The 115,343-nt window shown below is 73.7% G+C and carries 101 protein-coding genes, 1 tRNA gene and 1 pseudogene (1 of these 103 cut by a window edge); 52 read left to right on the top strand and 51 right to left on the bottom strand.

Annotated elements, in window-relative coordinates; genetic code table 11:
- Nucleotides 1-342: 342 nt before the first annotated feature.
- On the bottom strand, nt 343-1,281 hold the full coding sequence (locus NP048_RS12515) for a phosphotransferase (RefSeq protein ID WP_227575918.1): 939 nt from the start codon (nt 1,279-1,281) through the stop codon (nt 343-345).
- 134 nt (nt 1,282-1,415) lie between these two features.
- Here NP048_RS12515 and nudC point away from each other — a divergent pair, with 134 nt between their 5' ends.
- Nucleotides 1,416-2,444, top strand: coding sequence for an NAD(+) diphosphatase (gene nudC, locus NP048_RS12510; RefSeq protein WP_372456782.1), 1,029 nt, complete (start codon nt 1,416-1,418; stop codon nt 2,442-2,444).
- 20 nt (nt 2,445-2,464) lie between these two features.
- Here the strand turns inward: nudC and NP048_RS12505 are convergent, their stop codons facing one another.
- A complete protein-coding gene (locus tag NP048_RS12505) occupies nt 2,465-2,725 on the bottom strand; it encodes a mycoredoxin (protein ID WP_227575916.1) in 261 nt (86 codons plus the stop codon).
- An 80-nt stretch (nt 2,726-2,805) separates the two neighbouring features.
- On the opposite strand from NP048_RS12505, the gene NP048_RS12500 reads away from it, so the two are divergent.
- From NP048_RS12500 to NP048_RS12490, 3 genes are all read left to right on the top strand, one after another.
- Nucleotides 2,806-4,818, top strand: coding sequence for an ATP-dependent helicase (locus NP048_RS12500; protein WP_227575915.1), 2,013 nt, complete (start codon nt 2,806-2,808; stop codon nt 4,816-4,818).
- Between the two features lie 103 nt (nt 4,819-4,921).
- Nucleotides 4,922-5,086 carry a hypothetical protein gene (locus NP048_RS12495; protein WP_227575914.1) on the top strand — a complete coding sequence of 55 codons (165 nt, stop codon included), beginning with the start codon at nt 4,922-4,924 and terminating at the stop codon, nt 5,084-5,086.
- Between the two features lie 138 nt (nt 5,087-5,224).
- A complete protein-coding gene (locus tag NP048_RS12490; RefSeq protein ID WP_284439704.1) occupies nt 5,225-5,566 on the top strand; it encodes a WhiB family transcriptional regulator in 342 nt (113 codons plus the stop codon).
- Nucleotides 5,567-5,590: 24 nt separating this feature from the next.
- On the opposite strand, the gene NP048_RS12485 is transcribed toward NP048_RS12490, so the two are convergent.
- Both NP048_RS12485 and NP048_RS12480 read right to left on the bottom strand, forming a co-directional pair.
- The gene (locus tag NP048_RS12485) at nt 5,591-6,658 is read right to left on the bottom strand and encodes a ThiF family adenylyltransferase (protein WP_256769274.1); all 1,068 of its coding nucleotides are present in this window, start codon (nt 6,656-6,658) and stop codon (nt 5,591-5,593) included.
- Nucleotides 6,659-6,824: 166 nt separating this feature from the next.
- Nucleotides 6,825-6,983 (bottom strand): DUF5679 domain-containing protein, encoded by a 159-nt coding sequence (locus NP048_RS12480; protein WP_013117687.1) that lies wholly within the window; start codon nt 6,981-6,983, stop codon nt 6,825-6,827.
- Between the two features lie 261 nt (nt 6,984-7,244).
- Here NP048_RS12480 and NP048_RS12475 point away from each other — a divergent pair, with 261 nt between their 5' ends.
- On the top strand, nt 7,245-7,832 hold the full coding sequence (locus tag NP048_RS12475; RefSeq protein ID WP_255619689.1) for a M48 metallopeptidase family protein: 588 nt from the start codon (nt 7,245-7,247) through the stop codon (nt 7,830-7,832).
- Between the two features lie 40 nt (nt 7,833-7,872).
- Here NP048_RS12475 and NP048_RS12470 read toward each other — a convergent pair whose 3' ends face one another.
- Nucleotides 7,873-9,342, bottom strand: coding sequence for a zinc-dependent metalloprotease (locus tag NP048_RS12470; protein WP_227575913.1), 1,470 nt, complete (start codon nt 9,340-9,342; stop codon nt 7,873-7,875).
- Nucleotides 9,343-9,478: 136 nt separating this feature from the next.
- Here NP048_RS12470 and NP048_RS12465 point away from each other — a divergent pair, with 136 nt between their 5' ends.
- A complete protein-coding gene (locus tag NP048_RS12465; protein WP_227575912.1) occupies nt 9,479-10,633 on the top strand; it encodes a YlbL family protein in 1,155 nt (384 codons plus the stop codon).
- A gap of 9 nt (nt 10,634-10,642) precedes the next feature.
- Here NP048_RS12465 and NP048_RS12460 read toward each other — a convergent pair whose 3' ends face one another.
- Nucleotides 10,643-11,230, bottom strand: a complete 588-nt coding sequence (locus tag NP048_RS12460; protein ID WP_372456781.1) for a PPA1309 family protein — start codon at nt 11,228-11,230, stop codon at nt 10,643-10,645.
- 101 nt (nt 11,231-11,331) lie between these two features.
- On the opposite strand from NP048_RS12460, the gene NP048_RS12455 reads away from it, so the two are divergent.
- The 3 genes from NP048_RS12455 to NP048_RS12445 all read left to right on the top strand — a co-directional run bounded on the left by NP048_RS12455 (nt 11,332) and on the right by NP048_RS12445 (nt 15,532).
- On the top strand, nt 11,332-14,331 hold the full coding sequence (locus tag NP048_RS12455) for a UPF0182 family membrane protein (RefSeq protein WP_256769273.1): 3,000 nt from the start codon (nt 11,332-11,334) through the stop codon (nt 14,329-14,331).
- A 115-nt stretch (nt 14,332-14,446) separates the two neighbouring features.
- Entirely contained in the window at nt 14,447-15,439 is a 993-nt protein-coding gene (locus tag NP048_RS12450; RefSeq protein WP_227575909.1) for a DMT family transporter, read from the top strand.
- Between the two features lie 19 nt (nt 15,440-15,458).
- Nucleotides 15,459-15,532, top strand: a tRNA-Met gene (locus tag NP048_RS12445).
- 55 nt (nt 15,533-15,587) lie between these two features.
- Here NP048_RS12445 and NP048_RS12440 read toward each other — a convergent pair.
- From NP048_RS12440 to NP048_RS12420, 5 genes are all read right to left on the bottom strand, one after another.
- Nucleotides 15,588-15,932 (bottom strand): hypothetical protein, encoded by a 345-nt coding sequence (locus NP048_RS12440; RefSeq protein ID WP_227575908.1) that lies wholly within the window; start codon nt 15,930-15,932, stop codon nt 15,588-15,590.
- Between the two features lie 143 nt (nt 15,933-16,075).
- A complete protein-coding gene (locus NP048_RS12435; protein WP_227575907.1) occupies nt 16,076-16,507 on the bottom strand; it encodes an SRPBCC family protein in 432 nt (143 codons plus the stop codon).
- Between the two features lie 31 nt (nt 16,508-16,538).
- The gene (locus NP048_RS12430) at nt 16,539-16,880 is read right to left on the bottom strand and encodes a DUF2200 domain-containing protein (protein WP_227575906.1); all 342 of its coding nucleotides are present in this window, start codon (nt 16,878-16,880) and stop codon (nt 16,539-16,541) included.
- On the bottom strand, nt 16,877-18,652 hold the full coding sequence (locus tag NP048_RS12425; protein ID WP_256769272.1) for an MFS transporter: 1,776 nt from the start codon (nt 18,650-18,652) through the stop codon (nt 16,877-16,879). The genes NP048_RS12430 and NP048_RS12425 overlap by 4 nt, the downstream gene beginning before the upstream one ends.
- Before the next feature lie 82 nt (nt 18,653-18,734).
- Complete coding sequence (locus NP048_RS12420; RefSeq protein ID WP_227575904.1) at nt 18,735-19,346, bottom strand: CueP family metal-binding protein; 612 nt, start codon at nt 19,344-19,346, stop codon at nt 18,735-18,737.
- Between the two features lie 115 nt (nt 19,347-19,461).
- On the opposite strand from NP048_RS12420, the gene NP048_RS12415 reads away from it, so the two are divergent.
- The gene (locus NP048_RS12415; RefSeq protein WP_227575903.1) at nt 19,462-20,136 is read left to right on the top strand and encodes a cation diffusion facilitator family transporter; all 675 of its coding nucleotides are present in this window, start codon (nt 19,462-19,464) and stop codon (nt 20,134-20,136) included.
- A gap of 54 nt (nt 20,137-20,190) precedes the next feature.
- Here NP048_RS12415 and NP048_RS12410 read toward each other — a convergent pair whose 3' ends face one another.
- The 3 genes from NP048_RS12410 to NP048_RS12400 all read right to left on the bottom strand — a co-directional run bounded on the left by NP048_RS12410 (nt 20,191) and on the right by NP048_RS12400 (nt 23,941).
- A complete protein-coding gene (locus NP048_RS12410; protein WP_227575902.1) occupies nt 20,191-21,870 on the bottom strand; it encodes a ribonuclease J in 1,680 nt (559 codons plus the stop codon).
- Between the two features lie 80 nt (nt 21,871-21,950).
- Complete coding sequence (locus NP048_RS12405; RefSeq protein WP_227575901.1) at nt 21,951-23,528, bottom strand: peptide chain release factor 3; 1,578 nt, start codon at nt 23,526-23,528, stop codon at nt 21,951-21,953.
- Nucleotides 23,525-23,941, bottom strand: a complete 417-nt coding sequence (locus NP048_RS12400; protein ID WP_227575900.1) for a MerR family transcriptional regulator — start codon at nt 23,939-23,941, stop codon at nt 23,525-23,527. The genes NP048_RS12405 and NP048_RS12400 overlap by 4 nt, the downstream gene beginning before the upstream one ends.
- Nucleotides 23,942-24,043: 102 nt before the next feature.
- Here NP048_RS12400 and NP048_RS12395 point away from each other — a divergent pair, with 102 nt between their 5' ends.
- From NP048_RS12395 to NP048_RS12375, 5 genes are all read left to right on the top strand, one after another.
- Nucleotides 24,044-24,730, top strand: a complete 687-nt coding sequence (locus NP048_RS12395) for a TetR/AcrR family transcriptional regulator (RefSeq protein ID WP_227575899.1) — start codon at nt 24,044-24,046, stop codon at nt 24,728-24,730.
- 40 nt (nt 24,731-24,770) lie between these two features.
- Nucleotides 24,771-25,715, top strand: a complete 945-nt coding sequence (locus NP048_RS12390) for an ABC transporter ATP-binding protein (protein WP_227575898.1) — start codon at nt 24,771-24,773, stop codon at nt 25,713-25,715.
- Nucleotides 25,712-27,376: an ABC transporter permease gene (locus tag NP048_RS12385; protein WP_227575897.1), complete on the top strand. Its 1,665-nt coding sequence runs from the start codon at nt 25,712-25,714 to the stop codon at nt 27,374-27,376. The genes NP048_RS12390 and NP048_RS12385 overlap by 4 nt, the downstream gene beginning before the upstream one ends.
- A gap of 87 nt (nt 27,377-27,463) precedes the next feature.
- A complete protein-coding gene (locus NP048_RS12380) occupies nt 27,464-28,435 on the top strand; it encodes a DUF808 domain-containing protein (protein ID WP_227575896.1) in 972 nt (323 codons plus the stop codon).
- 107 nt (nt 28,436-28,542) lie between these two features.
- A complete protein-coding gene (locus NP048_RS12375; RefSeq protein ID WP_227575895.1) occupies nt 28,543-28,749 on the top strand; it encodes a hypothetical protein in 207 nt (68 codons plus the stop codon).
- A gap of 44 nt (nt 28,750-28,793) precedes the next feature.
- Here the strand turns inward: NP048_RS12375 and NP048_RS12370 are convergent, their stop codons facing one another.
- From NP048_RS12370 to NP048_RS12360, 3 genes are all read right to left on the bottom strand, one after another.
- Complete coding sequence (locus NP048_RS12370; protein WP_227575894.1) at nt 28,794-32,237, bottom strand: bifunctional proline dehydrogenase/L-glutamate gamma-semialdehyde dehydrogenase; 3,444 nt, start codon at nt 32,235-32,237, stop codon at nt 28,794-28,796.
- A 9-nt stretch (nt 32,238-32,246) separates the two neighbouring features.
- Nucleotides 32,247-32,642 (bottom strand): Fur family transcriptional regulator, encoded by a 396-nt coding sequence (locus NP048_RS12365; RefSeq protein ID WP_227575893.1) that lies wholly within the window; start codon nt 32,640-32,642, stop codon nt 32,247-32,249.
- An 83-nt stretch (nt 32,643-32,725) separates the two neighbouring features.
- Nucleotides 32,726-33,409, bottom strand: a complete 684-nt coding sequence (locus NP048_RS12360; protein ID WP_227575892.1) for an NAD(P)-dependent oxidoreductase — start codon at nt 33,407-33,409, stop codon at nt 32,726-32,728.
- Nucleotides 33,410-33,536: 127 nt separating this feature from the next.
- Between NP048_RS12360 and NP048_RS19320 the strand changes: the two genes are divergently transcribed.
- Complete coding sequence (locus NP048_RS19320; protein WP_284439703.1) at nt 33,537-34,493, top strand: AraC family transcriptional regulator; 957 nt, start codon at nt 33,537-33,539, stop codon at nt 34,491-34,493.
- A gap of 7 nt (nt 34,494-34,500) precedes the next feature.
- Here NP048_RS19320 and NP048_RS12345 read toward each other — a convergent pair whose 3' ends face one another.
- On the bottom strand, nt 34,501-36,066 hold the full coding sequence (locus NP048_RS12345) for a UxaA family hydrolase (protein ID WP_227575891.1): 1,566 nt from the start codon (nt 36,064-36,066) through the stop codon (nt 34,501-34,503).
- A gap of 83 nt (nt 36,067-36,149) precedes the next feature.
- The gene (locus NP048_RS12340) at nt 36,150-36,272 is read right to left on the bottom strand and encodes a hypothetical protein (protein WP_255619479.1); all 123 of its coding nucleotides are present in this window, start codon (nt 36,270-36,272) and stop codon (nt 36,150-36,152) included.
- A 119-nt stretch (nt 36,273-36,391) separates the two neighbouring features.
- Between NP048_RS12340 and NP048_RS12335 the strand changes: the two are divergent.
- Together NP048_RS12335 and NP048_RS12330 are read left to right on the top strand one after the other, a co-directional pair.
- Nucleotides 36,392-37,195, top strand: a pseudogene (locus NP048_RS12335) (carbon starvation CstA family protein); the annotation flags it as partial.
- 41 nt (nt 37,196-37,236) lie between these two features.
- Complete coding sequence (locus NP048_RS12330; protein WP_372456779.1) at nt 37,237-37,581, top strand: LysR substrate-binding domain-containing protein; 345 nt, start codon at nt 37,237-37,239, stop codon at nt 37,579-37,581.
- 38 nt (nt 37,582-37,619) lie between these two features.
- Here NP048_RS12330 and NP048_RS12325 read toward each other — a convergent pair whose 3' ends face one another.
- Nucleotides 37,620-38,015, bottom strand: coding sequence for a Fur family transcriptional regulator (locus NP048_RS12325; protein ID WP_227575890.1), 396 nt, complete (start codon nt 38,013-38,015; stop codon nt 37,620-37,622).
- A gap of 1,091 nt (nt 38,016-39,106) precedes the next feature.
- Between NP048_RS12325 and NP048_RS12320 the strand changes: the two genes are divergently transcribed.
- The 3 genes from NP048_RS12320 to NP048_RS12310 all read left to right on the top strand — a co-directional run bounded on the left by NP048_RS12320 (nt 39,107) and on the right by NP048_RS12310 (nt 42,565).
- Complete coding sequence (locus tag NP048_RS12320; protein WP_227575889.1) at nt 39,107-39,283, top strand: hypothetical protein; 177 nt, start codon at nt 39,107-39,109, stop codon at nt 39,281-39,283.
- Between the two features lie 728 nt (nt 39,284-40,011).
- A complete protein-coding gene (locus tag NP048_RS12315) occupies nt 40,012-42,381 on the top strand; it encodes a carbon starvation CstA family protein (protein ID WP_227575888.1) in 2,370 nt (789 codons plus the stop codon).
- 1 nt (nt 42,382) lies between these two features.
- The gene (locus tag NP048_RS12310; protein WP_227575887.1) at nt 42,383-42,565 is read left to right on the top strand and encodes a CstA-like transporter-associated (seleno)protein; all 183 of its coding nucleotides are present in this window, start codon (nt 42,383-42,385) and stop codon (nt 42,563-42,565) included.
- Between the two features lie 69 nt (nt 42,566-42,634).
- Here the strand turns inward: NP048_RS12310 and recD are convergent, their stop codons facing one another.
- The 4 genes from recD to NP048_RS12290 form a co-directional block, all read right to left on the bottom strand.
- Entirely contained in the window at nt 42,635-44,557 is a 1,923-nt protein-coding gene (recD, locus tag NP048_RS12305; protein ID WP_227575886.1) for an exodeoxyribonuclease V subunit alpha, read from the bottom strand.
- Nucleotides 44,554-48,012 carry a UvrD-helicase domain-containing protein gene (locus NP048_RS12300; protein WP_227575885.1) on the bottom strand — a complete coding sequence of 1,153 codons (3,459 nt, stop codon included), beginning with the start codon at nt 48,010-48,012 and terminating at the stop codon, nt 44,554-44,556. The genes recD and NP048_RS12300 overlap by 4 nt, the downstream gene beginning before the upstream one ends.
- Nucleotides 48,009-51,467: an exodeoxyribonuclease V subunit gamma gene (gene recC / locus NP048_RS12295; RefSeq protein WP_227575884.1), complete on the bottom strand. Its 3,459-nt coding sequence runs from the start codon at nt 51,465-51,467 to the stop codon at nt 48,009-48,011. Before recC ends, NP048_RS12300 begins: the two co-directional genes overlap by 4 nt.
- Nucleotides 51,468-51,548: 81 nt before the next feature.
- Complete coding sequence (locus NP048_RS12290; protein WP_227575883.1) at nt 51,549-52,370, bottom strand: glycerophosphodiester phosphodiesterase family protein; 822 nt, start codon at nt 52,368-52,370, stop codon at nt 51,549-51,551.
- A gap of 148 nt (nt 52,371-52,518) precedes the next feature.
- On the opposite strand from NP048_RS12290, the gene NP048_RS12285 reads away from it, so the two are divergent.
- The 3 genes from NP048_RS12285 to NP048_RS12275 all read left to right on the top strand — a co-directional run bounded on the left by NP048_RS12285 (nt 52,519) and on the right by NP048_RS12275 (nt 53,811).
- Complete coding sequence (locus NP048_RS12285) at nt 52,519-53,001, top strand: helix-turn-helix transcriptional regulator (RefSeq protein ID WP_227575882.1); 483 nt, start codon at nt 52,519-52,521, stop codon at nt 52,999-53,001.
- Between the two features lie 10 nt (nt 53,002-53,011).
- Nucleotides 53,012-53,422: a VOC family protein gene (locus NP048_RS12280; protein ID WP_227575881.1), complete on the top strand. Its 411-nt coding sequence runs from the start codon at nt 53,012-53,014 to the stop codon at nt 53,420-53,422.
- An 89-nt stretch (nt 53,423-53,511) separates the two neighbouring features.
- A complete protein-coding gene (locus tag NP048_RS12275) occupies nt 53,512-53,811 on the top strand; it encodes a hypothetical protein (protein WP_227575880.1) in 300 nt (99 codons plus the stop codon).
- A gap of 12 nt (nt 53,812-53,823) precedes the next feature.
- On the opposite strand, the gene NP048_RS12270 is transcribed toward NP048_RS12275, so the two are convergent.
- The 4 genes from NP048_RS12270 to NP048_RS12255 form a co-directional block, all read right to left on the bottom strand.
- The gene (locus tag NP048_RS12270) at nt 53,824-56,565 is read right to left on the bottom strand and encodes a cation-translocating P-type ATPase (RefSeq protein ID WP_227575879.1); all 2,742 of its coding nucleotides are present in this window, start codon (nt 56,563-56,565) and stop codon (nt 53,824-53,826) included.
- Between the two features lie 117 nt (nt 56,566-56,682).
- Nucleotides 56,683-58,593, bottom strand: a complete 1,911-nt coding sequence (locus NP048_RS12265) for a DUF4914 family protein (RefSeq protein ID WP_227575878.1) — start codon at nt 58,591-58,593, stop codon at nt 56,683-56,685.
- Nucleotides 58,594-58,776: 183 nt separating this feature from the next.
- Nucleotides 58,777-59,772 carry a DUF4349 domain-containing protein gene (locus NP048_RS12260; protein WP_227575877.1) on the bottom strand — a complete coding sequence of 332 codons (996 nt, stop codon included), beginning with the start codon at nt 59,770-59,772 and terminating at the stop codon, nt 58,777-58,779.
- Nucleotides 59,773-60,153: 381 nt separating this feature from the next.
- Nucleotides 60,154-60,372 carry a hypothetical protein gene (locus tag NP048_RS12255; RefSeq protein WP_227575876.1) on the bottom strand — a complete coding sequence of 73 codons (219 nt, stop codon included), beginning with the start codon at nt 60,370-60,372 and terminating at the stop codon, nt 60,154-60,156.
- 436 nt (nt 60,373-60,808) lie between these two features.
- Here NP048_RS12255 and NP048_RS12250 point away from each other — a divergent pair, with 436 nt between their 5' ends.
- Complete coding sequence (locus tag NP048_RS12250; protein WP_372456778.1) at nt 60,809-61,333, top strand: methylated-DNA--[protein]-cysteine S-methyltransferase; 525 nt, start codon at nt 60,809-60,811, stop codon at nt 61,331-61,333.
- Nucleotides 61,334-61,385: 52 nt separating this feature from the next.
- Entirely contained in the window at nt 61,386-61,919 is a 534-nt protein-coding gene (locus NP048_RS12245) for a DUF1697 domain-containing protein (RefSeq protein WP_227575874.1), read from the top strand.
- A 6-nt stretch (nt 61,920-61,925) separates the two neighbouring features.
- On the opposite strand, the gene NP048_RS12240 is transcribed toward NP048_RS12245, so the two are convergent.
- Genes NP048_RS12240 through NP048_RS12225 form a run of 4 tightly spaced genes read right to left on the bottom strand, consistent with a single transcriptional unit; the run spans nt 61,926 to nt 64,942 of the window.
- Complete coding sequence (locus tag NP048_RS12240; protein WP_227575873.1) at nt 61,926-62,657, bottom strand: hypothetical protein; 732 nt, start codon at nt 62,655-62,657, stop codon at nt 61,926-61,928.
- A complete protein-coding gene (locus NP048_RS12235; protein ID WP_227575872.1) occupies nt 62,657-63,250 on the bottom strand; it encodes a SigE family RNA polymerase sigma factor in 594 nt (197 codons plus the stop codon). The genes NP048_RS12240 and NP048_RS12235 overlap by 1 nt, the downstream gene beginning before the upstream one ends.
- Nucleotides 63,247-64,380, bottom strand: a complete 1,134-nt coding sequence (locus NP048_RS12230) for an amidoligase family protein (RefSeq protein WP_227575871.1) — start codon at nt 64,378-64,380, stop codon at nt 63,247-63,249. The genes NP048_RS12235 and NP048_RS12230 overlap by 4 nt, the downstream gene beginning before the upstream one ends.
- Nucleotides 64,381-64,396: 16 nt before the next feature.
- On the bottom strand, nt 64,397-64,942 hold the full coding sequence (locus NP048_RS12225; RefSeq protein WP_227575870.1) for a hypothetical protein: 546 nt from the start codon (nt 64,940-64,942) through the stop codon (nt 64,397-64,399).
- A 193-nt stretch (nt 64,943-65,135) separates the two neighbouring features.
- On the opposite strand from NP048_RS12225, the gene NP048_RS12220 reads away from it, so the two are divergent.
- From NP048_RS12220 to NP048_RS12205, 4 genes are read left to right on the top strand one after another with little or no spacing between them, the layout of a single operon-like run.
- A complete protein-coding gene (locus NP048_RS12220) occupies nt 65,136-66,332 on the top strand; it encodes a zinc-dependent alcohol dehydrogenase (RefSeq protein ID WP_227575869.1) in 1,197 nt (398 codons plus the stop codon).
- A 28-nt stretch (nt 66,333-66,360) separates the two neighbouring features.
- A complete protein-coding gene (locus tag NP048_RS12215) occupies nt 66,361-67,395 on the top strand; it encodes an NAD-dependent epimerase/dehydratase family protein (protein ID WP_227575868.1) in 1,035 nt (344 codons plus the stop codon).
- A gap of 44 nt (nt 67,396-67,439) precedes the next feature.
- Nucleotides 67,440-67,964, top strand: a complete 525-nt coding sequence (locus NP048_RS12210; protein ID WP_227575867.1) for a DsbA family protein — start codon at nt 67,440-67,442, stop codon at nt 67,962-67,964.
- A 52-nt stretch (nt 67,965-68,016) separates the two neighbouring features.
- A complete protein-coding gene (locus NP048_RS12205) occupies nt 68,017-68,862 on the top strand; it encodes an SDR family NAD(P)-dependent oxidoreductase (protein ID WP_227575866.1) in 846 nt (281 codons plus the stop codon).
- Between the two features lie 80 nt (nt 68,863-68,942).
- Here the strand turns inward: NP048_RS12205 and NP048_RS12200 are convergent, their stop codons facing one another.
- Complete coding sequence (locus NP048_RS12200) at nt 68,943-69,389, bottom strand: HIT family protein (RefSeq protein WP_227575865.1); 447 nt, start codon at nt 69,387-69,389, stop codon at nt 68,943-68,945.
- Between the two features lie 147 nt (nt 69,390-69,536).
- Between NP048_RS12200 and NP048_RS12195 the strand changes: the two genes are divergently transcribed.
- Nucleotides 69,537-70,298: an alpha/beta hydrolase gene (locus NP048_RS12195; protein ID WP_227575864.1), complete on the top strand. Its 762-nt coding sequence runs from the start codon at nt 69,537-69,539 to the stop codon at nt 70,296-70,298.
- A gap of 69 nt (nt 70,299-70,367) precedes the next feature.
- Here NP048_RS12195 and NP048_RS12190 read toward each other — a convergent pair whose 3' ends face one another.
- Nucleotides 70,368-70,931, bottom strand: coding sequence for an NYN domain-containing protein (locus tag NP048_RS12190; RefSeq protein WP_227575863.1), 564 nt, complete (start codon nt 70,929-70,931; stop codon nt 70,368-70,370).
- Nucleotides 70,932-71,053: 122 nt separating this feature from the next.
- Between NP048_RS12190 and NP048_RS12185 the strand changes: the two genes are divergently transcribed.
- Nucleotides 71,054-71,578, top strand: coding sequence for a MarR family winged helix-turn-helix transcriptional regulator (locus NP048_RS12185; RefSeq protein WP_227575862.1), 525 nt, complete (start codon nt 71,054-71,056; stop codon nt 71,576-71,578).
- Nucleotides 71,579-71,680: 102 nt separating this feature from the next.
- Nucleotides 71,681-72,226 (top strand): flavodoxin domain-containing protein, encoded by a 546-nt coding sequence (locus tag NP048_RS12180; protein WP_227575861.1) that lies wholly within the window; start codon nt 71,681-71,683, stop codon nt 72,224-72,226.
- A 4-nt stretch (nt 72,227-72,230) separates the two neighbouring features.
- Here NP048_RS12180 and NP048_RS12175 read toward each other — a convergent pair whose 3' ends face one another.
- Complete coding sequence (locus tag NP048_RS12175; protein WP_227575860.1) at nt 72,231-73,112, bottom strand: serine/threonine-protein kinase; 882 nt, start codon at nt 73,110-73,112, stop codon at nt 72,231-72,233.
- A gap of 208 nt (nt 73,113-73,320) precedes the next feature.
- On the opposite strand from NP048_RS12175, the gene NP048_RS12170 reads away from it, so the two are divergent.
- Genes NP048_RS12170 through NP048_RS12160 form a run of 3 tightly spaced genes read left to right on the top strand, consistent with a single transcriptional unit; the run spans nt 73,321 to nt 75,709 of the window.
- Complete coding sequence (locus NP048_RS12170) at nt 73,321-74,490, top strand: ferrochelatase (RefSeq protein ID WP_372456777.1); 1,170 nt, start codon at nt 73,321-73,323, stop codon at nt 74,488-74,490.
- Nucleotides 74,491-74,529: 39 nt separating this feature from the next.
- Entirely contained in the window at nt 74,530-75,240 is a 711-nt protein-coding gene (gene hemQ / locus NP048_RS12165; RefSeq protein WP_348519180.1) for a hydrogen peroxide-dependent heme synthase, read from the top strand.
- 22 nt (nt 75,241-75,262) lie between these two features.
- Nucleotides 75,263-75,709, top strand: coding sequence for an META domain-containing protein (locus NP048_RS12160; protein WP_227575858.1), 447 nt, complete (start codon nt 75,263-75,265; stop codon nt 75,707-75,709).
- A 13-nt stretch (nt 75,710-75,722) separates the two neighbouring features.
- Here NP048_RS12160 and NP048_RS12155 read toward each other — a convergent pair whose 3' ends face one another.
- The 7 genes from NP048_RS12155 to NP048_RS12125 form a co-directional block, all read right to left on the bottom strand.
- Nucleotides 75,723-77,021, bottom strand: a complete 1,299-nt coding sequence (locus NP048_RS12155) for a Glu/Leu/Phe/Val family dehydrogenase (protein WP_227575857.1) — start codon at nt 77,019-77,021, stop codon at nt 75,723-75,725.
- Between the two features lie 35 nt (nt 77,022-77,056).
- Nucleotides 77,057-77,422, bottom strand: a complete 366-nt coding sequence (locus tag NP048_RS12150; protein WP_256769270.1) for a hypothetical protein — start codon at nt 77,420-77,422, stop codon at nt 77,057-77,059.
- A 308-nt stretch (nt 77,423-77,730) separates the two neighbouring features.
- A complete protein-coding gene (locus tag NP048_RS12145) occupies nt 77,731-78,771 on the bottom strand; it encodes a LacI family DNA-binding transcriptional regulator (RefSeq protein ID WP_227575855.1) in 1,041 nt (346 codons plus the stop codon).
- A 158-nt stretch (nt 78,772-78,929) separates the two neighbouring features.
- Nucleotides 78,930-79,841 (bottom strand): carbohydrate ABC transporter permease, encoded by a 912-nt coding sequence (locus NP048_RS12140; RefSeq protein WP_227575854.1) that lies wholly within the window; start codon nt 79,839-79,841, stop codon nt 78,930-78,932.
- Complete coding sequence (locus NP048_RS12135; protein WP_227575853.1) at nt 79,838-80,869, bottom strand: carbohydrate ABC transporter permease; 1,032 nt, start codon at nt 80,867-80,869, stop codon at nt 79,838-79,840. The genes NP048_RS12140 and NP048_RS12135 overlap by 4 nt, the downstream gene beginning before the upstream one ends.
- A 172-nt stretch (nt 80,870-81,041) precedes the next feature.
- The gene (locus tag NP048_RS12130; RefSeq protein ID WP_227575852.1) at nt 81,042-82,352 is read right to left on the bottom strand and encodes an ABC transporter substrate-binding protein; all 1,311 of its coding nucleotides are present in this window, start codon (nt 82,350-82,352) and stop codon (nt 81,042-81,044) included.
- Nucleotides 82,353-82,778: 426 nt separating this feature from the next.
- On the bottom strand, nt 82,779-83,312 hold the full coding sequence (locus NP048_RS12125) for a DUF2505 domain-containing protein (protein ID WP_227575851.1): 534 nt from the start codon (nt 83,310-83,312) through the stop codon (nt 82,779-82,781).
- Nucleotides 83,313-83,429: 117 nt separating this feature from the next.
- Here NP048_RS12125 and NP048_RS12120 point away from each other — a divergent pair, with 117 nt between their 5' ends.
- Complete coding sequence (locus NP048_RS12120; RefSeq protein ID WP_227575850.1) at nt 83,430-84,911, top strand: sensor histidine kinase; 1,482 nt, start codon at nt 83,430-83,432, stop codon at nt 84,909-84,911.
- Nucleotides 84,912-85,079: 168 nt separating this feature from the next.
- On the opposite strand, the gene NP048_RS12115 is transcribed toward NP048_RS12120, so the two are convergent.
- From NP048_RS12115 to NP048_RS12090, 6 genes are all read right to left on the bottom strand, one after another.
- Complete coding sequence (locus NP048_RS12115; protein WP_013117620.1) at nt 85,080-85,328, bottom strand: WhiB family transcriptional regulator; 249 nt, start codon at nt 85,326-85,328, stop codon at nt 85,080-85,082.
- Between the two features lie 390 nt (nt 85,329-85,718).
- Complete coding sequence (locus NP048_RS12110) at nt 85,719-90,083, bottom strand: FtsK/SpoIIIE domain-containing protein (RefSeq protein WP_227575849.1); 4,365 nt, start codon at nt 90,081-90,083, stop codon at nt 85,719-85,721.
- A gap of 136 nt (nt 90,084-90,219) precedes the next feature.
- Nucleotides 90,220-92,769 (bottom strand): ABC transporter permease, encoded by a 2,550-nt coding sequence (locus NP048_RS12105; RefSeq protein WP_227575848.1) that lies wholly within the window; start codon nt 92,767-92,769, stop codon nt 90,220-90,222.
- A complete protein-coding gene (locus NP048_RS12100) occupies nt 92,769-93,611 on the bottom strand; it encodes an ABC transporter ATP-binding protein (protein ID WP_255619478.1) in 843 nt (280 codons plus the stop codon). The genes NP048_RS12105 and NP048_RS12100 overlap by 1 nt, the downstream gene beginning before the upstream one ends.
- A 143-nt stretch (nt 93,612-93,754) precedes the next feature.
- The gene (locus tag NP048_RS12095) at nt 93,755-94,486 is read right to left on the bottom strand and encodes a response regulator (RefSeq protein ID WP_227575847.1); all 732 of its coding nucleotides are present in this window, start codon (nt 94,484-94,486) and stop codon (nt 93,755-93,757) included.
- Nucleotides 94,483-95,820 carry a sensor histidine kinase gene (locus NP048_RS12090; protein WP_227575846.1) on the bottom strand — a complete coding sequence of 446 codons (1,338 nt, stop codon included), beginning with the start codon at nt 95,818-95,820 and terminating at the stop codon, nt 94,483-94,485. Before NP048_RS12090 ends, NP048_RS12095 begins: the two co-directional genes overlap by 4 nt.
- Before the next feature lie 186 nt (nt 95,821-96,006).
- Between NP048_RS12090 and NP048_RS12085 the strand changes: the two genes are divergently transcribed.
- The 5 genes from NP048_RS12085 to purE all read left to right on the top strand — a co-directional run bounded on the left by NP048_RS12085 (nt 96,007) and on the right by purE (nt 101,135).
- The gene (locus NP048_RS12085) at nt 96,007-96,741 is read left to right on the top strand and encodes a response regulator transcription factor (protein WP_227575845.1); all 735 of its coding nucleotides are present in this window, start codon (nt 96,007-96,009) and stop codon (nt 96,739-96,741) included.
- Nucleotides 96,742-96,744: 3 nt separating this feature from the next.
- On the top strand, nt 96,745-98,082 hold the full coding sequence (locus NP048_RS12080; RefSeq protein WP_227575844.1) for a sensor histidine kinase: 1,338 nt from the start codon (nt 96,745-96,747) through the stop codon (nt 98,080-98,082).
- Between the two features lie 65 nt (nt 98,083-98,147).
- On the top strand, nt 98,148-99,338 hold the full coding sequence (gene manA / locus NP048_RS12075; protein ID WP_227575843.1) for a mannose-6-phosphate isomerase, class I: 1,191 nt from the start codon (nt 98,148-98,150) through the stop codon (nt 99,336-99,338).
- A gap of 61 nt (nt 99,339-99,399) precedes the next feature.
- Nucleotides 99,400-100,578: a 5-(carboxyamino)imidazole ribonucleotide synthase gene (locus NP048_RS12070; RefSeq protein ID WP_227575842.1), complete on the top strand. Its 1,179-nt coding sequence runs from the start codon at nt 99,400-99,402 to the stop codon at nt 100,576-100,578.
- Nucleotides 100,579-100,586: 8 nt separating this feature from the next.
- Nucleotides 100,587-101,135, top strand: coding sequence for a 5-(carboxyamino)imidazole ribonucleotide mutase (gene purE / locus NP048_RS12065; protein ID WP_227575841.1), 549 nt, complete (start codon nt 100,587-100,589; stop codon nt 101,133-101,135).
- 28 nt (nt 101,136-101,163) lie between these two features.
- Here the strand turns inward: purE and NP048_RS12060 are convergent, their stop codons facing one another.
- The 3 genes from NP048_RS12060 to rfbB all read right to left on the bottom strand — a co-directional run bounded on the left by NP048_RS12060 (nt 101,164) and on the right by rfbB (nt 104,995).
- Nucleotides 101,164-102,066 carry an LCP family protein gene (locus NP048_RS12060; RefSeq protein ID WP_227575840.1) on the bottom strand — a complete coding sequence of 301 codons (903 nt, stop codon included), beginning with the start codon at nt 102,064-102,066 and terminating at the stop codon, nt 101,164-101,166.
- A 602-nt stretch (nt 102,067-102,668) separates the two neighbouring features.
- Nucleotides 102,669-103,838, bottom strand: a complete 1,170-nt coding sequence (locus NP048_RS12055; RefSeq protein WP_255619671.1) for an LCP family protein — start codon at nt 103,836-103,838, stop codon at nt 102,669-102,671.
- Nucleotides 103,839-103,999: 161 nt separating this feature from the next.
- Entirely contained in the window at nt 104,000-104,995 is a 996-nt protein-coding gene (gene rfbB / locus NP048_RS12050; RefSeq protein ID WP_227575838.1) for a dTDP-glucose 4,6-dehydratase, read from the bottom strand.
- 206 nt (nt 104,996-105,201) lie between these two features.
- Between rfbB and NP048_RS12045 the strand changes: the two genes are divergently transcribed.
- The 10 genes from NP048_RS12045 to NP048_RS12000 all read left to right on the top strand — a co-directional run.
- Complete coding sequence (locus tag NP048_RS12045) at nt 105,202-107,136, top strand: DUF4214 domain-containing protein (protein WP_227575837.1); 1,935 nt, start codon at nt 105,202-105,204, stop codon at nt 107,134-107,136.
- 148 nt (nt 107,137-107,284) lie between these two features.
- Complete coding sequence (gene rfbF / locus NP048_RS12040; protein WP_284439702.1) at nt 107,285-108,079, top strand: glucose-1-phosphate cytidylyltransferase; 795 nt, start codon at nt 107,285-107,287, stop codon at nt 108,077-108,079.
- Nucleotides 108,076-109,053 (top strand): glycosyltransferase family 2 protein, encoded by a 978-nt coding sequence (locus NP048_RS12035; protein ID WP_227575836.1) that lies wholly within the window; start codon nt 108,076-108,078, stop codon nt 109,051-109,053. Before rfbF ends, NP048_RS12035 begins: the two co-directional genes overlap by 4 nt.
- Complete coding sequence (locus NP048_RS12030) at nt 109,050-109,547, top strand: GtrA family protein (protein WP_227575835.1); 498 nt, start codon at nt 109,050-109,052, stop codon at nt 109,545-109,547. The genes NP048_RS12035 and NP048_RS12030 overlap by 4 nt, the downstream gene beginning before the upstream one ends.
- On the top strand, nt 109,544-110,227 hold the full coding sequence (locus NP048_RS12025) for an SDR family NAD(P)-dependent oxidoreductase (protein ID WP_227575834.1): 684 nt from the start codon (nt 109,544-109,546) through the stop codon (nt 110,225-110,227). The genes NP048_RS12030 and NP048_RS12025 overlap by 4 nt, the downstream gene beginning before the upstream one ends.
- A complete protein-coding gene (locus NP048_RS12020; RefSeq protein WP_227575833.1) occupies nt 110,211-111,272 on the top strand; it encodes a 3-dehydroquinate synthase in 1,062 nt (353 codons plus the stop codon). The genes NP048_RS12025 and NP048_RS12020 overlap by 17 nt, the downstream gene beginning before the upstream one ends.
- Complete coding sequence (locus NP048_RS12015; protein WP_227575832.1) at nt 111,269-113,068, top strand: thiamine pyrophosphate-binding protein; 1,800 nt, start codon at nt 111,269-111,271, stop codon at nt 113,066-113,068. The genes NP048_RS12020 and NP048_RS12015 overlap by 4 nt, the downstream gene beginning before the upstream one ends.
- Nucleotides 113,065-113,862, top strand: coding sequence for an aldolase/citrate lyase family protein (locus NP048_RS12010; protein ID WP_227575831.1), 798 nt, complete (start codon nt 113,065-113,067; stop codon nt 113,860-113,862). The genes NP048_RS12015 and NP048_RS12010 overlap by 4 nt, the downstream gene beginning before the upstream one ends.
- Complete coding sequence (locus tag NP048_RS12005; protein WP_227575830.1) at nt 113,859-114,821, top strand: NAD-dependent epimerase/dehydratase family protein; 963 nt, start codon at nt 113,859-113,861, stop codon at nt 114,819-114,821. Before NP048_RS12010 ends, NP048_RS12005 begins: the two co-directional genes overlap by 4 nt.
- A 38-nt stretch (nt 114,822-114,859) precedes the next feature.
- Nucleotides 114,860-115,343, top strand: partial view of an NUDIX domain-containing protein gene (locus NP048_RS12000; RefSeq protein WP_227575829.1) — the 5' portion only. 95 nt of this gene lie beyond the right edge of the window; only the first 484 of its 579 coding nucleotides appear in the window; it begins with the start codon at nt 114,860-114,862; its stop codon lies off the right edge, out of view.

Raw genomic sequence — 115,343 nt, 5'->3', positions numbered from 1 at the left:
CCCCTTCCCTGCCCGGGGCCGACGAGCACCACCAGCGGGCGACCTCTGCCGTCGACGGCGTGATGGATCTTGGTCGAGAGCCCTCCACGGGAACGGCCGATCGCATGGTCAGCCGGCTCGAGTCGCTGATTCATGTGATTCATCTGCGCCCCCCGTGGTGCGAGGCAGGGTCGCGGCGTGCTGATGAGTGCGGTTGGTCGTGGAGTCGATGCTCACCGCCCAGTCGATCTGCCCCGCGGCGTCGGCATGGGCAAGAAGCTGGGTGAGGACGTTGTCCCAAGTCCCGCGACGAGACACCACACCAGCACCACGCGCGCTACACGGAAGTGAAGGCGACACGCCCTAGCTGTACTGGCCCGCGGCCTCGTCCACCAGGGTGTGCTCCTCGAGGTCGCGGAGCATCTGGACCGCGTCGTCGACGACGTCCTGGCGTTGCGCGCGCACGCCGTGCAGCAGCCACCGCGCGAGCGCCAGCTCGCCGGCGAGCAGGGCGCGGTCCGCCAGGTGGGGGTCGGTCAGCTCGGTCCGGCGCAGGAGGTACGCCTCGAGGATGGCGTCGACCGCGTCCTGCGGCGCCGCGACGAGCAGCCACGACAGGTCGTCGGCGGGGTCCGCGACCATCGTCGAACCCCACTCGAGCACGCCGCCCACCGCGCCGTCGGCCACGAGCACGTGGTTGCTCGACAGGTCACCGTGGACCACCGTCGGGCGGAACCGCCACATCGCGACGTCCTCGAGGAGCTCTTCCCAGCGGCGCAGCAGCGACGGCGGGACCAGTCCGGTACGCGCCGCCTCGTCGACCTCCGCCTGGCGGCGCTCGCGATACCCCGCGGCGTCGTACGCGGGGAGACCCGCGTTCTCGACGACCGAGGTCGGCAGCTCGTGGATGGCGGCGACGGCACGACCCACGGCGGCTGCGAGCCCGGGGCCCGGGCGCAGCGTCTCGAGCTGCAGCGGGCGGCCGGGGACCTCGCGGTGGACGCTCGCGCGTCCCCCCTCCGGCAGGTGCGCGAACCCGGCGGGCCGGGGGATCGAGAACGGCAGCCTGCCGTCGTCGACGAACGGCCCGAGCGCCTCGAGCAGCGCGACCTCCGCCTCGAGCACCGCGCCCGCTGCCGGGTGCTGCGGTGCGCGGACGACCCAGCGCTGCCGCACCGAGTCGACGACCACGGCGACGTCGAAGTCCGATCCCGGGTGCACAGGGCGCCGCACGTCGTACGCGTCCAGACCGGGGACGGCGACGGTCGCGAGAGCGGCGAGCGCGAGCGGCGAACGGTTCACGACCGCAAGCGTAGGTGCAACGCACCGCGTCACCGACGCCTCGCGCGGCGTGTCGGCGTCCGGTTCGTCCTGCGTTGCCGCCCGCACGCCCTGCCGGTGATCGCTCGACGCGGTCGCCGCGTAGCGTGGCGCGCGTGACCCACCACGTCCTGTCCGGCCTGCCGCTCGCCCGATCGACCGTGCCCCGCGCGGCGGAGCTACGGGACGCGCCGCACGTGGTCGCCGACGCGTTGGCGGACCCGGCGACGCGCGTCCTCGCGGTGCGCGACGGTGGCCTGCTGCTCACGGTCGAGGGGGGCGTGCGCTGGCTCGACCCGCGGTCGGCGGTCGCGCTGCTCGAGGCGGGCGGCACCTCCGACGGTGCCGCGACGGTCGGTCCCGCCGCCGCCGGTGCCCCGGCGGTCGACCCGGCGTCCGACGTCTGGCTCCTGCTGGGTGCGCGTGACGACGGCACGCGGGTCCTGGCGGTGCGCCTGCCGGACGAGCACCCGCTGACGTCGGGCGGCGAGCCGGCGGACGTGCTGGTCCACCTGCCGGACGGTCCCGTCGAGCGCGGCGGGTGGGGGTCGCTGCGGGCCGTGGGTGCGGCGCTCGACGCGCACGACGCCGGCCTGGCGACCGCCGCGGTCGCGCTGGACGCGTGGCACGACCGCCACCCGCGCTGCCCGCGGTGCGGCGCGACGACGCGTGTCGCCCAGGCGGGGTGGTCGCGGGTGTGCGACGTCGACGGCTCCGAGCACTACCCGCGCACGGACCCCGCCGTGATCATGGCCGTCGTCGACGACGAGGACCGGCTGCTGCTCGGGCACGCGGCAGCCTGGTCGGCGGGGCGCTGGTCGACGCTCGCGGGCTTCGTCGAGGCGGGCGAGTCGGCGGAGCAGGCGGTGCGCCGCGAGGTCCTCGAGGAGACGGGCGTCGAGGTGGGCGACGTCGAGTACGTCGGAAGCCAGCCGTGGCCGTTCCCCGCGTCGCTCATGCTGGGGTTCCGGGCGCGCGCGACGAGCACCCGCATCCGGGTCGACGGCGTGGAGATGGCCGACGCCCGCTGGTTCACGCGGGACGGTCTCACCGCCGCGGTCGCATCGGGCGAGGTGCTGCTGCCGGGAGGGGCGTCGATCGCCCGCGCCCTCGTCGAGCAGTGGTGGCGGCGACCGCCGGCGTGACAGCCTCGGGCGCGGGGGCGTCAGACCCCGAGGCGTTCGCGCACCTGCGCGAGTGACGGGTTGGTGGCGGCGGACCCGTCGGGGAAGACGATCGTCGGGACGGTCTGGTTGCCGCCGTTGAGGGTCTCGACGAGCTGAGCAGCCTCGGGCTGCTGCTCGATGTCGACGACGTCGTAGGCGATGCCGGCCGAGTCGAGCTGCTTGCGCAGCCGGTGGCAGTACCCGCACCACGTCGTGGAGTACATCGTCACGGTGCCCGGTGCGGGTGTGGGGGTCGTCATGGTTCCTCGCAGGTGCTCGCCGTCGTTCCTTCCACAGATCCTCGCACGCGCTGTCGGTAGGGGCTGGGAGACTGTTCCCGATGTCCGCCGACTCCCTCCTCGACGCGCTCGATCCCGAGCAGCGCACTGTCGCGACCGCCCTCACGGGTCCCGTCTGCGTGCTCGCAGGCGCGGGCACGGGCAAGACCCGCGCGATCACGCACCGCATCGCCTACGGCGTGCGCACCGGCGTCTACCGTCCGGCGTCGGTGCTGGCGGTCACCTTCACCGCCCGCGCCGCGGGCGAGATGCGGGTGCGTCTGCGCGACCTCGGCGCCACCGGCGTGCAGGCCAGGACGTTCCACGCGGCGGCGCTGCGCCAGCTCGGGCACTTCTGGCCCAGGGTCGTCGGCGGCGCGCCCCCCCGACTGGTCGAGCAGAAGGCGACGCTCGTCGCCGAGGCGGGTCGTCGGGTCGGCGTGGGGGTCGACCGGGTCACGGTGCGGGACCTCGCCGCGGAGATCGAGTGGGCGAAGGTGTCGCTGGTCACGGCCGAGGACTACGAGCGGGCAGCCGAGGCGGTGCGTCGCCCGGCACCGGCGGGCCAGGACGCGCAGGCGGTCGCCCGGCTGCTGACGGCGTACGAGGACGTCAAGACGGAGCGCGGCGTCATCGACTTCGAGGACGTGCTGCTGCTGCTCGCGGCCATGCTCGCGCAGCGGGGCGAGGTCGCCGACGAGGTCCGGGCGCAGTACCGGCACTTCGTCGTGGACGAGTACCAGGACGTCAGCCCGCTGCAGCAGTACCTGCTCGACCAGTGGCTGGGCGGCCGGCACGACGTGTGCGTCGTGGGTGACCCGAGCCAGACGATCTACTCGTTCGCGGGCGCCTCACCCCATCACCTGCTGACGTTCGCTTCGAAGCACCCGGGCACGCGGGTCGTGCGTCTGGTGCGCGACTACCGCTCGACACCGCAGGTCGTCTCCCTGGCCAACCGCGTGCTCACGGCCACGCGCCGGCCCGGTGACCCCGTGCCGCTGCACCTGGTCGCCCAGCAGCCGGACGGTCCGGAGGTGCGGTTCACCGCGTACGACGACGACGAGGCCGAGGCCGCCGGGATCGCGGCGCGAGCGGCACGGCTCGTCGCCGCAGGGGTCCCCGCGAGCGAGATCGCCGTCCTGTACCGGACCAACGTGCAGTCGGAGGCCTTCGAGCAGGCGCTCGCGGCGGCCGGCGTCGGGTACCAGGTGCGGGGCGGCACCCGGTTCTTCGCCCGCCGCGACGTGCGCGACGCGCTCGTGCTCCTGCGCGGCGGCGCGCGGTCCGCCGATCCGGACGTCCCGCTGGGACAGACCGTCCGCGACATCCTCACCTCGGTCGGCTGGTCCCCGCAGCCCCCGTCCGCGCGCGGCGCCGCGCGGGAGCGGTGGGACGCCATGCAGGCGCTCGTCGGGCTCGCCGACGACATGGTCGCGCTGCGCGCGGAGGCCACGCTCCCGGACCTGGTCGCCGAGCTCGACGACCGCGCGTCCGCGCAGCACGCCCCCACGGTCGACGGCGTGACCCTGGCGTCCCTGCACGCGGCCAAGGGCCTGGAGTGGGACGCGGTCTTCCTCGCCGGCCTCTCCGACGGTCTCCTGCCTATCTCCCTGGCACAGACGGAGGCGGCCGTGTCCGAGGAGCGGCGCCTGCTGTACGTGGGGGTGACGCGCGCCCGCCGGAACCTCGAGATGTCGTTCGCGGCCGCGCGCACGCCCGGGTCGCGCGCCTCGCGCTCGCGCTCGCGGTTCCTCGCCGGTCTGTGGCCCGGCGAGGACTCCGGTCGAGGTGCGGGCCGTCGTGCCTCGGCCGCGGCCGACCCGGCCGTGCTCGAACGGCTGCGGCAGTGGCGTACGCAGGTCGCCGAGGACCGTGGCGTCCCGGCGTTCCGTGTCCTTCCCGACGTTGCGCTCGAGGCCGTCGCGGCGGCGATGCCCGCACAGGCCGCGGACCTGAGGTACGTGCAGGGACTCGGCCAGACACGCCTGCGGGAGTACGGCGACGACCTCCTGCGGGTGGTCGCGGGGGAGGGGGCGCAACCCTCCGGGAGAGCCACCCGGAGGAAGTTGCGTTAATTGCTTGTGACGTCGTGACGGCCCGCCCTAGGGTGGTCACGTCCTTGTTCGCGGGGTGCTGCCGAAGAGGCGGGACCCGTCCCTGGAGAGGAGGTGCTGCACCGTGGAGAGCAACTCGATCGTGAAGTCGTCGTGGCGTCATGAGTACACGTACGCCCTCGCACCCGCCGCCGGCACCTTCCAGGGGACCGCTGTGCCCATGTCCGGGCTCAAGCGGCGCCCGCGTCCCGTGACGTTCGGCATCGATCTCGGTCACAGGACTCCGTAGCACCAGCCTCATCACGCAGGCAGGCCGCGGAGTCCGAACTCGGATCCGCGGCCTCTCTCATTTCTCCGGTGTCCACCGGGGGCGAGCGGCCCGATCCGGCATCACAGCTCACCCTCGCAAGGACACCAGGAGGACATCGTGCGGCTCACGACGCTGCTCGACAACGTGAACCAGGGCGGATCCGGCGCCTGGCCCACCAGCAGCACCGCGACGACGAACGACCAGTTCGACCGGATGGTCGCGGACCTCATCCCGTGCCGGTCCCACGACGCCGAGCTGTGGTTCGCCGAGCGCCAGGCCGACGTGGAGCGGGCGAAGGCCCTGTGCCGCGAGTGCCCGATCATCGAGGGCTGCCTCGCCGGCGCCGTCGAGCGTGCCGAGCCGTGGGGTGTCTGGGGCGGTCAGGTCTTCGTCGGAGGGGTGGTCGTGGCCACCAAGCGTGGCCGTGGCCGGCCGCGGAAGGACGCGACCGCCGCCTGACGGCAGGGCCGGGTCGCGCGAGGTTCACCCCTCGCGCGACCCGGCCCCCGTCGTCCGCGGCGGCACCCGGCAGCCGCACGCGGAGTGGGCGGACCAGCGCCGGCCCCGAGCGGTGAGGCCCGGCAGCGCGATCTCGACGGTGGTCCCGCACAGTGATGGCGTCGTCATGGCGAGGAACGCCAGCACCTGCGCCGCAGCCAGCGCGGCGCACGCGCCCGCGAGGACGCCGACCTCGCCCGGTGCGGTCACGCCGTGGCCGCCGCGGCGCGTCAGCGCGCCCAGCACCGTCGGCCAGGCCGGGTCGGCGTCGGTGCGGTGCAGGTCCAGGCAGCGCAGGCACGGGTCGGTGCCGGGACGCACGAACGGGCCGACGAGCGCGTCGGCGGCGCGCACGACGACCGACAGGTGCGGGACGTCGTCCCCCATCAGGCGCACGGCGCGCAGCGGGTCCGCGGCCTCGCGCTCCACGACGACGACGACGTGCGGGGCGTCGTCGGTGTCGGTCCGTACACCCGGTGCGGCCTCACGAAGCAACCGGCGCGTGGCCACCGCACGGGCGGTCCCGACGTCCGCCCAGCGGTGCGTGCCCGCGGCCACGTCGGGGGAGCGCACGGGGGCCTCGTCGTCGAGGAGCAGGGTGCCGACGCCGGCGACCGCCAGCTGCCGGGCGACGCCCAACCCGGTCGGCCCGAGCCCGACGACGCCCACCACGGCGTCCGCCCGGTCGGCGACCACGGCGTCGCCCGTCGCGTCCGGCCGCAGGAGGGACCACGCCGCGGCGTCGGCGGCGGTCGGGCCGTGGACCGCAGTCACCCTCTCGGGGCGAGCACGCGTCAGCCCTGCCCGGCGCAGCTCGTCGACCGTCGCGGCCACCCCTGTCCCGTCCAGCCCTGCGGCGCGTGCCCGCGTCGGCAGCAGCGCGAGGTCCGTCGCGTCGTCGACCTGGGTCCACAGGTCCACCTCCGCCGGCGCGAGGCCCACCAGGCGCACCGCCCAGCGTGGGTCGGTGCCCACCTGCACCTCGTCGTCCGCACGCGGCAGGACAAGCAGCCCCGGTCGCAGCAGCACGGGTTCGCGGGTCGGTGCGGTCATCGCGCCACGATGGCATCGCGCTGCGCCGGGCGTCGGTCGCCATCCACAGGTACCCCGTCCCTGGGGGACCGTGGCCTGCGGACGCGCCGAGGGCACCGTCGCGTGCGACGGTGCCCTCGTGGTGCGTCGTGGTCGGACCGCGAACGGGTCCGGACCAGGGGGTGCGTCAGGCCTTGCCGAGGATCCGGTTCAGCTTGGTGCCGCAGACCGGGCAGACGGCCTTGGCCATCCGTCGACCGGACTCCGAGACGACGACCTCGCCCTCCGTCTCCCGCTTCTCCTTGCACTTGACGCAGTAGAACTCGCCTGCCCAGGTGTCGGCCATGTGGTCCCTCCTCGTGCTCCTCACCGGGCGGTGGCATCGCACCCGGGGCAGGGACCATGACGGCCTCCGTGCGCTCACACAGTAGTGCGCCCCCCGCCTGCGCACACGGACGCACCCGCCCGCGTCGTGCGGCCCGAGCGGGTGAAGCGGGGTGTCCTGCGCGCAGCCGCCCGGTCGGCGCGCTAGCGTGCCAAGGTGCCGACATCGCACGAGGCGACGCCGCGCACTCCCGCACGCCCCGACGCGACCACGCTGGGGTCGCTGCCGCACGACCGCTCCGCCGGCGCCGAGCCGCCCGTGGAGGTGCGGCGCTCACGGCGCCGTGCCCGCACCGTGAGCGCGTGGCGCGAGGGTCCACGGACCATCGTGGCGATCCCCGCGCGGTTCACCCGGGCGCAGGAGCGCGAGTGGGTCGGGCGGATGGTCGAGCGGCTGGCCGCGCAGGAGCGCCGTCGTCGCCCGTCCGACGCGCAGCTCGTCGCCCGCGCCACCGAGCTGTCCCGGCGGTACCTCGGCGGACGGGCCGTGCCGACGAGCGTGCGGTGGTCGTCCAACCAGGGCCGGCGATGGGGCTCGTGCACCCCCGCGGAGGGCACGATCCGCATCTCCGACCGGGTCCAGGGCATGCCGCGGTGGGTGCTCGACTACGTGCTCCTGCACGAGCTCACGCACCTGCTCCAGCCCGGGCACGGCCAGGCGTTCTGGGCGGAGATGGTCTCCTACCCGCACACGCAGCGCGCCCGGGGCTTCCTCGAGGGGTACGCGTTCGCACGCGACGGCACCGACGACAGCGACGTGCCCGACGAACCGGCAGGGGACGACGTGGAGCCCGCGGACCGCGAGGGCTGACCCACCGCGCACCTCCCGCCGGGCGCCGGGCGCCGGGTGGTCAGCTGGTCGGTGCCCCCGAGGTGCCCTCGTCGTCGGTCGCGTCGTCGGTCGTCCCTGCGGTGCCCGTCGCACCGTCCGGCTCGCCATCGCCGAGGATCTGCGCGAGCGCGCGGTCCAGGTCCGCGGACTCGTCGACCTCGGCCTGGCGCCGCGCGTCGAAGCCGGCGGGGTCGTCCAGGTCCTGCGGCGTGGGGACGAGGTCCGGGTGCTCCCACACGGCGTCACGTCCGGCGACGTCACGGGTGCTCGTCAGGTGTGCCCAGACCGTCGCCGCGTCGCGCAGCCGGCGCGGACGCAGCTCGAGCCCGACGAGGCTGGCGAAGGTCTGCTCGGCGGGACCGCCCGCGGCACGCCGCCGACGCACCATCTCGCGCAAGGGCGCCGCATGGGGGAGATGAGGCGCTGCGGCGGTCGTCGCGACCTCGTCGACCCACCCCTCGACGAGCGCGAGCGCGTGCTCGAGCCGTGCGAGCGCCGCCTGCTGCGCGGGCGTGGTCTGCGGGGCGAACACCCCACCGGAGAGCGCCTCCTGCAGCGCGGCGGGATCCGTCGGGTCGATCGCCGAGACCGCCGCCTCGAGGTGGTCCACGTCGATCGCGATGCCGCGGGCGTACTCCGCGACCGCGTCGAGCAGGTGCGCGCGCAGCCACGGCACGTGGGCGAACAACCGGCTCGCGGCAGCCTCGCGGAGCGCGAGGTAGAGCCGTACCTCCTCGACGGGGGCGTCGAGCCCCTCGGCGAACGCGTCGACGTTGGCGGCGACGAGGGCCGGCACCGGCCGCTCGAGCAGCGGCAACCCGATGTCGGTGGTGCCGAAGACCTCCCGCGCGAGCGTGCCCGCGGCCTGCCCGACCTGCAGTCCGAAGACCGCGGAGCCCAGACCCCGCAGCAGCTGCGCGGGGTCGCCCCCGAGGCCACCGGCGGGCGACACGCCGGGGAACGCACCGCCCATCTCACCCATCGCCGGCCCGAGGGCGTCGGCCAGCGCGGTCGCCAGCGACGACGCCACGGGCTCCGTGAGCGTGCGCCACGCCGGCAGGGTCGCCTCCACCCACTCGGCACGGCTCCAGGCGTGCGAGGTGCCGACGGCCGGCGGGAGGTCGGTCGCCGCGTCGAGCCACAGCTCGGCCACCGACAACGCGTCCCGGACCTCCTTGACGCGTCCCGGCGACAGGGCGGGGTCGCCGCCGATGGCAGCCTGCTGGCGGGCCAGGTCGTGGGCCATCTGCCAGTTCACGGTCTCGTCCCCGGCACTCGCGAGCATCTGCTGCACCTGCGCGAGCGCCTGCTGCAGCGCGACCGGGTCCGCGGGCAGGCCGGACGCCGCAGCCATCGCCGCGGGGTCGACGCCCATCTCGCGCATCTCGCGGATCGCGTCGTCGGCCGCCGGGCCGAGCATGGCACGGAGCATCTGCTCCCACTGCGGGCTTCCGCCGGGACCGTCAGTGGGCGGGACGTCGGGAGTCATGCGGGCCTCCTGGGTGGCCGGGGGGCTCCACGGTAACCACGTCACGACGCGGTGCGACGGGCGGGCGGCCCCGGTTCGCTCACGGCGCACAGGGGTGGGCGCGGGGTCCGCCGCCGGTTGAGGGATGATCGTTCGCGTGCTCGACGAGACCCCGGCGGACGACAGCGCCGACGACCCGCGCCCGCGCGACCCCGAGGAGCACGACACCGGGGGGACGGACGACGGTCCACCCGCGCCGCGCCCCACGCCCCGCGCCGTCGTGCAGTCGTTCGGGATGCTCGCCGCGTCCGTGCTCGTCGGCGTGCTGGCCGTGATGCCCGCGCCGTACGCCGTCAACGGGCCCGGCCCCACGGCGGACGTGCTGGGCGAGGTCGACGGCGACCCGCTCATCGAGGTCGAGGGCGCGCCCACGTACCCGTCGACCGGCGAGCTGCGTCTGACGACGATCTCGGGCGTCGGTGGACCCGGCTACCCGGCGTACCTGCTCGACGTGCTGCGCGGCTGGCTGTCCCCGTCGTCGGTGGCGCGCCCCGCGGAGGACGTCTACCCGCAGGGTGTGTCCCGCAAGGAGATCGACGAGTCGAACGCGGGGCTCATGGTCTCGTCGCAGGAGAACGCGACGGTCGCGGCCCTGACGGAGCTGGGCTACGACGTCCCGGCGACCCTCGTCGTGGCCGGGACCGTCGAGGGCGCGGACGCCGCCGACAAGCTGGAAGAGGGGGACGTGCTCACGGCCATGGACGGCGTGCCGCTGCCGGACTACCAGTCCCTGGTATCGCGGCTGGCGGAGGTCGAGCCGGGTGACACGGTGACGTTGACCGTCACGCGCCACTCGCGCACCGTGGACGTGCCCGTCGTGACGGGGGAGCGTGAGGGGGGCGGTGCGCAGATCGGTGTCTTCGTCGACCCGTCGTTCGAGATGCCCGTCGACGTGAGCATCAACATCGAAGGTATCGGCGGTCCCAGCGCCGGGACGATGTTCGCGCTCGGTCTGGTCGACCTGCTGACGCCGGAGGACGAGGCGGCGGGGCAGGTGATCGCGGGCACGGGCACCATCGACGTGACGGGCGCCGTCGGCCCGATCGGCGGGATCCGGCAGAAGCTCGCGGGCGCCGTGCGCGACGGGGCGTCGTGGTTCCTGGCCCCTGAGGACAACTGCGACGAGGTCGTCGGCCACGTCCCGGACGGTCTGCGCGTCGTCAGCGTCGGGACGCTGAGCGAGGCGCGCGAGGCGATGGTCGCGATCGGCGCCGGCGAGACGCAGGACCTGCCCACCTGCACGGCCGACTGACGCGGCGGGTCACTCCAGGGTCGCGCGCACCGCGTCGACGAGGCCCGGCACGAGGTCCGGGCCCAGGCCGACGGCGTCGTCGCTGTCGTGCGCGCGGGTGCGGACTGCACACCACGCCGGGCCGTCGCGCAGCACGGCCACGGCGAGCCGCACGTCCTGGCGCTGCGGGTGAGCCAGCAGCGCTGCGAGCGCCGCCTCGGGGTCGTCCGGCAGGTCGTCCTCCGCGCCCGGCGGCAGGACGACGCGCTCGACGGTGACCGCGGCGCCGTCCACCGTGGGCGGCCACGTCAGCCCTCCGAGCAGCGCCTCGAGGTCGTCGGCGGCAGGCAGTCCCTCCTGCTCCACGGACGTCAGGTGCTGGTCGTCGGCGCGCGCCGCCGCGAGGACCTCGGGAGCGAGCTGCTCCGCGAGCCCGGGCTCGGCGGCGAGCGCCGCCTGCGTGCGCACGAGGGCGAACACGCGGACGGGCGCGTCCCAGCCGGCGGCAGCGACGTGGTGCTCGACCTCGCGGACGGCGTCGGCCAGGGCTCGGCGCGCGCGCGCCTCGGGAGTGCGGTCGTCGGGGGGCGGGGTGGGGGTGGTGCTCACGGGCCCCATCGTCCCACCCGTGTGGGAACCTGGGACCCGTCGCGCCCGTTCGTCAGCACGAGGGCGCACGTCGCGCCCGCCGCCAGCCGAAACTCGAGGACCGCAACGCCGTGACTTTCGCCTCCCCGCCCCGCCCTCGACCTGTTGCGCCGCGCCGCCGCGGCCCACTGGTCCCCACGCTGATCACGCTGGCCGTGCTCGTGGTGCTGCTGCTCGTGCTCGCGCAGGTCTGGACCGAGGTGCTGTGGTTCTCCCAGCTCGGGTTCACGGAGGTCCTGCGCACCGAGTGGGTCACGCGCGGCCTGCTGTTCGTCCTCGGGTTCGCGGTGATGGCCGCGAGCGTCGGGTTCTCGCTCAGCTACGGCTACCGCGCGCGCCCCGTGTACGCGCCGTCCACGCCGGAGCAGGCCAACCTCGACCAGTACCGCGAGGCCATCGAGCCGCTGCGCCGCCTCGTCCTCGTGGTCGCGCCGGTCGTCCTCGGGCTGTTCGCGGGTGGCGCCGCGTCCCAGCAGTGGAGCACCGTCCAGCTGTGGCTGAACGGTGAGACGGTCGGGGTGAAGGACCCCCAGTGGGGCGTCGACCTGGGCTTCTACCTGTTCACGCTGCCGGGGCTGCGGTTCGTCGTGTCCTTCCTCATGGCGGTGCTGGTGCTCTCGGCCGTCGCCGCGGTGGCCACGCACTACCTCTACGGGGGGCTGCGGATCGGGGGCGGCGCCGGGGGCCCGCGCACCACGCGCGCGGCGCGCGTGCACCTGTCCGTGCTGGGCGCGCTGGTGCTGCTGATGATCGCGGCCAGCTACTGGCTCGACCGCTACTCGATCCTCACGAAGCAGCAGACCGGTGAGCAGCGGTGGCAGGGCGCCGGCTTCACCGACGTGCATGCCGTGATCCCGTCGAAGGCGATCCTGGCCGTGGCGGCCGTCGTCGTCGCGGGTGCCTTCATCGCGACCGCGTTCAGCGGCAACTGGCGGCTGCCCGCGATCGGTGTCGGCCTCATGGTCGTCGCCGCGGTCGTCGTCGGAGGCGTGTACCCGGCGATCGTGCAGCGGTTCCAGGTGCAGCCGAACCAGCAGGACGCGGAGTCGGAGTACATCCAACGCAACATCGACGCGACCCTCGCTGCGTACGGCCTCGACGACGTCGAGTTCAGCGAGTACGAGGCGAAGGTCACGGCCGAGCCCGGTGCGCTCCGCGAGAACGCCGAGACGACCGCGTCCATCCGCCTCCTGGACCCGAACATCGTCTCGCCCTCGTTCAAGCAGCTGCAGCAGATCCGCGGCTTCTACGACTTCCCGGACTCGCTGTCCGTCGACCGGTACACGATCGACGGCGAGAGCCGCGACACGGTCATCGCGGTCCGCGAGCTCGACCTCAACGGCCTGAACGCCGGACAGCGCAACTGGACCAACGACACCACGGTGTATACGCACGGCTTCGGTGTCGTGGCCGCGTACGGCAACACCCGTGGCGCGCGCGGTGCGCCGGCCTTCTGGGAGGGCGGCATCCCCTCGAAGGGTCAGCTGGGCGAGTACGAGCCGCGGATCTACTTCGGGCAGTCGTCCCCGGAGTACTCGATCGTCGGCGGGCCCACGGGCACGGACGGCTGGGAGTTCGACTACCCGGACGACGGCACGGGCACCGGTTCGGTGCCGTTCCGCTTCCCGACCGAGAAGGACTCGGCCGGTCCGAGCGTCGGCGGGCTGTGGAACAAGATCCTGTACGCGCTGAAGTTCGGCGACGAGCAGATCCTGTTCTCCGAGCGCGTGAACGACGACTCGCAGATCCTGTACGACCGCAACCCCCGCGATCGCGTCGCGAAGGTCGCGCCGTACCTCGACCTCGACGGGCGGGTGTACCCGGCGGTGGTCGACGGCCGCGTGAAGTGGATCATCGACGGCTACACGACGTCCGACCAGTACCCCTACGCGGCCGTCCGCTCCCTCGAGGACGCGACGACGGACTCGCTCACCGAGCGCAGCAGCACGGTGCAGGCGCTGCTGCCCAAGCAGGTCAACTACATCCGCAACTCCGTGAAGGCCACGGTGGACGCCTACGACGGGTCCGTCGACCTGTACGCGTGGGACACCGAGGACCCGATCCTGCAGGCGTGGACGAAGGTCTTCCCGACGTCCCTGCAGCCCATGTCGGACATCTCGGGTGACCTCATGAGCCACATCCGGTACCCGGAGGACCTGTTCAAGGTCCAGCGGGCGCTGCTGGGGCAGTACCACGTCACCAACGCCGCGGGCTTCTTCTCCGGGAACGACTTCTGGCAGAACCCGGGGGACCCGACGGCCACCAACTCCGACGTGCCGCAGCCGCCGTACTACCTGACGCTGCAGATGCCGGGGGAGGACCAGGCGACGTTCTCGCTGATGTCCACCTTCATCCCCGGCGGTGGCAACGCCCGCAACGTCCTGACGGGGTACCTCGCGGTGGACGCCGAAGCGGGGAACACCCCGGGGAAGGTCTCCGAGTCGTACGGCAAGATCCGCCTGCTCGAGCTGCCGCGCGACTCCACGGTGCCCGGACCGGGTCAGGCGAGCGCCAACTTCACGGCCGACCCGCGGGTGTCGAACGAGCTGAACATCCTGCAGCGCGGGGACTCGATCGTGCGGCGCGGCAACCTGCTCACGCTGCCCGTGGGCGGCGGGCTGCTCTACGTGCAGCCGGTGTACGTGCAGGCCGCCAGCGGCACCACGTTCCCGCTCCTGCAGCGCGTGCTCGTGTCGTTCGGCGACGAGATCGGGTTCGCCGAGACGCTGGACGGTGCGCTCGACCAGGTGTTCGGCGGGGACTCGGGTGCGGACGCCGGGGACGCCGGTGCCGAACCGGTGCCCAGCCCGGGCGCCGAGGACCCCGGCGACGAGCCGACGGATGCGCCGACCGCTGCCCCGACGGACGCGGCGACGCCGGATCCGGCCGCATCGGCCGACCCCGACGCGCGGGCGGCGCTCGACGCGGCGCTGCAGCGTGCGCAGCAGGCCATCATCGAGGGCCAGGCGGCCCTCGCCGAGCGGGACTTCGCCGCGTACGGGGAGGCGCAGGACCGCCTCGACCAGGCGATCGCCGACGCGATCGCCGCGGAGGAGCGGCTCGCGGGCTGACCCACCCTCGTCGCCCGCCACCGGCGCCCTCGCGGGCGCTGGTGGCGGGCGACGTCGTACCTGGCGACGACAACTCGTTTGTCGCGTGTCAGTGCCGTAGGGGACCCTCGGGGATGTGACCGCCGACAACCGCGTCGTCGCCCAGTACCTGGCCGCTGCGCTCGTGTGGGGCTCGAGCTTCCTGTTCATGAAGGTGGGTCTCGAGGGCCTCTCACCCGCGCAGGTCGCGCTGTCGCGCCTGCTGCTGGGGGCGGCGACCCTCGTCGTCGTCATGACCGTGGCACGCCGCGCGTGGCCGCGGGACGCCCGCACGTGGGGGCACCTCACGGTGCTCGGCGTGCTGCTCTGCATGGTCCCGTACCTGCTGTTCGCCTGGGCGGGTCAGCACCTCGCGTCGGGTCTGTCGAGCATCTTCAACGCGACGACGCCGCTCATGACGGCTGCCGCCGTCGCGGTGCTGCTGCCCGTCGAGCGGCTCACGGCCGTGCAGCGTCTCGGCCTGGCGGTGGGTGCGGTCGGCGTGGTGGTGGTCGTGGGGCCGTGGGCGTACCTCGCGGACGTCACCGCGGCCGCGCCCCTGCCCGCGGTGCTCGCGTGCCTGGGAGCGACCGCCTGCTACGGGCTGGGCACGACGTACCAGCGGCGCTTCGTCGTGCCGCTGCGGCTGCCGCCCGAGACGGTGGCGGCCGGCCAGGTCAGTGCCGGTGCGCTGCTCCTGATGCTCGCGGCGCCGCTGGTCGCGACGGGCCCCGTACACCTGTCGTGGCCCGTGGTGCTCTCCATGCTGGGGCTCGGGGCGTTCGGCACGGGGCTGGCGTACGTGTGGATGGCGCGCATCATCGACGCCTGGGGTCCGCAGCGGGCCTCGACCGTCACGTACCTGACGCCGCTGGTCGGGGTGCTGCTCGGGATCGTCGTGCTGGGGGAGCAGCTGCACTGGTACGAGCCGGTCGGCGGCCTGGTCGTGGTGCTGGGGGTCGTCGTCGCGCAGCGCGGCGGACGCCGCCACGCGCCCACTCCGGCCGACCCCGCGGCCCCGTCCGCAGCCGCCGTGACGACCGTCACGACACCTGGCGAAGGATCCGATTTGGACGCTCGGCCGACCTGACGTACTGTTGAGCCACCGACGCGGGGTGGAGCAGCTCGGTAGCTCGCTGGGCTCATAACCCAGAGGTCGCAGGTTCAAATCCTGCCCCCGCTACAAGTGACGAAGGCCCGGACCGGATGGTCCGGGCCTTCGTCGTTGATGCAAGGTGTCAACGCAGCGGCCGGATGTCCAGGCGCGCGATGCGGCCGTCCTGCGGCAGGAACGTCAGCTCGAACCGGATCGGTCCGCGCACGCCGCCGGGGAAGTCGCCGTCGCCGTCCGCGACCAGGACGGGGGCTGCGCCGCCCGTGAAGTCGACGGGCTGGAGCGTGATGCGTGAGCCCACGACGTCGTCGGCGATCCACGTGGCGATCGCGGCGGGGTCGGTGAACTCCACGCCGTTGTCGGTCACGACGGCGCCGGGCAGGAAGAGGGCAACGAGGCCCGCGGCGTCCGCGGCGTTGGTGGCGGCGACGAAGGCCGCGACGGTCGGGTCGCTCACGGTGGTGGACATCCGGGGCCTCCAGCGGGTCGGTGGGGTGAGCGACCACCGTGCCGTACCGCGCACCCCAGCACCAGGGCGCGGGGGCACGCGGGCCCGGCGTCGGCGTCAGGCCGTCGACATCGCGGGTCGGTCGGCCCGTCGCCGCCAGGCGATCAGGAGGGTGCCGGAGAGCCCTCGCACCAGGCCTTCAGGCCGCCGGCCTCCTCGGCGAGGTAGCGATCGGTCAGCCCGCGGTAGAGGCGTCCCATCACCGTGCCCAGCGGGCCGGACTGCGTCACGGACAGCCGCACGCGTGCTCCGTCGCCGAGCGGCTCGACGTCGTGCCGGGCGGTCGTCCGCACCCCCGGCGCGCTCGCGACCCACGTGAACGAGCGACCCGGCGTGAGCTCGGTGACGACGTACGTCGACTCCGGGAGGCGCGGCTGACGGACCGTCGCCCGGCTCCCCGCTCGCAGGGGCCCGTCGTCCGCCCGGTGCACCGTCGTGACGCTGGGCGTCCACGCCGGCCAGCGCTCGACGTCGCTCACCACCTGCCACACCCGCTCCGGCGGTGCTGCGACGTCGACGGTGACGCTCTGCTCCATGCACTCATCCTGGGGCCTGCGCCCCACTGCGTCACCCGCGCAGGATCTTCTCCATCGGCCGCCCCTTGGCCAGCTCGTCGACGAGCTTGTCGAGGTAGCGGATCTGCCGCATCAGCGGGTCCTCGACGTCCTGCACACGCACGCCGCACACCGACCCGGTGATGAGCGTGGCGTTCGGGTTCAGGTGTGCGGCGGCGAAGAAGTCCGCGAAGGTCGTGCCCGCCTCGACGTGCTCGCGCAGCGTCGGCTCGTCGAAGCCGGTGAGCCACGTGACGACCTCGTCGACCTCGGCGCGCGTGCGGCCCTTCCTCTCCGCCTTGGCGACGTAGAGGGGGTACACCGCGCCGAAGGCGGTGGTGAAGATCCGGCTCATGCGTCGAGCGTAGCGACCGGGGGTGCCGTGGCCGCGCGGCGGCGGCCCGGCAGTGCGAACGTCACCGTCACGCCCAGCAGGAGCACGCCCGCGGCGATCCCCGTGGTGATGCGGCTCGCCTCGACGAGCGCGGTCTGCGCTGCCGCGGCGGCCTCGGACGTCGCGGGGTCCGCGACGAGTGCCGGGATGCCCGCGCCGGCGGAGTCGTGGACCAGCTCGACGACGCGCTCCTGCTCGGCCGGGGACAGGGCGGTGTCCGCGAGCCGTGCCTGCGTCTGCGTCGTCATGGTCGCGATGAGCAGGCCGCCGAGCAGCGCGACACCGAGCGCGGACCCGAGCTGACGCACCGTCGTCTGGAATCCCGACGCTTGGCCGCTCTCGGCGACCGGGACGTCGGCCAGGATCACGCTCGTGAGCTGCGCGGTGGCCATGCCGACGCCCAGGCCGTACAGGAACAGCCAGGCCGCGACGACGGCTCCCGACACCGACGTGCTCAGCGTCAGGGCGAGGCCGCCGATCGCGACGGCCTCGAGCACCAGGCCCGTGCGCACGACCGCCGTCTGGCCCAGCCGCTCGGCCAGGTGCGGGATGCCGCCGGAGATCAGGAAGGTCCCCAGCGCGAGCCACAGCACGATCCAGCCGGTGCCGAGCGCGGAGTACCCGAGCGCGCCCTGCAGGAGCAGCGGCAGCGTGAACAGCAGGCCGAACTCCCCGAGGGCCACGATCAGCGCGGCGATCATCCCGAACCGGAACGTGCGGATCCTCAGCAGACCGAGGTCGACGAGCGCGACCTTCCCGGCGCGCACACGCCGGCGCTCGACGACGACGAACGCCGCGACCAGCGCGACCCCGAGGGCCAGCGCCACGGGGACGGGGGAGAGGGTGCCCGCGTCGGTCAGCCACCAGCCGTAGTACCCGCCCTCGATGAGCCCGAAGACGATGCCGGCGAGCCCGAGGCTGGACAGCAGCACGCCCGGCACGTCGGTGCCGCGCTGCAGACTCGTGTCACGGGTCTCGTCGAGGGTGCGCGCGATGCCGACGAGCGCGAGGATCCCGAAGGGGATGTTCAGCCAGAACGCCCACCGCCACGACACGTCGGTGGCGAGCCAGCCGCCGAGCAGCGGGCCGACAGCGGCCATGCCACCGATGGTGGAGCCCCAGATCGCGAACGCGATGCCGCGCGCGCGTCCCGTGAACATCGCGTTGAGCGTGGACAACGTGCTGGGCAGCACCATCGCGGCACCGAGGCCCTGCACGACGCGCGAGGCGATGAGCATCGCGGGTGTCGTGGCGGCACCCGCGCCCAGGCTGGCGACCATGAAGACCACGAGGCCGACGGCGTAGAGCCGCCGGCGCCCGTAGAGGTCGCCGATCCGCCCGACCGTGAGCATGAGCGAGGCGAACACCAGCGAGTAGACGGCGTTCATCCACTGCGCGCCCGCGGAGTTCAGGCCGAGGTCCTCGATGACGACCGGGAGCGCGACGTTGACGATCGTGGCGTCCATGATCACGAGCGAGACGCCCAGTGACAGGGTGGCCATGGCGAGCCACTGACGGCGGCTGATGGGGGTGTGCTCGGTCTGCTCGGACATCTCGTGCTCCTCGTGCGTGGCCGCTGCGGCCTCCTTCGAGGATAAGTTGTCGACACGGCGTTGACAAAATGCCCACGGAGGGGATCTTCTCCCGCGACCGCAACCGTCTCCCTGCAGACGTTCGGCGGCCCGGCGCGTCAGATCGCCGTCATGCAGCGCACGCTGGTCGGTGCTGCGCACGCCGGGGGTGTGCGCGGCCCTCGGGGCGGTGGCAGGGGTCCTCGGGCTCGTGGGCTGACGACTGCGGGTGCGCGGCGCCGCGTCAGGTCAGCTGGAGCGTCGTGACGCAGGTGGGGCTGCCGTCCGTCGTGCTGAACGGCACGGCACCGCGCAGGCCGGCGTGGCGCACCTCGATCGTGCCCTCGACGTCCTTCGGCAGCCAGAACCCGACGAACCCGTTGGTGTACGTCGTGGCGGCCTCGTCCACCAGGACCTGACCGTCGGCGGCCGTGATCCGCACCTCGACCGGCTCCGCGACGAGCTCGCCCTGGCAGCCGGCGAGGCTGTGGAAGAAGCACTCGTGCGTGCTGCGGACGTACGGGGCGATCGAGACGTAGAAGTCGTCGCCCGCGAGGGGGACGGCCACCTCCGTCGTCCCGTCACCGACCAGCACCTCGTCCTGCCGCACCGACGCGGTGAGGTCCAGAGGTCGTGGGTCGGTGGAGGGGTCGAGCCGCGCGACGATCTCCTCGCCGGTCAGGCCGTCGAGTCCCAGCTCGGCCAGGACGGCCTGCGTGTCGGCGGCCGCGTCGGTCGCCGTCGCGGCACTCGCACCGGCCGGTGCGTCCGCGTCGACGTCGGGTGCGGACGTGCCGCAGCCGGCGAGCAGGGCGAGCGTCGCGACGAGCGCCGTGGTCAGGGTCCGTGTCGGCATGCCGCCCATCATGGTGGCTCGGGTGGTGCCGGCGCCCGCGCGAGCCAGGCGGACGGTGCGCAACGGGGCCGACGGTCCGGGAGGTGAGGTACCCGCCCGTGTCTAGCATCGCGATGTGACGCACCGGGGAGAGATGGGAGTGAGCGCCGGCGGCGAGCTCACGGACGACGAGATCGAGCGCCTCACGCGCCGGGGCCTGCGCCTGGCGCAGGTCACGATCGCCTACAACGTCGTGGAGGGCGCGGTGGCGATCACGGCAGGGCTCCTGGCGGGGCTCGTCTCCGTGGTGGGCTTCGGTGTCGACTCGGGCATCGAGTCCGTCGCCGCGGTGCTCGTCGCACTGCGCCTGTCGGCGCGCCTGCGCCACGGCGAGGCCGACGAGCGCAAGGAGCGCGTCGCGCTGCGGGCGGTCGCCGTGACGTTCTTCGTCCTGGCGGCGTACGTGACCGTCGAGGGCGTCCGCAGCCTCCTCGACGGCGAGGAGCCCGACAGCTCGCCGGTGGCCGTGGGCCTGCTGGCGGCGTCGATCGTCGTGATGCCCGTCCTGGCGGCGATGAAGCGCCGGGTGGGCCGCCGGCTGCAGGACAACCTGATCCTGGCCGACGCCGCCGAGACCAGGATCTGCGTCCTGCTGAGCATCTCGACGCTGGCCGGCCTGCTGCTGCACGCGCTGACGGGTGCCGTGTGGCTCGACCCGGTCGCCGCGTTCGTGATCGCGGGGTTCGCCGTCCACGAGGGCCGCGAGGCGTGGGAGGGCGAGCTCGTCGAGGACGACGAGGACGCGGACTGACCTGACGCGGCGAAGGGCTCCGCGACCGTGTCGCGGAGCCCTTCGCCTCGGGTGTCAGGCCTCGACGGTCACCGCGACGACGACCGGCTGCGGGCCACCGCGACGGCGCAGCACGCGCTCGGCCGCCCGGCGCACGACGGTGTCGAGGGCGTCGGGGTCGGTGAACGTCGCGGCAGGCGCCTGCGAGAGCGCCTGACGGATCGCCCCGTCGACGGCCACCTGGGAGGCCGTCGCGTGCGCGACACCGGTCGAGATGAGCTCGACCGGCTCGGCCAGCGTCGCCGCGTCGGAGTCGACGACCGCGACGACGGTCACCACGCCACCGTCGCGCAGCTCACGGCGCTGCGCGAGGAGGCGCTCGTCGGTGCGTCCGACGACTCCGTCCTCGACGAACACCTCGGCTGCCGGCACGCGCCCGACGATCGTCGCGCGGCCGTCGACCATGTCGATGACGTCGCCGTCACGCGCCACCACGACGTTCGCGGCGTCCATGCCGGTGCGCACGGCGAGGTCCGCGTTCGCGCGCAGGTGCTTCGACTCACCGTGGATCGGCATGACGTTGCGCGGGCGCAGCGTGTTGTAGAGGTACACCAGCTCACCGCCGCTCGCGTGCCCGGAGACGTGGACGCGGGCGTTGCCCTTGTGCACCACGCGTGCGCCGCGGTCCGTGAGGCTGTTGATGACGCGGTAGATCGCCGTCTCGTTGCCGGGGATGAGGGACGACGCCAGCAGGACGGTGTCGCCCTCACCGACCTCGATCTGGTGCTCGCCGCGGGCCATGCGCGACAGCGCCGCGAGCGGCTCGCCCTGCGACCCGGTGCACACGTAGGTGACCTTGTGGTCGGGCATGCGCTCGAGCTGCTTGGGGTCCACGACGACCCCGTCGGGGATCGTCAGGTAGCCGAGGTCCTGCGCGATCTTCATGTTGCGCACCATCGACCGGCCGACGAACCCGACCTTGCGGTCGTGCGCGACGGCGGCGTCGACGACCTGCTGGATCCGGTGCACGTGGCTCGCGAAGCTGGACACGACGACGCGGCGCGGCGTGTTGGCGAATACCTCGCCGATCGCGGGCGTCAGGTCGCGCTCGGAGATCGTGAAGCCGGGCACCTCGGCGTTGGTGGAGTCGACGAGGAACATGTCGATGCCCTCGTCCGACAGCCGGGCCAGGTGGCGGACGTCGGTGAGCCGACCGTCGAGCGGGAACTGGTCCATCTTGAAGTCGCCCGTGTTGACCAGCATGCCGGCGGGCGTCCGGACGGCGACGGCGAGGCTGTCGGGGATCGAGTGGTTCACCGCGACGAACTCGAGGTCGAAGCCACCGATCGTGAGCCGGTCACCGGCCGCGACCTCGACGGTCGCCGGGGTGATCTTGTGCTCGGTGAGCTTCGCGCCCAGGAACGCCAGGGTGAGCCGGGACCCCAGGACCGGGATGTCCGCGCGCTCCCGCAGGAGGTAGGGCACACCGCCGATGTGGTCCTCGTGCCCGTGGGTGAGCACGATGGCGTCGATGTCCTGCCAGCGGTCGGCCAGCGAGGTGAAGTCCGGCAGGATCACGTCGACACCGGGGTGGTCCTCCTCCGGGAAGAGCACGCCGCAGTCGATGACGAGCAGCCGGCCGGCGTACTCGAGGACGGTCATGTTCCGTCCGATCTCGCCCAGGCCGCCGAGCGGCGTGATGCGCAGTCCGCGCGGCGGCAGGGCGGGCAGCCGGTTCTGAGGTGTTCGCTTCATGGTTCTCCTCTACACAGCGGTGGCCGGCACGGCCACGGGAAGGTCAGGGCTCGGCAGTGCGCGCATCGGGTGACGACAGGTCAGGCGGCGCTGACGAGCAGCTCGGGCAGGGTGAGGGTCGGACGGTCCCGTCGCAGCGCCTGCAGCACCCAGCGGTCACGCATGAGCGCGAGCCGGGTGCCGTCGGTGCGGGTGACGAGCTCGACACCACGGGCGCCGGCCAGGGCGGCGACGTCCTCGTCGGTGGCGAGGCGGGCGAGTCCGTACGACAGGGACTGGGTGCGCACGGGTGCGCCGAACTCGTGCTCCATGCGGAACGTGACGACCTCGAACTGCAGGGGCCCGACGGCGCCGAGGATCGGCTCCCCGTCGCCCCGGTCCGCGGAGATCAGCAGCTGGACGACGCCCTCGTGGGCGAGCTGGGCGATCCCCTTGCGGAACTGCTTGGAGCGCCCGGGGTCGGCAGCGCGCGCGGTGACGAAGTGCTCGGGCGGGAAGGACGGCATCGGGGGGAACCTCGTCGCAGGCCCCTCGGGGTCGTACAGGGTGTCGCCCACCGCCAGGGCGGTGGCGTTGACGAGGCCCACGACGTCGCCGGGGTACGCCGTCTCGACGATCTCGCGGTCGCGTCCGAAGACGGTGGCCGCGTGCTTGGTGGCGAAGGAGCGTCCGGTCTGCGCGTGCACGACAGGCATGCCGCGCTCGAAGACGCCGGACACGACGCGGACGAAGGCGACCTGGTCGCGGTGCTGGCGGTCCATGCCGGCCTGCACCTTGAACACCACCGCGCTGAACGGGTCGTCCACGGCGCGGTCCGAGCCGTCCGCGGTGGTGCGCGGACCGGGCGCGGGCGCGAACCGCAGGACGGCGTCGAGGAGCTCGCGCACGCCGATGTTCGTCAGCGCCACGCCGAACAGCAGGGGCGTGGTGCGCCCGGCGAGGAAGGACTCGACGTCGGGGGCGGGCAGTAGACCCGCCTGGTCGATCGCGTCGGTCGCGTCCGCACCGAGGACGTCGACCGCCTCGTCCGGTGCCAGGTGCTCCTCCTGCGCGAGGGTGGCCCCGCCGGGGGCGCGGTGGTACGTCGTCACGGCCCCCGTCCGCGGGTCGAGCAGCCCACGGAGGTTGCCCGACTCGCCGACGGGCCAGGTCACGGGTGCTGCGACCAGGCCGATCCGCTGCTCGAGCTCGTCGCAGAGCTCGAGGGCGTCCTTGCCGGGCCGGTCCCACTTGTTGACGAACGTCAGCACCGGGACCCCGCGGGTGCGGCACACCTCGAACAGCTTGAGGGTCTGGGGCTCCAGGCCCTTCGCCGCGTCCAGCAGCATGACGGCGCAGTCGACCGCGGTGAGCACCCGGTACGTGTCCTCGGAGAAGTCGGCGTGCCCGGGTGTGTCGAGCAGGTTGATCACCGTGTCGCCGTAGCGCAGCTGCAGGGCGGCCGACGAGATCGAGATGCCGCGCTTCTGCTCGATCTCCTGCCAGTCGGACACGACCCCGCCGCGGCCCGCCTTGCCGTGCACCGCACCCGCGCGCGCGATGGCGTGCGAGTGCAGCGCGAGCGCCTCGGTGAGGGTGGACTTGCCCGCGTCAGGGTGGGAGATGACGGCGATGCTGCGACGGGGCGCAGGTGCGACGTCCTGAGGATCAGTGCTCAACTCTTCGGTTCCGTCCCGACCTGGTGGCGTGCGTGCTCGGTGCGCAGCTCGTCCGCGAAGGCCTCGGCGTTCTCGAGCTGCTGCCGCAGGCTCGCGCAGCGCTCGTCGACGGCGATGCGGAACGTCTCGAGCCGGTCGGCCAGCGTGCTGCGTTCGGGGCCGGGAGTCGCGGTGTCGGTGAGCGCGTCGATCGTCTCGAGCAGCTCACGCATCTCCTCGAGGGAGAAGTCCAGCGGCTTCATCCGGCGGACGAGCTGGAGTCGTGCGATGTCGACCTCGGAGTACAGCCGGAACCCGCCCTGGGAGCGTGCGGACGGGACGACCAGCCCGACCTCCTCGTAGTAGCGGATGGTGCGCAACGACAACCGCGTCCGTTCGGCGACCTCGCCGATCTGCTTGTGGGCGGCGCTCACGCAGTGCCCTCGGTCGTGGTCATGCGGCCAAATCTACCGCAACGGAAGAGTGGTCCACGCACACCCTTGCCCTCCGCTGAACGCGCGTTTAGCATCTTGAACATGGGTTCACCCCCGGTGGCGGTGCCGCCACCGCACCGCGACCTGACGACCCGCGCGCGCATCCGCGACGCCGCGGTCGCCCGGTACGCGCGGGAGGGCTTCGGCGTCGGGCTGCGGACGGTCGCCGAGGACGCCGGGGTGAGCGCGGCGCTGATCCTCCATCACTTCCGCTCCAAGGACGGGCTGCGCGCCGCGTGCGACACCCACGTCCTGCGCCTCGTCCGGGAGGGCAAGGAACGGCTGCTCATGACCGGCGGCGCGCAGGACCTGCTCCTGCAGCTGGCGTCGATGGACCAGTACGCGCCTCTCCTCGCGTACGCGCTGCGCAGCATGCAGGCCGGGGGAGCGCCCGCACGCCAGTTCGTCGAGCACTTCGTCGCCGATGCCGAGGTCTACATCGCCGACGCGGTCGCCGCCGGCTCGATGCGCCCCAGCCGTGACGAGAAGGCGCGCGCCCGCTACCTCACCGTGCAGGGGCTCGGGGCGCTGCTGCTCGACATGACGCTGCACCCGCCGGACGACCCCACCGACGTGGTGGGCATCCTCCACCGCTACCGCGACCGGATGATGCTGCCCGCGGTCGAGCTGTTCACCTACGGCCTCATGACCGACGACCGCATCCTCGACGCGTACCTGCGCTACGTCGACGACGCCCCCGAAGGGCACGGGACCGACGGCAGCGCCTGACCGTCACCGATCCCGCCGATCACTCCCGAAGGGTGGAGCCATGGCGACCGACCACACGACGTCCCCCGTCATCGAGGTGCGCGGCCTCGCCAAGTCGTTCGGCGTCGTGCGGGCGCTGGACGGGCTCGACCTGCAGGTCGCGGCCGGTGAGGTCCACGGGTTCCTCGGGCCCAACGGCTCCGGGAAGTCCACGACGATCCGCGTCCTGCTCGGGCTGCTGCGCGCCGACGCCGGGACGGTCCGGCTGCTCGGCGGCGACCCGTGGTCCGACGCGGTGACGCTGCACCGGCGCCTCGCGTACGTGCCGGGCGACGTCAACCTGTGGCCCAAGCTCACGGGCGGTGAGGTCATCGACCTGCTCGCGAGCCTGCGCGGCCCGGTCGACCGCGCCCGCCGGGCCGAGCTGCTCGAGCGCTTCGACCTCGACCCCGGCAAACGCGCGCGGACCTACTCCAAAGGCAACCGGCAGAAGGTCGCGCTGGTCGCGGCGCTCGCGTGCGACGTCGAGCTGCTCGTCCTCGACGAGCCGACGTCGGGCCTGGACCCGCTCATGGAGCTCGTGTTCCAGCAGTGCGTCCGCGAGGCGGTCGCGCGCGGCACGACGGTGCTGCTCTCGAGCCACATCCTGGCCGAGGTCGAGAAGCTCTGCGACCGCGTCACCATCATCCGCGCGGGTCGGACCGTGCAGAGCGGCACCCTGCACGAGCTGCGGCACCTCACGCGCAGCACCGTGCGCGTGGTCACACCGCAGGAGCCTGCGGCGCTCGCTGAGATCGAGGGGGTCCACGACGTCGCCTCGGACGGCGACCGATTGACCTTCACGGTCGACGACGCGGGGCTGCCCTCGGTCATGGCGGTGCTGGCCGCGGCCGGGATGAGCGAGCTCGTGGTCACCCCGCCCACGCTCGAGGAGCTGTTCGTCCACCACTACGGCACGCCCGCGGCGGGCGTCGCCGCGACGAGTGCCACGCGCGGTGCGTCATGACGACGACCACCCGGGCGCGCCCGAACCGGGCACCCGGGGAACGCGCGACGAGCGCCACGGGGTCGAGCACCGCGTGGGCGGGGACCGCCCGGCTCGTCCGCCTGGCGCTGCGGCGCGACCGTCTGCGGATCCCTGGCTGGGCGCTCGCGGTCGGTGGCCTGGTCGGGTACCTCGCGGCCGCCATCCCGGTGGCGTACCCCGACGCCGCCGCGCTGCAGACGCGCGCCGCCATCATGAAGGAGCCGTCGGGCGCGTTCATGACCGGGCCCGGGTACGGCCTGGACGACTACACGTTCGGCGCGCTGCTCGCCAACGAGCTCCTCGGGATGGTCGCGGTCGCGGTCGCGGTGATGTCGATCCTTGCGGTGGTCCGCCACACCCGTGCCGACGAGGAGGCGGGACGTACGGAGCTGCTGCGTGCCGGTGCCGTGGGCCGTGACGCCCCGCTGGCGGCGGCCCTCGTCGTCCTCGTCGTCGCGAACGCGGTGGTCGCGCTCGTGCTGTTCGGCGCACAGCTCGCGGCGGGCCTCGCGCTGCCCGACTCCCTGGCCGTCGCCGCCGGCTGCGCGGTCGTGGGCCTCGTGTTCGGGGGCGTGGCCGGGGTCACCGCCCAGCTGAGCGAGCACGCGCGAGCGGCCTCGGGCGCGGCCGGCGGCCTGCTCGGGCTCGCCTACGTGCTGCGCGGCGTCGGTGACGCGACGGAACGGGGTGGCAACGCGCTGTCGTGGGCGTCGCCCATCGGGTGGGCGCAGCAGACCCGGGCGTTCGTCGACCTGCGGTGGTGGCCGCTGCTGCTCGGGCTCGCGCTGGTCGGGGTCCTGGTCCTCGTGGGGTTCACGCTGACCGCGCGGCGGGACGCGGGCGCCGGGCTCCTGCCGGCACGCCGTGGGCGCCCGGACGCCCGGCGCGGGCTGCTGAGCCCGGCAGGACTGGCCCTGCGCCTCGAGCGGGTCTCGATCGCTTGGTGGGCCGTCGGGCTGCTGGTGTTCGCCGCACTGACCGGGTCGATGGGACAGGGCGTCGTCGACGCCGTCGAGACCCAGCCCGAGCTCGCCGCGGTCATCGGCGGCGCGAGCGGCGGCGACGTCCTGGGGGCGACGCTGTCGGCGTTCCTCGGGTTCTTCGCCATGGCCGTCGCCGTCTACGGCGTGGTCTCCGTCAACCGCCTCGCCCGGGAGGAGGCCGAGGGGCGGACGGGCGTCGTGCTGTCCGGAGCCGTGAGCCGCCCCGCATGGCTGTGGGGGACGCTCCTGGTGACGATCGCCGGCACCGTCACGCTGCTGCTCGCCTCGGGACTCGGTCTGGGCCTGGGGGCAGCGACCGCGACGGGCGACGCCGGCACGGTCGCCGAGCTCACGGTCGCGAGCCTCGTCCACCTGCCGGTCGTCCTGTGCTTCGCCGGGTTGGCGGCCCTCGCGCACGGCCTGAGGACCGGGGCGTGGTGGGTCTGGGCCCTGCTCGTGGCCTCGATCCTCGTCGGTCTGTACGGACCGCTGCTCGGGCTGCCCGACGCGGTCGTCGACGTCGCCCCCTTCGCCCTGGTGCCGCACGCACCGCACGAGGCCGTCACGGTGCTGCCGCTCGTCCTGACGACCGCGGTGGCGGGGGTGCTCGCGGCCGCGGCGACGTCGGCGCTGCGGCGCCGGGACCTCACCGCCTGACGCCGGGCGAAGGCGCCGCGGATGGCCCTACCCTTTCCTGTGCGCGGTCCGCCCGGCCCGGCGCTCCGGCACGGACGAAGGTGGCTCATGGCAGGCGGTCTGGCTGCGCTCCTGGACGACATCGCGACACTCGCCAAGCTCGCTGCGGCGTCGGTCGACGACGTCAGCGCGGCCGCGGGCCGTGCGAGTGCGAAGGCTGCGGGCGTCGTCATCGACGACACCGCGGTGACGCCGCGCTACGTCGCGGGCGCCGCGGCGAACCGCGAGCTGCCGATGATCTGGAAGATCGCGCGTGGCTCGCTGCGCAACAAGCTGCTGTTCATCCTCCCGGCGATCCTCCTGCTGAGCCAGTTCCTGCCGTGGCTCCTCACGCCGATCCTCATGGTCGGCGGCACGTACCTCGCGTTCGAGGGCGCTGAGAAGCTGTGGGAGGCCGTCAGCGGCAAGAAGCACGACAAGCCCGCCCTCCCCGCACCGGAGCAGGGCCCCGAGGCCGAGGCACGCATGGTCTCCAGCGCGATCCGCACCGACTTCATCCTGTCGGCCGAGATCATGGTGATCGCGCTCAACGAGGTCGCCGACGAGCTCCTGCTGTCCCGCGCCATCATCCTCGTGGTGGTCGCGCTGGCGATCACCGCCGTCGTGTACGGGATCGTCGCGCTCATCGTGAAGATGGACGACGTCGGCGTGCGGCTCGCGGCGACCCGCCACGGGTTCGTCGCCGGCTTCGGGCGTGGTCTGGTCAACGCCATGCCGAAGGTGCTGGCGGTCCTGTCGACCGTGGGCATCGCGGCGATGCTGTGGGTGGGCGGTCACATCCTGCTCGTCGGTGTCGACGAGCTCGGGTGGCACGGCCTGTACGACGTCGTCCACCACCTCGAGGAGGCCGTGCACGGTGTCGCCGGCGTCGGCGGGTTCCTCGCGTGGCTCGTCAACACGCTCGCCTCGGCGCTCATCGGCCTGGTCGTCGGTGCGGTCGTCGTGCTCGTCATGCACCAGGTGCACAAGCGCCGCCACCCGCACGCTGCCGGGGACGACGCGGCCGCCGCAGCGCACTGACCCGTACGGCCGGGGTGCCGCCGCGGGTGGGGACCGGCGCCGGTGCGGTCACGCACGAGGAGCGACGTAGAGTCGGTGTGACGACGGCGGAACCGAACGGAGCGGGGATGGCGGAGCGCAAGGAGAGGCTCGACGCGACGGCATGGCTCGCGCGTCATCTGGTCGGCCCCGCGCAGGTCACCGACCCGCGGGTCCCCGGCCGGGGCACCACCGACGCCGAGCGCGCCCGCGAGGGTGAGCTGCAGGCCGGGTTCGAGCGGGTGCGCGACGCGTCCGGTCGGGTCTACCTCGTGGCGAAGGACGAGGGCGCCTGACCCTGCTCGTCAGGCGCCGGGCATCAGGCGCCGGGCATCAGGCATCAGGCGTCGGGCGTGGCTGCGGCCGCCGTGGACGCCCGCAGCACGTCGTCCGTCAGGGGATGCGGCGTGCCGAAGCGGTGCGCCGTGACGCTGACCGCCTGCTCCCGCAGGAAGGGCAGCAGCTCCACCCGGCCCGCCTCGGTGACCGGGTGGTCCCACACCGCGACGTCGGGACGTCCTCGCGTGGCCCCGGCGTGGGACGCGCAGGTCGCCCCGACGAGGCGGACCCGACCGCCACCGAGCGCCGCGACGCGGGCCGCCCACGCGGCGTCGTCCTCGACGTGCACAGGCCCGAGCCCCGCGACCTCGCCCGTCAGCTCCGCCGGGAGGTCCTCGGGGAGCGACACGACGAAGGGCGCGTCCGCCCGGCACGCCGCGGCGACCACCCGCACCAGGTCCGCCCGCGCAGCCCCGGCGGACAGGCGCACCAGCACCGGATCGCTGACCGGCAGGTGCCGCAGCACGTTGCGCTCGCAGGCCAGCGCGCTGAGGTCGCGCGCGCCGAACACGTCCCGCCAGGCGGCCTCGTCGCTGCGCGCGGAGCGTTCGACGCGGTCGGCGTCGTCCGACGGCAGGGCCGCGCGGGCTGCGGCGACCAGCGCCCTGACCCGGGGGTGCGTGATCTCGGCACGCGTCGTCGCCCGCGTCGACGTCCACGAGCCGAGCCCGACGAGGTAGCTGGGGCCACCCGCCTTGGCGCCCGGGCCGACGGCCGACAGCTTCCACCCGCCGAACGGCTGGCGCCGCACGATCGCGCCGGTCGTGCCGCGGTTCACGTAGAGGTTCCCGGCCTGCACCCGGTCCAGCCACGTGCCGATCTCGTCGGCGTGCAGGCTGTGCAGGCCGGACGTCAGCCCGTAGTCCACGTCGTTCACCAGGTCGATCGCGTCGTCCAGCGTCGCCGCCGTCATGATGCCGAGCACCGGGCCGAAGTACTCGGTGCGGTGCGTGCGGGACCCGCGCCGGACCCCCGTCACCACGCCGGGGGTCCACAGCCGGCCGGCGTCGTCGAGCCGCCGCGGCGCCAGCGCCCACGCCTGCCCCGGTTCCAGCTCGGTCAGACCGGTGAGCAGCTTGCCGCTCGCGGGCTCGATGAGCGGACCCATCTGCGTGCGGGCGTCATCCGCGTCCCCGACGACCAGCGACGACACGGCGTCGAGCAGCTGGGACCGGAGACGTCGTGAGGTCGCGACCGCCCCCACCAGCACCACGAGCGACGCCGCTGAGCACTTCTGACCCGCGTGCCCGAACGCGGAGGCGACCACGTCCCGCACCGCGAGGTCCAGGTCGGCGCTCGGTGTCACGACGATCGCGTTCTTGCCGCTCGTCTCGGCCAGCAGCGGCAGGTCCGGTCGGAACGAGCGGAACAGCTCGGCCGTCTCGTACGCACCGGTGAGGATGACGCGGTCCACGCACGGGTGGGCGACGAGCTCGCGGCCGAGCGCGCCCTCGTCGACCTGCACGAGCCGCAGCACGTCACGCGGCACGCCCGCCTCCCACAGCGCGTCGGCGAGCACCGCGCCGCACCGCTCGGCCGGGGCGGCCGGCTTCAGGACGACGGCCGACCCGGCGGCCAGGGCGGCGAGCGTCGAACCTGCGGGGATCGCGACGGGGAAGTTCCACGGGGGAGCGACGAGCGTGAGCGCGTCCGGCACGAACGTCGCGCCGTCGACGTGGTCCAGGCCGCGGGCGAGCTCGGCGTACCAGTGGGCGAAGTCCACCGCCTCGGAGACCTCCGGGTCTCCCTGGTCGATCGTCTTGCCGGCCTCGGACGCCATGACCTCCAGGAGGGCTCCGCGGTGGGCCTCGAGCACGCCGGCGGCCCGGTCGAGGATCGCGGCACGATCGGCTGCGGGCCGCGCGCCCCAGGCCCGGCCGGCGCGCTGCGCGTCGCGCAGGACCGTGTCGAGGGTGGGGGCGTCGTGTACTCGCGCGTCGTCGATGCCGGCGCCGAGGGTCGAGTCCGGCACGCGCGCCAGGATCTCGCGCACCCACACCCGGTGCTCCGGGACGGAGGGGTCGGTGTCCGGGGTGTTCGCGAACGCGCCCGGTGCCGACGGCGGCACGGCAGCGTGCCTGTCGGGTACGCGGTGCCGCCCGGCCACGGGCGTGTCGACGTCCGCCAGCGACGCGAGGAACCGGTCGCGCTCGCGGGCGAACAGCGTGTCGTCGTCGGCGAGGTCGAACACGGCCGACATGAAGTTGTCGTCCGACGCGCCCTCTTCCAGCCTGCGCACCAGGTAGGCGATCGCCACGTCGAACTCCTGCGGCGCGACCACCGGGGTGTACAGGAGCAGGCTGCCGACGTCCCGCCGGACGGCCTCCGCCTGCCCGGGTGCCATGCCGAGGAGCATCTCGATCTCGACACCGTCCTGCACGCCGCGCTCGCCCGCCAGCAGCCAGGCGTGCGCGACGTCGAAGAGGTTGTGCCCGGCCACACCGAGGCGGACGTTCGCGATGCGTTCGGGACGCAGCGCCCAGTCGAGCACGCGCTTGTAGTGCGCGTCGGTCTGCCGCTTGCTGCCCCACGTCGCCAGGGGCCAGCCGTGCAGCTCGGCCTCGACGTGCTCCATTGGCAGGTTCGCGCCCTTGACGAGCCGCACCTTGATGCCGGCACCGCCCGCGCCCCGTCGTCGTGCCGCCCACTCCTGGAGCCGCTGCATCGCGGGCATCGCGTCGGGCAGGTACGCCTGCAGCACGATGCCCGCCTCCAGCCCGGTGAGCGACGGGCGGTCCAGCAGGCGCGTGAACACCTCGACGGTCAGGTCGAGGTCCTTGTACTCCTCCATGTCGAGGTTGACGAACTTCGGCGTCGGGGACGCCGCGGCCTGCTCGAACAACGGCACCAGCCGGTCGACGACGTCCGCCGCCGACTCCTCGAACGCCCACGGCGCGTGCGGCGCGACGACCGCCGACACCTTGACCGACACGTAGTCCACGTCGTCGCGCGCCAGCAGCCGGCGGGTGCCGGCCAGGCGGCGCGCCGCCTCCCTGCGGCCCAGCACGGCCTCGCCCAGCAGGTTGACGTTGAGGCGCGTGCCGTCACGGCGCAGGCGTGCGATCGCGGCGCCCAGCCGGCGGTCCGTCGCGTCGACGACGAGGTGACCGACCATGTGCCGCAGCACGCGACGGGCCACGGGCACGACGACGCCCGGCAGGGCGGGAGCGAGCGTGCCCCCCGCGCGCAGGGCTGCGCGCAGCGGCACCGGGAGGAACCGGGGTGGGTGGGCGGCGAGCTCGCGCAGCCGCCGGGCGGCGACGGCGTCGTCCTCGGGGCGGACGACGCCGTCGACGAACCCGACCGCGAACGCCAGGCCGTCCGGTTCGCGGAGCAGGCCGGCGAGGTTCCGGGCCGCGGGGTCGACGGGCTGCTCGGCCGCGACCGCCAGCCACCGGCGGACGAGCGCCACGACCGCGTCCGCGTGGGTCGCGGGTTCGGTCATGGTGCCTCCTCAGGCGCGGGCGCAGTCCTGGCAGGTACCGAGGAAGTCGATCGAGTGCTCGACGTCCGTGAAGTCGTGGTGGGCGGCCAGGGCCTCGACGAGCTGCTCGAGCTCCGGGGCCGCGACGTCGACCGTGCGACCGCACGTGCGGCACACGAGGTGGTGGTGGTGCTCGCCGCGCGGCTCGCAGCGCAGGTACGTGTGCTCCCCGGTGGGCTGCAGCAGGACCTCGAGCTGGCCCTGCTCGGCCATCGCGTTGAGCGTCCGGTAGACCGTTGCCAGCCCGATCTCCTGGCCGCGCTGCTGCAGCATCTGGTGGATCTGCTGGGCGCTGCGGAACTCGTCGACGCTCTCGAGGAGCTCCGCGATCGCCACGCGCTGCCGCGTCACCCGCTGGCCGATCATCCGCGCACCTCCTCGGCGTGCCGCCTGACGTTCTCAACCCGGACACCGTAGTTGAGAATTCCGTCGCGCGGGAGGCCGTGGGATCACCGGGCCCCGTGCGGGACGGGTGCGGCTGCGGGGTCGTGGGACAGCGAGACCGTGCGGCCGACGTGCGCGTCGTCCTGCACCGCATCGGCGAGGAACCTGCCGACCTGGGCGCGCGAGACCGTCATCCCGCGCCGGTCGCCCGTCACGGAGGCGAACGCCGGACCCGGCAGGTCGGTGTCGACGAGGTTCACGGGCTGCACCTCGACCCAGTCGAGACCGCTCGCGTGGACGATGCGCGCCTGCGTCTGCGTGTCGGCGATCTGCGGCGCGAGCAGCAGGGCGAAGACGACACGCGTCGACACGGGCAGCAGCGGGCGGGTCGCGCCCACGCCGTACGACGTCTGGACGACGAGCCGGCGCACGCCGTGACGGGTCATCGCGGCGACGACCGTGCGCGTGCCCCGCGACCGCACGTCGGCGACCGTCCGCGCCGGGCCGCGCAGTCGCACGCGGACCGGGTCCTCGCTGATGCCGAGCGTGACGACGACCGCGTCGTGGCCGGCGACCAGGGGGTCGACGGTCGCGGCGTCGGTCGCGTCACCGTCGATGCCGCGCACGCCGGGACCGGTGAGGGCGGACGCGTGGCGGGACAGCGCGGTGACGGTGTGGCCGCGGGCGGTGAGCTCGGTGACGGCCGCGCGGCCCGACCCTCCGGTGGCTCCGACGACGAGCACGTGCATGGTGACCTCCAGGTCTCGGGAGGTCGGTGCGACCTCCGCTGTGCTCCAGCGAACCACCGAGGGTCTGGACGGTCTATGCTCGTGCGTCGTCTGAACATGACTGATCGTCCAGCGTTCTGGGGGCCGCATGAGCGTCGTCGTCCCGCCTCGCCCGGCGCCGGACCCGGTCGGGGAGGCGCTGCACCGGCTGCGCGTGTCCGGGGTCTTCTACTGCCGCACCGAGGCGGCGGGCCCCTGGGCCGTCGACATGCCGGCCTTCGGCGACTGCCTGACCTTCCACGTCGTCACGGCCGGGGAGGTCTGGGTCGCCGTCCCCGGCGCCGCCCCGGTGCACCTGCGGGCCGGTGACCTCGCGCTCGTGCCGCACGGCCGCGGGCACCTGCTCGCGAGCGACCTGGCCGCACCGTCGCTCGGCCGTGTCGACCGGCTGCCGCAGGACTACGTCACCGAGAGCTACTCGGTGCTGCGGCACGACGGCGACGGGCCCCGCGCCGACCTCGTGTGCGGTGTGCTCACCGTCGACGGACCGGCCGCGCGCCCGCTCCTGGACCTGCTGCCCGCCGTCGTGCACGTGCCCGCGTCACCGACGGCGACACCGTGGCTCGTCCGCACCCTCGAGCTCATGGCCGCCGAGCTCGCGCACGTCCGCCCCGGCGGGGAGGCCGTGCTCACCCGGCTCGCCGACGTCCTGGTCATCCAGGCGGTGCGCGCGTGGCTCGATGTGCAGGAGCCGGTCACCGGGTGGATCGGCGGCCTGCGCGACCCGTACGTCGGTGCGGCGCTCGCGGCGGTGCACCGGGACCCGGCCCGTCCGTGGACCGTCGCGACGCTGGCCCGGGAGGCCGCGATGTCGCGGTCCGCGTTCGCGGCCCGGTTCACGCAGGTGGTCGGCGTACCGGTCATGACGTACGTCGCCTCCTGGCGCATGCACGTGGCCGCCGACCGGCTGGCGCGGGGCGACGGCGTCGCACAGGCCGCGGCCGCCGCCGGCTACGAGTCGGCGGCGGCGTTCAGCCGGGCGTTCACCCGGGCCACGGGCAAGCCGCCGGGGAGTGTGCGGGGCAGGGCTGGCAGCCTCGCCTGACGCGGCGTCAGGTGACCGCCCCGAGCTGCCAGGGAACGAACTCGTCGCGCCCCAGGTCCAGCTCCTCGCTGACCGTGGCACGCCCCGAGGCGACGTCCAGCACCAGGTCCAGGATCTCGTTCCCGACCTGGTCGAGCGTGGCCCCTCCGGTGACGACGCGCCCCGCGTCGAGGTCCATGTCCTCGCGCATGCGCTCGAACATCTCGGTGCTCGTGGCCACCTTGATGCAGGGCGCGGGCTTCGAGCCGAGCACCGACCCACGGCCCGTCGTGAACACCACGACGGTCGCGCCGCCGGCCACGATTCCGGTGACGGAGACCGGGTCGTAGCCCGGGGTGTCCATGAACGTGAAGCCCCGGTCGACCACCGGCTCGGCGTACTCGTACACCGCCGTCAGCTCGGCCGTGCCGCCCTTGGCGACCGCTCCGAGCGACTTCTCGAGGATCGTCGTCAGGCCGCCCGCCTTGTTGCCCGGTGACGGGTTGTTGTCGAGCGTGCCGCCGCCGCGCTGCACGTAGTCCTGCCACCACTCGATGCGGTCCAGCAGGCGCCGGCCGACGTCCTCGCTCACGGCCCGCCGCGTCAGCAGGTGCTCGGCGCCGAAGACCTCCGGGGTCTCGGCCAGCACGCTGGTGCCGCCCTGGGCCACCAGCAGGTCCGACGCGCGCCCGAGCGCGGGGTTGGCCGTGATGCCCGAGTAGCCGTCGGAGCCGCCGCAGTTGAGCCCGAGGACCAGCTCCGAGGCCGGCACGGGCACGCGGCGGCGCGTCTCGAGGTCGTCGAGCATCGCGCGCACCACCTCGACGCCCGCACGGACCGTCGCCCGGATGCCGCCGGACTCCTGGATGGTGAGGTGCTCCACGAGGGTGTCCGGGGATGCCGGCAGGTCGGCGAGCAGCCCCTGGACCGTGAGCATCTCGCAGCCCAGGCCGAGCACCAGCAGGCCCTGCACGTTGGGGTGGGTGGCGTACCCGCGCAGCGTCCGACGCAGCACCTGCCCGCCCTCGGACTCCGGCACCAGCCCGCACCCGGAGTCGTGCGTGAGGGCGACGACGCCGTCGACGTGGGGCCAGACGTCCATCACCGGACCGCGGAACTGGTCGGCGATCATGCGGGCCGTCGACGCCGAGCAGTTCACGGACGTCACGATGCCGACGTAGCTACGGGTGCCGACGCGGCCGTCCGCGCGACGGAACCCCTCGAACGTGCGCGCCACTGTCGCGGGCGGCAGGCTCATGCGCGCGGTGCCGAACTCGTAGTCGTGCGTGACACCGTCCATGCCGAGGTTGTGGGTGTGCACGTGGGTGCCGGCCGCGACGTCGGCGGTGGTGCGACCGATGACCTGGCCGTACTTGCGCACCTGGGTGCCGCCGGGCAGGGCCCGGACCGCGAGCTTGTGGCCGCGCGGCACGTCGCTCGTGGCCGTCACGACCGTGTCGCCGACCGCCACGGACGCGCCCGCTGCGACGTCGCCGACGGCCACCGCCACGTCGTCGTCGAGGGCGAGGAGGAGGGCGGCGCCCGGCCTGGCGGGCGGGACGGTGCCGGGGCGTCCGGGGGAGACGAGAGGCACGGCGAGGAGTCCTTGGGTCGATGATCTGGGCAACGACCGCATCTTGGCACGGGCGGCCGGGGAGCCCTCGCGCGGTCGTGCCGCTAGCGCTGGTGGTTCGGCAGGTCGAGCAGGCCGCTGAGTGCGTAGTCGATGCGTTGCATGGCCTCCAGCTGCAGGTAGCCGACGAGCTCGCCGAGACGCGCCTGCGGGTCGTCCCACAGCACGTCGTCACGACACGCCGGGGGTCCGTCACGCGCCGAGTGACCGCAGCCGGGCCATGATCGAGGGACGGGGCCGTCGGGGGGACCGGCGCTGGTCGCCCCGCGGCATCGACGGAGCTGACATGACCACCACGCGCGACGCGCAGCTGCCCGAGTACACGCCCGAGGAGCAGGCCTCGATCCTGCGCGACGACCGCGGGGTCCCCGTGGGCGTCGTCGAGAAGCCGCGGTGGACGCCTGCCAAGGTCGCGCTGTGGGTCGCGATCTCGCTGGTCGGGGCCCTGGGCTGGACGATGCTCGCGATCGTCCGCGGGGAGCGGGTCAACACCATCTGGTTCGTCGTCACCGCGGTGGCGACGTACGCGATCGCGTACCGCTTCTACGCGCTGTACGTCCAGCGGCGCATCATGCGTCCCGACGACACCCGCGCGACCCCGGCCGAGCGCGTGAACAACGGCCGCGACTTCGACCCGACCGACCGGCGGGTGCTCTACGGGCACCACTTCGCGGCGATCGCCGGCGCCGGGCCGCTCGTCGGGCCGGTCCTCGCGGCGCAGATGGGCTACCTGCCCGGCACGCTGTGGATCATCCTCGGCGTGGTCGTGGCGGGCGGCGTGCAGGACATGCTCGTGCTCTTCTACTCGATGCGCCGTGGTGGGCGATCCCTGGGGCAGATGGCCCGCGACGAGATCGGGCGGCTCGGGGGCACGGTCGCCATCGTCGTCGTGTTCGTCATGCTGATGATCGTGCTGGCGGTGCTCGCGCTGGTCTGCGTCAACGCGCTCGCCGAGTCCCCGTGGGGCGTGTTCTCCGTCGGCTGCACCATCCCGATCGCGCTGCTCATGGGCCTGTACCTGCGGTTCGTGCGGCCCGGGCGGGTCACGGAGGTGTCGGTCATGGGGGTCCTCGCGCTGATCGCCGCCATCACCCGTTGCAGCTCGCGCTGCCGCCTGTCGGGGTGGGGGGCATGACGGTGCACGACCTGGCGGACGCCTGCCACGTGCCGTGGGTGATGGAACCGCGCGGCACCGCGTCGCGGCACTTCGCCGAGCAGACCTGCCGGTCGGCCGGGTTCGAGCCGGACGTGCGCTACGAGACGGCCGACCTGCAGACGCAGATCCGGCTCGTCGAGTCCGGCAACGCCGTCGCGATCCTGCCCGGGCTGGTGTGGCGCGAGCGGACGACGACGTGCCGGCTCGTTGCGCTGACCGGGGACCCGCACCGGACGGTCTTCACGTCGCAGCGCACCGCGGCGGCCGGGTCACCCGCGGTCACCGCGTTCCGCGAGGTGCTCGAGCGCGTCGCGCGCTGACGGGCGCTCGACGACGCGGCGCGGTCCGGCCTGGGGCGTCAGGTGCCGGCGCAGTGGCGGCAGGTGCCCAGGAAGTCGATCGAGTGCTCGACGTCGGTGAAGTCGTGGGTCGCCGCGAGGGCCTCGACGATCTGCTCGAGCTCGGGGGCGGCGACGTCGACCGTGCGGCCGCACACGCGGCACACGAGGTGGTGGTGGTGCTCGGCGCGTGGCTCGCAGCGCAGGTACGTGTGCTCACCCGTGGGCTGCAGGAAGACCTCGAGCTGGCCCTGCTCCGCCATGGCGTTGAGCGCGCGGTACACGGTGGCCAGGCCGATCTCCTGCCCGCGTTCCTGCAGCATCTGGTGGATCTGCTGCGCGCTGCGGAACTCCTCGACGTCCTCCAGCAGCGCCGCGATCGCCACCCGCTGCCGCGTGACACGCTGGCCGATCATCCCCACACCTCCGAAAGCGTCCTGCCGGGTGCCGTGCCCGGTGCGTTCTCAACGAGACACCGTAGTTGAGAATTCCTCCCGGTTGCGACCCCGGCTCGTGAGGCGGACGCTGCGGTGCGCCAGTCGGTGTCGAGCGGCGATGCCGCGAGGTCGGTGCGACGCCGTACGTCGAACGGGCGAGCGCTGTCGTGCTCACCGACGTCAGGATCGGATCGTGCAGCGCACGCAGGCAGTCGCGGGAGAGTCGACCGGGCGGGTGCTGTCGTTGCCCGGTGGGGTGACGGTGAACCTGCCGGTGGCCGGTGCGGGGACGGGGCGCCACGCGGACTTGTCGCGTTACACCGTGAAGTTGCGACACGTCTTTCGATATCGTCCGATGAGGAGCGCATCGCGGACGGCGTTCAATGTTGACGCCGGGTACCACTCGGTCACGGGTAGGTGGAAGTAATGGCAGTCGCTGTCTTGTTCGCCTTGGGTCTACCGGGGATCGTCATGGTTCTCGGTTTTGGATTCTTCTATGGGAAGGGTGTCGCGGGTTACCAGTGGGGGCCATGGCGGCTCCTGATCGCACTTGTTGCGATAATCGCCGGTGTCGGGGGGATCGTCGCTGGCGTCGTCGCTCTCGATGAATGGCCCGTACCAGGAGGCGGTCCCTGGCAGCCCGCCCTCGGGGTGATAGGGCTAGCGATGGTGTTGGCTGGTGTGGCGTTCAGGTGGTGCGGTCCGGCGTACTCGGACTGGGTCAGGCGTCGCACCGCAGGGCATGTGTACCGCCAGATGAGCCCGCCGCCCCGGTTCCTTAGTCGAGTGGGTGCGCCTCTCGTTCTGATCGTTTCCGGGCTCGCGCTTGTGCTGCTTGCCGCGCGGGGGTAAGTGCAGAGCACGAGAAGAACGCGACTGGTCTGGCGGGGCAGGTGTTCCGCGTACGACCTCGACGGGCCGTCACGTGGCTCCATACAATGGCTCTGGCTCCCTCCGGAACGCATGCCGTTCCTGTCGAGGCAACCTCGCGGTACGTCCCGGTCGGACGATCTGGCGCTCAGCCGCTCAGCTCGGAATTGGCTACAACGCGACGAGGGGTTGAGTCAAGGATGGAGTATGCAGTGATCGGCGCCGGCGCGATCATGGTGGTGTTGACGCTCGTGGATGTGAAGCGTCGCACCTCCGACCAGACAGTGCTGGAGGCGTGGGCGAACCCGTCGGCTCTGCGGTCGGTGTCGCTGGTCGTCTTCCTGGGGCTGTTCTTTGTGTGGGTATTCGCGGAGTGACCGATCTAGCGCCTGTCGCTGGCGATGGACTGGGGTTGGAGGCCAGGTCTACGGTCGACGACACCGCACCCCGACGGCAGCGTGGACGGGCTCTGCACCCAGGTGCGCCGCGCGCGGGCCTCGTACCGAGCAGCTCCGGGATGCGCACGGACCCCCGACGGCTCGAACGCCGTGCACCTGCGCACGGTACGTGCCGTGGGTCGACGGACGTCGTGCTCGGTCCGACCGGCGTCGGGCAGGCCCGTCGCGAGCTGGACGACGGGAGGTCCGTCCCGCCGCTGGACGACCCGGCGGTCCTCGCTGTCGTGGCCGACCTCGTCGACCCGACGACGCGGCTGCGTCTCGGGCCACGGGCCCCCGCTGGAAAGGTCGTTCGTCCCTGGGGTGCACGTCCGTAGGGGCTTCGCACTGCCCGCCGACCGGCGGCAGCGACCGCGGGCGGACGTCGACCGGGTGAGAAGGGATGTGCACACCGCACCGGGACGTCCCCCCGGCCCGCGCTCCCGCCGGCCGCGGACGGTCGTTGACCAGCCAAGAGAGGTCGCGCAGCACGGCAAATGGCGCAAACGTGGCGCCGTGGCCGACGCGATGATTCGTGAGCACGAATCCGGGTGAATAACGAGTGCCATGAGTCCTGTACACGGCCCGGAGGTGACGTCCACGATGGTGCTGCTCAGGGCTGTCGGGCGGGCAACGATGGCCGCATCACCGTCACCAACGGAGTTGACATGACGACCACGCAAGAGCCGCGCGTGCCCGAGTACACGCCCGAGGAACAGGCCGAAATCCTGCGTGACGACGCCGGGGTACCCGTCGGCGTCGTCGAGAAGCCACGGTGGACCCCCGCGAAGATCGCCCTCTGGGTCGCGATCTCCCTGGTCGGCGCGTGCGGCTGGATGATGCTGGCGGTGGTCCGCGGCGAAGAGGTCAATACGATCTGGTTCGTCGTCACCGCGGTGTCGACGTACGCGATCGCGTACCGGTTCTACGCGCTGTACATCCAGCGGAAGATCATGCGCCCGGACGACAAGCGGGCGACCCCCGCCGAGCGCATCAACAACGGCCGTGACTTCGACCCCACCGACCGGCGCGTGCTCTACGGGCACCATTTCGCCGCCATCGCCGGTGCGGGGCCGCTCGTCGGGCCCGTGCTCGCGGCGCAGATGGGCTACCTGCCCGGCACGCTGTGGATCATCCTCGGCGTCGTCGTCGCCGGCGCGGTCCAGGACATGCTGGTGCTCTTCTACTCGATGCGTCGCGGCGGGCGGTCGCTGGGCCAGATGGCGCGCGACGAGATCGGGCGCTTCGGCGGCACGGTCGCGATCATCGTCGTGTTCGTCATGCTCATGATCGTCCTGGCCGTGCTCGCGCTGGTCTGCGTCAACGCGCTCGCCGAGTCCCCGTGGGGCGTCTTCTCGGTCGGCTGCACCATCCCGATCGCGCTGCTCATGGGCCTGTACCTGCGGTACCTGCGCCCGGGCCGCGTCACCGAGGTGTCGGTCATCGGGTTCGTCGCGCTGCTGGCGGCGATCATCGGCGGACGCTACGTCGCCGAGTCCTCGTGGGGTGACTTCTTCCACCTCACCCCGACGACGCTCGTCGTGTGCATGGTCATCTACGGGTTCTTCGCCGCCGTGCTGCCCGTGTGGCTGCTGCTCACGCCGCGCGACTACCTGTCGACGTTCATGAAGGTCGGGACGATCCTCCTGCTCGCCGTCGGCATCATCGTCGTGCGGCCCATCGCGCAGATGCCCGACGTCACCGAGTTCGCGTTCAACTCGGAGGGCCCGGTGTTCGCCGGGGCGCTCTTCCCGTTCCTGTTCATCACCATCGCCTGCGGCGCCCTGTCCGGCATGCACGCGATGGTCTCCTCCGGGACCACCCCCAAGATGGTCCAGAAGGAGTCGCAGGTCCGCATGATCGGGTACGGCGGCATGCTCATGGAGTCGTTCGTCGCCATCATGGCGCTGGCCGCCGCGGTCTCCCTCAACCAGGGCATCTACTTCTCGATGAACATGTCCCCGGCGTCGATCGAGCAGACGGCCGGCGAGCAGTACTCGGCCGACGGCACGGCCGAGGAGAACGCTGCGGCCGCCATCGCGAACCTCGGCGTCTCGGACCCGGCCGGCGACCAGCCGATCGTCACGTGGGACTCCGTCGTCGACGGTGAGGAAGTCACGCTCACGGGCGCCGCTGCTCTCGAGCAGGTCGCCAAGGACGTCGGCGAGCCGTCCATCGTGTCCCGCACGGGCGGTGCACCCACGCTCGCAGTCGGTATGGCGAACATCATGCACAGCGTCGTCGGCGGAAAAGCCATGATGTCGTTCTGGTACCACTTCGCGATCATGTTCGAAGCGTTGTTCATCCTGTCCGCAGTGGACGCGGTGACCCGCGTGGCGCGGTTCCAGCTGGGGGATGCCATCGGCAACCTGCTGCCGAAGTTCCGGGACCCGGGCTGGCGTCTCGGGTCGTGGCTCACGACGGGCGTCGTCGTGGCCTCGTGGGGATCGCTGCTGCTCATGGGCGTCACCGACCCCAACGGCGGTATCCGCACGCTGTTCCCGCTGTTCGGCATCGCCAACCAGCTCATCGCTGCGAGTGCGCTGACGATCGTCACGGTGATGGTCGTGAAGAAGGGCTTCGTGAAGTGGGCCTGGATCCCGTTGGTGCCGCTCGTGTTCGACACCGCGACCACGTTCACCGCGTCCTACCAGAAGATCTTCTCCAGCGACCTGGCGATCGGCTACTGGGCGCTGCACAACGCCACCAAGGACAAGATCGCGGCCGGCGGGCTCGACGAGCAGGCGCTCGCGAACGCCGAGGCCACCGTGCGCAACACCGCCATCCAGGGAACGCTGTCGATCCTGTTCGTCGTCCTCGTCGGGCTGCTCATGGCGACGGCCGTCGTGGCGGTCGTCAAGTCGCTGAAGGCCGGCGCGGCACGCGGGGACGAGGTCGACACGAGCGAGGACCCCGACGAGCCGTCGCACTTCTACGCGCCGTCCGGCCTGCTGGTGCCGACGCCGCTGGAGCGCAAGGTCGAGGCGGAGTACGCGGTGGTCGGCGACCCGAAGCTGATGGCAGGAGGGTCGCACTGAGATGAGGAAGGTGCTCCGTGCCGTGCGGTGGTACGTGCGGGAGATGACGGGTGAGGCGGCGTACGACCGGTACGTCGCAGCGCACGCCACCCGCCACGGCGACCACCCGCCGCTGACCCGCGCCCAGTGGTGGCGGGCACGCGACGACGCGCGCGAGCGCGTGGCGCACGAGAGCTGCTGCTGAGGCGACGGGCCCGGATCCGGGGTAGGCGAGAGCCGCCCGGGTCCGGGCCCCTCGCGCGCCCGGCGCCGGCTACCGCGCGAACCGCAGACCGCTCGCGCGACGCACCGGCCGTTCCACGGCCGCCCGCACGGCGTCGGCCGATCCGACGACGCGCACGTGCTCGCGCGCACGCGTGACAGCCGTGTAGAGCAGCTCGCGCGTGAGCAGGGGCGACGACGCGGGTGGCAGCAGGACGGTGACACCCGTGAACTGGCTGCCCTGGGCGCGGTGCACCGTCATGGCGTGCACGGGCTCGACGGCGGGCAGGCGGTGCGGGCGCACCAGACGCACCGCGCGCGGTTCGCCGAATGCCGCGACCACACCGCCGGCGCCGTCGGACACGATCACGCCGGTGTCACCGTTCGACAGGCCCGTCGTGCGGTCGTTGGCGGTGACGAGCAGGGGGCGGCCCACCGGCCACGGGCCGTGCTCGTGGTCACCGGTCGCCTCGGCGACCCAGCGCTCGGCGAGCGCGGCCCAGCGCCTCACACCGGCAGGTCCGCGGCGGTGCGCCAGCAGCAGCCGGTGCGCGTTCAGCGCCTCGAGCGCACCGGCGGCGTCACCCGCGCGCGCGGCAGCCGTGACCAGAGCGCCCGTCGACCCGACGTCGAGCCGCAGGCCGGGGACCTCGTCGTCGGCGGGTGTGACCCCTGCCGGCTCGACGAGGGAGGCGTGCGGACCGCCCGCGCGCAGCAGGGCGAGCGTCGAGTCGCCGTCGCCGCGGCGGACCGCGTCGGCGAGCGCGCCGAGGTCGTGACCGAAGCGGTGGGGTACGACGAGTCGGACCACACCGCCGTGCAGGGCGGCGGCGTCGCGGACGTCGGCGGGGGAGCCGCCCGGGACGTCGCCGGGCAGCACGGCGGCCAGCCGAGCCGGCAGCATCCGGCGGGCCGGCGGACGCGCGACGAGGTCGCCCAGCACCGCGCCCACCTCGACGGACGCGAGCTGGTCGGGGTCGCCGACGAGGACGAGCCGGGCGTCCGGACGCAGCGCGTCGAGCACGCGGGCGAGCAGCGGCAGGGACACCATCGACGCCTCGTCGAGGACGACCACGTCGTGCGGGAGTCGGTGCGTGCGGTCGTGCGCGAAGCGCGTGCTCGACGGGCGCCACCCCAGCAGGCGGTGCACCGTCGACGCCGTGAGCGGTGCGGCGGCGTCGGCGGTCTCGCCCGCCAATCGCGCGAGCTCGGCGTTCACGGCCTCCTGCAGGCGTGCAGCCGCCTTGCCCGTCGGTGCCGCGAGCGCGACCCGCAGGCCCGGGCCCGCGACGTCGCGCAGGACGGCGACCAGGCGAGCGACGGTCGTGGTCTTGCCCGTGCCGGGGCCGCCCGTGAGGACGGTGAGCCGGGACAGTGCCGCGGTCGCGGCGGCCAGGCGCTGGCGGGAGTCCTGCGGTCCGCCGAACCGCGCGTGCACCGCCGCGCGCAGAGCGGCGTCGTCGACGTCGAGCAGCCCGACGAGGCGCGCGTCGACGTCGCGGCGGACCACCTGCTCGTCGCGCCAGTACCTGTCGAGGTAGACGCGTCCGTCCACCCAGCGCACCGGCCGGTCGGCCGGGCCGTCGACGCCGTCGGCGAGCATCGGGCTGCGCCGCACGGCTGCGGTCCACTCCACGAGGTCCGGCCACGGCAGGGCGACGTCCGGCGGGGGAGCGTCGGGCTCGTCGCCGGAGCCCTCGGCCGCGAGCGTCGGCGCGTCGGCCAGATCGACGCAGACCGACCCGGCCCGCACGGCGCGCACCGCGAGCGCGGCCGCCAGGTGCACGGTCGGGTCATCCTCACCCGTGAGCTCTCCCAGCCGTTCGGCGACGCGCACGTCGGCGGACGTCAGGACGCCCGCGGCGGCGAACCCGGCGAGCAGCGCGCCCGCGCACCAGGGCCGACGCGGGTCGCCCGGGTCGGCGTCCGCGCCCGGCAGCGCGGACCGCACGTGCGTCCCGGTGTCCGTGCTCATCGTCCCGTCCTCCCGTCGAGGAGCGCCGAGAGCCCTTCGACCAGCGCCGATGGTGGCCGCCACGACACCACACCGCACGGTGACCCGTCGACGACCGGCGTGGCCGGACCGCACATGCCGCGCACGAACAGGTACACCCCGCCGCCCAGGTGCCGGTCCGGGTCGTACCCCGGCAGCCGCCACCGCAGGAACCGGTGCAGCCCGACCGTGTACAGCAGCAGCTGCAGGGGGTAGTGCGCGTCGAGCATCGCCACGCGCATCGCCTCGGGACGGTAGTGCCAGGCGGTCAGCGGCTCGTCGGGCGGGCCCAGCCGGTTGGTCTTGTAGTCGACGACGACGTACCGGGTGTCGCCGTCGACCTCGACGCGCAGGACGGCGTCGATGCTGCCCGTGAGGTACCCGCGCAGGGCACCGGGCCGCGTCGCCGGGTCGGCGTGCAGCGCGTCGAGCCGGCCGGCGTACGCCGCGAACGGGTCGTCGGACGGAAGGTGGACGCGCAGCAGGTCCGCGACGTCGCCCAGGGTCGCCGGACGCCGCCCGGACCCGTCCAGGTCACCCCCGGCGAGCGGCAGCTCGAGGTCGAGCTCCGCCAGCCGGTCGTGCGGCGGGACCTGCGCGAGCGTGCGCCCGCCCAGCAGCGGCCCACCCGGCGTGTGCAGCGAGGGCAGCAGGGCGTCCGCCAGGACGTCGGGGTCGAGGCCGAGCCCGCCGCCGTGCCCGGCCGCCTCGACGCAGCGTGCGCGCAGCTCGCCCACGAGGTCGTCGGCGGACGTGTCCACGCGCTCGAGCACGTGGTGCACGAGCGTGCCGAACGCCGTGCCGCCCGGCAGGTCGGTGAGGGGCGACCGCACGGCGCGCAGCGTCGCCACGACGACCGGGTCCGGCGTGGTGCGCGCGAGCACCTCGGGGTCGGGCTCGTCGCCGTACCCCGCGTGGGGCGGGGGTACCGGGACGGGCCCGTCCGCCTCGTCCTGGATCCCCGGCTCCTCCGGCTCGTCCGCGACGCCGACGCGGTCCGGCGCCGACGGCCCGGCCGGGCCCGCGTCGTGCGCGGCGGCCGTGATCCCCGAGTACGACGTGCGCCGCCACGTCGTGTCGACGCCCCGCCGCAGGCGCGCGACCTCCAGCGGCACGGCGTCACCGCGCGCCGGTTCCCACCGCACGGCCGGCGGCGGCGCGTCCACCGTCTCGTGGACGACCGTCCCGCCCGAGCGTGCCGCCAGGGCGTCGAAGCCCGCCGCCGCCTGGTCGTCGCGCGGCACGGGCACCGTGGCCGGCGGCAGCCCCTGCGCGTCGCGGGCCCCGAGCACGAGGCGGCCCACCGCGCCCGACGCCGACACCGTGCTGGGCGCCCACCACACGACGACCTGGCTGCTCGCGCGGGTCAGCGCGACGTACGCCAGCCGCAGGTCCTCACCCGCCTCCTCCGCCTGGTGGCGGGCCCGCGCGTCGTCGTAGCCGGGGCTGGCCGGTCCGCCGACGTGCAGGCGGCGGGTGCCGTCCGCGTCGTGGTACCGCAGCACGTTCGGCATGCGGGGGACGAACCGGTCCCACGCGAACGGGACCATCACCACCGGGAACTCCAGGCCTTTGGCGGCGTGCACGGTGACGACCTGGACGGCGGCCGCGTCGGTCTCCAGGCGCCGGCTGCGCTCCTCCGCGTAGTCGCCGGCGGCCTCGTCGATGCGCGCGCGCAGCCACTCCGTCAGTGCCGTCGCGCCCAGGCCCGCGTCCCGCGCGGCGGCGTGCAGCACCTCGCCCACGTGCCGCACGTCGGTGAGCGCGCGCTCACCGTCGACGCGTGCCGCGAGACGCTCGTGCAGCCCCGCCGCGGCGCTCGCCTGCAGCAGGGCGGCCACGCCCTGACCCGCCAGGACGTGCGACCAGCCGCGCAGCAGGTCCGCGAGGTCCTCGCGCTCGACGTCGCTCGCGCCGGCCAGGCGCGCGGCGTCCCAGCCGACGAAGGGCGTCAGCGCGGCCGCGGCGACGCGCGCGGGGTCACCGGTCGACGCCAGCGCGCTGAGGAGCAGCAACCAGTCCCGCGCCGCGGACGTCGCGAACACGCTCGACAGCCCGGACACCACCGCCGGCACGCCGGCGTCCACCAGCGCCTCGCGCACGGCCAGCGCGTCGGCGTTGCGTCGTGCGAGCACGGCGACGTCACCGGGCAGCACGGGACGCCACGCGTCCCCGTCGCGCAGCCGGCTGCCACGCAGCGTCCGGACGACCTGCGCGGCCACGTCGCGGTGCACGAGCGAGCGCACCACGTCCACGCGGGGGGCGGCGCTGCCGGCGTTCACCGCCCGGCGCGTGACGCGCCGCACGACGACGGGCGGGCCACCGTCGAGCCGGCGCCCGGTGCGCGCGGCCTCGACCGGGTGCACGACGATCCGCGGGTCACCGAGCGCCGCGCCGCCCAACAGGTGCGACAGCCCGTCGAGCACCGGCGGGTCGGCGCGCCAGCTGCGGCCCAGGGTCGACGTCGTCGCGACGTCGCGGGCCTCGAGGTAGGTGTGGACGTCCGCGCCCCGGAACGCGTAGATCGCCTGCTTGGGGTCGCCGATGAGCACGAGCGTGCGGTGCCCGTGGAAGGCGGTCCGCAGGATCTGCCACTGCACCTGGTCGGTGTCCTGGAACTCGTCGACCATGACGACCCGGTAGGGCGCGCGCACGCGCTCCGCCGCGGCCGCACCGGTCGTCGGGTCCGTGAGGGCCGCGTGCAGCAGCGTCAGCAGGTCGTCGTAGTCGACCACGTGCGCGGCGCGCCGCCGCCGGACGATCTCGCGCCGCGCGGCCCGCGCGAGGCGGAACCGGTGGTCCGGGGGCGTGCCCGCGGGTGCGTCGTCCGGCGCGAGCCGTGCCGCGTGGTCGCTCACGGCGGCGCGCGCCACCTCCCGCGCCTCGGCCACCGTCAGGACGGGTCGCTCCGCCCCCGCGTAGGCGGCGAGGTAGAGGTCGTCGACGACCTCCGCCTCGAGGTCCGCGACGTCGGGCAGGAGCGCGGCGCCGGGCTCGACGACGCCCCCGCCCGTCGTCGTGCCGAGCGCCCGCAGCATCTGCTGGCAGAAGCCGTGGGTCGTCGTGATCGTGGCCGCGTCCACCTCGGACAGCGCGACCGTCAGCCGGTCGCGCCGACGGACCAGCTCGGCGTCGTCGACGTCCGCGAGGTGCCGCACCAGCACGTCGTCGCTGGTGCGGGCCCCGGGGTCGCGCAACGCGCGCTCGGTGTCGACGAGCCGCGCACGGACGCGGTCGCGCAACTCGCTCGTCGCCATGCGGCCGAACGTCACCAGCAGCAGCTCGGGCAGGCGCGCGTGACCCTCGGCGACGTACCGGGCGGCCAGCGCCGCGATCGTGAAGGTCTTGCCGGTGCCCGCGCTCGCCTCGAGGACCGTGGTCCCCGTAGGCAGCGGGCCGCAGACGTCGAACACGTCCGGGCCGGTCGTCGGGCTCACGCGGGCCCCCGCCCCTCGTGCGTCAGGAGCGTGTCCCACACCGTGCGCGCGAGCGCACCGAACAGCGTGGGCTCCTCGGGCCACGCCGCACGGTCCGCCGACCCGGGGTCGCCCGCCACGCCCGTGAGCGTGAAGCCGTCGCCCCACGCGAGCACGTGGTACTCGTCGGTGTGCTCGAAGCGGTCCCGCAGCGCGTGCTCCGCGTCGGCCAGCGCACCGGCCGGGTCGTCGTGCCCGTGGCGGCGCTGCGCGTAGGTGCCCGCGGCGGCCACGGGCAGGGGGAGCGGCGCGCACATCGCGCGGTCACGCACGGCGACGAGGTCCGCGAGCAGGCGCCGGGCGTCCTCGACGGACGGGGGTGAGAGCCACGAGGTCGCGGCCGTGGCGCGCGACCCCGGGCCCCGCCCGACGGTCGCCGCACCCCGCACCGCAGGCGCCCCCGGGCTCGCGGCCAGCGCCAGCAGCCGGACCCACGCGCGCAACCGGTGCTTGGCGCCGAGCCGCGCGTACACCGCGCGGACCAGCACGTCCCCGTGCACGCCGGGCACCGTGCCGGTCAGGGTGCGTCCGCCCGGCAGCGCGACGGTGACGTCGACGGTCGTGGCCGGGACCGCCAGCACCGGGACGGCGGCGTCCGCGACCGCCGCGACGCGCGTCGCGACGTCGGCCAGCGCCGCGCCCCCGAGGTTGCCGGGCGGCACCTTGCCGCGGCGGCGCTCGGCCGCTGCGGCCCTGGTCAGGTCGACGCCGTCGAGCACCGCCGCGAGCAGCCGGTCGCCCGTGGCCCACCCGTCGAGCGGTGCCAGCGTCAACGGCAGGCGATCGTCGAGGTCCTCGGTCTCGCCCGGCACCAGCACGCCCAGCCGGCGTCGCACGAACGCCTTGACCGGGTGCTCGAGCGTGGACACGAGGTCGTCGAGGTCGACCACCGGCTCGTCGAGCGGGGGCAGCGGCGTCGTGAGCAGCGGCGGTCGCGGGCGGCGGGGCTCGCGCGCCACGGCCGCCGCGCGGCGGTCCACGTCGTCGAAGCTGAACGGCCCCGGCCGCCCCAGGGCCCCGGGGACGAAGTTGCGCTCGTCGACCGTCTGCAGCGGGTGGTGCACGACGAGCGCCTGGCGCGCCGTGCGGCCGGCCGGCAGCGCGACGGCCTCGTCGACCGCGTCCAGCAGCTCACCCACGGGCACGGCCGGGGGACGCGGCGCGCCGGTGCGCTCGTCGGCGCCGCTGTGCACCACCACGAGATGGTCGCCCGCGGCCATGACGGCGTCGAGGAACAGCTGCCGGTCCTCCGCGCGGCGGTCGCGCTCACCGACCAGCGGGTCGCGCGCGAGCACGTCGTCACCGTCGGGCGCGCCCGTGCGGGGGAACACGCCGTCGTCCATGCCGAGCAGGCACACGACGCGGTGGGGTACCGCGCGCATGGGCTCCAGCGAGCAGACCGTCAGGGCGCCGGTGCGGAAGCCGGCGCGCGTCGGGCGGCCCTCCAAGCGCGGTTCGAGCAGCGCGACGACGTCCGGCAGGCGCAGGGGCACGTCGCCCCCCGCGGCCGACGCGCGCGCGTCGGCGAGGACCCGGCGCGCCTCGACCTCCTGCCACGCTTCCGTCGGGTCGGCGGCCGCGAGCAGGACGAGCGCGCGCTCCAGCGTGTCGAACCACGCCGCGGCCGGGCGGACGCCCTCGAGCTCGTCGAGCAGTGCGGTCAGCCGGTCGACCAGCTCGGCGAACCGGCCTGCGAGGTCCACGTCCGTGCTGTCCACGTCGTCCAGCGGCAGCGCCGACCCGACGAACCGGTGGTCCTCCTCGGCCATCGCGACACCCAGCAGCAGGCGGTCCGTCGCCGTGCGCCACGTCCCCTGCGCGACCGCGCCCAGGCCGTACCGCGCGCGGCGGTCCTGGTCCTCGCCCCACCGCACGCCCGACTCCAGCGCCCACGCGCGCAGCCGCTCGGTGTCCGCGTCGTCGAAGCCGAAGCGCCGACGCACCGCGGGCAGGCCCGCGAGGTCCACGACGCCCGACGCCGTGACGCGGGAACCCGCGAGCGCCAGCAGCGCGGACAGCACGCGCAGCAGCGGGTTGGTCCGTGCCGGCGCGCGGTCGGCCACGCGGACGCGCAGCGTGCGGCCGGGGTGCACGGCGGGGCGTGCGGCACCCCGCGCCGCGCCCGCGTCGTCCGCCTCGCCCGGCGTCGCGGCGGCGCCGAACGCGGCGACGACCAGCGGCGCGAACGCCTCGACGTCCGGGCACAGCACCACCACGTCGCGCGGCTGCAGCGTGGGGTCGTCCGCCAGGAGCCCCAGGACGGCCTCCCGCAGCACCTCGACCTGCCGGCCGCGGCCGTGGCACGCGTGGACCTGGACCGTGCGGTCGTCCTCGGCGGCAGCCGCGCGGGTCGTCGGCCGCTCGTCCGCGCGCAGCGCCGCCTGCAGCGCTCCCAGGACCGTTGACGGCGGCGGCGGGGCCGGGTGGTGCGTGACCTGCGCGCCCGTCGCGGCCAGCCGCACCCCGAGCTCGGTCGCGTCGCGCGCGGCCGACGCGAGCAGCGGGTGGACGGCCACGCTCGGCACGTCCGCACGGCGTGGTGCCGTCGGCAGCGAGGGCCCCGGACCCACCGCCGCCGCGCGCTGCCACAGGACGGGCGACGGGTGCGGCAGCCACAGGTGCACGTCGCGGTGCACCGCGAGCGCGGTCAGCACGTCGACGTGCGCCTGCGGCAGCCGTGTCGGGCCCAGCACGGAGAGCCGTGGCGGCAGGTCGCACCGGTCCGGGTCGTCGCGTAGCACCCGGCACGCGTCGGCGAGGAGCTCGGCCGGGCTCGGCGCGTCGACCGTCGCCCGTACCGCGCGCCACAGCGGCGCCTGCCAGGCCACGTCCGCGGGCAGGGGCGCGCCCGCGCCGTCCTCCTGGCGCCCGGCGGCCCAGGCGACGACCAGCGACGGTCGCTGCGTCGCGTACGCGGCGAACGCTCCCGCGATCCGCTGCGCCAGGCGCAGCCGTCGCCCGGCCCGCACGGCGTCGCGCGCACCCGGCTCGTCCTGCAGGTGCCGGGCGAGGGGCGCACCCCACGCCGTCCCGGACGCCACCGCGTCGTCGACCGCCCGCAGCACGTGCCACACCAGGCGCTCGGGCTCCCACGGGTCGTCGTCGCGTGCCGTTCCCGTGGCAGCGGCCACGGTGTCGCGCACGAGCCGCGTGGGCGGGTCGAAGTCGATGCGTGCGCACACCCCGGCCTCGCCGCCCGGTCCGGCCCCGAGGCGGTGGGAGAGCCGCTGCGCGACCCAGCGCTCGACGCCGCGCGTCGGCACGGCGACGACCTCGCGCGCGAACGGGTCGGTGCCCGGCGGGACGTCGGCGAGCAGGTCGGCGAGCGCGTCCACCAGCACGTCCGTGCGCTCGGACGTGTGGACCCGCAACAGGCCGGGGGAGCCGTGCGCCCGTGCGTGCCCCGTCGTCGTCACGCGTCGCACGCTAGCGAACCGCGCCGACACCGCAGTCCCTGTCCACAGCCTGGGTCTGCACCGCGCCCCGCTCGTGCGGGGTCAGGTCCAGGCGCCGCGCGAGCGCAGCACGTCACGCAGGAGGTCCGCGCGGTCGGTGACCAGACCGTCGACCCCCAGGTCGAGCAGGCGGTGCATCTCGGCCGGGTCGTTCACCGTCCACACGTGCACGTGACGGCCGGCCGCGTGCGCCGCGGCGACCGTGCTCGCGTCGACCACGCGTAGGCGCCCCTGTGCGACCGGTACCTGCATCGCGTCGACGTCCCGCAGCGCGCGGGCCGCCAGGCGCCCCGCTCGGGCCCGGTGCGACACGAGGAACCGTGCGACCTCCGCCGACGCCGCCGACGTGGCCACCGGCCGGCTGAGCCGGGCGAGCGTCTCGCGCCGGCGGGACCCGGAGAACGACGTCACGCACACGCGGTCGTGCGACGCGGTCCGCTCGATCGCGTGCGCCACGGGCACGATCGCGTGCTCGCTCTTGACGTCGATGTTCACGCGCAGGCCCGGCCACGTGCCCAGCACGTCCTCCAACCGCGGCACGGGGTCGACCCCGCCGATGAGCGCACGCCCGACGACCGACCACGGCAGCTCGGAGACGAGCCCCTCCGCGTCGGTCGTGCGGTCCAGCGTCTCGTCGTGCAGCGCGACGGCGACGTCGTCGGACGTCGCGTGGGCGTCCGTCTCGACGTACCGGAAGCCCAGGTCCACGGCGGCGGCGAACGCCGTCAGCGAGTTCTCCCGCCCGTCGAGCGCGAACCCGCGGTGCGCGAGCGCGACGACGCCGCTGGGGTCGTCGAAGTACGGGTGGGACGCGAGCGACGGCGCTCGCTCAGGGCTGTCGTCGACGTCGTCACCCGTGTGCACGTCACCACTCTCACCCGTCCGGGGCCTGGGGACGGCGGCGGCGGCCGGGTTTTCACCCGGTCGCCGCCGTCGCGTCACGACGAGCGTGCGCGCGGCGGCCACCCTCCGGGGACTGGGCATCCGGCGTCCCACGCGGCAGGCTGTCGGGATGGCGAGCGGCACGACCACCGGCACGACCACCGGCACGACGGCCGGTGACGCGCGCCTGCAGGAGCTGCGCCTGCTGCGCAGGGTCCGCGACCGCATGGACCGGGACTACGCGCAGCCGCTGGACGTCGAGGCGCTGGCCCGCGGCGTACACATGTCGGCCGGGCACCTGAGCCGCCGGTTCCGGGCCGCGTTCGGGGAGTCGCCGTACTCCTACCTCATGACGCGCCGCATCGAGCGCGCCATGACGCTGCTGCGGCGCGGGGACCTGTCGGTGACGGAGGTCTGCTTCGCGGTCGGGTGCTCGTCGCTCGGGACGTTCAGCACACGCTTCTCCGAGCTGGTCGGGATCCCGCCGTCGGAGTACCGGCGCACCGCCGCGGACGACGGCGCGGGCATCCCCAGCTGCGAGGCCAAGCAGGTGATGCGGCCGCGCCGTGATCGGTCAGGATCCGAGAAGCGGGCGGCGCGCGCGTCCTCCTAGCGTGGCGGGCATGGACCTCCTCATCCACTACACGTTCCTCCCCACCGACGACCCCGAGGCGTCGCTCGCGTTCTACCGCGACGTGCTCGGCTTCGACGTGCGCAACGACGTCGGCTACGGCGACATGCGCTGGATCACCGTGGGCCCGCCCGCGCAGCCGCAGACGTCGATCGTCCTGCACCCGCCCGCCGCCGACCCGGGGATCACCGACGACGAGCGGCGCACGATCGCCGAGCTCATGGCCAAGGGCTCCTACGCGTCCGTGGTCCTGGCGACGACCGACGTCGACGCGGCGTTCGAGCGGGTGCAGGCCGGGGGCGCCGAGGTGGTCCAGGAGCCGATGGACCAGCCCTACGGCACGCGCGACTGCGCGTTCCGCGACCCCGCCGGCAACATGGTCCGCATCAACCAGCTGGGCTGAGCGACGCCGTGGTGTGCAGGTCGCCCTCGCGCGGGTGATTCCGCCGCCGCGACGGATCCTTCGAACACGTGTTCGACTAGGCTGGCACCATGTCCGGACCACCGCTCCCTCCACGGCCCCCGGCGCGTGACGTCGCCAACTGCGAGGTCCCCGACGGCATCCCGACCCGTCCGCAGGGCGATGTCGCGGTCGTCGTGCGGCTGGTCTGGTCGGACGGTGGCGAGGAGTGGCGGGCTGCGCGGGCGATCCGGTGGACGCGCACGCACGTCATGGTGGCGTGGCGCGAGCACGACGCCGACCCGCGCTCGGAACGGCACACCTGGCTGCGCGCCGGCGACGTCGCGCGCTCCGTCAGCTGGTTCGTGCCGCCGGAGCGCACGCCCGCGTGAGACGCGGGCGCTTCATGGCCGCATGCGGCGAGCGACGACCTTGCCCACCTCGCACAGCAGGAACACGCCCACGGCGACGAGCAGCGCCAGGCCCCAGTCGCGCGGGGCGATGGCGGCGGACCCGAACCACGCCTGCATGAACGGCGCGTAGGTGAACACCAGCTGCAGGACGAGCAGCGACCCCACGGCGATCCAGACCACACGGTTGCCCGTCAGGACGCGCCAGGTGAGGCTCGAGCCGTTGAGGAACCGGCAGGAGAACAGGAAGGCCATCTGGCCCAGCACGAGCATCGCGACGGCGGCGGTCCGGGCCACCGCGTCGTCCGCACCGAGCTCCTTCTCGACCAGGTAGATCGCCAGGGTGGCACCGCCGATGAGCAGCGAGGCCCACACGACGACCACGAGCGACGGCCGGGACAGCACCGCCTCCTTCCTCGAGCGCGGCGGCCGGTCCATGATCCCCGGCTCCGCGGGCTCGTACGCGAGCGCCAGCGAGAGGGTCACCGCGGTGACCAGGTTGACCCACAGGATCTGCACCGGCGTCAGCGGCAGGGCCAGTCCCAGCAGCACGGCGACGAGGATCACGAGCGACTGCGCGCCGTTGGTCGGCAGGAGGAACACCACGGACTTGCGGATGTTGTCGTAGATCCGCCGCCCCTCCTCGACCGCCCGTTCGATGGTCGCGAAGTTGTCGTCCGCCAGGACGATCTCGGCAGCTTCCTTGGTCGCCTCCGTCCCCTTGATCCCCATGGCGATCCCGATGTCGGCGCGCGTCAGGGCGGGCGCGTCGTTGACGCCGTCGCCGGTCATCGCGACGACCTCGCCGTGCGACTGCAGCGCCCGCACGATGCGGATCTTGTGCTCGGGGCTCGTGCGCGCGTACACGTCGACGTCCTGCACGCGGCGGCGCAGGTCCTCGGCGCTCATGGCCTCGAGCTCGGGACCCGTGAGTGCCTGCACGTCGTGGCCCGGCGCGACGATGCCGAGCTCGCGCGCGATGGCGACGGCCGTGCCCGCGTGGTCGCCGGTGATCATCTTCACCGCGATCCCCGCGCGGTGGCAGTCGGCGATGGCGGCGACCGCCTCGGGCCGCGGGGGGTCGACGATGCCGACGACGCCCAGGAACGTGAGCCCGGTCTCGACGTCCTCGAGCGTGAGCGCGGACGTGCCGGGTGCCGCCGGGCGCTCCGCGGCGGCGAGCACGCGCAGGCCCTGCGCGCCGAGCGCGTCGATCGTGCGCTCCCAGTGCGCGCGGTCCAGCGGCACCGGTGCGCCGTCCGGGCCGCGCTGTGTGGTCGAGCGGTCCAGGAGCCGGTCCGGCGCACCCACGACGTGGAGGCGCAGCGTGCCGTCCGCGAGGCGGTCGAGCGTCGCGGAGAGCTTGTGGGCGGACTCGAACGGCACGGCCGCGAGCCGCTGCGTGCCCCCCGTGTCGGCACCCGTCTTGAGGGCGAGCGTGCGCAGCGCCGCCTCGGTCGGCTGCCCGACGATGGTCCACCGGCCGTCGTCCCCGGCCGTCACCCGGGCGTCGTTGCACAGCGCACCCGCGCGGACCAGCGCGGCGAGGTCCGTGTGCTCGGCGAGCGACGCGGGGGAGCCGTCGAGCGTCACGCTCCCGGTCGGCTCGTAGCCCAGGCCCTCGACGGCGTACGTGCGCTCCGCGGTGACGACCGTGCGGGCCGTCATCTCGTTCCTCGTCAGCGTGCCGGTCTTGTCCGAGCAGATCGTCGTGACGGAGCCGAGCGCCTCGACCGCGGGCAGCTTGCGGGTGATCGCGTGCTGCCGCGCCATCTGCTGGACGCCGAGCGCCAGGGTGATGGTGACGAGGGCCGGCAGACCCTCGGGGACGGCCGCGACCGCGAACCCGATGGCGGCGGAGACGAGGTCCGGGAGCGCGAAGTCGTGGACGACCCGACCGACGACGAGCATGACGAACGCCATGCCGAGGATCCCGCGCGACAGCAGCGTGCCGAGGTGGCCGAGCTGCTGCGTGAGCGGCGTGTCGAGGTGGTCGACACCCGCGATCAGCGCCTGGATGCGCCCGATCTCGGTGCGGGCACCGGTGGCCGTCACGACGCCGCCGCCCGTGCCGGCCGCGACGATGGTGCCCGAGAAGAGCATGCTCGAGCGGTCGCCGACGCCCGCGTCGGCGCCGACCGGGGCCACGTCCTTGACGGCCGGCACCGACTCGCCCGTCAGGGCCGACTCGTCGACCTGCAGGTTCGTCGCACGCACGAGCCGCACGTCGGCGGGCACCTTGTCGCCCGAACGCACGCGCACGACGTCACCCGGCACGAGCGTCTCGGCGTCGACCTCGGTCCACCGTCCGTCGCGCCGCACGGTCGCGGTCAGCGAGAGCATCGTGCGGATCCCGTCGAGCGCGCGCTCGGCCTGCCCCTCCTGCAGGAACCCCACCAGCGCGTTGACCAGCGCGACGACGAGGATGACGCCGAAGTCGACCCAGTCGCCCAGGAACGCCTTGAGGACGGCGGCGGCCAGCAGGATGTAGATGAGCACGTCGTCGAAGTGGGACAGGAACCGGCGGATCGCCGAGGGGCGCGGCGCCGTGGGGAGCCGGTTGGGTCCGACCGCCTGCAGGCGGCCTGCCGCCTCGCCGGCGTCCAGCCCGGAGCGCGTCGTGCCGAGCCGGGCGAGCACCTCGTCCGGCTCCTGGGCGTAGGGCAGGTCGTCGACGCCGTCCTGGACGGCGGGGTCCGTGCCGCGTCGGACGTGGTCGTGTGCCGTGCTCGTCATGCGTCACCTCGGTCGGGTGGCAGTGCCGGACGTCTTCGCATCGTGGCACGCCAGGGGGTGGCGCGACACAGGTCGGGGCCGCACCCTGACGTGCAGGATGCGGCCCCGGTGCGCGCCTCAGACGTACAGCGGTGTGAGCGCCTCGTACTCCTCGACGGTGCCGCCCCGCAGCACCAGCTCGATGATCTGCCGCCCCAGCGGGTCGAGCTCGTCCGTCATGAACTGCTCGAGCTCGGAGCAGAAGAAGTCCGTGAGGATCTGCGCGCCGGCGTCGTACGCCTCGAGCCCGACCTGCGACTGGTACTCGGGCTGCAGCAGCGTCGGACGGATCTGCTGCCCGTCGAGCTTGACGTCCTTGGGCCGGTAGCCGAACAGCGAGCAGCGCGCGGGCGTCAGCTGGTCGGGCTGGATGCGCCCGCCGCCACGTCGGGCCAGGTACTCCCGCGTGAGCCACTCGGCGGAGAACCCGACCTTGTACGCGCCGATGTGCTGGTTGGGCACCAGCACGTACCGCGTGCGGTCGTTCTCGACGATCTGGCGCAGCAGCAGGTTCGCGGCGGCCACCTTGGTGCCCGTCGAGAACGGCCAGTACGACCCGACGCCCTCGGCGACCATGCCGCCGTGCTTGAGCGCCTTCTTGACGTCCTTGCTCTCGCCGATCGACGGGTTCTTGTCCCCCCGCGGGGCGATGAGGCGCCACACCCACGCCAGCGACGGCGGGATGATGTGCATCATCCCCATGATCCCGTAGCTGGGCTTCTCCCGCGTGCACAGGGGCATCCGGACGCCGAACGTCCGGACGTCGACCTCCTTGGGCTCGCTGATCACGTTCTTGATGAACGAGCGCGGGATGACGACGCGCGGGTTGGGGCACCGCTTGCCGTTCGAGTCCAGCGTGTGCTCCCACGGCAGCGCGGTCGCGTCGGCGACACCGTCGATCGACAGGAACAGCACGGGCTCCTTGGGGTGGATGACCGCGCGCTCGAACGCCGGGTCCTCCCCGTAGTGGGTCATGCCGTCGACGCGCACGAACCACCCCGCCTCCGCGTCGGCGACGACGAGCCTGCCGTTGCCCTTCTGGACTGACGGGTGGCACAGCGTCATGTCGTCGGTCACGGGCGCCAGCGCGGACGTCTCGCCGAGGGTGATGTGGTACGGCTCGTTGCGCACGACGTTGGTCCCCACGAGGATGCGGCCGTCGTCCTCGCGCCGGATCTCCTGGCACATCTCGGACTTGCCACCGCCCGAGGCGCCCTCGTGCATGATCACGGTCTCGTTCTCGTACGGCGTCGTCACGCGCACGCTCGACGCGTGCGCCGTGAGCCAGCCCTCCTGCTCGCCGATGTCGAGCAGCACCGAGAAGACGCCCTTCTTGGCGCTGGGCCCCGGGTACAGGTTGTACGCCCACACCTCGTGCAGCTCGCGCGAGCGGTTGTGGACGACCACCTGGCGCCCGTCGAAGTGCGTGTGCCGGAACGGGGGCGCCACGTACAGGATGGAACGGGGCGTGAACGGCCCGATCTCGTCGAACGTCACCCAGCCCTGCAGGTCGACCAGCGTGAGGGCGAAGAAGGCGCTGTTCAGCGGGATGATCGCCAGGGACGGGTAGCCGAACCGGGGGCCACCGGCCTTGAACGGCACGACCACGAGCTCCTGCGTGCCGAGCCACTCGAGGGTCTCGGCGCGCGTCGGGTCGAACTCCTCGCCGAAGACGTCGCGGTAGCGCGGCTTGTCGGTCGGCAGGTCGTCGGCGATCCGCATGCAGTCCGGGTCGCGCCGGCGCATGTAGTCCTCGGGGTAGTTCACGGCGACGCCGTTGCGGCACCGCGTGACCGTCGCCTCCGGGATCATCTCGCCGTTCACGTCGTACTCGACCGTGAACACGGGGCCACCCTCGGGGCCCAGTGCCAGCTGGTAGAGGTCTTCGCGCGTCGCGGGGATGACCAGCCGGGGACTGGCCTCCAGGGCAGCGCGCACGTCGGGTGCAAGAGACACGCCCGCCAGGGGACCGGTCACGGTGACGCTCATGGCAGCTCCTTCGCCTTGTGGACCGGGCGCGCTCGTCGAGGCAGCACCCGGCGGGCAGGCCGTGGCGACGAGCGTCGCGACCTGTCCTTTGCCAAGAGATTACGACTGGCGGCTGTGCGGGCGACAGGACCTTCGGGCATATGGGAGGGCGCCGGACGTCGGTCCGGTGCCGCGCGGCGGGTGTCAGGCGTTCCCGGACGGGCCCGCGGGCGACCCTCCCGACGGGGCCGAGGGTGAGGCTGCAGGTGAGGCTGCAGGTGAGACCGTGGCCGGGTCGGCGGGCGGCGGCGAGGTCGTGCCGGTCGGCGACGTGGTCGTGAGGGCGGCCCGGCGGCGACGGCGTGTCACCACGACGACGGCCGCGACCAGCGCACCCAGGACCAGCCACGGCAGCAGCACGCCGACGACGACGAGGAACCCGCGGACTGCGGCGGTGAAGGCCGTCCACCCTGTCTCGAGACCGTCGAGGAACGTCTTGGGCCCCTCCTCGACCGGCTCGGGTGCGCGCTCGGGCGCGTAGATCTCGACGTCCACCGTGGACAGCGCGACCCGGTCCGCCAGGCGCGCGCGTTCGGACCGCAGGCGCTCGAGGTTGGCCTGCCGGTCGGTCAGGGCGCTCTCGGCCTCGATGATCTCGCTGGTCGTCGACGCACGACCCAGGAGGCCCGACATTCGCTCGACCGAGAGCTCGGTCGCCGTGATGCGCGCGTCCAGGTCCTCGGCCGCGTTCGTGACGTTCTCGGTCGCGACCTGGAACTCCCTGACCTCGCCGATCTTGCCGAGGTCCTCGGGCAGATCCGCCATCGACCTCGACGGGATGCGCAGGGTCAGCGACGCGCTGCCGGGCTCGTCCTCACCCGCCCCGGAGTACTCGTAGCGGGCGTCGACGCGTCCCTCGAGCCGCGTGGCCAGGACCACGACCTGACGGGCCGCCGCGACAGGATCCGGAGCGGTCATGGTGGCGTGGGCCGTCTGCACGACCTGCTGCCCGTCCTCGCCCTCGGTGTCCTGGGCCGTGTCGTCCCCGACCACGGCTTGGCCGCCCTCGGCGCTGAGCGCGGCGACGTCGTCGGCCGCGGCCGGGTCGGTCATGCCGTCGGCGCTGCCGTCGGCGCTGCACCCCGTCAGAGCGGCGAGCACGGCGACGGTGGCCACGAGGGTGCGGGTGCGGTGCGTCATGGCCGCACGCTAGGTGCGGGACACCTTGCAGGGACCGGAACACCGGGATCGTGACCGTCTCGTCACCGGATCGCGCCCGCTCCGAGGCCCGGCTCACCCGTCCGGCCCTGGCCGGGGTCCGCCCCGGCTCCGCCGTCCCGGGGTCGTCCTCAGTCCGCGTACCCCACCGCCGACCACAGGTGCGTCGCGACGAACGCGCGCCACGGCGACCACGCGCGGCCGGCGGCAGCGACGTCGCGCGCGTCGGGCACGTCCAGCGCCCGACGCAGGACCAGGTCCCCCCACGGGAAGGCGTCGCGGTCCCCGAGCGCGCGCAGCGCGACGACGTCGGCCGTCCACGGGCCGATGCCCGGGATCGCCAGGAGGCTCGCGCGGACCTCGTCAGGTGGAGCCGCCGGGAGCGGCCCGTGGCCGACCGGGTCCGTCGAGGTGCACCTCGACCCCGGCGGTCGTCAGATGGGCGGTGACGGGCACCGGACCCGCACCGAGGTCGACGAGGCGCCGCACCGTGCCCGCAGCCACGTCGACCTCCTCGACGCCGGGCACGGCGCGCGCCGCGATCGACGTGAGGGCTGGTCCGGGCTCCAGGGGCACGCGCACGACGACACGCTGGCTCCGGGTCCTCGGGCAGGCCCCGGCGTCGCTGCCTGCCGAAACACGACGGCAAAGTCCTGGTCGCGAACTGGTCGCATGTTCGAGATGCGGAGGTCACGTGGGAGTGCCATCCTCTGGAAACAGCCGTTCGCGCCACCACCGCGACCGGCCACCTGCGGGTCCGACACCCACGTCATTCCGCACGTAGCAAGGGTCCGGCGAGAGCCGGGCCGGCCCTCCGGGGTCAGAGAGACCGCCACGCCTCGTGCCGGCGAGACGGCTCTCCGCCAGGTCCCGCTCCCTGCGCCGGGGGCGGGACCGGTCGTGTCAGGGCATGTGCGTGACCTGCGCCCGGGCGCGTCCCCGACGTCCTCCCGCGGGGGGACGGGCCCCGCACGGAGCGCTGTAGCGGGGACCCCGCGTGTCGGTGGTCCGCGGCAGGATGGCGTCCGTGACGACGCACGCGGTGGTACCCGCACCGTTCGGGCCGGTGGCCGTCGGGGTGACGGACGGCGCGCTGACGGACGTCCGGTTCCCGCACGCGGACGGCTCGGCGGCCACGGACGGTCTGGGGGAGCGCGTCGACCCGGCGCACGACCCGGTGCTGGCCACCGCGGTGCACCAGCTCGCCGCGTACCTCGCGGGTGAGCTCCGGGACTTCGACCTGCCGCTGCGCTACCGCGGCAGCGACTTCCAGCAGCGCGTGTGGGAGGGGCTGCGCGCCGTCCCGTACGGCACGACGACGACGTACGGCGCCCTCGCGACGTCGCTCGGGCTCGACCCGCGCACGACGGCACGGGCGGTCGGCGCCGCGAACGGCGCGAACCGGCTGCCGATCGTCGTGCCGTGCCACCGCGTGATCGGGGCGGACGGCACGCTCACCGGGTTCTCGGGAGGCGTCGAGCGCAAGCGCGTGCTGCTCGCGCTGGAGGCGCGTGTCGCGTCGGGCACGGGCACGCTGTTCTGACGGGCGTGGGGGACGACGAGCAGGGCAGCGCCGCACCGAGGGAGGACGCACGATGACCGTGATGGTGGCGCTGCTGCGCGGCGTGAACGTGGGTGGCGCCACCCGCGTCCCGATGGCCGACCTGCGGCGCGTCGTCTCAGAGGTCGGCTACGGCGCCGTGCGCACCTACGTCAACAGCGGCAACGTGCTGCTGACGACGGGCGGTACGGACACCGAGGAGGTCGCCACGGTGCTGCGTGCGGCGTTCGCCGAGGCGTTCGACCTCGCCCCCGACGTGGTGGTCCGCACGCGTGAGGAGCTGCACGCCGTCGTCGGCGCCAACCCGTTCCTCGACCGCGACGACGACCCGACGCACCACCACGTCGTGTTCCTGCCCGGCACGCAGGTCGCGCGGGTCCCGGACGTCGAGGTCACGGGACCCGAGGACCTGGCTGCCGTCGGCCGCGAGCTCTACCTGTACCTGCCGCAGGGCATCGGCCGCAGCGAGCTCGCGGCGCGGCTCTCCCGTCGCGGCGGCCCGCGCGGCACGTCGCGCAACTGGCGCACCGTGACCACGCTGGCGCGGATGGCCGACGAGACGTCCTGAGGCCGCTCAGCCCTGGCCGCCGACGGGTCCCGACGGCGGCAGCGGCAGCGCCTGCCCCTGGTGGACCGTCGACGCCGCGCGTGCCTTGGCCTCGCTCACGTCGACGCCCCACAGCTCGGCCAGCGCGAGCGCGTCCTCCCACACGTACCCCGCGGCCCACAGGGCCTCCAGCTGGGTGGTGGTCGTGTCCGCCGTCATCGAGCCGGGCGCGACGGGCGGCGCCAGCCCGTCGAGCAGCATCTGCCCGGCACGTGCCTTGGTCTGGGTCGTGTCCGTGCCCCACAGCTCCTCGAGCGCGGTGACGTCCTCGATCTCGAACCCCGCACCCCAGAGCGCGTCGTGCTGCTCGCGCGTGTAGCCGGACGGCATCGCGCTCCACTCGAGGCCGACGGCGCGGACGACGTTCTCGACCGTCTGCGCCATGGGCGAGTACGGGTTCGCCGCCGCGGCGGCGCCGGCGCCGGTGACGGCCAGGCTCGACGTGACCACCCCGACGGCGGCGATGCGCGCACCGCGGCTGGACCTCAGACGGGCAGCCGCGCGGTGCGACGCCGGTTGTGCGGCCAGCCGTGCCTCGACGCGCGCCGCCACCTCGCCGGCGTCGGGCGCGGACGCGTCGCGGGAACGCAGCGACCGGGCGATGCGCTCGGCCAGCAGGTCCCGGTGGGGGTCGTCGGTCGTCCGCGACGGCCCGTCGCCGTCGGGGGCACCGGGGACTGGTCGCACGTGCTCGGTCATCAGGACTCCGTGGTGAGGTCGGCGACCCGCAGCGTGGCGAGCGCGCGGGACGCGTGGGAGCGGACGGTCGCGGCGGAGGTCCCCAGGACCTGGGCGATCTCCAGGTCGGCGAGGCCCTCGTAGTACCTCAGCACCAGGACGGCGCGTTGGCGCGGGGGAAGCTCGGACAGCCGCCGCCAGAGGGCGTCGTCCTCGACGACGCGGTGCGCGTGGTCGTGCGCCGGGTCGGCATGCGCCGCGAGCACGTCGTCGCTCGACGGGTGCACGGTGCGCACGTGCCAGCGCCGCCGCCACGACAGGTGCTCGTTGGTGACCATGCGGCGCAGGTACAGGTCGGGCCGTTCCATGAGGCCGATGCGGGTCCAGCGCACGTGCGCGCGCAGCAGGACCTCCTGCACGAGGTCGGCCGCGGTGTGCCCGTCGCCGGTCAGCACCGTGGCGTACCGCAGCAGTGCGGGCAGGTGGGCCCGCACCACCTCGTCGAGGTGGTGCTCCGGCGTGCCGCTCGCGACTGCACCGGTCACGGCGTGCAGCGGTCGGACCACCGGGACGGCGGCGCTGTCGGGGCGGGACGTCTGGGTCCACACGCTCATCGCGTCACCTCCCGGTGCCCGCCCGCGAGCGCGTCGAGCGCCCGGCCCGGGTCGTGGACGGCGTCGGCTCCCGGTGAGGGCACGGGGCGCGCGTCGAGGCACCGCAGCAGCAGCCGCTCGACGACGCGTGCCCGACGGACCACGTCGTGACCGTCGATCGAGCCGGGCAGGACCCGCACCTCGACCGTGTCGCGCAGGGGCCGCGGGCTGACGAGCTGCGTGAGGTTGACGTCGGCGTACTTGGTCAGCCCGACCGCGTGCGCGTCGCGCTGCAGCCGCGCCCAGCCCTCGGGCGTCCGCGGGTGGTCGCGCTCGACGAGGTCGACGAGCGCTCCGGGCAGCGGCGCCAGCCGGCGGCACGCGGGGTTGGTGCCCAGCGCCTCCCACAGGGGCTCGCGCCAGTGCGCGAAGAGCCGCACGAGGTTCGCGAACGCCGCCGGGTCCCGGAACGGCCCGCCGTCGACGTGCACGTGCACCGCGGCCTCGTGCGGCACGGTGAACCCGAGGTCGCGGGCCGGGGCCAGCAGGTTCTCCAGCGCCCGGGCGTGGGCCCGCTCGAGCGGCGGCGTCACGACCTCGCACGGGCGCTCACGTCCTGGCGGCAGGGCCATCGCCACCGCGATGCTCGCCCCCGTCGCGTCGTTGACGCGCGCGGCACCGGGGAACACCTCGACCGTGGCGCCGAACAGGTCGGCGACGGGTCGCAGGACGTCCGCGAGCGGCGCGTCCGGGTCCGCGTGCCGTTCGACGAGCCGCAGGAGGCGCGGGTCGTCGCACAGCACCCGGTACCAGCCCCGGTGCCCCGGCAGGTCACGCCTGCCGGGCACCGGGGCGAGGTCCGCCTCGATGGTGACGTCGTCGACGAGCCGGGCCAGCGGCCGGCCGCGCCCGTCGACGACGTCGAAGGCGGGGGACAGGTGGCGGAAGACGCCGACGCCCGGCACGGCCGACGGCTCGCTGTCGGTGTGGAAGGACCGCCGCACCGCACCGCCGCTGCGGGCGGCGAGGACGTCCGCGAGGGCCTGCCGGTCGGACCCGACGGGTGCGAGCAGCTCGATCTCGACGCCGGTGCGCAGCGTCAGGCCGTCCGTCTCGATGGTCGTCTCCTCGCGGTGCAGGTGGTCCAGCATGCCGGACGTCATCGGGTCAGGACCCCGCGGTCGCGGTGCCGCTCGGCGCGACGGGCAGCGTCTGCCCGTCGACGAGCGCCTGCCCGGCCCGGGCCTTGGTCTCGGCGTCGTCGGTGCTCCACAGGGCCGAGAGCGCCTGGACGTCCTCGTACGTGTACCCGGCCGACCACAGCGCGTCGAACGCGACGGACGTGGCGTCGGCACCGGCCTCGGGGTAGGTGCCCGGCGTGATCGGCAGGGCCTGCCCGTCGACGAGCAGCTGCCCGGCACGGGCCTTCGTCTCGATCATGTCGAGGTCCCACAGCTCGGAGAGGTGCTGCGCGTCGCCCCACGTGTAGCCGGCGTCCCAGAAGGCGGCGTACTGGTCGGGCGTGTACCCCTCGGGCATGCCCTGCCACTCGATGCCGACGCTCTGCAGCGCGCCCGACACCGTGCGCGAGAGGGCCGACTCGGGTGCGACGGCCAGGGCGCCTCCCGCGCAGGCCACGGACATGCCCGCGGTGAGAGCGCCGACGGCGACGAGTCGGCGGTGGCGCCGGGTGGGGGTGGGGGTCGGCTTCATGGTGGCTCCTCCAGGTTCGGGTGACTGCGTGCACCGTGGAAACGCGGCTCGCGTCCTGGATGTGGAGCGGTCGCGTGAACTGCTCGCCCCGCGGACGTCCCGGCGACGGGGGGCCACACCTTGCGGATGCGGGCCGGGCGGACCGGTGCGACGGTGGCTGACGACCTGGACGAGCGAAGAGGACGGTGGGCCGATGCGGGCACTGACGTGGCAGGGACGCGAGCAGGTGCGGGTCGAGGACGTCCCGGACCCCCGGGTGCAGGAGCCGACCGACGCGGTGATCCGTGTGACGTCGACGGCGGTGTGCGGGTCGGACCTGCACCTGTACTCGGTCCTCGGAGCGTTCCTGAAGCCGGGTGACGTTCTGGGCCACGAGGCGATGGGCGTGGTCGAGGAGGTGGGCCCGGAGGCGGGCCGACGCCTGAAGGTCGGCGACCGGGTCGTCGTCCCGTTCGGCATCGCGTGCGGCACCTGTCACATGTGCGCGCTGGGGCTGCAGAGCCAGTGCGAGACGACCCAGGTGCGGGGTGCCGGCAAGGGCGCGGCGCTGTTCGGGTACACCTCGCTCTACGGCAGCGTGCCGGGCGGGCAGGCGCAGTACCTGCGCGTCCCGCAGGCGCAGTACGGGCCCCTGGTCGTGCCCGACGACGGTCGGCCCGACGAGACGTACCTCTACCTGTCCGACGTCCTGCCCACCGCGTGGCAGGCCGTCGAGTACGCGGACGTGCCCCCGGGCGGCACGGTCGCGGTCGTCGGGCTGGGGCCCATCGGGCAGATGGCTGCGCGCATCGCGCTGCACCGCGGGGCCGAGCGCGTCATCGGGATCGACATCGTCGCCGAGCGGCTGCTCATGGCGTCGCGCAACGGCGTCGACGTCCTCGACGCGGCCCGCACCGACGACGTCGTCGGCGCGGTGCGGGACCGCACGCACGGGCGCGGAGCGGACGCCGTCGTCGAGGCCGTCGGCATGGAGGCGCACGGCTCGCCGCTCGCCGCCGCGGGGCAGCGCGCCGCCGCCTTCCTGCCGGACACCCTGGCGCGCCCGCTCATCGAGAAGGCGGCCGTGGACCGCATGGCGGCGCTGCACACCGCGATCGGCGTCGCCCGCCGTGGCGCGACGGTGTCGGTCGTCGGTGTGTACGGCGGCGCGCTGGACCCGATCCCGATGATGGACGTGTTCGACCGCCAGCTCACCCTCCGCTTCGGGCAGGCCAACGTGCGGCGGTGGTACGACGACCTGCTGCCGCTCGTCACCGACGCGTCCGACCCCCTCGCCGTGGCGGACCTGCGCACCCACCGCGTGCCGCTCGAACAGGCACCCCAGGCGTACGACGTGTTCCAGCGCAAGGCCGACGGCTGCATCAAGGTCGTCCTCGACCCGTCGTCGTGAGCGACGCCGCACCCTGCGGGAGGTACCCATGAGAGTCGTGGTCGTCGGGGCGAGCGGCAACGTCGGCACGGCCGTCCTGCGTCGCCTCGCGCAGGACTCCACCGTGACCTCGGTGGTCGCCGTCGCGCGCCGGGTCCCGCAGGACCGCCCGCCGCCGTCCTACGACGTGGCGACGTGGGTGGCGTGCGACATCGGCGCCGACGACGCGGCGGGACAGGTCGTCGTGGCGCTCGCGGACGCGTTCGCCGGCGCCGACGCCGTGGTCCACCTGGCGTGGGCGCTGCAGCCCACGCACGACCGTGCGCGGTTGCTGGCGACCAACGTCGTGGGGACGCACCGGGTCGTGCGCGCGGCCGTGCGGGCCGGGGTGCCGCACCTGGTCGTCGCGTCCTCGGTCGGTGCGTACTCGCCGTCGCGCGACGAGGTCCCGCGTGACGAGACCTGGCCGACCGACGGCGTGCCGTCCTCGCAGTACAGCGTCGACAAGGCCGCGGTGGAGACGCTGCTGGACCGCGCGGAGGCGCAGACGTCGCTCGTGGTCGCGCGCGTGCGCCCGGCGCTGGTCTTCCAGCGCGACGCGGGCCACGAGATCGCCCGCTACTTCCTCGGCCCGCTCGTTCCCGGGCGGGTCCTGGACGGGCGCGTCCCGGTCCTGCCCTGGCCACGCGGCGTACGCGTCCAGGCCGTGCACGCCGACGACCTCGCCGACGCGTTCCGCGAGGCCGTCGTCCGCCAGGTGCGTGGCGGCTTCAACGTCGCCGGACCGGGCGTCCTGCGTGGCCCCGACGTCGCCGCGCTGGTATCCGCCGGGCGCCTGCGTGAGGTGCCGGCCGGCCTCGCGCGTGCCGCGGTGTCCGCGGGGTGGCGTGCGCGGGTGGTGCCCGTGGGTCCCGGGTGGCTCGACCTGGGGACGTCGGCGCCCGTGCTGGACACGACGCGCGCGGAGCGTGAGCTCGACTGGCGCCCGCGGTTCACGGGCGCGCAGGCCCTGCACGAGGTCGTCCGGGGGATCGCGGATGGCAGCGGCACGGCGAGCCCACCCCTGCGGGCCCGCGGCGCCTGACGCGACGGGGTGCGACGACCGTCGCCACACGGCACGCTGGGCGCATGACGTCGCCCGACCTCCCCGAGGTGAGCACCGACCCCGACCGCCACGTCCTGGGCGAGCCCGGCGCGCCGGTGACGATCGTCGAGTACGGCGACCTCGAGTGCCCGCACTCCCGCGACGCCGAGCCGGTGCTGCGCCGCCTCGTCGAGGAGTCCGGAGGGCGGGTCCGGCTGGTGTGGCGGCACTTCCCGCTCTTCCAGGTGCACCCGCACGCCCTCGCCGCGGCGCTCGCGGCCGAGGCCGCGGGGGCGCACGGGCAGTTCTGGCCGATGCAGCAGCTGCTGTTCGCGCACCAGGACGCCCTCACCGATGACGACCTGGTGGGCTACGCGCGCGAGCTCGGCCTCGACCCCGAGCAGATCGTCGGCGCGCCCGCGGACCGGTACGCGCGCTCGGTGCAGACCGACTACGAGAGCGGCATCGAGCTGGACGTCCCGGGCACGCCGACCCTGGTCGTCGACGGCGTGCCGTACCAGGGCCGCATCACGCTCGAGGACCTGCGGGCGGTCGTCGACACGCCGTGACGCGCGTGGGCCCGGGTGGGCGATGCTGGGCACCGTGGGCCACGATGGGCTCGTGACCGCCGCGCCCGACCTGCCCACCCCGCTTCCCGTCCCGCGCACGGCTCTGGTGACCGGCGCCGGTCGGGGGATCGGCCGCCGGCTCGCGCTCGCCCTCGCGCGCGAGGGCTACGCGCTGGGACTGGTGGCCCGCACGCGCGAGCGCCTCGAGGAGGTCGCGGACGAGGCGCGGGCGCTCGGTGCGCCGGTGACGGTGGCGGCGGCGGACCTGGTCGACGCGACCGCGGTCGCGGACGCGGTCGCGCGCGTCGAGGCGGGGCTGGCCTCGCAGGGCGGCATCGGCCTGCTGGTCAACAACGCCGGCGTCATCGAGCACGCCGAGCTGCCGTTCGCGGCGGACGACGTCGAGGACGTGTGGCGCGTGGTCGAGACGAACGTGCGCGGTCCGCTGCTGGCGACCCACGCGGTGCTGCCGGGGATGCTCGCGCGAGGCGGGGGCCGCGTGCTCAACATGAACTCCGGCGCGGGGCACCGCGCGATGACCTCGTACACGGGCTACGCGATCAGCAAGGGCGCGCTCGCGCGTCTGACGACCCAGCTGCACCGCCAGTACGCGGACGCGGGCATCCGCGTGCTGGACCTCGCGCCCGGGGTCGTCGCGACCGACATGACCGCCGCGATGCCGGTGCACGCCGAGCGCACGGACTGGACGTCGCCGCAGGAGGTGGCGGCCCTGGTCCTGGGGTTCGCGGCGGGTGACCTCGACGCGCTGTCGGGGCGCTTCGTGCGTGCGGGCGTCGACACGGTCGCCTCCCTGCGCGACCACGCCGAGGCCATCGTCGCGACCGACGCCCGGACGCTGCGGCTGGCGACCTGGGGGCCGGACGACCCGGCCGTGTGACGTGACCGCCCGTCGCGGCCCACGGCTCGCGGGGCTCTGGCCTCAGGCCGGCGGGCCCGGCGTCAGGTCCCGGCCCGGCGTCAGACCTCGGGCGACGACGCGTCCGTGGGGACGTGCGCGCCGTGCCCCGCAGCGCGCAGCGCGTCGCGCAGGCGCTCGGCCGCCGCGTCGAGAGCCGCCGCGGGGACGTCGTGGCGCGCGTGCTCGAACGAGAGGCTCGACTCGTCCCAGGCGGGCAGCACGTGCAGGTGCAGGTGCGGGATCTCGAAGCCCGCGACGAGGAGTGCGGCGCGCGGCGCGTCCCACGCGCTGCGCTGTGCGCGGCCGATCGTCGCGGCGACGGACATGAGGTGGGCCAGCAGGTCGTCGGGGGCGTCCGTCAGCTGCTCGACCTCGGCGCGCGGGATCACCAGGGCGTGCCCGTCGGTGATGGGGGCGATGGTGAGCAGGACGACCGCGCGGTCGTCGGCCCAGACGAAGCGCCCGGGGATCTCGCCGTCGATGATGCGGGTGAACAGCGTCGGCATGGGCCACACCGTAGCGCGTCCTCCTCCGGAGGGCTCCTGAAACGTTTACGCCTCGACGGGAGTCTTGTTCCTGCGCCGATGACGGCCTAGGAATCGCATGTGCGTCTGCAACCCGTCCCCGTGCCCACCCGTCCGACGACCGCGCGCGTGAGGTCCGCTGCCGCCGTCGCCCTCGCGCTCGGCCTGCTCGCGTCGTGCTCCGCCGGCACCGAGCCCCAGACCGGCGACGCCGCGCAGATCACCGCGGACGAGACCCCCACGATGCTGGAGAGCGCACCGGTCGAGATGGCGGCCATGGAGCCGCCCGAGTGCCTGTCCGCGGGCGTCGCCTACGCCACCGTGGGCAAGGACGCCGCCGCGTCGACGGTCGCGTGGGCCGGGTCCGGCGACCGCGGCGTCCTGTTCGCGCCCCAGGTGGACGGTGACGTCTGCCAGTGGTCGGGCGAGCTCGCGCGGCTCGCGGGCGCCGGCTACCTCGTGGCCACGTACGACTGGGGCGCGTCCGGCGAGGTCGGGTTCCAGGCCGCCCTGGACGTCCTGAAGGCCACGGGCGCGCAGCGCGTCGCGTTCGTCGGCGCGTCCGCCGGCGGCACGCTCGCCGCCGGGATGGCCGACGACCTGGGAGCCGTCGCCGTCGTCGCGCTGAGCCCCCCGGCCGTGTACGGCGAGGTCGACGCGCGGGCAGAGGCCAACCAGTTCGCCGGCCCGTTGCAGGTGTTCTCCTCCACCGACGACCCCCAGGTGCCGGCGGCCGACAGCGCTCAGGTCCCGCGCAACGACAAGACGTCGATCGTCACCGAGGTGTCGGGCACGCTGCACGGCATCGAGTTCATGAGCCCCGACAGCTACCACGCCGACCACGTGCGCAACGTGATCGACGATGCGCTGGAGGCCGGGTTCGGCGCCTGACCCGCCTCCGCCCCTCCGCGCACGGCCGCACCGGACCTCCGGTGCGGCCGTCGTCGCGTCAGGCGCCGCTCACAGGTAGCGCAGCGGGTCGAACTCCTCGAGGGGGATGATCCGCAGCCTCGGAAGCTGCACGTTGAACGCCGAGACGTCCGTCTCCAGGTCGAACGTCTGCAGCCCACGGGCCGTCAGGCCGGCGAGCGACTGGCTCGTGAACTCCCGGAACGCCAGCAGACCCACGCGGCGTCCCGCGTCCACGAGCTGCGCGACCTCGGGAGCGAAGTCACCGTCGTGGCTCGCGAGCAGGACGTCACCGTCCCGGTCGGAGATCGCGTCGAGCGTGCGCTTGATGCCGATGTCGACGACCTTCTCGTACGACTCGCCCGACAGCGGGATCGGCACGAACCCGATCGCGGTGAGCGCCTGCACGAAGGACATCGGCAGCGAGCCGTTCGACGCGTTGAGGAAGAACAGCGCCTTGACCGGCTGGTCCCACGTCTGCTGCGCGAAGCTCAGCACCCGCTCCCAGCGCGGACGCTGCTCCGGCGTCGGCCGTCCGCCGAGGATCGAGGAACCGAGCGTGGCGTCGATGTTCTCGCCGTCGACCAGCAGGTAGGTGGTGCCCGTCTCACTCATCGCACCAGGGTAGACGGGCCGCGGCGGCCCGGGTTCCGTGGTGACATGATGCGTCGTCGGCAGGCTCCGACGTCGACGCTGGAGACTGCGGGGCGCGACCTCGCACCAGGAAGGGGACCGCCATGCCCGACCACGACGTCGACGCGAGCCGGCCGTCCTCCCCGACCGACGTCCGTGCGTCCGTGGCCGCCTGGGAGGCGCTGTTCCGGGCCCAGGTCACCCTCGTGCGCAGGTTCGCGCGCCACGACGTGTGGGGCGGCTTGAGCATGCGGGAGTACGACGTGCTGTACGCCCTGTCGGGCGCGGACGAGCAGGGGCTGCGGCTGCGGGAGCTCGCGCAGTCCAGCCTCCTGACGCAGCCCAGCCTGTCGCGGCTGGTCGACCGGCTGGAGCACGAGGGACTCGTGCACCGGGCGCCGGTCGAGGGGGACAGGCGTGGCACGGCCGTGCGCCTGACGGCCGAGGGTCGGCGACGCCAGCGTGAGATCGGACGACGCCACGCCCGGTCGATCGACGCCCTCGTCGGCGGCGCGCTCGACGCCGACGAGCTCGCGACGCTCGAGCGGCTGTGCACCCGGCTCCGGCTCGCGCAGGCCGACCTGCCCGACCCCGTCGGCCTGACCGACGACGGCCCGCCCGACGTCTGACGTGCGTACGGGGACCTCCGACCCACGACAGGCAGGCACCCCCCCGGCAACGATGGGATCCCGCGGGCACGACGCCCGTGCGGGGACGGCGAGGAGGGGACGATGCGCATCCTGGTGACGGTGGCGTCGCGCCACCAAGGCACGTGGGAGATCGGCGAGGTGATCGCGCGGCGGCTGCGCGAGCGCGGTCACGAGGTCGACCAGCGCGCGCCCGAGGACGTCACGAGCCTCGCGGACCACGACGCGGTGGTGATCGGCTCCGCCGTCTACACGGCGCACTGGCTGGCCGCGGCACGCGACCTGGCCCAGCGACTGGCCGACGAGCTGCGTGCGCGCCCGGTCTGGATCTTCTCGTCGGGGCTGGCGACGCAGCCGGCCAACTCGGCGAACTCCCCGCTCGAGGTCGCGGCGTTGCGCGAGCGCATCGGTGCGCGCACGCACCGCAGCTTCCGCGGTCGCCTCGACCGGTCCGTGCTGTCCTTCACCGAGCGGGCGATCATCGCCGGTGGCCGGGCACGCGAGGGCGACCACCGCGACATGGCGGCGGTCGCGGCGTGGGCGGACGAGATCGCGGACTCGCTCGACCCCGACGCGGCCCCGAACCGGCCCGTCGCGGCGGATCAGCGGAGCCGCGCCGTCCGGGCGTGACGGGTCAGGAGACCCGCAGCGCCCGTTCCCGCTGACGGCGCAGACCCCGCAGCTCGGCGGCGGCCGCCACCATCGTGGGCCGCTGGGTGGGGTCCGTGCGGGTCATCGCGCGCAGCAGCGCCGCGAAGTCGCGGTCGAGGTCGTCGGCGATCTTCGGCGCGTGCAGCAGCCTGGCGAGAGACGCCGTGAGCGGGTCACCGGGGAACGCGCGACGCGCCGTGAGGCACTCGAGCAGGACCAGACCGAGGGAGTACACGTCGCTCGCAGGCCCGGCCTGCTCGCCGAGCGCCTGCTCGGGGCTCTGGTAGCTCGCCGTGGCGCGGTCGTCCGTGCGGTTCGCCAGGTACGCGGCGTCGGACGCCGCGATCCCGAAGTCCGCGAGCACGACCGGCAGCGCAGGCGCATCGCGCCGGCCCGACGCGGGCGCCGTGTCGGCGACGAGGATGTTCGAGGGCTTCACGTCACGGTGCACGACGCCGGCGCGGTGCGCGTGGGCCAGGCCCTGCGCGAGCTGGTGCCCAACGTCCGCGGTCGTCGCCGCGTCCAGCGGGCCGTCCGCGACGAGCTCGCGCAGGGTGCGTCCCTCGACGAGCTCCATGACGAGGAAGGCGACAGGGCCCGTGTCGGGCGTCACGTCCGCCCCGACGTCGAGCAGGGCGACGAGTGAGGGGTGTGACAGGTCGGCCAGCACCCTGGCCTCCTGCGCGTAGCGCCGCACCTGCGCGGGGTCGGCGCCCGCCAGCCGGAACAGCTTGATCGCGACGTGCCGGTCGAGGCGCGTGTCGATCGCCCGGTACACCTGCGCAGATCCGCCCTCGCCGAGGCGATCGGCCAGCACGTAGCGCCGCGCCAGCTCGGGTGCGGCGTGCCGTCCGGCGCGCGTCACAGCTTGCTCATCGCTCGTGCTCCGGTTCCTCGGGTCGCGGCGCGCGGGGGTCGCGCCATGACGACCGTAGAGCCGTCGCCGGGAGGCCGCACACGGAAACGGCAAACGAGGGGGATACGTCCCGAGGTGACACGGTGTCGTGACAACGTCACGTCGTCGACGACCGCGTGGGCAGGGTGTTGCGCGGGCACGATGGGATGATCGGAGGGTGCCTCCCGTGACGCCACCCGCGACCGATCTGTCCGCAGACACGTCCGCCGGCCTTGCTCCGTACGACGCCGTGCTGCTGTTCTCGTTCGGCGGTCCGAACGGCCCGGACGACGTCCTGCCGTTCCTGCGCAACGTGACCGTGGGCAAGAACATCCCGGACGAGCGCCTGGCCGACGTTGCCGAGCATTACCACCACTTCGGCGGACGCAGCCCCATCAACGAGCAGAACCTCGCGCTGCGGGCGGCCCTGCAGGACGAGCTGCGTCGCCGCGGTCTCGACGTCCCGGTCGTGTGGGGCAACCGCAACTGGGAGCCCTACACGCGCGACGCGCTGACCGAGGCCCGTGCCGCGGGCGCGCGTCGGATCGTGGCGCTCGTGACGTCGGCCTACTCGTCGTACTCCGGCTGCCGCCAGTACCGCGAGAACCTCTGGACGGCGCTGGACGAGGTGGCCACCCCGGACGGGGAGCCGCTCGTGGTGGACAAGGCGCGTTCCTACTTCAACCACCCGGGCTTCGTGCAGGCCAACGTGGACGCGGTCGTCGAGGCGTACGAGGGCACCCCCGCCGACGCCGCGTGGCCGCGTCTCGTGTTCGTCACGCACTCGATCCCCGACACGATGGAGGACGCCTCGAGGGTCGCCGGTGCCTCGTACCGCGAGCAGCACCTCGACGTCGCACGCACGGTGGCCGACGCCGCCGGGCAGCGGCTCGGCCGTGGGGTCGAGTGGGACCTGGCGTACTGCTCCCGCTCGGGTCCGCCCAGCCAGCCCTGGCTCGAGCCCGACGTGAACGACCACCTCGCGGTGCTCGCTGCCGCGGGCACGACGTCCGTGGTGCTCTCGCCGATCGGGTTCGTCTCCGACCACATGGAGGTCGCGTTCGACCTCGACACCGAGGCGCTCGAGACGGCCCGGGAGCTCGGCATGACGGCCGTGCGGGCGGACTCCGTCGGCGTGCGTGAGCCCTTCGTGCGCGGCCTCGCCGACCTGCTGCTCGAGCGGGCCGCGATCGCGCGGGCCGACGACGCCGGTCTGCCGCGCCCCGCCGAGGCGACGGTCGGCCAGCTGCCGCCGTTCCGTTCGGTGTGCGCACCCGGATGCTGCCGGATGCGCGACGGCGTCGACTCGGGCCGCCCGGCGGCCTGCTCGACCGACCCCTGGACCTGACGTCCTCGACGTCCCGCCCCACCCCACGACGGAGACCCTGTGACCACGCACGCGACCGCGCCCGACACCGATGCCCTCAACACGACGATCCGCTACACGATGTGGTCGGTCTTCGCCGTCGACGGACCGCTGCCCGCCGACGACGAGGCCCGTGCCGAGGTCGTCGACGACGCGCTGCGTGCGGTCGCGGCCGACGAAGGGCTGGTCGTGCGCGGCTGGTACGACGTGGCGGGCCTGCGTGCCGACGCCGACCTGATGGTCTGGTGGCACGCGCAGACCGTCGAGCAGGTGCAGGGCGCCTACCACCGGCTGCGTGCGAGCGCCCTCGGCGCGGTCCTCACCCCCGTGTGGTCGGTCGTCGGGCTGCACCGCCCTGCCGAGTTCAACCGCGCGCACGTCCCCGCGTTCCTCGCCGGCGAGCCCGCGGGCGACTACGTGTGCGTCTACCCGTTCGTGCGGTCGTACGAGTGGTACGTGCTGCCCGACGAGGAGCGCCGGCGCATGCTCCACGAGCACGGCGCCGCGGCGCGCGACTATGCCGACGTGCGGGCCAACACCGTGGCGTCGTTCGCTCTGGGGGACTACGAGTGGCTGCTCGCGTTCGAGGCGCCGGAGCTGCACCGCATCGTCGACCTCATGCGCGACCTGCGCGCCACGCAGGCCCGGTTGCACGTCCGCGAGGAGGTGCCGTTCTACACCGGCCCGCGCGTCGAGCTCGAGGAGTGGGCGCAGCGTCTGCCGCGCGCCTGAGCGCGGGATGCCATGATCGAGCATGCGCGATGACGGGCACGACCAGCCGACGTCCTTCGACCCCTCGGGTGCTGTCCCGGACGCCCCGTGGCTGCACGGGACATGGCGGGTGGTCCGCCTGGACGGCCTCGTCCCGGGCGCCGGCACGCAGGGGCAGCCGTGGCTCACGTTCGACGGCGACGGCGTCGTGTTCGGTCACGCCGGGGTCAACCGGGTGCGGGGGACGTGGCGGCTCGACGGCTCGTCCCTGACGTTCGGGCCGGTCGTCGCGACGCTCATGGCGGGGCCGCCCGAGGCGACGGCGACCGAGCGGGCTGTCCTCGGCGTGCTCCAGGAGGGTGCCACGGTGACGCCCGGTGACGACGCGTTCACGCTGCGGACCGCCGGGGGGCGGACCGCGGACCTCGTGCGCGCACCGGGTGACGCCGACGAGCCCGTGCGGCGCGCCGAGCCGCACGGGCGGGTCTGAGACCCGGGGTCTCTCAGGGGTACAAGCCGCGGATCAGGTGCGCCTCGGCCACGCGGCGGACGCCGATCGTCATCGCGGCCTCCCGCAGCGTGACGGACTCGGCGCGGGCGAGCGCCGACACCGCCGCGTGGCTCGCGAGCATCCGCTGCTCGAGCCGTTCGGCGATCTCGCCCTCGGTCCACCAGTACGCCTGGTTGGCCTGCACCCACTCGAAGTAGCTGACCACGACGCCGCCGGCGTTCGCCAGGATGTCGGGCACGACGACGATGCCGCGCTCCGCCAGGATGCGGTCGCCCTCGCTGGTCGTGGGCCCGTTGGCGCCCTCGACCACCCAGCGCGCCTTGACGTTCGCCGCCGTCGTGCCGTCCAGCACCCCCTCGACGGCGGCGGGGACCAGCAGGTCGACGTCGAGCGCCAGGAGGTCCGTGTTGGTCAGCGGGTCCGCGTCCGCGAAGCCGGTGACGGAGCCCGTACCCGCGACGTGCTCGAGGAGGGCCGGCACGTCCAGCCCGTCGTCGCGGCGGACGCCGCCGTGCTCGTCGCTGACGGCGACGACGCGGGTCCCGGCCTCGTGCAGCAGGCGTGCGGTGTGGGACCCGACCTTGCCGAACCCCTGGACGGCTGCGCTGACCTCGGACAGCTCGACACCGTCGGCGCGCAGCGCCGCGCGTGCGGTGTGGACGACACCCTGCGACGTGGCCGTCGGGCGGCCGAGCGAGCCGCCGACGGCCAGGGGCTTGCCCGTCGTGACCGCGGGGATCGTGAACCCCTGGTTGACCGAGTACGTGTCCATGACCCAGGCCATCGTCTGCTCGTTGGTCCCGATGTCGGGCGCCATGATGTCCCGCTCGGGCCCGATCATCGGCATGATCTCGCTCGTGTAGCGGCGGGTGACGCGTTCCAGCTCGGCTGCGGAGTGCGCGTGCGGGTCGATCGTGACGCCGCCCTTGGCGCCGCCGTAGGGGACGTCGACGACCGCGCACTTCCAGGTCATCCACATCGCGAGCGCGCGGACCTCGTCGATGTCGACACCGGCCGCGTAGCGCAGCCCGCCCTTGCCGGGACCGCGCGAGATGTTGTGCTGCACCCGGTAGCCCGTGAAGACCCGCACGCGGCCGTCGTCGCGTCGCAGCGGGACGGCGACCCGCAGCTCACGGCGTGGGGTCGCGAGCACCTCGTGCAGGTCGTGGTCGTAGCCGAGGATCTCGACCGCGCGCGCCAGCTGGGCCTGTGCGGTCGCCAGGGGAGCGGTTCCGGGGTCGGGCTGGGCGGTCGCGCCGTCGGGCGTCGGGGGAGAGGAGGGGAGGGCCATGCCCCACCCTGGCACGTCGACCCGCGCCTGAGGCGTCAACACAGCTGGATGTCTGTGACCCACCGGATGATGTCACCGCCGAGGTGACGGCTGTGCTGTGCGGGCACCAGGACGCAGGAGCCGAGGGAGCCGTCAGCGCGCACCGGGGCGACGGACAGGTCGGTCGAGCGGCAGTTGACGACACGGGCCGACCACGGCGACGGGAACGCCAGGTAGTACGACGAGACGTGGTCGCACCATGCCTCCGCGTCCTCGATGGCGGCCGACCTCCCGGCCGCGTCCCGGTCCGTCGCCGGCACGGACGCCCGGTCCGCCATGCGCGCGCCGCGCGCGGTCGACACGCCGGGTCCGACGTCACGGGCGGTGGCGGCGGTCGGGAGGGCGGCTGCCGCGGCGGCCACCACCGCGAGGGCGAGCCGGCCCCGGCGGTGCGCGCGGCGTCGGCGCGCGGCACGGAGGCACTCGCGGCGCGTGGTGTGGGCTGTCTCGTGTCCCGGGTGAAGCGCCGGTGCGGTCGTGTCGTGCTGACAAGGGCGGGTCGTGCGGAGCATGGCGTCTCCTCTCGGCTCCCGCCGTGGCGCTGGCGGGAGCGTCGCACTCCGTTGTGCGGCGCCGTGCCCACCATGGCGTGCCTGCCACAGTGCTGTCAAGAACTGACGGCACTGTGTCAGAGAGGGGAGTTACTGGCTCCGGTGACAGGCTCGGCCGGTCACGCCGACGCGCGGACCACCAGCTCCGGGGCGAAGATCAGCGGCTCCCTGCCGGGCGCTCCGTGCAACTGGTCGAGCAGGCGCGCACCGGCAGCGCGCGCCATCGCGACGACCGGCTGGATGACGCTCGTCAGCGGCGGCGTCGTCGACGCGGCCACCCCCAGGTTGTCGTAGCCGACGATCGCCACGTCGCCGGGGACGTCGCGCCCGAGCTCGGCGAGGACGCCCAGGGCCCCGGTCGCCATGAGGTCCGAGGCGATGAAGATCCCGTCGACGTCGGGGAAGCGCGTGAGCAGGTCGCGCGCTGCGTGCGCACCTGAGGCGATGGTGAAGTCCCCGTGCACGACCGCCGACTGGTCGAGGCCGGAGGCCTCCATCGCCAGCCGCCACCCGGCGAGCCGGTCGATGCCGGCGGACATGTCCTGCGGTCCGGCGATCGTGGCGATGCGGCGGCAGCCGCGGTCGATGAGGTGCTGGGTCGCCAGGCGCCCACCCTCGGTGTTGTCCGTGTCGACGTACTGGACGCCCTCGTCCGAGGCCGACAGCGGACGCCCGACGAAGACGTTCGGGACCCGCGACGTGAGCAGCGCCCGGTCGAGCTCGTCGTCGCGGTGGTGCGACACGACGATCGCGCCGTCCACGTGCCCGTTGCGCAGGTAGCGGATCGTCCGCTCGCTCTCGCCCGGGCGCGCGATGACGAGCACGACCTGGATGTCCGAGTCGGCGAGCGACGTGCTCAGACCGGTCAGTGTGCCCGCGAAGAAGGGGTCGGAGAGCACGCGCTCGTCCGGCTCGGGGACGACGAGCGCGATCGAGTCGGTGCGTCGCGTGACGAGCGAGCGCGCGGCCCGGTTGGGCGTGTAGCCGAGGTCGGAGACCGCGGCCTCGACCGCGGAGAGCGCCTCGGGGGAGACGCGCAGGCCGCCGTTGATGGCGCGTGACGCCGTCGACCGGGAGACGCCGGCGCGTTCGGCGACCTGCTCGAGCGTCGGCGCGCTCGGGCGTGCGAGGTCGGTGTGGGTCGGGACGATGTCGACCACCTTTGGTCATCCCCTCCTGTGGCTGCCGGGCAGCGTGGACGTTCTTGCGGCCCGGGGCACCGTGAAGCTACCGCGCACGATGCGCAGGTTACCCGGTGCCGAGCTGGTGGGCCGTGGTCGGGCGCTCGGGAGTGTGCGCCCGACCACGGTGCAGGGCATCAGCCCTTCACGGCTCCCGCCATGATCCCGGCGACCAGCTGGCGTCCGGCAAAGATGAACAGCACGATCAGCGGCAGCGTCACGAGGAACACGCCCGCCATGACCAGGGAGTAGTCGACGAAGTAGTTCGCCTGGAGCAGGCGGACCGCGACCGGCAGCGTCGGGTTCTCCGGGTTGAGGACGATCGACGGCCAGAAGAAGTTCGTCCACTGGGTGACGAAGGTGAACAGGGCGAGCATCGCCATGGCCGGCCGTGCCGCGGGCATGGCGATCGACCAGAACGTCCGCAGCATCGACGCGCCGTCGACGCGGGCTGCCTCGATGAGCTCGTAGGGCAGTGCCTCCTGGAGGTACTGGGTCATCCAGAAGACGCCGAACGCCGTGACGAGCGCCGGCACGATGACCGCCTGCAGCGTCCCGATCCACCCGATCTTCGCCATGATGATGTAGAGCGGGATGACACCGAGCTGCGTCGGCACCGCCATGGTGGCGATGACGAACACGAGCAGCGGACCACGCCCCCGGAAGTTCAGCTTCGCGAACGAGAACCCGGCGAGCGTCGAGAACAGCACCGTGGCGCCCGCGGTGATCAGCGAGACCAGGAGCGAGTTCCGGAACGCCTTCCAGAAGTCGAAGGCGTCGGAGTTGACGACCTTCGAGAAGTTGTCGAAGAGACTCGCGTCGGGCAGCAGCTGCGGCAACGGGCTCTGCGCGAGGCTCACGGGGTCGGAGGATCCCAGGAGCAGCGTGTAGTAGATCGGGCCGATGCCGATGAGCACGGCAGCACCCAGGAGCACGTACGTGACCACGCCCGGGCGCCGGTTGTAACCGCCGGTCTTCCCGCGACGGCTGCTGGCGGCCTTGGCCGCCCGCGGGCCGGCGGTCTGACGGATGACGGGGACGGAGCTCATGCCGACCTCCTCGAGCTACGCGCAGCGGCACGGCGCTGTCGACGGGATGGACGGCCGGTTCCTGCGGACGAGATCCGGTTCGTGACCGCGAAGTTCAGCAACCCGATCATGACGACGACGATGAAGAGGAGCCACGCGACCGCTGCCGCCCTGCCGAGGTTGCGCTGGGTGCCCCAGCCGACGTCGTAGAGGTAGAGCGTCGTGGTCATCCACTGCTGGGACGCACCGCCGCGACCCGCGGCGTCGAACACGCGCGGCTCGTCGAAGATCTGCAGTCCGCCGATGGTCGAGGTGAGGATGACGAAGATCACCGTGGCGCGGATCTGCGGGACCGTCACCGAGAAGAACTGACGGACCCGGCCGGCGCCGTCGATGATCGCGGCCTCGTACAGCTCGCGCGGGACGGCCTGCATGGCCGCGAGGAAGATGAGGGTGTTGTAGCCGGTCCAGCGGAAGTTCACCATCGAGGCGATGGCCACGTGGCTCGCGAGGGGGTCGACGTGCCACCGGATGGGGTCGACCCCGAACGCCCCGAGCCAGCTGTTGATGAGGCCGGACTGGTCGGCGAACATGCGCCCGAAGATGAGGCCCACGGCCACGGGGGCGACGACGTACGGGAGCAGGACGCCCATGCGCCAGAAGGTCTTGGCGCGCAGGTTCTGGTCCAGGAGAGCCGCCAGGACGATGGCCACCAGCACCTGCGGCACCGACGACAGCGCGAAGATCGAGAACGTGTTCCGCAGGGACTTCCAGAACGTCGCCTGGCTGAGCACGTCGGTGTAGTTCTGCATCCCGATGAAGTCGCCCTGACCGCCCAGCAGCTTCCAGTCGTACACCGACACGAACGCCGTGTAGATGAGCGGGAACAGGCCGGTGATGGCGAAGATGATGAAGAAGGGGGAGATGTACAGGTACGGGGAGAGCTTGAAGTCCCAGCGGGAGAGCCGCTGGGAGAAGCCGACCCGTCGCGGCGCACGTGGCGCGCCGTGTGGCGCGGACCGCGTGGGCGCGGGTGACTGGACGGACATGACGGACCTCGCGTGGGGAGCCGGGACTCAGGGCCGCGTCCTGCCGGCGGCCCTCGGACGTCGGTGGCGGCAATCGTGTGCCGCGACCTGAGGACCGGCCGGGGACGTCGTGGACGTCCCCGGCCGGTCCGGGTGAGTCAAGACTGAGTCAGAGACTGAGTCAGAGACTGAGTCAGAGACCCAGGCTGTCGAACGCGGAGACTGCGCCCTGCCAGCCGGTCGCGGCGTCCTCGCTCTTGTCGACGTCCACGCGGGCGAGCGCGTCGGTGACCGTCTGGTGGATCTGGAAGTAGTTCGGGCCCTTGAACTGGGTCACCGAGATCGCTGCGGCGCGGTTGGCGAAGATCTCACCGACCGGTGCGTCGTTGAAGAACTCGTTCGTGGCGGACTTGAGGTCCTCGGCCTCCCACGCCTCGACCTGGCTCGGGAAGGTGCCGGCGTTCGCGAACGCCTTGACCTGCGTCTCGGGCGACGTGAGCCACGCGGCCAGCTTCTTGGCCTCCTCGACGTTCTTGCCCGAGGCGGGCACCGTCAGGTACGAGCCACCCCAGTTACCGCCACCGCCGGGGAAGACGTCGGCGACGTCCCAACCGGTGACACCGCCCGCGCGCTCCTCGATCGGGCCGGTCATCCAGGCGGGGCACAGCATCGTCGCGAAGCCGTTGCTCTGGAACGCGGCGTCCCAGTCAGGGCTCCACTGCGTCAGACCGGCCGACAGGTCGGCGGACGCTGCGGTCACCTGGTCGAACAGGGCCTTGATGTCCGAGTTGTCACCGAGGGACTTCGGCGTGCCGTCGCTCTCCTCGTACGGGTTCTCGATCTGGTTGACCATGCCCTGGAACGTGGCGGACGCCGAGTCGAACCACGCGACCTCGGGCGAGGCGGCCGTGAACGTGCGACCGACCTCGAAGTACTTGTCCCACGTGGCGCCCTCGCCGCCGAGCAGCTCAGCGACCTCCGCGCGGTCCGTGGGCAGGCCCGCGGCCTCGAACAGGTCGGCGCGGTAGCAGATGCCCTCGGGGCCGATGTCGGTGCCGTAGCCGATGAGGCGGCCGTCCTCGGACGTCGCGGCCTCCTGCTTCCAGGCCTCCCAGCGGCCCTCGACCGACGGGTCGGTCAGGTCCTCGAAGGCGTCGGCGCTCGTGAGCAGCTCGGGCAGCCAGTCGACCTCGATGGCCTCGACGTCGGCGAGACCGGCGCCGCCGGCCGCGAGCTTCGTCGTGAGGTTCGTGCGGGCGTCGGCCGACTCCGCGGCGCGCGTCTGCTTGACCGTGACGTTCGGGTTGGCCTCGGTGTACTCGGCGAGCAGCTCGTCGGTGTAGCCGAAGTTGTTGAACGTCGCGACGGTGAGCGTGACCTTGCTGTCGCCGCTCGCTGCGTCGTCGTCGCCCTCGCTGCTCTCGCCGGAGCAGGCGGTGGCGAGCAGCGAGATGCTCATGACGCCAGCGGCGAGCGCCCACGCCTTGCGTGTGGTCTTGCGCACAATGACTCCCTTGTCAGTCGGACGGCTACGTCGCCGTACATCTTGTCCGCGTCCCCCCCGCCGGCCGTTTCCGGCTGGGGCGGGCGTCGCGCGCTGGGGCTGTCGAGCCCCGACGTGGGTGCGCTCCCGTGACATCTCGCGGGAGCGTTCCCACGCACTGCGGGACACCTTTGTCCGGGAGATGGGCAGGTGTCAAGGACGGGGACGGGCAGGAGTGTCGTGGTAGCGGTCCCACAGGGGCATCCCTGCTGGTCAGAGCGATTTCCCATGCTTCCCACGTTATTCAATCGTTACGGCTCGGAGACCTCGCCGTGCCCCTTTCGAGCGAATGGCCGGAGCGCGCCTGAGCGCGCCGTGACAGGTCGTGGCCGTGCCGTGGGCGGCGGCCGGCAGCCCCTCCGCGGGACGTCGACGTCAGCGACGACCTCAGCGGGCGGCCTCGGTGCCGCCGTGCCTCGCGTCCGGGTCCGCGAGCCACCGGGCGGCCACCTCCTGCTCGGCGCGCAGCGCGGTGCGTACCGCAGCCCCGGCGGCCTCCTCGACGGCAGCGGCGAACAGCGGGAGGGCCGCACGGACCTCGCCGTCGTACGCCACGCGCGCGAGGTCGGGTCGCGCGGCAGTCAGCGACGTGCGACCGGTCACGCGTACCGGTGCACCCGCGATCTCGACGACGACCGTCCCCGTGCGCGAGCCGTCGGCCAGCGGTGCCTCCCACGCCTCGACCTGCCGCACGTCGATGCGGGCGCCCACCAGTGCGTGCATGTGGGCGGGGATCTGCTCGGTGGGCACGGCACGACGCGTCGTCACCGTGAACGCGCCGGCGGCGGTCCCCGTCACGTCGACCTGCTGCTCGACCGCGCCCGAGGCGCGCACCTTCGCGTCCACGTAGGCAGGATCGGCCAGCAGGCGAGCAGCGGTGTGCACGTCGGTGGGAAGGTCGATCGTCACGTGCAGCTGCACCGTGGACCCCTGTGGTGGATGGGTTCTGGTCCGAGCGGCCGCGCGGACCAGTGACGGACGCCGCCCGTGGCACCTCCGTCGTCGTCGAGCGTAGCCGCCGCTGCGTACCCTGGGCATGTGCCCACGCTGAGCGACCTCGTCACGCGTCATGGTGCGCTCGATCCGGCAGACGTCGAGTGGCTGCACCTCCTGGTCGGCGACTGGCAGGTCGTGTCCGACCTCGCGTTCGCCGACCTCGTGCTGTGGCTGCCCACGGTCGACGGGGAGTTCGTCGCGGTTGCACAGTGCAGGCCCTCGACCGGCGCGACCGTGCACTACGACGACGTCGTGGGCTCCCGGCCCCCCGAGGGGCAGGTCGCCCAGCTGCGCCGCGCTCTCGAGGAGCAGGCACCGCAGCGTTCCCGCGAGCCGCGCTGGTTCGGCTCCTACGCGGTCCGCGAGGAGGCCGTGCCCGTCGTACGCGGTGGGCGCTCGATCGCCGTGCTCGCACGTCAGACGAACCTCGGTGGTGCGCGCACGCCGTCTCGACTCGAGCTCAACTACGTCGAGGCGGCCGACGACCTCGTCGGGATGGTCGCGCGCGGCGAGTTCCCCGCACCGGACGCGCCGACCGGCCCGCGTCGCGGTGCGCCCCGCGTGGGCGACGGTCTGGTGCGCCTCAACGCCGAGGGCGAGGTGCTCTACGCGAGCCCCAACGCCCTGTCGTGCTTCCACCGGCTCGGCGTGCTCGGTGACCTGGTCGGCAGGTCGCTGATCGAGGTGACGTCGGACCTCATCGAGCAGGACGCGACCGTCGACGAGTCGATGCCCCTCGTGCTGATGGGCAGGGCGCCGTGGCGGGTCGACGTCGAGGCCCGCGGCGTGGCGCTCTCGCTGCGTGCCGTCCCCCTGACGGAGCAGGGCCAGCGGACGGGTGCCGTCCTGCTGTGCCGCGACGTCTCGGAGCTGCGGCGGCGCGAACGTGAGCTGATCACGAAGGACGCGACGATCCGGGAGATCCACCACCGGGTCAAGAACAACCTGCAGACGGTCGCCGCGCTCCTCCGGCTCCAGTCGCGCCGTATGAGCTCGCCGGAGGCCCGCGACGCGCTGGCCGAGGCGATGCGCCGTGTCGCCACGATCGCCCTGGTCCACGAGACCCTGTCGCAGACGCTCGACGAGAGCGTGCCGTTCGACGACCTGGTCGGACGGAGCCTGCGGCTGGCGGCCGACGTCGCGACCGCCGGTGCCCACGTGCGGACAACGGTGCGGGGGTCGTTCGGCGCCGTGCCGGCCGAGGACGCGACCGCGCTGGCCCTGATCCTCACGGAGCTCGTGACCAACGCTGTCGAGCACGGGCTCGCCGGGCGCGACCAGGGCACCGTCGAGATCGTCGTCGAGCGGTCCGGTCATAGGCTGCGGGTGGAGGTCGCCGACGACGGCGGCGGCCTGCCGGAGGGTCGTGGGGAGGGCACGGGGCTGGGTACCCAGATCGTCTCGACCCTGGTGCGCAACGAGCTCGGCGGCTCGATCGCCTGGCACGGCCGCGAGGGCGGCGGGACGTCCGTCGTCATCGAGGTGCAGCTACGGCAGGGTCGGGACGCGGCCACCGTCGCGTGATGCCGCGCCCGACGCGCGTGCGTCGGGCCGGCGGGACGGGCCGAGGGACCCGGACGTCGAGATTCGGGACGTCACGATCCCGGACGTCACGACGGGGGCCGCCGTGGTCGGCGGCCCCCGTCGGGCGCTCGGCGGATGGCCGCCGGCAGGTGCTGGGTTGCTCGGCTCTCAGCCGGCTCGGCGCTGGCGCGCGGTGCGGCGCTTCAGTGCGCGACGCTCGTCCTCGGACAGGCCGCCCCAGACGCCGGCGTCCTGACCGGTCTCGATCGCCCACTTGAGGCACGTGTCGACGACGTCGCAGCGACGGCAGACCGCCTTCGCCTCCTCGATCTGCTGCAGCGCGGGGCCCGTGTTCCCGATCGGGAAGAACAGCTCGGGGTCCTCGTCGAGGCAGGCTGCGCGGTGACGCCAATCCATGGGGGCTCTCCTTGGCACACGCATGCCCGCACGCCCGAAGCGCGCGTGGCAGTGCATGGGATCAGTGGTGGGGGGAAACGTGCTGAACCCAGCGTCACACCCCGGCACCTCGACGCACAAGGGTTACGGCAACGTTTCATGTCGATAACGACTGAGGCGTTGATCACATCGCCCGCTCCTCCGTCCGAGTCGTCCCGTCGTGCGTCCAGGCCGCACCCAGCGGCCGTGGGTCGAACGTCCAGGTCAGCGGACTCCCGCTCGCGCTAGGCCTCTGACCTGGGAGATCGCTGTGCCCTCCGTGGCGATGTTCTGAACGGCGAGGGCGTTGTGCTCCGTGCCCCGTGGGTGCGTGACATGTCTCACGCGGCCGTGTGGCGCCGTCTGCGCCACTCAGGCCGCCGGGCACGTGGTCGCAGGCGCTTCCGGTCTCTGGTAAGGGCGCGCAGCAGCGTCCGTTCCGGACCCGAGGCGCCGCTCGCCGCCTAGGGTCGTCCCATGCCCAGCACACCCGCCGGCCGCGGGCCGGTCACCGGACCCGAGACCCCCCGGCCCGGCTCGACCGGCGGACGGCCGCCGCTGCTCCTCGTCGCCTGCGCGGCCGTGCTCGTGGAGGCCGTGCTGCTCGTGGCGGCGGCCGTCGTCGGCGTCGTCGCCCTCGCCGGCGGGGAGGACGTGGGACCCGTGGTCTTCCTCGTCGTCCTGGCGCTGGGTACCGCAGCGCTCCTCGCGGGTGCGGTGCGCGGCCTGTGGCAAGGGCGCCGCTGGGGCCGGGCACCCGTGCTGACCGCCCAGGCGTTCCTCATCGTGACGGCTGCCGCGTGGTGGGGCGTCGACGGTGGGGTCCGAGCGCTCACGGTCGGCCTGGTCGCGCTGGTCGTCGTGGTGGCCGTCCTCAGTCCCCGCGTCGTGGCCGCCACCTCGCAGGGACGCGATGCGGGTTCCTGACCCGGGGCGCGTCGTGTCCCGTTCTGCGGCCTCTTGCTGCGGTGCGACGACGTCGTGCACCTGGACCCGGGCCAGCACGCGACCTCGCCGCAGCACCCCGCGGCCCGGCGGGCGCGCCGCGGGGTCCGTGTGCAACGCGCCGCGGGGCCCCAGCAGATCGGCAGCAGCAGGCCCGAAGGCGTCGAGCACCAGCACCTGGCGGGCGCGCAGAGCTGCGGCGACCGGCCCGCGATAGCCCGTGGCGGCGTGCTCGGTCGTCGTGGCGAGCGCGACGACCCGGGGCCCACCTCCCCGGCGCTCGAGCAGGCGCTCCAGGCGTTCGGCGAGCTGGGGGGCGCTGCGTTCGAGAAGGTCGACGTCGTCGACCAGCAGGACCCCTCCGGCGGTGCCGTCGCCCGCGCACTCGGGCCGCGCGTCGTCCTCCAGGAAGGCCGGTGCGTCGTGGGGGGAGACCACGACGACGCCGGGCAGGACCACCCGCGCCTGGGTCGACTGCGGGTGCGCCGCGACGATCGTCACGTGCCGACCGGTCGCCGCCCATCCGCGGGCGAGCACGTGCAACGCGGTCGTCCGCCCGGTCCCGGGCGCGCCCGCCACGACGAGCGGCCTGGTGGGGTCGACGTCGATCGGGTCCGGCCTCTCACCGCCTAGCCCGAGCTCGATCCTCTCCGCGACGGTTGCGCCCCGACGAGCCGGCCCGGGTGCGGGTGCCGACCGTTCGGGCAGGACGCCGATCCGCGCGGCGGGTGGTGCGGTTCCCGACCGCCGCACCTCCGCGAGCGCCCCCGTGGCGGCGGACGGCAGGACCACCTGGCACTGGAGCGCGCCCTCGGCGGTGCACGCCACCGCGCGACCGGGCACCGTCCGGGCGGCGACCATGCCGTGCGGGACGCCGGCCTGCGCGTCGAGCGCGGTGTCCGGCACGGGCAGGACGAGACGTAGCCCGAACGCGCCCAGCAGGCGGGACAGCGCAGGCACGATCGGTCCTGCGGCGGCCACGCGGACCCCCGGGGGAGGGTGCCGCAGCAGCGCCGTGAGCAGGTCGACGCCCGCTCCACGGGCGTGCGTCGCGAGCCCGTCCAGGAGTGCGTCGAGCCCGTCGAGCAGGAGCACGACGTCAGGCGCGTCCTGTGCCCGGGGCGACGTCAGGTGGTCGAGCAGGAGCAGCGCGCGGTGCACGTCGTCGACCGGGAGCGTCGTCCCCAGCAGCGGTCCGGCCGTGGGCCGCAGGCGCGCGAGGTCCGCGTCCGGCAGGCCGACGGCATGGACGTGCGCACCGTCCAGGAGCGCGTGCGTGGCGACCACCAGGAGGGTCGTGGACCGGCCCGAGCGCGGCCCGCCGAGCACCAGGAGGGGACCGTGCGCGGGCCCCCACCGGACGGGGGTGCGGCGCTGCTCGTCGGGGACGTCGCCCACCGCGACGAGCAGGCCGTCGGGGTCGGCGGCGGGCGCCACCAGGTCCGCGGTCACCCTGTCCGGCAGCGCGGGGAGCCACGGCACCGAGGTGCCCGGTAGGCCGCTCGCCGCCTGCCGGCACGCGGCCACCCAGTCCGGGACGTCGTCGTCGCCCGTCGACGTGACGCACCACCCCGGCCCGGCCCGTGACGGGATCACCGGGGTCAGACGCACCGGTGCGGTCGGGCGCCGGTGACGGGCACGCGCCACCTGCACGCGCGTCACCGGCCGCGAGCCGATGCGGACCAGTGCGCGGCCAGGGCTCGCGGGGTCGAGGTGGGCGGCGTCCGGGCACCCGACGACGTCGCGTGAGTCGTCCTCCTCGGCGACGCGCAGCGCGATGCGCAGCCCGAGGTTCGCACGCAGGTCCGCCGGCACCGCGCCAGCCGGGCGCTGGGTCGCGAGCAGCAGGTGCACGCCGAGGGCACGTCCCTGCGCCGCGAGGCGCGAGAGCGTGGCGGCGGCGTCGGGCACGTCGTCGACGAGGGCGCGCAGCTCGTCGACGACGACGAGCAGCCGTGCGGGGGTCGTCGGTGCCGCCGGGTCGAGGTCGGCGACGTCCGTCCGACCCGCGTGGGCCAGCACGTGCTCGCGGCGGTGCAGCTCTGCCCGGAGGCCCACCAGCGTGCGCCGCGCTGCCGCGAGGTCGAGGTCGTGGACGTGCTCGACCACGTGCGGCAGCCGTGCGAGCGGACCCAGGCCTGTGCCGCCCTTGAAGTCGACCAGCAGGACGGCGAGCCGCCGGGGTGGGTGTGTCAGCGCGAGACCGAGGACCACGGTGGTCAGCAGCTCGGACTTGCCGGCGCCGGTGGTCCCGGCGACCAGGGCGTGCGGGCCGTCACGGACGAGGTCGAGCACGGCGGGGGTTCCGCCGGGTCCCGTGCCCACGGGCGTCACCAGCGTGCGCGTCCCTGCCGGATGCCATGCCCGCGCCACGGCGGCCGCGGCGGGTGCGGGGATCCCGGGCAGCTCGCCCAGCGCCGACGTCGACGCCGGGGCGGGCGGCATGACCGTGCCGTCCGTCGCCAATGACCACGCGAGTGCGGCCGCGGACCTCGCCTGCGCGTCGGCCACGTCCGCGTCCACGGCCTCGGGCCTGGAGCGCGGTGCCACGTCGTCACCGGTGTGCAGGACCGTGGTCGCCCAGGCCGGCACGGCCGTCCCCGGAGGCACGACGAGGAGGAGCCGGGCACGCGGCGAGGTGAGGCGCCAGGCACCCAACGTCGGGTCGCCGCCGTCGGCCACCACGAGGACCTCGTCCTCGTCCGCCCCGGGGAGCCGGCCGGAGGGGGCCCACCAGCGGGTCCACCGCCAGTCCGCGCCCGTGTCGGACCGCAGCACGAGGCGTGTCGGTGTGCCCGCGCCCAGCGTGCGCAGCACGAGCGCGCGCGCCACCGCCAGAGCGTGGTCGCGAGGGCCGACCACGGCAACGGTCCGGTCCGCCGGCCACGGCGTGTCGTCCCCCGGGACGGGACCCGCGTGGTCACGCAGGCGGAGCCGCGTGGCCAGGCGCAGTGCGCCGACGTCCGGGAGCGGCGCGGGGGCCGGGCTGCCCGCACCCGGCTCGGTGGGCGCGCCCGGTGCGGGCGCTGCCCGCAGGCCGAGGAGCCCGACCAGGCCCGTCACGGCGGTCAGCAGCAGGATCGGTTGGCGCAGCGCGACGGCCAGGGTGAGAGCCGCGCACGCCGAGGCGCCTGCGGTCCACGCCCATGGCGGTCCCGGGGGTGCCCACCTGCCGCGCGGGCGGGCGCCCGCCGCGTCCCGCAGCTCCAGCGTGGTCCCGTCGACCCGGACCTCGTCGCGCGGTGACCACGCGCGCGCCCGCCGGCCGAGGCGTCGCGCGCCCTGCGCGGCCCGCAGGATGCGGTGCCCCGGCCCGCGCCCCGGGCGGGCGGTCATCGTCCCGCGTGCACCGACCACCCGGACCGTGACCCGACGGCCCCGCCGGCGCACGTCGATGCACGCGGGCGTCGCGCCACGCAGACGCTCCGACCCGCTCGCCGACGCGAGGGGGAGTCGGACGCGCGCGCCGTCCTCCAGCGCGACGAGCCGACCGGCGCGCGGACCACTGAGCACGGCCAGGTGGGTCCCCGCAGCGACGGCGGCCAGGACGTCGTCGTCCGGCGCGGGACCCGGGGCGAGGTGCGCGCCGGGCAGCAGCGGCGGAGCGCCGGCCGGGTGGTCGTCGTCGAGCCTGCTGCCCGCGATCTGGAGCAGCGCTCGCGGCGCGGCCCAGCGCACGTCACCGGTGAGCACCGCGAGCCGACGGCGCAGGACGCCGGCGGGGACACCGGGCTCCACCTCGACGTCGAGGAGCCGACCGGGCAGGACGGGGGAGGGGAGCGTGAGGCGCACCCCGCGAGCATCGGCCCGCGGGGTGCGTCATGACGCCCCGGGGCCGGGAGGTGTGGGTGACACCTCCCGGCCCCGGGTCTGTGGTCGGCTCGACCGTGCGGCGGGCCCTCCTCCGCGCCGCACCGCGGCCGTGGTCTCAGTCGACGCCGAGCGCGGCGACCGGGGGCGTGCGGGCGGCGGCGCGAGCGGGCAGTGCCGAGGCGACCAGGCCCGCGAGCAGCGCCACGGCGAGGACGGCCCCGAGGTGCGCCCACGGGACGGACAGGTGCACGTCGCCGAGCGGGCCGAACACCGTGGCGGCGCCCGCCCAGCCGTAGAGCAGACCGAGCACCGTGCCGATCAGCGCGCCGACGCCGGCGATGAGCATGCCCTCGGTCGCGAGCATCCACCGCAGCCCACGCCGGGACAGCCCGACCGCGCGCAGCGTGGCCGACTCCCGGCGACGTTCGATCACCGAGAGCGACAGCGTGTTCGCCACCCCGATCAGCGCGATCACGACGGCCACGCCCAGCAGGCCGATGACGATCGCGAGCACGATGTCGATGATCTCCTCGTTGCCTTGCCGCTGTGCCGCCGTGCTCTCGAAGTGCATCGTGTCGTCCGCGACCAGGTCCTGGACCGCCCGCAGCGTCTCGATCGCGTCGGTACCGCCGCTCAGCCGCACCAGGAGCGTCGTGGGCGCGCGGTCGATCCCGAGCGCGTCGGCCGCGTCGGTGGTCAGGAGCGCCGTCTTCGTGCCGCGGGGCAGGACCTCGATGGGCGCCGTGTCCTGCGCGGTCACCTCCAGCGTGGACACCGGGCCCGACCAGCCCTCCGGCACGACGCTGCGACCCGCGGCGAGGGCGTCGGCCGCGACCTCGTCCCGGATCACGTGGGCGTCAGCCGGGTCGACGACGTAGGCCTGGCGCTCGCGGCCCTCGGCGTTCAGCACCAGTCCGGCCCGGGCGACGACGACCGTCTCGACACCGTCGAGGGACGTGACGTCGTCCGCGACAGCCTTGCTCATCGCCTCGCCGGACGAGTCGACCACCAGCAGGTCGACGGGCCCGCGCTCGTCCATCTCGCGGGCGAGCGATTCCTGCGCGGAGATCGCTCCGGTGCTCATCATGACGACGAGCGTGACGCCGATGACCAGAGCGGTGCTCGTCGCGGACGTCCGCCGCGGGTTGCGCAGCGTGTTGGCCGCGGCGAGACGGGCGCTCGTGCTGATGGAGGCGATCGGACGTCCCACGGACGACACGATGCGCGGCACCCACAGCGGCGAGCCGACGAGCAGGCCGACGAACGACGTCCCACCGCCGAGGACACCGATGCCCAGCGGCAGCATCGAGTCGATCCCGGTCCCCGCACGGGCGAGCGCGACCCCGCCCGCCAGCGCCGCGAACCCGCCGACCGTCAGCAGCATCGAGAGCACGAGCCGGACCCTCCCGGGTCGTGCCCGCACCGTCGGTGCGTCGGCCGGCCGCAGCGCGGCCACCGGTGACACCCGGGTCGCCGCACGAGCGGGCAGCAGCGCGGCCCCGACGGTCACCACGACGGCCACGAGCACCGGCACCAGGATGTTGCGGAGCGTGGGCTGCACCGCCGGGGGCAGCGGCACACCGGTCTGGACCCGCGACAGGACGCTGAGCATGCCCTGGGCGAGACCGAGCCCCGTGAGCACGCCGGCGACGCCGGCGACCACGCCGAGGATGCACGCCTCGAGCAGCACCGACGCGCGCAGCTGGCCGCGCCGTGCGCCGACGCAGCGCAGCAGTGCCAGCATCCGGGTGCGCTGGGCGACGATCACCTGGAACGTGTTCGCGATGACCAGGGCCGCGACCAGCAGGGCGACGGCAGCGAACCCGAGGACCATCATGACGAGGAAGTTCCCGGCGCCGTACGACTCCACGCTCCGGGCCGCGGCCTCGTCCCGCGTCAGCACCTCGTCCCGGTCCAGCCGCTCCGCGAGCTCGGCGCGCACGGGGTCGACGTCACCGTCGACGGCCACGAGAACCTCCCCGACGGCCATCTCGTCGAGGGTCGACACACCGCTCCACTCCACGACCGCGTCGAGCGTCGCCAACCCGGCGCCGCCGTAGCTCGCCCAGGCTCCCGACGGGTCCTCGACGATCCCGACGAGCGTGACGTCCGCCGTCTTCTCCGTGGGCTCGGGTTCGGGCTCGGGCGACGTGTCGACGTCGCCCGTCGCCTCGGCGACGTCCTCGGCGGAGTACGTGGGCCACACCGTCCAGGAGACGCGGATGGTGTCGCCGACGCCGACACCGAGCCGCTCCGCCGAGGCGGCGGGCAGCGCGACCTCGCCGTGCGACGCGGGCGCGCGGCCCTGGACGACGTCGAGCGACGCCAGGGAGGGGTCGGAGGGCACCGGGATGACGCCCTCGTTGGAGGAGCGCCGACCGCTCTCGAAGGACACCCAGCTGATGACGAGCGCATCGGCGGTGGTCACGCCCGCCGTGCCCCGGGCGGCGGCCAGCGTGTCGGACGGCGTGGCGTCCGGCGAGGGGAAGACGATGAGGTCGGCGTCGCCGTAGAGCGCGGTCATCGCGTCGTACCCGCCGCGCTCGATGACGTCGCCCGCGGTGAGCGTCGCCGTGACGAAGGCCGACCCCAGGAGGATCGCGACGCCGGCCGCGATCAGGCGTCCGAGGCTGCGGCGCATCTGGGCGAGGGTGAGCCGCAGCATCAGCGCAGGCCCCCCGACGTCACGTCGACCGCCGGGATCGCGCCCGTCGGTGCTCCTGCCGGGGCCTCGAGCACGCGCAGGCCCTCGAGCCCGGCGAGCACCGACTCGGGGGTCGGGTCGGCGATGTCACCGGCGATCCGGCCGTCCGCCAGCAGGACCACGCGGTCGGCGTACGCTGCCGCGGTCGGGTCGTGGGTGACCATGATGATCGTGCGGCCCAGCTCGCGGACCGAGCGCCGCAGGAAGCTCAGCACCTCGGCGCCCGAGCGGGAGTCCAGGTTGCCGGTGGGCTCGTCGGCGAAGACGACGTCGGGCTGCGCGATCAGGGCGCGCGCGATCGCGACGCGCTGCTGCTGCCCGCCGGACAGCTCGCTGGGCCGGTGCGTCAACCGCGCCTGCAGCCCGAGCGTCGTCACCAGCGTGTCGAACCACGCGCGGTCCGGAGCACGGCCCGCGAGGTCGAGGGGCAGCAGCACGTTCTGCTCGGCGGTGAGCATCGGGAGCAGGTTGAACGACTGGAAGACGAAGCCGACGCGGTCCCGGCGCAGCCGCGTCAACGCGTCGTCGTCGAGGGACGTGATCTCGGTGTCGCCGAGGTGCGCTGTTCCGGACGTCGCGTCGTCGAGGCCGGCGAGCAGGTGCATCAGCGTCGACTTGCCGGACCCCGACGGGCCCATGATCGCGGTGAACGCTCCCGTCGCGAAGTCCACGTCGACGCCGTCGAGCGCGCGGACCGCTGCGGCTCCGGACCCGTACACCTTGGTCAGCGCGCGGGCGCGGGACACGGGTGCGGCGTCGCCGGCCGCGGACCGGTCGTGGGGGAGTGGTGCGGTGGTGGGCAACGGGTGCTCCTGTCTCGAGGTGTGCCACCAGGTTCACCCGTGAACCCGGTCCCACGCGTCCCGCCCCGGGTGGGTCCTGCCGGTGCCCGGGTCATCCCGTGGCCGCACACGCTCGCCCCGTCGGTACACCGCCGGGACGTCGGTCAGGACCCGGCCCGCACCAGCCCTGCCTCGTAGGCGACGACGACGGCCTGCACGCGGTCGCGCGCGCCGACCTTGGCCAGGATGCGCCCGACGTGCGTCTTGACGGTGGCCTCGGCGACGAACAGGTCCTGGCCGATCTCGGTGTTGGAGCGGCCCCGGGCCATGAGGACCAGCACCTCGCGCTCACGCTCGGTGAGCTGGGCCACCGCCTGGTGCGCCGGGTGGTCGGTGGCCGACGGGCTGTCGTCGGGGAGCGCGGTGACCAGGTGCTCGAGCAGCCGGCGGGTGCTCGACGGTGCGATGACGGCATCGCCGCGGTGGACGGTGCGGATCGCCGCGAGCATCTCCTCCGGCGGCGCGTCCTTCAGGAGGAAGCCGCTGGCACCGGCACGGATCGCGGCGAGCACGTACTCGTCGAGGTCGAACGTCGTCAGGACGATCACCTTCGGAGCGGGGGCCTGCGGGGTCGCGCGGGACACGATGCGCTCCGTGGCCTCGAGGCCGTCCATCGTCGGCATCCGCACGTCCATGAGGACGACGTCGACGGGCCCGGTCGCGGTCTGCGCCGCCGGGTCCAGGGCACGCACGGCCTGGGCGCCGTCACCGGCCTCGAGCACGACCTCCAGGTCGGCCTGGGAGTCGATGACCATCCGGAACCCGGCACGGACGAGCTGCTGGTCGTCGACGAGGGCGACGCGGACGGTCGTCGCGTCGGTGGTCGGTGCGGTCACGAGGGGGTTCCTCCAGAGGGGTCGAGGGTCGGGGTGCGCGTCGGGGTGCCGGCGTCGTCCGCTTCCGCAGCGGTACCCGACCCCGGGGTGGGCAGCGTCGCGCGGACGCGGAACCCGCCACCGGGGCGCGGGCCGGCGGTCACCGTGCCCCCGAACATGGTCGCGCGCTCGCGCATGCCTACCAGGCCCTGGCCCAGGCCGTCGGCGGCGGCGGCGGCGCCGCGCCCGTCGTCGCTGACCTCCAGGGTCACGGCGGCCGGCTGCCACTGGAGCATGACGGTGACGCCCGGGTCGGGCCCCGCGTGCTTGAGCACGTTGGTCAGGGACTCCTGGGCGATGCGGTAGACGGTCAGACCGGCGCCAGGGGGCAGGTGCCGGGGCGTCCCCAGGCGCACGTACGACACGCGCACGCCGCTGGCCCGCACCTGCGCCACCAGCTGCTCGACGTCCTCCACGGCGGGTTGCGGCGTGGTGGTGGCGACCGACGTGACGGCGGCGTCGGTCCCGGTCTGTCCGTCGGCGAGCACCCCGGGTGCCGCGCGTCCCGGCCCGCCCGTTCCCGGCGCGTCGCGCAGGACACCCAGCAGGCGGCGCATGTCGGTGAGTGCCGCGCGTCCGGTCTCCGCGATCGTGCCGAGCGATCGGCTCGCGGCGTCGGGGTCCTGCACCGCGGCGTACCGTCCGCCGTCGGCCTGCGCGATCATCACGGACAGGCTGTGGGCCACGATGTCGTGCATCTCGCGTGCGATGCGCGCGCGTTCCGCCGCGGTCGCGATGATCGCCTGCTGGTCCCGCTCGACCTCGAGCCGTTCCGCGCGGTCCAGCAGCGCCTCGAGGTGCTCCCGGCGGCTGCGGCGCACGAGGCCGAACGCCCACGCGACCAGGAAGATGCTCGCGATCAGCACCATGAGGATCAGGGCGCCGGCGCGGTCGTACGGCATGGCCACGGCGGCGCCCACGACGACCGCACCCACCATCGCGGTGACGATGCCCGTGCGGTGGGCCCAGCGCGGGCCGTGCAGTGCCACCGAGTACAGGGAGAACGGGATCACGACGTCGACGGGCAGCAGCGGGAAGCCTGCGACGACGTGCAGCAGGGCGGCGGTGTACACGAGCGCGACCGACGCTGCGGGGCGGGTGCGGCGCCATGCGAGGGGCACGACGACGCCGAGCACGCACAGCGAGACGAGCGCGGCGCTGCTGCCCGCGTCCTGGCCCGCGACGGCCAGGACGGACGCCGGGACGAGTGAGAGGGTCAGGAGGGCGGTGATGGTGATGTCGACGCCCTGGCGGTGGGTGTCCTCCCACTGCCACAGCCGGTCCCACCACGTCATCCTGCAAGCCTAGGTGGCGGGTCCGCCGTCGGCGTGCACCTGCGGGCGGACCTGACCACCGGCCCCGTCCGCCCCCGGGTGCAGGTGGCCGTGCACCCGGGGTGGTCCGCGGCGATCGGTGGATCTCCGGCGCGTCCGGGACCGAGGGCTGGCGGCGGGGGCGAGTTCGTGACCTAACATGGCGGAATGACCCAGGTGCTGCTGGCGGAGGACGACCCCGCGATTGCCGAGCCTTTGGCCCGGGCGCTCGGGCGTGAAGGTTACGACGTGCGCGTGCAAGGCACGGGTCAAGGCGCGATCGACGGCGCCGCGAGCGCCGACCTCGTGGTCCTCGACCTCGGTCTGCCGGACATGGACGGCCTCGACGTCGCCCGCGCGATCCGCAGCCAGGGTCTGACGACGCCCGTGCTCGTGCTGACGGCGCGCGCCGACGAGGTCGACCTCGTCGTCGGCCTCGACGCGGGTGCCGACGACTACGTCACCAAGCCGTTCCGTCTCGCCGAGCTGCTCGCACGGGTCCGGGCGCTGCTGCGCCGCACCGTGGGCGACCCCGCTGAGGAGGACGAGCTGCACGCCCAGAACGTGCGTGTCGACGTCGCCGCGCACCGCGCGTTCCAGGGGGAGCGCGAGCTGCACCTGACGGCCAAGGAGTTCGACCTGCTGCGCGTCCTGGTCGCGGCCGCGGGGACGGTCGTCTCGCGCGAGACGCTCATGCGCGAGGTCTGGGGCTCGGACCCGACCGGCTCGACGAAGACGCTCGACATGCACGTGTCGTGGCTGCGTCGCAAGCTCGGCGACGACGCGAACGCACCCCGGTACATCTCCACCGTGCGCGGCATGGGCTTCCGTTTCGAGACCGGGAGCGCCTCCGACGCTGCCACGGCGTCCGACGTGGCGTCGGGGCCGCTCGACAGGGTCTGACGCGTGCGACGTCGCGTCCTGCAGGCGACGATCGCCGCCGTCACGGTCGCGGTCGTCCTGCTGGGCTTCCCGCTCGCCTTCCTCGGTGCACAGCTGGTGCGGGAGAACGCGCTCTACAGTCTCGGGGTCCGGGCGCAGTCCGTGGCGCGGACGGTCGACTTCCGGGTCGAGCAGCAGATCGCGCTGTCCGACCGCATGCTCGAGCCGTACACGGGCGCCGAGTCCCCTGATGAGCCCGGCGAAGGTCTCGAGGCGACGGTCGTGGTGCGGACCCCGTCCGGTGAGACGTACCGGGCCGGCCCGACGTTCGACCAGCGGCGCCTCACGGTCGAGACCACGTCCGGCACCGGCGCGACGGTGCTGCTGTACGTGTCGTGGTGGGACGTCTTCTGGATGTCGACGCAGGTGATCGCCCTCGTCGTCGTCGCCGCCGTCGTCGCGTTCGCGGCGGGCATCGCGACGGCGATCTGGCAGGCCAACAGGCTTGCCGCGCCTCTGGTGTACCTCGCGGCGTCGGCGGAGCAGCTCGGGTCGGGACAGGTCCGGCCGCAGCTGGAGCCGTCGGGAGTCGAGGAGATCGACCTCGTGGCCGCCGAGCTGGCCCGCAGCGCCGACCGGATGGCGGGGCGGCTCGCCGCCGAGCGCCAGTTCGCGTCCGACGCCTCGCACCAGCTGCGGACGCCGCTGACAGCCCTGTCGATGCGGCTCGAGGAGATCATGCTCACCGCCGGGGAGGAGGAGGTGCGCGAGGAGGCCCGCATCTCGCTCGAGCAGGTCGAACGGCTCGTGCGCGTCGTGGACGACCTGCTCGCGAGCTCGCGTCGCGCCCAGGGCGGTACGACGGAGGCGATCCTCCTGCAGGAGGTCGTGCACCAGCAGGAGGAGGAGTGGGCACCCACGTTCGCCGCCGCCGGCCGCCGGCTCGTCGTCGAGGTCGACCCGACGACGCAGGTGCTCGCGACGCCGGGCGCGTTGGCCCAGGTGCTGGCGACGCTCATCGAGAACTCCCTGAAGCACGGCGCGGGCACCACGACCGTGCGCTCGCGCGCCGGCGGCTCGTCGCGCGCCGTGGTCGTCGAGGTCGGGGACGAGGGTGAGGGTGTGCCCGACGACCTCGCGCCACGCATCTTCGAGCGTGACGTCACGTCCGGTGCGGGGACGGGTCTGGGACTGGCGCTCGCGCGGGACCTCGCGAGCGCGGACGGCGGCCGGCTCGAGCTCGCACAGCGACGACCTGCGGTGTTTGCGCTGTTCCTGTCCGGCGTCCCGGCGTCGCTGCGGCCTGACGTCGTGCTGCCTCGTGGCGCCGTGATCTCGGTGCGCCGCGACCGCCGGTGGTGAGGACGTCCCGTCGGGACCGGCGCCCGGGCTAGGCTTCGACCACATCCGTCCGCGAGGAGGAAGCCGTGCAGGTTCTCGAGCCGGCGCTCCAGGGCTACGCCTGGGGATCGTCGACCGCCATCCCGGAGATGCTCGGTCGCCCCGCCGACGGTTCGCCGGTCGCAGAGGCGTGGTTCGGCGCACACGCGTCCGCGCCCTCCCGGCTCGTCGGCGCGGGAGTGCAGGCGCTGGACCGCGCGATCGCGTCCGACCCCGTGTCCCACCTCGGGGACGACGTCGTCTCGCGCTTCGGCCCCGGGCTGCCGTTCCTGCTCAAGCTGATCGCGGCCGCGCGCCCCCTGTCCCTCCAGGTGCATCCCAGCATCGAGCTGGCGCGCGAGGGGTACGAGCGCGAGGACGCGCGGGCCGTCCCGGTGGACGACCCGCGACGGTCGTACCGGGACCGCAACCACAAGCCGGAGCTCGTGTACGCGCTCTCGCCGTTCGAGGCCCTCGTCGGCTTCCGCGCGCCGCGCCGCGCTGCGGAGATCCTCGACGGCGTCGACCACCCGACAGCCCGCCAGCTGCACAAGGTCGTGACCTCGGACCCCACCTCGACGGGCATGCAGGAGGCGTTCACCCTGCTCGTGAGCGAGGCGACGCGACCGGGGCCCGACGAGGTCCACGACCTGGCGGACGCGTTCCGGGCACGCCTGCGAGCCGGGTCGCCCTCGCCCCGTACGGACCGTGCCGTCGACCTCCTCGAGCGCACCTACCCGGGGGACCCGGGCGCGGTGACGGCCGTCCTGCTCAACCCGGTGTCGTTGCGACCGGGCGAGGCGCTCTTCGTCCCGGCCGGCACCGTGCACGCGTACCTCGACGGCTTCGCGGTCGAACTCATGGCGAACTCCGACAACGTCCTGCGGGCCGGTCTGACCACCAAGCACGTCGACGTCCCCGAGCTGCTGCGGATCGTCGAGTGCGTCGCGGCCCCGCCGATCCGCATCGCGCCCGAGCACGTGTACGACGCCACGGACGTGTACTACGTGCCCGTCGACGACTTCGAGCTGTCCGTCACCCGCCTGTCCGACGTGCGGTGCCGGATGCCCGGGCTCGGCCCCCGGATCGTGCTCTGCCTCGAAGGGCGTGCCACCCTGCACACGCAGGCGGGCGAGGTCCTCGAGATCGCGTCGGGACAGGCTGCCTTCGTCCCCGCGTCCGACGGGGCCCTGCGTGCCTCCGGCGAGGGGCGGGTCATCCAGGCGTCCGTGCCGTGAGGACTGTGCGCCCGTGGGCGTCACCACGGGCACGCACCGTCAACGGCTACCCTCGACGCCCGTGACACCTCCGATCGTGGCCGTCGTCGGCGGCGGCCAGCTGGCCCGGATGATGGCCGGCCCCGCGACCGCACTGGGTCTGCACCTGCGCGTCCTGTCCGAGGCGGCGGACGCCTCGGCGGCGCAGGCCGTCGCCGACTCGCCCGTGGGCGCCGCGTCCGACGTGGACGCGGTGCTCGCGCTCGTCGACGGGGCGGACGTGCTCACGTTCGAGCACGAGCACGTCCCGGCGGAGGTCCTGGACGCGGTCGAGGTGCGCGGCGTGCCGGTGCACCCGGGCCCGGCGGCACTCGTGCACGCCCAGGACAAGGCCGTGATGCGCCGGCGTCTCACGGAGCTCGGCGTGCCCTGCCCGCGCTGGGCGCCGGTCGGCGACGTGGCGGACCTCGAGCGCTTCCGCACCGCCGTCGGCGGGCGGGCGGTCGTCAAGACCACCCGGGGCGGGTACGACGGGAAGGGTGTGCGCGTCGTCGGCGACGGTGCGCTCCCCGACGACGTGACGTCCTGGTGCTCGGCCGCCGCCGACCGCACCGGCCCGGCGCTCCTGGCCGAGGAGCTCGTGCCCTTCACCCGTGAGCTGGCCGTCCTCGTCGCGCGCACCCCCTCGGGGCGCTGCGTCGTGTGGCCGGTCGTCGAGTCGGTCCAACAGGACGGGGTGTGCGCGGAGGTGGTGGCGCCCGCCCCCGCGCTGCACCCGCAGACCGCTGCCCAGGCCGAGGGCATCGCTCGGGCCGTCGCCGACGGCCTCGGCGTGACGGGAGTGCTGGCCGTCGAGCTCTTCGAGGTGGCGGACCCGGCGGGAGGTGCGCCGCGTGTGCTCGTCAACGAGCTCGCGATGCGTCCCCACAACTCGGGGCACTGGACCATCGACGGCGCCGTCACCAGCCAGTTCGAGCAGCACCTGCGGGCCGTGCTCGACCTGCCGCTGGGTGACGTCGCACCCGTGGCCCGGTGGACGGTCATGGTGAACCTCCTCGGCAGCGCGCTCGACGACCCGACCGATGCGCTGCGTGACGTGCTCGGCGCCGACCCGGGCGCGAAGGTGCACCTGTACGGCAAGGCGGTCCGCCCGGGCCGCAAGCTCGGGCACGTCAACGTGTCCGGTGACGACCTGGACGACGTCCGTGCGCGTGCGCGCGCGGCGGTCGCGCGGCTGCGCGGCGAGAGCACCGAGGACTGAGGGACGAGATGAGCGGCACCACACCGGGGAGCACCCAGGTCGGCATCGTCATGGGCTCGGACTCCGACTGGCCCGTCATGCAGGCCGCAGCGGACGCGCTCGCCGAGTTCGACGTGGCCGTCGAGGTCGATGTCGTGTCGGCGCACCGGCAGCCCGACAAGATGGTCGCCTACGGCCGCGAGGCGGCCGACCGCGGGCTGCGCGTGATCGTGGCGGGGGCCGGGGGAGCCGCGCACCTGCCCGGCATGCTGGCCGCCGTCACCCCGCTCCCTGTCGTGGGCGTCCCCGTCCCGCTCGCGCACCTCGACGGCATGGACTCCCTGCTGTCGATCGTCCAGATGCCTGCGGGTGTGCCGGTCGCGACCGTGTCGGTGGGCGGTGCGCGCAACGCGGGCCTGCTGGCCGTGCGCATCCTCGCCTCCGGCTCGGGACCGGAGGCCGACCGGTTGCGCAGGGCCATGCGGGACTTCCAGGACGGCCTGCGTGCGCAGGCCGACGCCAAGGGCGAGCGTCTGCGCGCGCGAGCCACCCGACCCGCGACGGGGTTCTCCGCCTGATCCGCGCCCGGGTGCGCGCGGCCGCGGGCTACGAGCCGGGGACCCCGCCCACCGGCCCCGGCGGCAGCGAGCCGTCGCGGATGGCGGCGAAGAAGTCCGGTGTGGCGTCCGCGTCGAGGAGCACCGTCGAACCGATGTTGCCGGGTCGGTAGTCGATGCTGACGATCGGCGGCGTGCCGGTGATGCCGCCCTCGGCGTTCGCGGCGCGGAACGCCAGCGCCAGCCGCGCGACGTCCAGCACGCCGGCGTCCTCGTCGAAGGTGAGGGCCCCCGTCCCCGCGTCGACCAGCGCGACCTGCGCGCCGGGGTCGAACGCCAGGGAACCAGGGCTGACCTTGCCCATGACCGCGCCGATCAGCTGCCGCTGCCGCAGGGCCCGACCGACGTCGCCCTGCGGGTCCGCCTTGCGCATGCGGGCGAACGACAGCGCAGCCTGTCCGTCGACGTCGTGGCAGCCGGCGGTCCAGACCATGCCCGAGTCGGGGTCGTTGACGTCACCGTCGTAGCAGAGGTTGACACCTCCGACGGCGTCCACGAGGTGCGAGACGCCGCCCATGCCGATCTCGGCATAGTGGTCGATCGTCAGCCCGGTGAGGCCCTCGACGGTCTGCACCAGCAACGGTGCCCCGCCCCAGGCGAACGCGGAGTTGAGCTTGGCCGGGCCGTGCCCGGGGACCTCGACGTACGTGTCCCGCGGCAGCGAGATCATCGCGGTCGGGCCGCTCTCCGGGACGTGCAGCAGCAGGATCGTGTCGGTGCGCTGACCCTCGGTGCCGTCCTGCGGGATGCCGCCCTCGTCGCCGCGGGCGTCCGTGCCGGCGAGCAGGTACGTGGTGCCAGGCGTGTCGGCCGCCCCGGAGAGCGCCGGCGTGTGCTGCAGGAGACCGTTCGCCCAGATCAGCAGCCCGATGGGCCACGCAATGAGCGCCACCAGCAGGACGATCACGACGAGGCGGGCGCGGGGGAGCCGTCGTCGCCGGGCCACGGGCGTCGCGCCGGGCGCGATCCCGCCGGGGCGGGACGGCGGGCCGGCGACGCGCGGCGCGGGACGCGCGACGGTGGTCCGGCGTGCCGCCTGCCCGGGTGCGGCCGGCGTGTGTGCGCCACGGGCGTTCCCGCCAGCGGGAGCGTACGAGGCCGGGGCTCCGGACGAGGGAGGCGTGGTCGGCCCGGGGGGAGTCGCGTCCGCCGCGCCGCTGCGGCGTGCGGAGGTGCTGCGGGGTGCGGAGGTGCTGCGAGGTGCGGAGGTGCTGCGCGGTGCGGAGGCGCTGCGCGGTGCGGGTGGCGGGGTGCCGCGGGGCGCGCGCGTCGTCGGTGGAGGCGTGCTGCTGCGCGTGACGGACGGTGGCGGTGTCTCGCCCGGCGCGGAAGCGCCGCGCGCGGGACGTGCGACCCGGGCCGGCGTTGCCGGTCGGGCGGTCGACCTGCCCACCACGCGTGCGTCGTCAGCCCCGGGACGGTCTCGTCCGGGGGCTGGAGCGAAGCTGGGAGGAGGGGTCGCGTCCTCGTCGCCGTGTCCAGGCATCCGCCCGCTCAACAGGTCGTCGACGCGTCTGCGGCCGTGAACGCGTCGACACCTGGTGTCTTCGCCTCGGTCGGGGTCGTCGGAACCGGCGGGGCAGCGGGCGGTGCGGCCGGGGCCTGGCCGCCGGGAGCCGTCACTTCCGGTGCCTGCGGCACCTCGGGGACGTCCGGCACGCCCAGCATCGGGACGTCGTTCGCGATGTTCGCCCACAGCTCGTCGGCCGCGGACGTCCACTCGACCCGGTTCCTGTCGCTGCTGGCGGGCGCCCAGGGCACGGTCATGAAGGTGATGCTTTCACGGCTGACGCCACGCAGGCTGAACGCGAGGCCGGTGAGGTCGCCGACCGACAGGTTGGTGGTCACCGACTGCGTCGCGGCGCTGAGGAACTGCAGCAGCTGCCCGCCGTCCGTGAGCACGTTCTTGGAGAGCACCTCGTTCGCCATCTTCGCGACGAGCGTCTGCTGGCGACCCGCCCGCATCGTGTCCGAGCCGTCGAACCCCGTCCCGTGGCGCGCACGCGCGTACTGCAGGGCGGTGACGCCGTCGAGCACGTGCTCACCGGCGGTGATGTTCAGGCCCGTGTACTTGTCGTAGTGGTCCTCGGCGAAGCACATCGGGATCCCGCCGATGGCGTCGACCATGGCCTGGAAGCCGGCGAAGTCCACGATCACGGCGTTGGTGATGGGGACACCCGTGTTGGCCTGCACCGTGTTCACCGTGCACGCCGCCGCCGACTCGAGGTCGCCGCCGTAGTCCCAGCCGATGGCGAACGCCGAGTTGAGCATGCCGCGCTTCTGGGCCTTGGTGGTCTTGCCGTTGGTCAGCGTGCACGACGGGATCTCGACGAGGGAGTCCCGCGGCAGCGACACCATCTCGACCCGGGTCCGGTCCGCGGAGACGTGCAGCAGGATGGTCGTGTCCGACCGCATGCCCTCCTCCGCGCCACCGATGTCCGCGTTGACGCCGTCACGCTGGTCGGAGCCCATCACCAGGATGTTCACCGGCTGCCCGGCGTGGGCGTCGGACGGGTCCGGAGCCTGCTCCGGACTCGGCGCCGCGTCGACGAGCCCGTCGAGGTCCAGCTCGTTGACGTTGCCGGTCATCCGCGCCGCCACGGCGACACCGCCGGCGGCACCGAAGACGAGCACGGTCGTGACCGCGAGCGCGACCGCACGCATGGCCCCGTGCGACCCGAGGTTCCGGGCGTGTCGGGGGGCACGGAGGCGCCGACCGGCGGCATGGCGTGAGGTCACGGACTGATCGTAGGCGGCGCAGCCCTTCCCGCCGGGGGGTGCCCGGCACGGGATGCGTAGAGGAATCGTGGAGGTGTGTGGCCCGGTCAGCGACCCAGGACCGCGTACTTCGCCTCCGTGGCGTCCTTCTGGGGCCGCCACCACGCCTCGTGCGCGCGGTACCAGTCGATCGTCGCCGCGAGGCCGTCCTCGAACGTCGTGTACTGCGGCTCCCAGCCCAGCTCGGTCCGCAGCCGCGTCGCGTCGATCGCGTACCGCAGGTCGTGGCCGGGTCGGTCGTTGACGTGGTCGTAGGCGTCGGGCGACTGCCCCATGAGCTGGAGGATGAGCTCGATGACGGTCTTGTTGTCCTTCTCGCCGTCCGCACCGATCAGGTAGGTCTCGCCGAGCCTGCCCTTGTCGATGATCGACCAGACCGCGGAGTTGTGGTCCTCCACGTGGATCCAGTCGCGCACGTTCTCGCCCGTGCCGTACAGCTTCGGGCGGACCCCGTCGATCACGTTCGTGATCTGGCGCGGGATGAACTTCTCCACGTGCTGGTAGGGCCCGTAGTTGTTCGAGCAGTTCGAGATCGTCGCGCGCACGCCGAAGCTGCGTGCCCAGGCGCGGACCAGCAGGTCGGAGGACGCCTTCGTCGCGGAGTACGGGCTCGACGGGTTGTACGGCGTCTCGGGCGTGAACTTGGCCGGGTCGTCCAGCTCGAGGTCGCCGTAGACCTCGTCCGTCGACACGTGGTGGTAGCGCACGTCGTGGCGGCGGACCGCCTCCAGCAGCTGGTACGTGCCGATCACGTTGGTCCGCACGAACGGCCACGGGTCGTGCAGCGAGTTGTCGTTGTGCGACTCGGCCGCGAAGTGGACGACGAGGTCCGACTCCTTGACGAGGCGGTCGACGACGTCCGGGTCCGCGATGTCACCCTTGGCGAACGTCACCTTGTCGGCCACGGGGTCGAGGCTCCGCTCGTCGCCCGCGTACGTCAGGGCGTCCAGCACCGTGACGTGCACGTCGGGCCGCTCCCGGACGGTCTGGTGAACGAAGTTGGACCCGATGAAGCCTGCTCCACCCGTGACGAGGACGCGCACGTCGACTACCTCCGCAGTGTCTGGACGGCCAGCCTAACCAGAACCGGCAGCCGTTCTGGCTCTCGCGCCGCGCGGCCGACAAATCGGGCACGGGGCGTGGCGGTCCTTGACCCCGTTCGTGTTGGCGTCGACTCTGGATCGAACACGTCGTGACTCGTGGTCTCTCCGGCCGCGTGTGCCCCAGCCGTATCGGCCCAGGACATCCCATGCCTCAGAGTCTCATCGTCAGCTCCCTCGCCCTCTCGCTCGCTGCCCCCCTGTTCGGCACCGTCGCGCTCCCGGACCCCACTCCGTCGGCCACCTCCGTCGTGGTGCCCGGCGAGGTCACGGGGGACGTCGTCGTCGAGGAGGTCGACCTCCGCGTCGTCCCCGCCGCGGAGGCGGACGCAGCCGAGTCGCAGGACGTCGTCGACCCTGCCACCGAACCCGTGGTCGCCGACGCCCCGGTCGACGGCCGGGTGCAGACGCCGCCCGTGGACACCTCGGCCGTGCAGACCATCGGCGTCACCTGGCCCGACGAGACCGACGCCGCCGGCCTGGCGCCGAAGGTGCGCGCCATGACCGACGGCACGTGGACGGCGTGGCAGGACCTGGAGGTCTCCGACGTGCACCCCGACGCCGGCGGCGTCGACGCCCAGCACGCGCTGCGCGCGGGCACCGACTCGCTGTGGATCGGTGACGCGGAGGCGGTCCAGCTCTCCTTCGTCGCGACCACGGCAGGAGGTCCGGACGACCTGCGGCTGACGCTCGTCGGGTCCGAGGTGCCGGCCGACGGCGTCACGGTCCCGTCGGCGTACGGCGGTGCCGACGTCGGCACCGCGAGCCTGACGACGTCGTCGGGCACGAGGTCCGACCGCTCCGGAGCCCGTGTGGTGAACGCGGCCGTCCTCGGTCAGCCCGCCGCGGTGCGCGCAGCGGCCGCCGCCGCGCCACGTGTCATCTCCCGCGCTGAGTGGGGTGCCCGGCCGCAGCAGTGCGCGCTCGACCTCGCGGCCGGCGGGCTGGTCGCCGCTGCCGTCCACCACACCGCCGGCAGCAACTCGTACGCGTCGGCAGCGCAGGCGATGCAGCAGATCCGGAACGACCAGGCCTACCACATGGACGCCCGGGGCTGGTGCGACCTCGGCTACAACTTCATCGTCGACAAGTGGGGAAACATCTACGAGGGGCGTGCCGGCAGCCTGACCCAGCCGGTCATCGGTGTGCACGCGGGCGGCTTCAACACCGGGACGGTCGGGGTGTCCATGCTCGGCGAGTACGGGGCGACCGCACCGTCCGCGGCGACCCAGGAGTCCGTCTCGCGGATCATCGGGTACCGCCTCGGGGCCTACGGCAAGAACCCCGCCGGCACCGTCCCCTACCGCACGCTCGGCGGCGAGAACTCGCGCTTCGCCGCCGGCACCACGGTGAACCTGCCGGTGGTCTTCGGGCACCGGGACACGGCGTACACCGCGTGCCCCGGCAACGCCGGCTACGCGGCGCTCCCCGCCATCCGGTCGAGGGCGCAGAAGATCGCCTACTCCGAGCCGTTGGTCAAGGCGCTGTACGCCGACATGCTCGGGCGCGGTGTCGACCCCACCGGCCTGGCGACCTGGACCGGTCTGCTCCTGTCGGGCGCCCCCGCGTCCACCCTTGGTGACAACATCGCCCGGAGCCGGGAGTACGCCTCGGCACGCGTCGCGGCCGCCTACCGCGAGATCCTGCGCCGCGAGCCGGACGGCCCCGGCCTGGAGGACTGGACCACCCGCGTGATGTCCGGACGGGTCAAGATCGAGGACCTGCGCGGCTGGCTGGTCTCGAGCCAGGAGTACTACCAGCGTTCGGGCGGGAACGACCGTGCCTTCGTCGCGCAGCTCTACCGCGACATCCTGCGGCGCGACGCGGCGCAGTCCGAGATCGACCACTGGGTGCGTGAGATCGCCCGCGGGGGACGCGGCATCGTGAACGCCGGCATCTGGCGCTCCCTGGAGAGTGCCAACCTCCGGGTCCACGAGGCCTTCGACGTGTACCTCGACCGCAGGGCGGACCCGACAGGGCTGGCGACCTGGGGCCCCTACTGGCAGGCGAACGGGGAGGACGCGTTGCGGGGGATGATCATCGGCAGCGACGAGTACCTCGCGCGGTCCGTGCGTCTGTTCTAGCGGTCGATCGGTCCGGACGACGGGGCCGTCGACGTTCGCGCGCAGGCGCAATCGACGTCCTCGGCGCCCACAGCTCTGCCTATACTTGGCGCGCTCAACCGGATCCTCACGACGGTCTGGACCGGTACCCGCGTCACACCGTCGGAAGGTGGATCACACGACTATGAAGGCTGTGCTTCTGGCGGGCGGACTCGGCACGAGGATGCGCGAAGAGACCGAGTTCCGTCCCAAGCCCATGGTCGAGATCGGCGGCAAGCCGGTGCTCTGGCACCTCATGAAGGTGTTCGCGGCGCACGACGTGACCGAGTTCGTGATCTGCGCCGGCTACAAGGGTGAGCAGATCAAGGAGTACTTCCTCAACTACGCCGCTCACAACACGGACTTCACCATCACCCTGGGCAGGTCCGGTGACGTGAAGTTCCACGACGACCACCTCGAGCGGGAGTGGGTGGTCACCGTCGTCGACACCGGCCAGGGCACCCTGACCGCCGGGCGGGTGGAGCGCATCGAGCCCTACGTCAAGGGCGAGCGCTTCATGGTGACCTACGGTGACGGGCTCGCCGACATCGACCTCGGTGCCTTGCAGTCCTTCCACGAGGGGCACGGGCACAAGGCGACCATCACGACGGTGCGCCCTCTGTCGAGGTTCGGGCTGGTCGACGTCGACGGGAACGGGCTGGTCACGCGCTTCCGCGAGAAGCCGCAGATGGAGGACTGGGTGAGCGCGGGGTTCTTCGTGTTCGAGCCGGACGTGTTCGACTACCTGCGGGACAGCGACGAGAAGATGCTCGAGCACGAGCCGCTGGCCGCCCTCGCTGCTGAGGGCGAGCTCGCTGCGTACCGTCACGACGGGTTCTGGCAGCCCATGGACACGTACCGCGAGTCGCAGCTGCTGAACGAGATGTGGGAGGGCGGAGAGGCGCCGTGGAAGGTGTGGGCGTGACCGGGTCCAGCGAGATCATGCCGCGCGACGACGTGCCGACCGGGCGCAAGCTCATCTCGGTCGTCATCCCGGCCTACAACGAGTCCGACTGCGTCGACGAGCTCGCCACACGCATGGCGGCGGTGATGGACTCCGAGTCGACCTACGACTGGGAGGTCATCGTCGTCGAGAACGGCTCGACCGACGACACCTGGGAGAAGCTCTGCAAGATCCGTGAGAGCGACCCGCGGTTCAAGATCCTGCAGCTCGCGCGGAACTTCCGCATGGACGGCGGGCTGACCGCCGGACTGGCGCACGCGACGGGCGACGCCGCGGTGGTCATGACCGCCGACCTCCAGGATCCTCCCGAGCTGATCCCGGCCTTCCTGCGCAAGTGGGAGGACGGGTACGAGAACATCTACATGGTCGTGAGCCGGCGCGAGGGTACCGGCCCGGTGCGGACGTTCAACAGCAAGGCCTTCTACTGGGTCGCGGGCAAGCTGACGGCCGGCGCGATCCCGCGCAACGCGAGCGACTTCCGGCTCGTGGACCGCGGTGTGTACGAGACCATCAACACGATGCAGGAGCGCAACCGGTTCATCCGGGGGCTCTTCGCCTGGGCCGGCTACAACTCGATCGGCATCGAGCACGAGCGTCCTCCGAGGTTCGGAGGCGAGTCGAAGGCGCACTCGCTCAAGGTGCTGGACCTGGCCTTCAAGGGCATCTTCGCCCACTCCTACGTCCCGCTCCGCCTCATCACGATCACGGGCCTGTCCGTCTCCGCGCTGTCGCTGCTCGTGCTCGTCGTCTTCGCCGTGCGCTTCGTCGCGACCGGTGTGCCGTTCGCCGGTTACGGCACGCTCGTGGGCTTCATCCTCCTGCTGTTCGGGGTGCTGTTCTCGATGATCGGCATCCTCAGCGAGTACGTCGGCCTCATCTACGAAGAGGTCAAGCAACGACCCAACTTCGTGGTGAGGCGCAAGGTGGGTCTGTGACCGGGGCCCCCCTCGCGATGGAGCCAGCACAGGACCGGACGGCGGCCGGCGCGCGGGGTCGTGTCGTCGACCGCGTCCGGCCGCTTCTCACGCCGCAGTTCGTGCGCTTCGTCCTCGTCGGTGGTGTCAACACCCTGTTCGGCTTCGGCCTCTTCGCTCTGCTCCAGGCGACGCTCGGGCAGGTGTGGCACTACCTGCTCGTGACGGTCGTCTCGCACGTCTTCGCCGTGCTCGAGGCGTTCCTCATGCAGCGGTACGTCGTCTTCAAGGTGCGCGACCGGTTCCTCGGTGACTTGTGGCGGTTCTCCGGCGTCTACGTCGTCGTCCTCGTCGCGAACCTCGTCGTGCTGCCCCTGCTCCACGACGTCGTCGGACTGTCGCTGCTCGTCGCTCAGGGCCTGTTCATGGCACTCAGCGCCGTCTGCACGTTCACCGTGCACCGCCTCTTCACCTTCCGGCGTCCGGGCGCCCGCGACGTCTCGGCAGTCGAGTGACGGCGGGCACCGCCCTGGTCGTCGGTGGGTACGGAGCACTCGGTTCCGCGATCAGCGACGAGCTCGTGGCCGGCGGCTGGCACGTCCTGCGCTCGTCCCGCTCGGCGCGTCCGGACGACCCGCGTGCGGTCGTCATCGACGGCGACGCGCTCCCCGCCGACCTGCCCCGGCTGGACGCGGTCGTGTGGGCGCAGGGAGTCAACGTCAACGACTCCGTCGACAGCTTCGACGACGCGGACCTGGCGCGGTTGCTGGACGTCAACGTCGTCTCGGTCGCCTCGCAGCTGCGCGCGCTCGTCACCACGGGCACGCTGGCGGAGGGCGCAGGCGTCGTGGTCGTCAGCTCGATCTGGGAGCAGCTCGCACGGCCCGGCAAGTTCTCGTACACCGTGACGAAGGCCGCCGTGGGCGGGCTCGTGCGTGCCGCGGCGCTGGACCTGGCTCCCCGCCGGATCCGGGTCAACGGTGTGCTGCCAGGGGTTGTCGACACCCCGATGTCGCGTGAGATGCTCTCCACTGAACAAGTGGCGAGCGTCGAGCGCGCGACGGGAGCGGGACGCATGGTCGCGCCTCGCGACGTCGCCGGTGCCGTCTGCTTCCTGCTCTCAGCCGCGAGCTCGGGCATGTCCGGGCAGTCCGTCACCGTTGATTTGGGGTTCTCCGTTGGTCGCGTTCTCTGACTTCGTCGTCTCGACCTCTGGTGGTTCGTACGAGGTGCGGATCGGTCGGGACGAGCTGGACGCGGCTCTCGCATCCGCGTCGGTCGTGCTGGTCGACGCGGCACTCGTGGACCAGCTTCCTCCGCTCGCGGTGCCGGTCGTCGAGATCGAGGCCTCCGAGTCCGCCAAGACCCTCGCCGGGTGCGAGCGCGTGATCCTCGCGCTGCGGGAGAGCGGTGTCCGTCGCAGCGGGCACCTCGTGGCCGTCGGGGGAGGCGTCGTCCAGGACGTCGCGACGTTCGTCGCCCAGGTGTACATGCGTGGCATCGACTGGACGTACGTCCCCACCACGCTCATGGCGATGGCGGACTCGTGCATCGGGGGCAAGAGCTCGATCAACGTCGGCGACGTCAAGAACCTGGTCGGAGGGATCTACCCCCCGACGGCGGTCGCCGTGGACCCCCGCTTCCTGCCCTCGCTCGGCCCTGCAGCCCTCGGGTGCGGCTTCTCGGAAGCCGTGAAGATCGCGTTCTGCCGGGGGCCGGAGGCATTCGACCGGTACCTGGAGACGTACGAGAGCTTCGGCGCTGAGCCGCTCGAGCTCATCGACCACGTGCTGCGGTGCAAGAAGTGGTTCATCGAGGTCGACGAGTACGACCGCAAGGAACGGCGCCTGCTCAACTTCGGCCACACGTTCGGGCACGCGCTCGAGTCCGCGGTCGCGCACCGGGTCCCCCACGGCCTCGCCGTCAGCATCGGGGTCCTGTGCGCCGCCGCTCATCCGCAAGCGGCGCGCGGGCCCGAGGTCGACCGGCTGGTCGCGCACTGCCGTTCGCTGCTGGCCTCGGCCGGCGGTGTGGCGGAGGGCCTGGCGGACTTCGACCACGAGCGGTACGAGAAGGCGTTCCGCGCCGACAAGAAGCACGACGAGCACCATTTCCGGCTCATCCTCCCCGCACCCGGGGGAGGGGTGGCCGAGGTGTCGGTCGGCAACGGTCCAGACGACTGGCGCGTGATCCGCGACCTCACCACCGACATTCTCGCGACCCTGACGGGACGGCAATGAAGTACTCCGACCTCACCATGACCTGGCTCCGCGAGCTGGGGTACACCCACTGCTTCTTCGTTGCCGGCGGCAACTCGATGCACCTGCTCGATGGTGCGCGGCAGGTGATGACGTGCGTCCCGGTGGTGCACGAGGTCGCCGCCGGTATCGCCGTCGAGTACTTCAACGAGCAGGCGCGGGCCGACGGCAGCCCTGACCGTGCGTTCGCCCTCGTCACGGCCGGGCCCGGGCTGACGAACCTGCTGACGGCCGTCGCGGGTGCGTATCTCGAGAGCCGCGAGCTCCTCGTCATCGGGGGGCAGGTCAAGTCCACCGACATCGCGGGCGGTGCCGTGCGGCAGCGCGGCATCCAGGAGATCGACGGCGTCTCGATGGCGGCGCCGGTCTGCGTCGCTGCCGAGCGTCTCGACGTGCCGGTCGCGCGGAGCCACTTCACCGACCTGGTGCTCCGTGGGTCCACAGGTCGTCCGGGACCGGTCCTCATCGAGATGTGCCTCGACGTGCAGGGTGCCCCGGTGGAGCCCGCCGACCTCGAGGACGCGGTCGTCGAGCCGACTCCCGCCGCGCCCGCCGTCCAGGAGGGCGACGTCGCCGCGGTGGTCGACGCGCTGCGCGCCAGCCGGCGACCCGTGCTCCTGCTGGGTGGTGGTGTCAGCCGCGAGGCCGTCCGGCGTGCGCTGCCGCGTCTCCACGAGCTCGACCTCCCGGTGATGACGACGTGGAACGGTGCCGACCGCCTCGGCGCGGACGACCGGGTGTACGCGGGTCGGCCCAACACGTGGGGTCAGCGATCGGCGAACGTCCTGCTCCAGCAGGCGGACCTCGTCCTGGCCGTGGGCACCCGCCTCGGGCTCCAGCAGACCGGGTTCAACTGGCAGCAGTTCGCCCCCCTCGCCGTCGTCGCCCAGGTCGACATCGACGTCGCCGAGCTGAAGAAGGGGCACCCGCGCGTCGACATCCCCTGGCACGCCGACGCCGACGAGGCCCTCGAGCACGTCCTGGCCGCGGACCTGCCCGCCTGGACGCCCTGGCTCGAGGAATGCCGCGAGGTGCGGGCGCTGCTCCCCATCGCGGAGGAGTCGAACGTCACGGCCCCCGGGTACGCCGACCCCTACCGGTTCGTCCAGGGGCTGGCGGCCCGTTGCGCGTCGGACGACGTCGTGATCCCGTGCAGCAGCGGCGGTGCGTTCACCGTGACGCTCCAGGCGTTCGAGCAGAAGTCCGGCCAGACGATGATCTCGGACCACGGACTGGCGAGCATGGGATACGGGCTGTCGGGTGCGATCGGGGCGGCCATCGCCGCCGGTGGCCGTCGCACCGTCCTCCTCGAGGGGGACGGCGGTTTCATGCAGAACAGCCAGGAGCTGGCCACGGTGGCCGTGCGGGACCTGCCGGTCAAGATCTTCCTGTTCAGCAACGAGGGCTACGCGTCGATCCGGATGACGCAGAAGGGCTACTTCGGTGGCGCGTACCTCGGCTGCGACACCCGCACCGGCCTGGGGTTCCCCGACTGGGACCTGCTGTTCCGCTCCTACGGCATCCCCCTGCTGGAGCTGGACGCCTCGGGTGTGGGCACGCCCGGCTTCGACGAGCTGTTCGACGCTCCCGGGCCGGCCGCCTTCGTGGTGCCGATCGACCCGGAGCAGACGTACTTCCCGAAGATCACCTCACGGGTGACCGCCTCGGGCAGTATGGAGTCCAACCCCCTGCACCTGATGTCGCCGGAACTCCCGGCGGAGATGGCTTCCCGTGTGCTGCGGCACCTGTCGACCAATGAGAAGGAGCTCTCGCGATGAACAAGACCGAGCGCAAGATGACCGAGATCCTGCGGCAGGGCCGGGAGGAGTTCGGTTACGCCGCGGTCAAGGCCGAGTTCGAGGCCGAGGGCACGCGCATGGACGAGCTCCTGCGCCTCGTCGAGATCGCGCACGCCGCCGGCCTGCCCCTCACCGTGAAGATCGGCGGTTGCGAGGCGATCCGGGACCTGCTCGAGTCCAAGCAGATCGGTGTGCGCTACATCGTCGCGCCGATGGTCGAGACGCCCTACGCGCTGTCGAAGTACATCGCCGCCAAGAACCAGGTGTACACGGCGGAGGAGCAGGAGGACACGGACTTCCTGTTCAACATGGAGACGATCACCTGCTACGAGCACCGCGACGAGGTCACGACCCTTGCCGCCGGGACCCCGGGCGTCGACGGCATCGTGTTCGGTCGCGTCGACTTCGCCGGCAGCCTCGGCCTGGGCCGCGACGACATCAACTCCGAGAAGATCACCGAGCACGTGCTCGACGTCGCGCAGCTGTCCAAGGACAAGGGTCTCGACCTCGTCGTCGGCGGTGCCGTGTCCATCGACTCGCTGCCCGTCATCAAGCGCATCCGCGAGGTGCACCTCACCCGCTTCGAGACCCGGAAGGTCGTCTTCCACGGCGCTGCCGCGGAGACCGACGCGGTGAAGCCCGGTCTCCTGAACGCCGTGCACTTCGAGCTGCTGTGGCTCCTGAACAAGCGCGAGTACTACGGGGCGATCCACCGCGAGGACGCGAAGCGCATCGAGATGCTCGAGAGCCGTTGGCAGGTCCTCAGCAAGTGAGTCGCCTGCACGGGGTCGTCGCGGACGCGCTGGACGCCGACGAGCACGTCGCCGTGACAGGTGCGACGGGCTGGTTCGGTGCCACCGCGCTGGACCTGCTCTTCGAGGTGCTGGGCCCGGACGCGCCACACCGGGTGACGGCTTACGCGAGCAGGCGGCGTGAGGTGACGGTGGCGGACGGCCGGAAGGTGGAGGTCCGCCCGCTGGCGGAGCTCCCGACCCAGGTGCCGGCACCGACCACGGTGCTGCACTTCGGGTACCTCACCCGCGACCGCGTTGCTGACCTCGGTGTCGGTCCGTACGTGCTGGCCAACCTCACGCTGACGCAGGTCGTTCTCGACGCGATCGCGCGGCACCGGCCCCGGAGGGTCGTCATGACGAGCTCCGGGGCGGTGTACCGCGCTGATCGGACACTGGTGACGGACGTCGAGAACGATCCCTACGGCGCGCTCAAGCACCTCGACGAGCTGGCGTTCCGCACCGCGTGCGCCGACGTGGGGGCGACGTGCGTCGTACCGCGTGTCTTCTCGGTCGCCGGACCGCGCATGACGAAGCCCGAGAAGTACGCGCTGGGCAGCATGGTGCTCGCGGCGCAGGCAGGAAGCCCGGTGCAGGTGCGCGCCACCGGTCCCGTCGTGCGGTCCTTCTGCGGTGTGGACGAGGTCATCGCCGTCGCGCTGTTCGCTGCGGCCCAGGGCAAGGACCTGGTGTTCGACACCGGAGGTACCACCGTCGAGGTCGGGGAGCTGGCCGGCGTCGTGGCGGCGACGGTCGGACGCGGGCCGGGTGACGTCGAGCGGACCTGGGACCCGTCCGCGCCGGCTGATGTCTACACCGGAGACCAGCGCCGGATGGACGAGCTGGCGGCCGGCGCCGGTCTGGAGCTGCGCGACCTGCCGGCTCTGGTGCGTGCCACGGCCGACTGGCTCGCCGGTCGCGTGCCTGCGGGGACTTCGTGACGGGGCAGCACGGGTACCGGGTCCTCTCCAGTGCGCCCGTGTTTCGCGGCCGCGTGACGGCGCTGCGTTCCGACGTCATCGAGATGCCGGACGGCGGTTCCGCCCAGCGTGACGTCGTGGAGCTTCCCGGAGCGGTCGGAATCGTCGCGCTCGACGAGGACGACCGGGTGCTTCTCGTGCGGCAGTACCGGCACCCGGTCGGCCGGCGCCTGTGGGAGGTCCCGGCGGGGCTGCTCGACTCGACCACGGAGGCGCCGCGCGAAGCAGGGGAGAGGGAGCTGTACGAGGAGGGGCGCTTGCGTGCCCGCTCCTGGCACACGCTCGTCGACGTCCTCACGTCGCCGGGGTCGACGGACGAGACGATCCGGATCCTCCTCGCGCGCGACCTGGAGGCGGTCCCCGCGGACGAGTGGTTCAGCGGACCGGACGAGGAGGCCGAGCTCGAGCGCCGGTGGTGCGGCCTTGACGAGGTCCTCCGCGGGTGTCTCGACGGTACGGTGGAGAACGGCATCACCGTGGCGG

This window comes from Cellulomonas xiejunii (genome assembly GCF_024508315.1).
Classification (GTDB): Bacteria; Actinomycetota; Actinomycetes; order Actinomycetales; family Cellulomonadaceae; genus Cellulomonas; species Cellulomonas xiejunii.
Note: the sequence above shows the minus strand (reverse complement) of the source record. Positions and strands in the feature narration are given on the sequence as shown.

Excerpts from the sequence above, each read along its gene's own strand:
- NP048_RS12135 (WP_227575853.1), bottom strand. The coding sequence starts at position 80,869 with ATGTCCGTCCAGTCACCCGCGCCCACGCGGTCCGCGCCACACGGCGCG.
- purE (WP_227575841.1), top strand. The coding sequence starts at position 100,587 with ATGAGCGGCACCACACCGGGGAGCACCCAGGTCGGCATCGTCATGGGC.
- NP048_RS12015 (WP_227575832.1), top strand. The coding sequence starts at position 111,269 with ATGAAGTACTCCGACCTCACCATGACCTGGCTCCGCGAGCTGGGGTAC.
- NP048_RS12185 (WP_227575862.1), top strand. The coding sequence starts at position 71,054 with ATGCCCGACCACGACGTCGACGCGAGCCGGCCGTCCTCCCCGACCGAC.
- NP048_RS12275 (WP_227575880.1), top strand. The coding sequence starts at position 53,512 with ATGTCCGGACCACCGCTCCCTCCACGGCCCCCGGCGCGTGACGTCGCC.
- NP048_RS12485 (WP_256769274.1), bottom strand. The coding sequence starts at position 6,658 with ATGACCGCACCGACCCGCGAACCCGTGCTGCTGCGACCGGGGCTGCTT.
- NP048_RS12010 (WP_227575831.1), top strand. The coding sequence starts at position 113,065 with ATGAACAAGACCGAGCGCAAGATGACCGAGATCCTGCGGCAGGGCCGG.
- NP048_RS12330 (WP_372456779.1), top strand. The coding sequence starts at position 37,237 with ATGACGGTGCACGACCTGGCGGACGCCTGCCACGTGCCGTGGGTGATG.
- NP048_RS19320 (WP_284439703.1), top strand. The coding sequence starts at position 33,537 with ATGAGCGTCGTCGTCCCGCCTCGCCCGGCGCCGGACCCGGTCGGGGAG.
- NP048_RS12045 (WP_227575837.1), top strand. The coding sequence starts at position 105,202 with ATGCCTCAGAGTCTCATCGTCAGCTCCCTCGCCCTCTCGCTCGCTGCC.
- NP048_RS12385 (WP_227575897.1), top strand. The coding sequence starts at position 25,712 with ATGACGACGACCACCCGGGCGCGCCCGAACCGGGCACCCGGGGAACGC.
- NP048_RS12090 (WP_227575846.1), bottom strand. The coding sequence starts at position 95,820 with ATGACGTGGTGGGACCGGCTGTGGCAGTGGGAGGACACCCACCGCCAG.
- NP048_RS12500 (WP_227575915.1), top strand. The coding sequence starts at position 2,806 with ATGTCCGCCGACTCCCTCCTCGACGCGCTCGATCCCGAGCAGCGCACT.
- NP048_RS12390 (WP_227575898.1), top strand. The coding sequence starts at position 24,771 with ATGGCGACCGACCACACGACGTCCCCCGTCATCGAGGTGCGCGGCCTC.
- NP048_RS12155 (WP_227575857.1), bottom strand. The coding sequence starts at position 77,021 with ATGGCCCTCCCCTCCTCTCCCCCGACGCCCGACGGCGCGACCGCCCAG.
- NP048_RS12250 (WP_372456778.1), top strand. The coding sequence starts at position 60,809 with ATGGCGTCCGTGACGACGCACGCGGTGGTACCCGCACCGTTCGGGCCG.
- NP048_RS12460 (WP_372456781.1), bottom strand. The coding sequence starts at position 11,230 with ATGGGGCCCGTGAGCACCACCCCCACCCCGCCCCCCGACGACCGCACT.
- NP048_RS12380 (WP_227575896.1), top strand. The coding sequence starts at position 27,464 with ATGGCAGGCGGTCTGGCTGCGCTCCTGGACGACATCGCGACACTCGCC.
- NP048_RS12315 (WP_227575888.1), top strand. The coding sequence starts at position 40,012 with ATGACGACCACGCAAGAGCCGCGCGTGCCCGAGTACACGCCCGAGGAA.
- NP048_RS12160 (WP_227575858.1), top strand. The coding sequence starts at position 75,263 with ATGCGCGATGACGGGCACGACCAGCCGACGTCCTTCGACCCCTCGGGT.
- NP048_RS12505 (WP_227575916.1), bottom strand. The coding sequence starts at position 2,725 with ATGACGACCCCCACACCCGCACCGGGCACCGTGACGATGTACTCCACG.
- NP048_RS12180 (WP_227575861.1), top strand. The coding sequence starts at position 71,681 with ATGCGCATCCTGGTGACGGTGGCGTCGCGCCACCAAGGCACGTGGGAG.
- NP048_RS12320 (WP_227575889.1), top strand. The coding sequence starts at position 39,107 with ATGGAGTATGCAGTGATCGGCGCCGGCGCGATCATGGTGGTGTTGACG.
- NP048_RS12200 (WP_227575865.1), bottom strand. The coding sequence starts at position 69,389 with ATGCCGACGCTGTTCACCCGCATCATCGACGGCGAGATCCCCGGGCGC.
- NP048_RS12280 (WP_227575881.1), top strand. The coding sequence starts at position 53,012 with ATGGACCTCCTCATCCACTACACGTTCCTCCCCACCGACGACCCCGAG.
- NP048_RS12410 (WP_227575902.1), bottom strand. The coding sequence starts at position 21,870 with ATGAAGCGAACACCTCAGAACCGGCTGCCCGCCCTGCCGCCGCGCGGA.
- recD (WP_227575886.1), bottom strand. The coding sequence starts at position 44,557 with ATGAGCACGGACACCGGGACGCACGTGCGGTCCGCGCTGCCGGGCGCG.
- NP048_RS12440 (WP_227575908.1), bottom strand. The coding sequence starts at position 15,932 with ATGTCCACCACCGTGAGCGACCCGACCGTCGCGGCCTTCGTCGCCGCC.
- NP048_RS12240 (WP_227575873.1), bottom strand. The coding sequence starts at position 62,657 with ATGACCGAGCACGTGCGACCAGTCCCCGGTGCCCCCGACGGCGACGGG.
- NP048_RS12220 (WP_227575869.1), top strand. The coding sequence starts at position 65,136 with ATGCGGGCACTGACGTGGCAGGGACGCGAGCAGGTGCGGGTCGAGGAC.
- NP048_RS12105 (WP_227575848.1), bottom strand. The coding sequence starts at position 92,769 with ATGCTGCGGCTCACCCTCGCCCAGATGCGCCGCAGCCTCGGACGCCTG.
- NP048_RS12435 (WP_227575907.1), bottom strand. The coding sequence starts at position 16,507 with ATGGAGCAGAGCGTCACCGTCGACGTCGCAGCACCGCCGGAGCGGGTG.
- NP048_RS12395 (WP_227575899.1), top strand. The coding sequence starts at position 24,044 with ATGGGTTCACCCCCGGTGGCGGTGCCGCCACCGCACCGCGACCTGACG.
- NP048_RS12375 (WP_227575895.1), top strand. The coding sequence starts at position 28,543 with ATGGCGGAGCGCAAGGAGAGGCTCGACGCGACGGCATGGCTCGCGCGT.
- NP048_RS12285 (WP_227575882.1), top strand. The coding sequence starts at position 52,519 with ATGGCGAGCGGCACGACCACCGGCACGACCACCGGCACGACGGCCGGT.
- NP048_RS12430 (WP_227575906.1), bottom strand. The coding sequence starts at position 16,880 with ATGAGCCGGATCTTCACCACCGCCTTCGGCGCGGTGTACCCCCTCTAC.
- NP048_RS12260 (WP_227575877.1), bottom strand. The coding sequence starts at position 59,772 with ATGACGCACCGCACCCGCACCCTCGTGGCCACCGTCGCCGTGCTCGCC.
- NP048_RS12115 (WP_013117620.1), bottom strand. The coding sequence starts at position 85,328 with ATGGATTGGCGTCACCGCGCAGCCTGCCTCGACGAGGACCCCGAGCTG.
- NP048_RS12140 (WP_227575854.1), bottom strand. The coding sequence starts at position 79,841 with ATGAGCTCCGTCCCCGTCATCCGTCAGACCGCCGGCCCGCGGGCGGCC.
- NP048_RS12245 (WP_227575874.1), top strand. The coding sequence starts at position 61,386 with ATGACCGTGATGGTGGCGCTGCTGCGCGGCGTGAACGTGGGTGGCGCC.
- NP048_RS12230 (WP_227575871.1), bottom strand. The coding sequence starts at position 64,380 with ATGCTGGACCACCTGCACCGCGAGGAGACGACCATCGAGACGGACGGC.
- NP048_RS12480 (WP_013117687.1), bottom strand. The coding sequence starts at position 6,983 with ATGGCCGACACCTGGGCAGGCGAGTTCTACTGCGTCAAGTGCAAGGAG.
- NP048_RS12270 (WP_227575879.1), bottom strand. The coding sequence starts at position 56,565 with ATGACGAGCACGGCACACGACCACGTCCGACGCGGCACGGACCCCGCC.
- NP048_RS12420 (WP_227575904.1), bottom strand. The coding sequence starts at position 19,346 with ATGCCGACACGGACCCTGACCACGGCGCTCGTCGCGACGCTCGCCCTG.
- NP048_RS12085 (WP_227575845.1), top strand. The coding sequence starts at position 96,007 with ATGACCCAGGTGCTGCTGGCGGAGGACGACCCCGCGATTGCCGAGCCT.
- NP048_RS12365 (WP_227575893.1), bottom strand. The coding sequence starts at position 32,642 with ATGATCGGCCAGCGGGTGACGCGGCAGCGCGTGGCGATCGCGGAGCTC.
- NP048_RS12190 (WP_227575863.1), bottom strand. The coding sequence starts at position 70,931 with ATGAGTGAGACGGGCACCACCTACCTGCTGGTCGACGGCGAGAACATC.
- NP048_RS12215 (WP_227575868.1), top strand. The coding sequence starts at position 66,361 with ATGAGAGTCGTGGTCGTCGGGGCGAGCGGCAACGTCGGCACGGCCGTC.
- NP048_RS12470 (WP_227575913.1), bottom strand. The coding sequence starts at position 9,342 with ATGACTCCCGACGTCCCGCCCACTGACGGTCCCGGCGGAAGCCCGCAG.
- NP048_RS12235 (WP_227575872.1), bottom strand. The coding sequence starts at position 63,250 with ATGAGCGTGTGGACCCAGACGTCCCGCCCCGACAGCGCCGCCGTCCCG.
- NP048_RS12225 (WP_227575870.1), bottom strand. The coding sequence starts at position 64,942 with ATGAAGCCGACCCCCACCCCCACCCGGCGCCACCGCCGACTCGTCGCC.
- NP048_RS12265 (WP_227575878.1), bottom strand. The coding sequence starts at position 58,593 with ATGAGCGTCACCGTGACCGGTCCCCTGGCGGGCGTGTCTCTTGCACCC.
- NP048_RS12310 (WP_227575887.1), top strand. The coding sequence starts at position 42,383 with ATGAGGAAGGTGCTCCGTGCCGTGCGGTGGTACGTGCGGGAGATGACG.
- NP048_RS12370 (WP_227575894.1), bottom strand. The coding sequence starts at position 32,237 with ATGACCGAACCCGCGACCCACGCGGACGCGGTCGTGGCGCTCGTCCGC.
- NP048_RS12055 (WP_255619671.1), bottom strand. The coding sequence starts at position 103,838 with ATGCGTGCGGTCGCGCTCGCGGTCACGACCGTGCTCGTCTTCGGTGCC.
- NP048_RS12360 (WP_227575892.1), bottom strand. The coding sequence starts at position 33,409 with ATGCACGTGCTCGTCGTCGGAGCCACCGGAGGGTCGGGCCGCGCGGCC.
- NP048_RS12210 (WP_227575867.1), top strand. The coding sequence starts at position 67,440 with ATGACGTCGCCCGACCTCCCCGAGGTGAGCACCGACCCCGACCGCCAC.
- NP048_RS12325 (WP_227575890.1), bottom strand. The coding sequence starts at position 38,015 with ATGATCGGCCAGCGTGTCACGCGGCAGCGGGTGGCGATCGCGGCGCTG.